Here is a 112,875-nt window from a genome sequence, read left to right on the forward strand (position 1 = left end):
GCCGAGAAGGGCAAGGCCTACTCGCAGGGTCTCGTCGAGAAGGGCGTCAAGCGCGGGAAGACCACGCAGGAGAAGGGCGACGCGCTGCTCGGCCGCATCCTGCCGACCGACGACTACGCCGACCTCGCCGGCTGCGACGTCGTCATCGAGGCCGTCTTCGAGTCCGTCGAGCTGAAGCAGGAGGTGTTCCGCGAGGCCGCGAAGTACATCAACTCCGACGCGCTGCTGTGCTCGAACACCTCGACGCTGCCCATCACCGAGCTGGCCAAGGGCGTCGACCGCCCGGACGACTTCATCGGTCTGCACTTCTTCTCGCCGGTCGACAAGATGCCGCTGGTCGAGATCATCAAGGGTGAGCGCACGAACGACGAGGCCCTGGCCAAGGCGTTCGACCTGACGCTGGGGATCAGGAAGACCCCGATCGTCGTCAACGACTCCCGCGGCTTCTTCACCAGCCGCGTGATCGGCACCTTCATCAACGAGGGCGTCGCGATGATCGCCGAGGGCATCGACCCGCAGACGATCGAGCAGGCGTCGTCGCAGGCCGGGTACCCGGCCCCGGTGCTGCAGCTGATGGACGAGCTGACCCTCACGCTGCCGCGCAAGATCCGCGAGGAGACGAAGAAGGGCGTCGAGGCCGCCGGCGGCACCTGGACCCCGCACCCGTCCGACCCGGTGATCGACCGGCTGGTCGACGAGTTCGACCGCAAGGGCAAGAGCACCGGCGCCGGGTTCTACGAGTACTCCGAGGGCAAGCGCACCGGCCTCTGGCCCGGTCTGCGCGAGCACTTCGGCGCGACGAACCACGACGTCGACCTGCACGAGCTGTCCGAGCGGATGCTCATCATCGAGTCGATCGAGACCGTGAAGTGCGTCGACGAGGGCGTGCTGACCACCGTCGCCGACGCCAACATCGGCTCGATCTTCGGCATCGGCTTCCCGGCCTGGACCGGCGGCGTGCTGCAGTACATCGAGGGCTACCCCGGCGGCCCGGCCGGCTTCGTGGCCCGCGCCGACGAGCTGAAGGCGAAGTACGGCGAGCGCTTCGAGGTCCCGCAGTCGCTGCGTGACCGCGCGGCGAAGGGGGAGTCGGCCACTGCGGCCGCCTGATCCCGCCCGACACCGACCCCCGCCGGCACCTCCGCCGGCGGGGGTCGGTGCGTTCCGGGCCCGCTCAGCGGGGCACGGTGGGCTGCAGCGTCGCCTCGACCAGTGCCTCGGTCCGGATGTGGGTCCCCTCCTGGTAGCCGGGGTCGCGGACCATCTCGGAGAAGGCCCGCCGGCTCGGATAGGACACCAGGAGCACCGCGTCCCACTCCTGGCCCGGCTCGGCGACGACCGGTGCCAGCCCGCGCCCGAAGTAGACGACCTCGGCGCCGAACCGGGCGGCGGTGGCCCGGAAGTGGGTGACGTAGTCGTCGTAGCGGGCCTCGCCGCCCTCGGCGAAGCGCAGCAGGTTCAGCATCACGACCGGCTGGTCGGGGTCCTCGGCGAGGAAGGCCTTCATGTCCGCGCCGGACGGGTTCACTGCCATCGGCCGAGTCTAGGGTCGATCTCCGGGGGCGGTACCCGACGACGACGGAAGGAGCCCGGTACATGATCCGCAACGTGGTGGTCGGCCGGCTGAAGGACGGCGTGGACCCGGCCGGGATCGAGAAGGGCCTCCAGGCGCTGCGCGACCTGCGCGTCGAGGGCCTCGACCTCGACCTGAAGGCCGGCCTGGACCTGGGGCTGCGCGAGGGCAACGCGCACTTCGTGCTCACCCTCGACCTGCCCGATGAGGAGTCCTACCGCGTCTACGACGCCGACGACGAGCACAACCGGATCCGTCGCGAGTTGTTCGCCCCGCTCTGCTCGTCGATCGAGCGGATCCAGTTCCGCCTGCCCTGACCGGTCGAACCGGACCAACCGGATGACCTGATCCTCGGGCACCATGGTGTGCGTGACGCAGTGGGTGTTCGACATCGTGGACCGGCTCGGCGCCGCCGGCATCGGGTTGCTGATCTTCCTGGAGAACGTGGTCCCGCCGATCCCGTCGGAGGTGATCCTCCCGCTGGGTGGCTTCCGCGCCTCGACCGGCGCGATGGACCCGGTCGCGGTCTGGGCGGCGGCCACGATGGGAGCCGTCGCCGGGGCGCTGGTCCTCTACGCGCTGGGCCACTGGCTCGGGTTCGAGCGGGTGCACCGGCTCTGCGGGCGTCGCTGGTTCGTCGTCTCCAGCCAGAAGGACCTGGAGAAGGGGCTCGCGCTGTTCGAGCGGTGGGGGAACTGGTTCGTCCTCGGGGGGCGCTGCATCCCGATCGTGCGCAGCCTGATCTCGATCCCGGCCGGGATCGCCCGGATGCCGCTGCTGCGGTTCACCGCGCTGTCCGCGCTCGGCAGCGGTGTCTGGAACGCGCTGTTCGTCTCCCTCGGATACGTGCTCGGCGAGCGCTGGGAGGTCATCGAGGTCTACGTGTCGCCGATCAGCAAGGTCGTCGCCGTGCTCGGCGCGGCGGCGATCGTGTGGCTGGTCGTGCGGAAACTCCGGCAGCGTCGCCACCGCGACGCCGGGGTGTCGACCGGGACCGGCTGAACGCGCCGAGCCGACGTCCGGCTGCGCCGGACGGGTGATCACGACAGCCCTGCGTACCGGTCCCGCCACGGGCCGTACCGCCGGGCCACCGCCGGGCCTCGGGCCCGCGCCGCTGTGCGAACCTGATCGTCACGCACGGGCGGCGACGAGCGGTGGAGGTGGTCGGGTGCGCCTGGTCGGGATCCACCACACCCACCCGTCGGGGGCGGTCGCCCTGCGCGGTGCCGACCTCGACGTCGACCCTGCCATGCCGACCGTCGTGCGGGGAGGCAACGGGGCGGGCAAGTCCACGCTGCTGCGGATCGCCGCCGGTGCACTCGCCCCGACCGCGGGCGAGGTCGAGGACGTCCCCGAGGTCGTCGGCTACCTGCCCGACCGGTTCCCGGCCGCCCGCAAGCTGACCCCGCGACGCTGGCTCGACCACATCGCCCGGGTGCGCGGCGTCGACGTCGACGACGCCGCCGACCGCGCCGAGGTGCTGCTGACCGAGCTCGGGTACGACGGCGACGACGACGAGCCGATGGCCGACCTGTCGACCGGCAACGCCCGCAAGGTCGGGCTGGTGCAGGCGCTGGCCTGCGAGCCCGGCGTGCTCGTGCTCGACGAACCCTGGAACGGTCTCGACGACGACGCCGCGGACGCCCTGACCCGGCTGCTCACCGCCCGCGCCGCCCCGACCCTGCTGACCGACCACACCGGTACCGCGGCCGGTCTGCCCGGCGCCCGCCTGCACCGGCTGCGCGAGGGCCGGATCGCGACCGCCTCCGACCCGGACTCCGTGCCGTTGCCGACCGCGCCGCCGCCCGGGGCGATGATGCGCCTGGACATGGCCTGTGCGGGAGACCCCCGCCCGCTGCTGGAACGGGTGCTGCCGCCCGCCCGCGTCGAGGGTGCGGCGCCGGGCCGGTTCACCGTGCGGGTCCCCGCCCCCGAGAGCGACGCCTGGTTGGCGGCCGCGCTCGCCGCGGGCTGCGCGGTCCGTTCGGTGCGGCCGGTCCGCCCGGGTCCTCCGGAGGGCGGCCGGTGAGGCGGCGGGTGCGCTCGGCGTTCGCCGTGGCGATGCTGTTGGGCGAGGACGTCGGCCGCACCGAACGCTTCGTCGCCCCGCTGGTGCTCTACGCCGGCGCCCTCGCCGTGCTGTTCGGCGGCGCGCCCGGCCCGTTGCCCGCGCCGTGGGCGGCCAGCGCGCTGCTGCTCTACCCGGTCGGGGCCTGGCTGGCGCACGCGCTGGCCGAGTCCGAGGACGACGACGCCCGCACCGTCACCCTGTCCGCCGCGGGCGGCCCCTGGCCGGTCGCGGCCGGCGTGCTGATCGCCGCCACGGCGGGCGTGGCGGTGCTCGGGCTGCTCGCCGTGGTGTGGGGCGTGGTCGCGGCCTGGGGCACGGCGACGACCGGGAGCCTGCTCGACGGGCTGCTCGCGCACCTGGCCTGCGGGATCACCGGCGCCGCGGTGGGGTCGGTGTTCTCCCGGCCGGTGGTCCGCAACGAGGGCGTCGCGCTGATCGGTGCGCTGGTCGTGCTCGTGGTGACCGGGACGCAGTCGTGGCTGCCGCCGGTCGGGACCGCGGCCGCGGCCCTGGGGAGCGGGCGGCTCGGGGTGGGCCCGTTCGGCGACCTGGTCGTCGCGCTGCTGGTGGCGGTGGCGGCGACGGCGCTGGTGGTCCGGGTCGAGCAGGGCGGCGGGCTGCGCGAGCTGGGCGCACGTCTCGGCCGGCGGGTCGGCCGTCTGCGCCGCTGACCTGCTGCTCCGCCCGGCACCGCCCCGGGTCCGTCCTCAGATCAGGCCCGCGACCCGGCCGAGGCGTTCGACGGTGCCCGCGAACAGGGCGTCGCGGGCGTCGACGGCGTTCTCGAACTGGCCGAACAGCTCGAAGGACAGGTGCCCGAACAGCCCGGTCCAGGCGGTGAGGGCGGCGAGCACGGCCCCGTCGGACAGGTCCGGCAGGTCCAGCGCGGCGCGGACGCGGTCGGCGTCGGCGGCGAGTGCGGGGTCCGGTTCGGGTGCCTCGGCGAGCGTGCCCGCGGCGTGCGCGGCGGCCAGGGCACGGGCCAGCGGCTCCAGGACCCGGGCCGCGACGGGGACGGTGTCGGTCGGCGCGCGGTAGCCGGGTACGGGGGAGCCGTAGATCAGTGCGTACTCGTGCGGATGGGCCAGCGCCCAGCCGCGCAGGGCCCGCGCGATGCCCCGCCAGTGCTCCGCCGGGCCGGTGCCGGGGTCGGCCGCGGCGAGGGCGTCGGCGAGCCCGTCGTAGCTCTGCACGATCAGGGCGGTGAGCAGGTCGTCGCGGGTGGGGAAGTAGCGGTGCAGCGCCGAGGACACCATCCCGATCTCGCGGGACACCGCGCGCATGGACAGCGCGGCCGCGCCGGTCTCGGCCAGCTGCCGCCGGGCCGCCGCGGTGATCTCGGCGACGAGCTCGGCGCGGGCCCGCTCGCGGGCGGTGCGGGAGGCGTTCACCCGGCCACGGTAGAGCATCGGTCTGTTCCCCGAGCGCTGTGCTGATCCAAGAGCGGTGATCTCGTTCGTGGCCCTCGCCCCGGGTGGGTCCCGGCGACCGTCAGTCCGGCAGCGCCACCCCGACCAGCGCCGGCAGCGCGGTCCGACCGGACGCCGTGAGGCGCACGGACCGCCGGTCCCGGCCGCGCTCGACCCAGCCGCGGTCGAACAGGGCCCGGCACAGCACCGCGCCCGCCGTGCCCGCGAGGTGGTGGCGGCGCTCGGTCCAGTCCAGGCACGCCCGCACCACCGGGCGGCCGCGGCGGGCGAGCGCGTCCGGCCCGGCGAGCCCGGCGAACCACAGCCGGCCGGCGGGGGTGAGGGCGAGGCCGTCCCCGGTCGCGAGCAGGTCGTCGGCGACGAGCCCGTCGAAGAGCGCGACACCCAGGGCGCCCGCGAGGTGGTCGTAGCAGGTCCGGGCGGAGGCGAGCCTGGCCGCGGCGCGCGAGGCACGCAGCGTCGGGGCCGGCGGGGCGGGCGCGGTGCCCGCGGCGAGCGTCTCGATCGTGCGTGCGACGTCCGGTCCGCCGAGCCGCAGGTAGCGGTGCCGGCCCTGCCGCTCGGCGACGAGCAGTCCCGCGTCGACCAGCCGGTCCAGGTGGGCCGACGCCGTCGACGGGGCGACGCCGGCGTGCCGGGCCAGCTCACCCGCGGTCCAGGCGCGACCGTCGATCAGCGCGAGGCAGAACGCGGCCCGGGTCCGGTCGGCGAGCAGTGCGGCCCGGGCGGCGAGGGCGGCCGGGTCGATCGGGCCCCCCGAGCCGCGGCCGCCGTCCGTGCCGGGACCGCCGGTCACCGCGGGCTCCGGTCCCGGCCGGACCCCGGCACCCCGCCCGCCGCGATCCGGCTCTCCCGCGCCGGCCGCCCCCGGTAGCGGGACAGCGCCACCCCCGTCAGTGCGAGCACCCCGCCGAGCAGCGCCAGCGGCGGCGGCAGCTCCCCGAGTACCGGCCACGCCATGAGCACCACCAGGGTCGGGACGAGGTAGGTGGTGACGCCGAGCTGCCCCGCGTCGATCCGCGACAGCGCGTACGCCCAGGTCCCGAACGCGAGCGCCGTCGGGACGAGCCCGAGGTAGACCATCCCGGCGATCTCCGGCCCGGACGCCGTGCCGAGAGCGTCGACCAGGTCGCCGGCCCACGGCAGCGTGGCGACCGCCCCGACCAGACAGGCGACCTGGGTGACCTGCACCGCGGGCAGGCGCCGGAGCACGGGTTTCTGGGCGAGCACCCCGATCGTCCAGGTCGCGGCGGCCAGCAGGCACAGCAGCGCGCCCACCGGGCCCCCGGCGCCGGCCGGGCCGTCGCCCGAGGTGGCGAACCCGATCAGCACGGCCCCCGCGAACCCGATCCCGGCGCCCGCCAGCAGCGGGCGCGGGAAGCCCTCCCGCAGCACGACGCCGGCGGAGAGCGCGATGAGGATCGGTCCGACGTTCACCAGCATCGCCGCGGTCCCGGCGTCGAGGCGTTCCTCGGCCGCGTTCAGCGCGACGTTGTACACCGCGAACCAGCTCACCCCGCACAGCGCCATCAGCAGCCACTCCCGCGCGGTCGGCCGCACCCAGGACCGCGATGCCAGCACCGCGAGTGTGAGCGCGGCCCCGCCGACCGCCAGTCGTCCGAGCGCGAGCGCACCGGCGCCGAACGCCGGCCCCACGGCCCGGATCGCCACGAACGCCGACGCCCACGCCAGCACGGTCACCCCGGCCGCCGCGGCGACCCGCACCCCTGTTCCCGTCACGGCGACGACGCTAGGCGCCCGACGTTTCGGCCCGCACCGAATTCAGCCCCGGTAGTACGGTGCCGTCGCCGCGAGGGTCGCCTCCCAGTCCGGCATCGGCGCCCCGGCCAGGACTGCGGCGAGCCGGTCGAGGTACCAGTGCCAGCCCGGGCCGGCGTCGGCCGGGGAGAACCCGTCGGGCAGCACCTGCTCGAACACGAGCACGGTGCCCCCGCCGTCCGGGGTGAGCGTCACCGACAGCTCCCACGGCTCGCCGCCCTCCCGGATGTCGACGACCAGCCGGTGCGGGGGCTCGCAGTCCCGGACGAGCACGGTGGACGGGGCGCCGCCGCCGTCCTCGTCGCTGGTCAGGACGAGCTCGACGGTGCCGCCGGGACGCCCGTCGCCGCTCCACCGCCCGAACCACCGCGCGCAGCGGTCCGGGTCGGTGACCGCCGACCAGACGTCGGCGACGGGTTCGTCGTGGACGCGGCGGAACCGCAGCACGGCACGCCCGTCGGCGCCGCGGACCACCTCCCCGGCACGGCTTCCGGTATCGGTCACGGGTTCCTCCTCGATCCACGGGCCAGTTCGGTGTCGAGCGCGTCGAGCCGCTGCACCCAGAAGCCGCGCAGCCCGGCCAGCCACTGCTCGGCCGCGGCAGGCCCGGACGGGTCGACCGCGTAGAGCCGCCGGGTCCCCTCCGCCCGGACGGTGGCGAACCCGTTGTCCCGCAACACGCGCAGGTGCCGGGAGACGGCCGGCTGCGATATCCCGAACTCGGCGCGGACGACCTCGGTCACCCGCCCTGCCGTCCGCTCGCCCCCGGCGAGGAGCTCGAGGATGCGCCGCCGGACGGGGTCGCCCAGCACGTCGAACGCTTCCACAACTCGGAGTTTATATAACCCGGACCGAAAATAGTAGTCCGCTGGACGGATCGGTTCCTCGCCGCTATGGTTCATTACATGACTAATGAACCACTGCACTACGGCACCGGGAGGTCGCCGTGATCGACGACGGACGCCCGCTGTTCGCGCAGATCGCGGAGGACATCGCGTCCGCGGTGGTGGACGGGACCTATCCGGAGGAGACCCAGGTGCCGTCCAGCAACGAGCTCGCCGCCTTCCACCGGATCAACCCGGCCACCGCGGCGAAGGGCCTCAACCAGCTGGTCACGCAGGGCGTGCTCTACAAGAGACGGGGGATCGGCATGTTCGTCGCCGAGGGGGCACGGTCCCGGCTGCTGGACAGCCGCCGCGAGGACTTCGCCCGGCAGTACATCGCTCCGCTGGTCACCGAGGCCCGCAAGCTCGGTATCGACCCCGAGCAGCTCAAGAAGATGATCGACGTCTGGGGGGACGACCGATGAGCACCGACGTGATCGCCATGCACGGCGTCACGAAGCGCTACGGCGACGTGACCGCGCTCGACGACGTGACGTTCGCGCTGGAGGAGAACCGCATCCACGGGCTGCTCGGCCGCAACGGCGCCGGCAAGACCACCGCGATGCAGATCCTCACCGCGCAGAACTTCACGACCTCCGGGCGCGCCGAGATCTTCGGCGAGCAGCCCTACGAGAACGCCCGGGTGCTCGCCCGCACCTGCTTCATCCGCGAGTCCCTGAAGTACCCGGACGAGTACCGGGTCCACCACGCGCTCCGGGCCGCCGCGAGCGTGTACCCGCAGTGGGACCAGGCCTTCGCCGACCGGCTCGTCGGGGAGTTCTCGCTGCCGGCGTCCCGGAGCTGCAAGAAGCTCTCCCGCGGTCAGCAGTCCGCGGTCGGGGTGGTCATCGGGCTGGCCTCGCGGGCCCCGCTGACCTTCTTCGACGAGCCCTACCTGGGCCTCGACGCCGTCGCCCGGCAGATGTTCTACGACCACCTGCTCGCCGACTTCGCCGAGCACCCGCGCACCGTCGTGCTCTCGACGCACCTGATCGACGAGGTCTCCGACCTGATCGAGCACGTCGTCCTGATCGACCGGGGCCGCGTGCTCATCGACGAGGAGGCCGAGGCGTTGCGCGGCCGGGCCGTCACCGTCTCCGGGCCCGCCGAGTCGGTCGAGCGGTTCGCCCGCGGCCACACGGAGCTGCACCGGGAGCGCCTCGGCGGCTTCCTGCGCGTCACCCTCGCCGGGGTCGCGCCGGCCCGCACCTCCGAGCCGCACCTGCAGTTCGAGCCGGTGTCGCTGCAGCAGCTCGTCGTCCGTACGACCCAGATGAACGCGGCGCCGGGCGCCGGCGTCGCCCAGGAGGTCCTGTCATGACCGCCGTCACCGCCGACCGCAGCCCGGTCGACGCCGCGCCCGCCCGGGTGCGCGCCGCGATCCGGATGGGCACGGTCAACTGGGGCCGCCGGTTCGGGATGGCCTGGCTGATCCTGGCCGTCGTCTTCGTGCTGCACCAGACCATCTGGTGGGTCGTGAGGAGCAACGGCGGAGATGTGGAGACCGGGTACACCGGCGCGCTGACGTCGTTCTTCTTCATCCTCGGCAGCACCTACCTCGCGCTGATGACCCAGGTGATGCCGTTCGCGCTGAGCCTGGGCATCACGCGACGGCACTTCTACCTCGGCACCGTCCTGCTGGTGGCCGCCGAGACCCTGGTCGGCGCGATCGGGCTCAGCGTGCTGCTGGCCGTCGAACGGGCCACCGACGGCTGGGGCCTGCGGGTCCAGTTCTTCGAGATGGGCTTCATGGGCCAGTCGAACCCGGCCACCCAGGTGCTCGCGTACTGGGTCCCGCTGCTGACGCTCTCGCTGGTGTTCGTGCTCCTCGGCGCGGTGTTCCGGCGTTGGGGGCAGCTCGGGATCTGGTGCGTGGTCCTGGTGCCCGTGGTGCTCGCCGCGGCCGGGGTGATGGTCCTGACCTGGCAGGACGCCTGGGGGGCGTTCGGCCGGTTCTTCGCCGAGACGCCGACGTCGGTGCTGCTCGCCGGCTACCCGCTGATCCTCGCCGCGGTCGCGGCGGGGGCCGGGTACCTGGTGCTGCGCCGCGCGACTCCCTGACGGAGGACCCGGCGGGGCCCGGCACCCTCGTGGGGGGTGGTGCCGGGCCCTCAGCCGTCCAGCACGAGATCGGCCCGTTCCGGTGCACCACCGGAGCGGGCCAGCTCCTGTTCGGCGCGCCGCCAGCCGTCGCGGTACGGGGCGTAGCCCGGCCAGTCCGCCCGCCCGTGCAGCCGCCGCTCCCGCTCGTCCGCCGACGCCTCCACCCAGATCGCCAGCGAGGTCACCGGCGCCAGCTCGGCCGCGCCGCTCCCGCACCCCTCCAGCACGACGACGGCCGCCGGCGCCAGCGTGCGTTCCGGTCCCGGCCGCTCGCGCACCCAGTCCCACGACGTCCAGCGCAGGGTCGTACCGGCCGCCAGCGGGTCACCGATCCCGCGCCGGGCCAGCGCCGGGACCCGGGGCAGTCCGTCCCAGCCGGGGCAGAGGTCCTCGATCTCGAGCAGCGGGGCCCCGAGCCGGTCGGCGAGCGCGCGGGCACGGGTGGACTTCCCGGCCCCGGAGAACCCGTCCACGGTGACCAGCCGGTTCCCGGCGGGCCCGGCGGGGGCGGCGTGCACGAGCCGGGCGACCGTGTCGGTCCAGTCCCGGTCCGCGACCGTCCTCACGGCCGGACGACCACCTTGACCTGCGACGCGTCGGGGGACAGGGCGTCGCCGACGTGGTCGAGGTCGACGTGCCCGGTCACCAGCCGGTCCAGGTCCACCGCGCCCGTCGCGGCCAGGCGCACCGCCGTCGGCCAGGTGTTGGCGTACCGGAAGGTGCCGGTCAGGGTGATCTCGCGCGACTGCAGCATCGACACCGGCAGCGTCATCTCGTCGGCACCCATCCCGACCAGCACCGCGGCGCCTCCCGGCCGGACCGCGGGCAGCCCGCCCAGCACCGCGGCCGGCACCCCGGAGCAGTCGACGAAGACGTCCACACCGGACACATCGGCGCCCGGCGCGACGACGTCGGTCGCGCCGAAGTCGCGGGCCAGCGCGGCGCGCGCCGGGTCCGGGTCGCTGACGACGACCTCGGCGGCGCCCTGCACCGCCGCCACCTGCGCGACGAGCAGCCCGATCGGCCCCGCCCCGGCGACGAGCACCCGCGACCCGACCCCGGTGCCCGCCCTGTGGTTCGCCCACAGCGCGACCGACAGCGGTTCGAGCAGCGCGGCGGCGTCGTCGGAGACGTGCTCGGGGACGGGGTGGGCGAAGTCGTCGGCGATCGTCACGTACTCGGCGAACGCGCCGTCGACCGGCGGGGTCGCGAAGAACACCATGTCCGGGCACAGGTTGTAGGCGCCGGTGTGGCAGTACCGGCAGCGACGGCAGGGCACGCCCGGCTCCAGCGAGACGCGCTCGCCGATCCGCCCCGCGTCGACGCCCTCCCCGACGCCGACGATCCGCCCGGACGGCTCGTGCCCGAGCACCATCGGCTCGCGCAGCACGAAGTCGCCGATCCGGCCGTGCCGGAAGTAGTGCACGTCGGAGCCGCAGGTGCCGACCGCCGCCACCCGCACCAGCACCTCCCGGGGGCCGGGTCGGGGGACCGGTCGCCGCTGCACCTCCAGCTCGCCGGCGGCACGCAGCACGCTGCACCGCATCGACTCCGGCACCTCGGCGATCGTCGTCACGGGCACGACGGTGGCACGCGCGGCCGGGCCGGGCAACGCGGTGCGCCGACCGCGCCGGACGTACCGGTGCGCGCACGGTCGATCATTCCGGCGGACGTCGTCCGCCCCCGGGAGGTCCGCCGGTGGTGTACTGCTCCGCGACGAGAGGGAGGACCGGCCGCCCCGCGGGCGGCCGGCGACGAGAAGGACGCCCATGGGCTCGGCCATCGAACGACCGGCGGTCACCGGCTTCCACCACGTGGCGGCGGCCGTGACCGACGTGGAGTCCAGTGCGCTCTGGTACCAGCGCGTCCTCGGGCTGCAACGGCTGCCGATGACCTTCCCGCACCACGACGCCGCCGACGGCTCGTCGGAGAAGGCGGCGCTGCTCCTCGACGTCGTGACCGGAGTGATGATCGAGCTGCACGCCCCGGCCGACGGCGACGGCGGCGGCCCCCGCGGCGCGCTCGACCACCTGGCGTTCGGCGTCGCCGACCGCGCGACCCTCGACGCCTGGGCCGCCTGGCTGGACAGCCTCACGGTGCCGCACGGCGGTGTCGTCGACCGGACCGACCCGACCGGCTACGCGACGCTGGAGTTCCGCGACCCGGACGGCATCGCGCTGGAGTTCATCCACTTCCCCGGCCGCGGTTAGGCGACCGGCGGGCCCGGTTCGACCGACGTCTCCGGTCAGTACACCTAGCGGGGGTCCACGCAGACCAGGCCCCACGGCCGGTCGTCGACCCGGGTCATCACCACGGTGGCGTGCCGCGACCCGCGGCCGCGCAGCTTCCGGGCGATCGCCTCGACGTCACCGGCCAGGCCGCGGCGCCGCACGTCGACCGCGCCGACGTCGAGCTCGCGCAGCAGCCGGGGCAGCCGCTTCTGGTCCCACGGACGGGAGTCGAGCACCCGCAGCGGCCGCGCGAACGGCGTGGCCGGGGGCTCGTCGTCGCCGGTGAGGAAGGCGATCCGCGGGTCGATCCGGGCGGTGCCGGTGGCCCGGGCCAGCGCGGAGACCAGCCCGGCCCGGGTGACGGCCGGGTTCGGGTCGAGCAGCCAGGCGCCCGGTTCGCCGACCGCGATCCCGGTGTCCCCGTCCGGCGGGTCCGGATCACCGTGCAGGTCGTGCACGCCGTCGTCGTCGACGACGGTGGCGCGCGTGCGGGCGCCGGCCAGCGCGGGGGACCAGGCGCAGGCCTCCTTCAGCTCGCGCCCGAGCGCGAGGAACTCGATCTCCCAGTCCGGCGGGACGGTGTCGTGGTCGATCCCCGGTGCCGCCTTGATCCCGACCGCGCCGGCCCGCCGCTCCAGCTCCAGACACCAGTCCAGCGGTGGCTCGGACTCGCCGGTCCGCATCCGGCCGCCGCCGGTGCGCCGGGCCGGGTCGACGAACACGCCGTCGGTCCCGGACAGGTCGGCGTCGCGCACGTCGCACCGCACCGTCCGGGCCGAGCCGCCGTGCACGGCCGCGTTGCGGTCGGCCATCCACAGGTGCACCGGATCCAGGTCGACGCCGGTGACGTCGTGGCCCGCCGCGACCAGCGAGACCAGGTCGCCCCCGATCCCGCAGCACAGGTCGACGACCGCGCGCCCGGCGAAGCGTGCGGCCCGGTGCCGCGCGATCACCTCCGACGACGCCTGCTCCAGCCCGTCGCGCGTGAACCACATCCGCGCGGCCCGCGCGAACTTGCGGGCGGCCCGGTCCCGCAGCCCGGCCTGGGCCATCGCGTCGGCGACCAGCCCGGCGTCGTGCTCACGGCGCAGCGCGGTCCCCAGCCGGAGCGCGGCGTCACCGTCCCGGTCGGCGACGGCGAGCCGGTCCAGCAGCGCCGTCCCCTCCGGCCCGGCGAGCCGCTCCAGCCGGGCGATCGGATCGTCGTCCACGACGACAGTGTCCACGGCGCCGTCCCCGGCACCGTCGTGTGCCCGCACCGGCGTCGGCCGCCGCGGACCGGCGGGCGTACGGTCGTCGGCCGGGACAGCGGAGCGGAGGGCCACGTGGTCGAGCACGACGGCCGCGACCCCGCCGTACCCGGCGCACCGGTGCCCGCGCCCCCCACGGTGCTGGGTGCGACGGCGCTGCCCCGCGAGATCGGCGTGCTGGTCGGGTCGGCGTTCGCGATCGCCATCGGGTTCGGGCTGGTCGCGCCGGTGCTGCCGGCGTTCGCGCGCTCGTTCGACGTCGGGGTGACCGCGGCCGCCGCCGTGATCAGCGTGTTCGCCTTCTCGCGGCTGGTGTTCGCCCCGCTCTCCGGCACGGTCGTCGGCCGGTTGGGGGAGCTGCGGGTGTTCGTGGCCGGGCTCGCCGTCGTCGCCGTGACGACGGCCGGTCTGGCCTTCGCGACGGCGTACTGGCAGCTGATCGCGCTGCGCCTGGTCGCGGGCGTCGGATCGACGATGTTCACGATCTCGGCGGTGTCGCTGCTCGTGCGGCTGTCCCCGCCGCACCTGCGGGGCCGCGCGACGAGCCTGTGGGCGACCGGGTTCCTGCTCGGCAACATCGCCGGGCCGCTGCTCGGCGGCACCCTCGCCGCGATCGACGTACGCGCCCCGTTCCTGATCTACGCGGCGCTGCTGGTGCTGGTGATCGTCGTGGGCGGGCCGCTGCTGCGCCGGCCGGAGGGCCCGGTCGACGAGGCGCCCCCGCCGCGCACCCGGTTCCGCGACGCCGTGCGCCACCGTGCCTACCGGGCGTCGCTGGTGGGGAACTTCGCGAACGGCTGGGCGGTGTTCGGCGTCCGCATCGCGCTGGTCCCGCTGGTGGTGGTCGAGGCGCTGGGGCGCGAGGACGCGTTCGGCGGCATCGCGTTGTCGGTGTTCGCGGCCGGGAACGCGGCGACCCTGCTGCTGGCCGGACGCCTCGCCGACCGCTCCGGTCGCAGGCCCCCGCTGATCGTCGGCCTCGCGGTGTCGGGCGCGTCGACGGCCGTCCTCGGCTGGGTGCTCGACCCCTGGGCGTTCCTGGTGCTCTCGCTCGTCGCGGGGCTCGGCAGCGGACTGGTGAACCCGCCGCTCAACGCGGCCGTCGCCGACGTCATCGGGGAGCGCGCCCGTGGCGGCTCGGTGCTGGCGGGCTTCCAGATGGCGGCCGATCTCGGTGCCATCGCCGGGCCGCTCGTGGCCGGTGCGCTCGCCGAGGTCTGGGGGTACGGGCCGGCGTTCGCCGTGACCGGGGTGCTGTCGCTGGTCGCGGCGCTCGTCTGGTGGCGGGCGCCGGAGACCCTCCCGTCCCGGTCCTGACCTGGGGCGTCGCCCGCCGGGGTGACACGAGGGCCGGTCGCTCCGTCCCGCTGGTCCCGATCGTCACCCGGATCCCACCCGTTATGGCGGGCCGCCGGTTCGGGTGACCTCCTCCGGGGTGACCTCACCCCACCGACGGGTGGCGGGTGTGGCTGGTGTGCACAGGGTGCTTCTAGCGTCGTGGATATCGGACAAGCCGGACACGGATGGGGACGGGAACGAAGCCATGAGGCGCGGACTGGCACGACGTACGGTGATGAGCGCGGCGGCGGTGGTGACGGTGAGTGCTGTCATGTTCACCGGAGGGGTCCTGGCTCTCGCCGACGGTGCGGCCGTGTCCGCGGCCGCGGCACCCACGGTGCCCGGCGCCGTCGCGCAGGCCGCGGCCCCGGAGGCACCGAGCGTGCTCGCCGGGCCGGCGACCACCCCGTCGGGCGCCGCGGCGTTCCCGACCGACTCCGCTCTGCGGTCGTCGTCGGAGGCCGCCGGGGGCTCCGGTGCCGCGACGGCTGCCCGATCCGCGGAGACGGGGACGGACGCCGTCCGCGGGGCCGAGGGCTCCGGTGACGCCGGACCGGCCCGCCCGGCCGCGACCGGGTCGTCCGGTTCCGCGGGCCCGGTCTCGCCGTCCGCGCCCGAGCCCGCCGACGCCGCGGAGCCTGCCGACGCGGCGAAGCCTGCCGACGTCGCGAAGCCTGCCGACGTCGCGAAGCCTGCCGACGTCGCGAAGCCTGCCGACGTCGCGAAGCCTGCCGACGTCGCGAAGCCCGCCGGCGCGGCGAAGCCCGCCGATGCCGCGAAGCCTGCGGACACCGCGAAGCCTGCCGACGCGCCCGCCGACGTGCCGTCCGGCCCCGCGGACGGACCCACGACACCGGTCGCCCCCGCCGAGAAGCCCGCCGGTCCCGCAGCCGACCCGGCGCCGCCCGTGGACGAGCCCGGCGGTCCCGCGGCCGGACCGGCCGCTCCCGCGGAGAAGCCCGCCGGTCCCGCAGGAGGCCCCGCCGCTCCCGCGGACGAGCCCGCTGCTCCCGCGGGGACACCGGGCGGGCCTGCCGAGAAGCCGGCGGATACTGGGGAGACCCCGGCCGACCCGGCGCCCGCACCCGCCGACGCCGGGACGGAGCCCGCCGGCACGGGGACGGACCCTGCCGCTCCCGAGAAGCCCACCGACCCGGAGGAGAAACCCGTCGACCCCGCGGACACCCCCGTCGAGACGCCGACCGACCCCGCGGCCGCGCCCGCCGCGCCCGCCGACCCCTCGGCCCGACCGGCCGACCAGAGCACGCCCCGCCCCGGCGCCACCAGCGCGGGCGAGCGCTACGGCTGGGGCGCGCCGCTGCCGGCGTCGGACGAGTTCGACTACACCGGACCGCCCGACCCGGCGAAGTGGAACCAGGCGGGCGAGTGCTGGCCCGGTCACGCGGGCAACGGCGGCCGCTGTGCCAGCCGGTCCACGGTGAAGGACGGCAAGCTGGTCCAGACCGGGCTGCGCAACGGCGACTCGGCGTGGATCTCGTCGAAGTTCAATCAGCAGTACGGCCGCTGGGAGGCCCGCGTCCGCTCCGAGGCCACCGGCCCGGACAACGGCAGGCAGTACCACCCGCTGCTGATCATCTGGCCGCAGTCGGACCGCTGGCCCCAGGACGGCGAGTACGACTTCCTCGAGAACGGCGCGCCCGGCGAGCAGTGCGCCGAGGCGTTCATCCACTACCCGCACGGCCGCGGCGCGGTCCAGCAGGAGTACGCCAAGGAGAAGAACTGCGGCGCACCGCTGAGCGAGTGGCACAACGTCGCCGTCGAGTGGACGCCCGACCACGTGAAGGGCTTCATCGACGGCAAGGAGTGGTTCTCCTTCTCCGGCGGTGCCCGGCCCGGCCGCAAGAACATCCAGGACATGCCCAGCGGGCACCTGACGATCCAGCTCGACAACTTCTTCGGCGGCAACATGCAGCCGGCGACGTACGAGGTGGACTGGGTCCGGATCTACTCCCTCGACGGGAAGTGACCGGCTAACGCCGGACCGTTGCGGGGCGATGAGTGGACGTGCCGCTTCTTACACGCAGGACCGCGGGGTGGCTGCTCGCGGGCGTCGTGGCCCTGGAGGTCGCGATCCCCGCGGTCGGCCTGGCCACCACCGAGCCGCCGCGTCGCTACTCCTGGAGCATGTTCGTCGCGTCGTCGACGGAGTACGCCTACACCGGACGGACCGCTGACGGCGCGTCCCGCGCCCTCGACACCGGGGCCCTGCCGTGGCCGCAGCGGACCGTCCACTACGGAGCCACGGTCCCGGGGCTGCTGTGCGCGGCGATCCCGGACCTCGTCTCGGTGTCACGGACCCGGGACGGCGCCCCGGAGTGGGAGCAGCCGTGCTGAGGCTCCCCGACACGCTCCCCGCCCGCCCGCTGGCCGGGTACCGGATCCTGGTCGGGCTCGTCGCCGGGCTGAAGGCCGTCGAGCTCGGCGCGAGCCCGCTGCTCGGGACCCGGGCCGGGCCGCTGTTCGGGGTCGGCCCGGTGCTGCCCGCCCCGGTCTGGCTCGCGCTCGGCGCGGTGATGGGCCTGGCGGCGCTGGCCGTCGTCGTGGGGTGGAACGCGCGGGCGGCGGCCCTGCTGGTCGGGCTGTGCACCGCCGGCTTCGTCTGGGGTGCGGGCTACTACTCCAACCACACCTACCTGCTGTTCACCGCGGCGGTGCTGCTGTCGTTCTCCGACTGCGACGCGGCCTGGTCGCTCCGGTCCCGGCGCGGACACGGCGCCGACCGGGTGTGGGCGGCGCCGGTGCTGGTGCTGCGGGCGCAGATCACGATCGTCTACTTCTACGCCGCGATCTCGAAGATCCGTCCGGACTTCCTGTCCGGCAACGGGCTGGCGTCCTGGACGTGGGACTCGGTGCTGGTCCCGGCGGGGATGCTGACGCCGGTGTTCCTGGTGCCGATGGCGTTCGGCGCGGTGCTCACCGAGCTGTTCGTCGCGTTCGGGCTGTGGTCCTCGCGGCTGCGGCCGGTCGCCGTCGTCGCCGGGACCGGGCTGCACCTCGGCATGATCGCGATGCTCTCCGACGGGCTGCACGCCGCGGTCGAGCTCGGGCTGTTCGCCACCCTCACCTGCGGTGGCTACCTGCTGTTCGCGGACCGTGTCCCGGTCCCCGGCGCGGTGGTGGTGCCCCGGCAGCGCCGGTCGGAACCGGCGCTGCCGAGCACAGTCACCCGGCGCTGACGCCCATCGCCTCGGCCAGCCGCAGGTGCGGCGCGGCCTCGTCGTGGCGCGAACGGCGCTGCAGGGTGCGCCCGAGGAGCAGGTGGGCGTACCCGTCGGCCGGCTCGCGGCGCACCAGCTCGCGGAGCTCGGTCTCGGCCCGGCCGAGCTGCGCGGAGTGGTAGTACGCGCGGGCCAGCAGCAGCCGGACCGCGGCGGCCTCGGGCTGCTCGGCGACGAGCTCGGCGAGCACCGTCGCGGCCCCCGCGGGGTCGCCGGAGTCGAACAGGAACCCGGCGTGCTCCCACCGGTCGGCAGGCCCTGCCTCCGTCCCGGTCATCCAGGACAGCGCGTCGATCCTCATCGGTGCGGCCTCCTTCCGGCCCGTTCGGTTGATACGTCAACCACAACCGCGGCGCCGGGTGTTCTGTTCCCGGCTCAGGCCAGGGCGGCGCGGACCAGTTCGGGCATCCCGGTCGCCGGGCGGCCGAGCAGCGTCGCGAGGTCCTCCGACGGCTCGGCGAACATCCCCGACGAGACGAACTCGCCGATGAAGGCCGGCGCCGGGCCCTGGTCGAGCGGTACCCGGCGGTGCGACACCGGCCGGCCGGACTCCGCGGCGATCGTCGCGGCCAGCTCGTCGTAGGTCCACAGCGGTCCGCGCAGCTCGTAGGCGCGCCCGGCGTGCTCCTGCGGCCCCCCGGCCACGACGACGGCGGCGGCCCGCGCGAGGTCCGCGATCGTGGCGGTGTTGAGCGCCCGGCCGCCGTCCGCGGCGACCGTCTCCCCGGCCTCCAGCGCGGTGGCGACCACGCCCGGGTTGACGAACATGTCCGAGTAGAAGGTGTTGCGCAGCGGCGTCGCCGGCAGTCCGGAGTCGCGCAGCAGTTCCTCGGTGAAGGTGTGGTCGGCGAGGAACGCGGGCGCGCCGGGCCGGTCCGCGCCGATGGCGCTGGTGTAGACGACGTGGCCGACGCCCGCGTCGGCGGCGGCGCGGACCACGTTGCCGTGCTGGCGCTCGCGCACCCCGGGGGTCACGTCGGAGCCGGACACGAACAGCAGCCCGTCGGCGCCGGTGAACGCCGCCTTCAGCGAGGCCGGGTCCTCGTAGTCGCCGACGTGCACCCGGACCCCGGCCGCGGCCAGGTCGGCCACCTTCTCCGCGGACCGGGCGAGGACGCCCACCTGCTCCGCCGGCACGGTCTCCAGCAGCGCCCGCACGGCCGCGCCGCCCAGCTTCCCGCTCGCCCCGGTCACGATGATCATCGCTGTCTCCCCATCTCGTCGTGGACGGTGCCGACACTGCCGGATAGACTTACGTTCGGTAAGTACGTACCTTCTGGTAAGTAGGTGGGTGGACGGTGAGCACGCAGGTGGAACGGCCCACGGGCCTGTTCTCGGGTGACGCGTTCGACAGCAGCTGCCCCTCGCGGTCGGTCCTCGACCACGTGACGTCGAAGTGGGCGGTCCTCGTGCTCGTCGTCCTGTCCCGCGAGGACCACCGCTTCTCCGTGCTGCGGCGCGCCGTCGGCGGGATCAGCGAGAAGATGCTGGCCCAGACCCTGCGCACCCTGGAGGGCGACGGCTTCGTGCACCGCGAGGTCGCCGCGACCACCCCGCCGCAGGTCAGCTACGGCCTGACCGAGCTCGGCCACGGCGTGACCGGCCACCTCGCCGGCCTCGTCGGCTGGATCGAGGACCGGATCCCCGAGGTGCTGGCGGCACGCGAGCGGGCCTAGGTCCCGGTGGTCAGTGCCCGCCGCCCAGGTGCCCGGCGAGCCGCTCGTGGCGGTCGCGGCTGTCGTCGTTCATCCCGGTGACGACGAGCGTGCGGCCGGACCGCGCGTAGCGGCGCCGCAGGTCGTCGAGGACGGCGACGGTCGAGGCGTCCCACACGTGCGCGCCGGACAGGTCGACGGTCACCTCGTCGGGGTCCCCGTCGGGGGCGAACGCCGTGCTCAGCTCGCTGCTGGAGGCGAAGAACAGCTGGCCGGTGACGCGGTAGACGACCGCCCCGCCGTCGTCGACGGTGCGGTCCACCCCGACCAGCCGTGACACCCGGTTCGCGAACAGCACCGAGGCGACGAGCACGCCGGCGCCCACGCCGAAGGCGAGGTTGCGGGTGCCGACGGTGACCACGACGGTCGTCAGCATCACCGCCGTCTCGCTGCGCGGCATCCGGCGCAGCGTCGCCGGACGGATGCTGTGCCAGTCGAACGTCCCGACCGACACCATGACCATCACCGCGACCAGGGCGGCCATCGGGATCAGCGCGACGACGTCGCCGAGTGCGACCACGAGGACCAGCAGGAACACCCCCGCCAGGAACGTGGACAGCCGCGTCCTGGCCCCGGACGCCTTCACGTTGATCATCGTCTGGCCGATCATCGCGCAGCCGCCCATGCCGCCGGTGAAACCGGTGACGATGTTCGCGACGCCCTGGCCCCACGACTCGCGGGTCTTGTCCGAGCCGGTCTGCGTGATGTCGTCGACCAGGCGCGCGGTCATCAGCGACTCGATCAGCCCGACCAGCGCGACGCCGAGCGCGTACGGCGCGACGATCCGCAGCGTCTCCCACGTCAGCGGCACCGCGGGAAGGTGCGGGAGCGGCACCGTGTCCGGCAGCGCGCCCTGGTCGCCGACGGTCGGCACGGCGACCGCGGCCGTCACCGTGACCACGGTCAGCCCGACGATGGCGACCAGCGGTGCCGGGACGACGCGGGTCAGCCGCGGCAGCCCGACGATGACCACCAGGCCGACGGCGACCAGCGGGTAGACCGCCCAGGGCACGCCGACCAGCTGGGGCACCTGCGAGGTGAAGATCAGGATCGCGAGTGCGTTGACGAAGCCGACCATCACGCTGCGTGGCAGGAAGCGCATCAGCCGCGCGACGCCCGCGGCGGCCAGCGCGATCTGCAGCACCCCGCCGAGCACGACCGCGGCGAACAGGTACTCGACGCCGTACTCCCGCGACAGCGGGGCCACGACCAGCGCGATCGCGCCGGTGGCGGCCGAGATCATCGCCGGTCGCCCGCCGCAGACCGCGATGACCACGGCCATGGTGAACGAGGCGTACAGGCCGACCCGGGGGTCCACCCCGGCGATGATCGAGAACGCGATGGCCTCGGGGATCAGGGCGAGCGCGACGACGAGTCCGGCGAGCACCTCGGTGCGCACCAGGCGGGGCGTCCAGCGCGCACGCAGCGTGGCGAGGTCGGGCAGGGCGGAGCGGGGCACGATACGACGGTCGCTTTCACGTCGGGGGAGGGGCGGGGCCGCGGGCCACGGCGGCGGGAGCGCGCGAACGGCCCGACCGTACTCTCACGCGGGGGGAGAGTCTGCGGTGCGGTGCCCGGATCCCGTCCGGGGTGGCGCGCCCCACACTCCGTTGTCCCACAGGCCGATCTCAGCGTCGTCACAGCGACGGTGAGCACGATGGGGTCCATGGCCATGACTCCCGACGTAACGACCTGGGTGGGTGAGCTCGACCGGCTCGCCCCGGCCCGCGACCTCGAGGTCGACCGGCGGTTCGCCGCCGCCCGGCTGCTGGTCACCGTCGGTGGCACCCCGCAGGGTCAGGTCACCGTGCCGCTGCGCGCCGGGCGCGCGACCGCCGCGGAGCTCTCGCTCGCCGTCGCCGCGCTGCCCGCGGCCGGCACCGTCGCCGTCGCGCCGTCCGCGGCCGACCCGGTCACCGTGGTCGTCGCGACCCGCAACCGGCCCGAGTCGCTGGCCCGCTGCCTGCGCGCGGTCCTCGCCTCCGACCACCCGGCGCTGTCGGTCGTCGTCGTGGACAACGACCCGGACGACGAGCGGACCGAGGTGGCCGTGCGGGCCGCGGGTTCCGACCGCGTCCGCTACGTCCGCGAGCCGCGGCGCGGTGCGTCCATCGGGCGCAACCGGGGCCTGGCCGAGGCCCGCACCGAGATCGTCGCCTTCACCGACGACGACACCGAGGTCGACCCCGCCTGGGCCTCGCGCATCGCCGGCGCCTTCGCCGCGGACCCCGAGCTCGCCTGCGTCTCCGGCCCGGTACTGGCCGCCCGCCTGGGCAGCCCCGAGGAGCGCGCCGCCGACGTCGCCCTGGCCTGGAACAAGGGCTTCACCCCGCGCCGGTTCACCCTCGCCGAGCCCCCCGCGGACTCCCCGATCTTCCCGTTCGCACCCGGCCTGTTCGGCATCGGCGCCAACCTCGCCGTGCGGGCTGGGGCCGCCCGCGCCGTCGGCGGCTTCGACGAGGCCATGGGCCCGGGCACCCCCACCCACGGCGGCGAGGACTGCGAGTTCCTGGTCCGCATGATCCTGGCCGGCAACGTCCTCGGCTACGCCCCGGGCGCCTACCTGTGGCACCACCACCGACCCGACCAGGCCGCGCTGAACACCCAGCTCGAGGGCTACGCGATCGGGTTGGGCAGCTTCCTGGCGAAGGTGGCACTGTCGCCGCAGGGCCGGTCGGTCGCGCTGCGCCGGCTCCCGGCGGCGGTCGCCCGGCTGCGCCACATCTCCGACCGCGAGGCAGGCGCCGGCGACGCGATGCCCGACAGCGGACTGCTGGAGCGCGGCGGCCGGATCGCCCGCGGCGGCTGGGCCTACCTGCAGCGGTCCCGCGAGGTGCGGCGCAACGGTGGCGCGGTCCCGCCGATGCTGCTGCCCGCGCGCTCGGCGCTCGTCCCGGCGCACATCCGCCGCGCCGCCGAGGCCGCGCGGGTCCGGGCCGGGGCCGGCGCCCACGTCGGCCCGGCGGCCGTCCCGGCTCCGCGTCCCGACCGGCAGGCCGAGGCCGAGGCCGGCGACGACCGCGGGGCCGCGGAGCTCGCCCGGAACTCCGCGGCCTGAGCCGCTACAGCCCGTAGGACTTCCCGATGATGTCGCGCTGGATCTCGCTGGTCCCGCCGTACACCGTCGAGACGACGCTCTGGCGGAGCAGCCGCTCCATGCCGTACTCGGTGGCGTAGCCGTAGCCGCCGAGCATCTGCATCCCCTCCAGGGACAGGTGCTTGGCGAGTTCGGTGGCCTTGAGCTTGGCCATCGACGCCTCGCGGGGGAACAGCGCACCCGCGGGGGCCTCGTCGATCACCCGTGCGGTGTCGTGCACCAGCAGTCGCGTGGCCGCCAGCTCGGTGGCGTTGTCGGCGATGCGGTGGCGCATCGCCTGGAAGCTCCCGACGGGGCGGCCGAACTGCTTGCGCTCCTTGACGTAGGCGACGGTGTCGTCGAAGGCGCGCCGCGCCAGTCCGAGCATGAGCCCGGCCAGGATCATCCGCTCCAGGTTCAGCCCGGCCATGAGCTGGCGCCAGCCCTGGCCCTCGACGCCGACGACGGCGTCGGCGGGCAGCTCGCACCCGTCGAAGTAGAGGTCGTTGACCTCCTTGCCGCCCATCGTCTCGATGCCGTGGATCGACAGGCCCGCCGCGTCGGCGGGCACGACGAACATGGTCAGGCCGTCGTGCTTGCCGCCCTCGGTGGAGGTGCGGGCGACCAGCAGGATGTGCGACGCGATGTGCGCGTTCGAGCACCAGGTCTTCTGGCCGTCGATCCGCCAGCCGGTCTCCGTCTTCGTGGCCTTGCACTTCAGTCCGCCGACGTCGGACCCGGCCTCCGGCTCGGACATCGAGATCGACAGCACGTCGCCGCGGCACATCCCGCCCAGCAGCTCCTGCTTCTGGGCCTCGGTGCCGAACTTCTCGATCGCCGCGGCGGTGATGGTGGTCGTGCCGAACCCGGCGATCGGGGCCTGGCCGTACGCGGACTCCTCCAGGAAGACCAGCAGGTCACGCATGCCCTGGCCGGCGCCGCCGTACTCCTCGGGGGTGGCGATGCCGAGCCAGCCGAGGTCGGCCATCTTGCGGTAGATCTCGTCGGAGTGGGCGTGCCGCCCGCCGCCGGTCAGCTCGTCGCGGCGCTCCTTGCTGCCGATCTCGCGACGGCAGAAGTCGCCGATCGCCTTCGCCAGGTCGGTCTGATCCTCGGTCAGGGTGACGGGCATCAGGGGTCTCCTCGGTCGTCGGACCACATTCCCGTGCGGTCCAGGTGGGTGAGCAGCAGGTCCCGGCCGTCGAGCACGTGACGGCGCATCGCCGCCCGCGCGGCGTCGGGGTCGGCGGCGCCGAGCGCGTCGAGCAGGACGACGTGGGCGTCGACCGCGCCGGCCCGCCACTCGGGCGAGCCGGTGTAGAAGTGCGCCGGCAGGTAGTGCGACGAGCGCCCCACCAGCCAGGCGAGCTTGCGCGAGCCGGCCAGCCGGTTGACCTCGGCGTGCAGCCGGTGCTCGGCGGACACGAGCGGGTCCAGCTCGGCCGGGTCGTGGGTCTCGGGGGTGCGCTCGCACAGCGCGGCGATCCGGTCGGCGAGCTCGCGCAGCGGTGCGAGGTCGGCGGGGGACAGCCGCTGCGCCGCGCGCGCGGCCAGCGTCCCGGTCAGGTCGGCCTGCACCTCGAACAGGTCCGCGACGTCGTCCCGGGTCAGCTCGGCGACGACGAACCCGCGCCGCGGCACCGCGTGGACCATGTCCTCGGCGCGCAGCGACTGCAGGGCCTCGCGGACCGGGGTGTGGCTGACGCCCAGGTCCGCGGCGATCCGGTCCATCCGCAGGAAGGTGCCCGGGCGCAGCTCACCGGAGAGGATGCGGTCCCGCAGGACGAGCGCGATGCGGTCGGGCAGCTGCGGGGCGCGGCCCGGGGCGAGCTCACGCACGAAGTCGGCCGTCGACACGGCAACTATCATATACGATTTCGCCGGACCTGCGTCGCCGACGACCGAGGGAGAAGAACGTGCCGGGTCAGAGCCCTGCCGAGGATTTCCGCCTGACCGACATCCTCGCCGATCCCGACCGCGCCGACCTCGTCGCGCTGTCGTCCGACGGCGCGACGACCACCTACGGCGAGCTCGAACAGCGCGCCGGGCGCACCGCGGCGGCCCTGCGCGACCTCGGCCTCGGGGCCGGGGACCGCGTCGTGTGGATCGGGAAGAACCGGCCGGAGTTCCTGGAGCTGCTCTTCGCCGCGCCACGGATCGGCGCGGTGTCGGTCCCGCTCAACACCCGGCTCACCGAGGCCGATCTGCTGGCGCTCGTCGCCGACGCCCGGGCCGGTCTCGTCGTGCTGGGGCCGGACTTCGCGGGGCTGCGCGATGCGCTCGAGGGGCGCCGGGTCGTCGTCGTGGGGGAGGACCACGCGGACTGGCGTGACGCGGCCGCCGACGTGCTGCCGCCGTCGTCGCCGGCCGGGTCCACCCCGGACGACACCGTGCTGCAGCTCTACACCTCCGGCACCACGGGGCTGCCCAAGGGCGTGCTGCTCGCGCACCGGCAGTTCTCGGCGCTGCTGCTCGCCGCCGGGCACTGGTCGATCGACCCCACCTCGACCGCGCTCGTCGCGATGCCGCTGTTCCACATCGGCGGCGTCGGCTACGCCCTGGTCTGCCTGGCCGCCGGGGCGCGGTGCGTGCTCGTCGCCGACATCGTCCCCGGGCCGCTGCTCGACACGATGTCCGACGAGCGCGTCACGAACGCCTTCCTCGTGCCGGCGGTGCTGCAGATGCTCTCCGCGGTGCCCGGTGCCGCCGACCGCGACTGGTCCGCGCTGCGGTCGATCGCCTACGGCGCCTCGCCGATCACCGTCGGCGCGCTGCGGGCGGTCGTCGACACCTTCCGGGCGCCGCTGTTCCAGGTCTACGGCGCGACCGAGACCACCGGTGCGATCACCCAGCTCGACCCGGCCGACCACGACCCGGACGGCCCCCGGGCGCACCTCATGCGCTCGGCCGGACGGGCGTACCCGTGGGTGCGGCTGACGATCGTGGACCCGGCGACCGGCCGGGAGCTGCCGTCCGGCGAGGTGGGGGAGGTCCGGATCCGGTCCGACCAGGTCACCGCCGGCTACTGGAACCGGCCCGAGGACACCGCGGCCGCGCTCGGCGACGACGCCACGCTGCGCACCGGCGACGGCGGCTACCTCGACGCCGAGGGCTACCTGTTCCTCACCGACCGGATCAAGGACATGATCGTGACCGGCGCGGAGAACGTGTATCCGATCGAGGTGGAGAGCGTGCTGTCCGAGCACCCGGACGTCGCCGACGTCGCGGTGATCGGGGTCCCCGACGAGCGCTGGGGCGAGGCGGTGAAGGCCGTCGTCGTGCCGCGGCCGGGGGCGACGATCGATCCGGACGCCCTCGTCGAGTGGGTCCGGCCGCGGATCGCGGGCTTCAAGCGGCCCCGCTCGGTCGACGTCGTGGAGGCGCTCCCGCGCAACCCGAGCGGCAAGATCCTCAAGCGCGAGCTGCGTGAGACCTACCGCAGGGCCTTCACCTGACCGCAATCGTCGGTTAGCCTCGCCTCAGTACCGGTGAGGGAGGGCTTCCATGTCTCTGCGTCTGCCGACCGGCAGCATCACGGTGCTGCTCGGGCCGTCGGTGCAGCGTCGCCGCATGATGAACCGGCTGGACGACGCGAGCGGCCGGTGTGCCGACGGGCACGACGCCGTGGTCCGCAGGCTGGGGGCCCGCGCGACCGAGTCGGCGGCGGACCGGCTGGCCACCGTCGACGCGGCCCGCCGGGGCCCCACCGCGATGGTCCTCGCCGACCGCCTGACCGACGGTCTCGACGCACACGACCGCAGCACGGTGCTGTCCGCGCTGCGGGCCGTTGCAGCGGACGGGGTCGCCGTCCTCGTCGACGACATCGACCCCGTCGCGGCCCTCGCCGTCGCCGACGGCGCGTTGCGCGTCGACGAGCGTGGCGAGGTCCGGGCGGAGGAGCTGGCCTACTTGGCCTCGTAGGTGAGGCAGTCGGCGGCGTCGGCGCCCGCGCCGATGTTCACCGACGACGCCGTGCACTCGAGCTTCTCGTTGAACCGGCAGTCCGAACGGTGGCAGGCACCGACGAGGCCGTTGCCGCTGCCGCCGCGGAACGAGATCTCGACGAAGGTGCCGCAGTGGGCGTGCTCACCGGAGATCGTGATCGCCCCCGCGCCGCAGCTGGAGTCGGAGTTGTAGGAGCAGCTGGTGGCGGAGCACTGCTGAACCTGGGGCATGTCCTGGGCCGTGGTCATGACGCTCAGGTTGTCGGGGTCGTGCGGTGCGCGCCAGGCAACAGAGGCTCGCCTGACCGGCGGTGCGGGGCGCCTCATTTGCGCCCTCCACCTGGGCGATCGGTGCGGCAAGCGCGGCACCTGTGTGGCGTGAATCACATTGCACGCCCGCCGGACGGGTGATCCGTTTCGGTCACGGAGGTGACCGGCCGGCGACGACACCCGACCGTGCGGTCGCCCGGTGGCGGCGGCCGTCCGTCGCACGGTCCCGCCCGGTGCGACGACGGTGCCGGAGCCGTGCGTGGCCGCCGACCCGCGGTGGGCGATGATCCCCCCGCCGGACCCGCTGGACCGGGCCGGAGAGGGGGGCGACGTGGACGAGGACCTGATGGGCCGGCTCATCCGGTTCGCCGACCTGACCGCCTGGCCGGCGTTCGCGGCGTTCGGGGTGCAGGAGGAGTCGATCGACCGGCTGCTCGCGACGACCGCGGGCCTGGACCCGTCGGCCGTCGCCGGGGTGCGGGCCGGGCTCGCCGGACGGGTCCGCGCCGCGGCGCGGGCGCTGCGGAACGAGCCGCCGGTCGCGGACGGCCTGCACCGGATGGCGCTGCGTCCGGGCGAGCGGATCGTGGTCGTCGGCGACTCCCTGTCCGCCGACCGGCTGAGCTGGGCGCGGCTGTTCGCCGAGCTGGTCCCGATGGTCGAACCGGAGGCCTCGGTCGAGGTGCTCGCGCTGTCCGGGCGGACCAGCTCCGAGGCACTCGCACTGGGCCCGGTCCTGGTCTCCCGGGTGCCGACCCGGGTGCTGGTCATGCTGGGCACCAACGACATCCGCCGGGAGGGCGCGACCACCGGGATCCGGATGGTGTCGATCAGCGAGACGGCCCGGAACCTGCGGGCGCTGCGCCTGCTGCTGGAGACCGAGAGCGGCGCCCGGGTGCGGTTCGTCGTCCCGCCGCCGGTCGACCCCGGACGGGTGGCCGCCACCCGCGAGCTCACCGGCGAGTGGTGGGACCCGGCCGACGTCCCCGGGCTCGTCGCGACGGTCCGGGAGGTCGACCCGGACGCGGTCGACCTGTCCCGGATGCCGATCCGGCCCGACTTCTGGGAGGACGACGGCCTGCACCCCAGCCCGATCGGGCAGGTCGCGATCCTGCGGGCGGTCCTGGCCCGGATCTGACCCGGCACGCTCAGCCGCGCAGCGCGGCGATCGCCGCCCGGGCCGCGGCGGCGACCGCGGCCTCCCCGCGCGCCGTGTCGGCCGGGTCGGCCGGGACGGTGAAAACCGTCAGGACCAGCGGTGCGCCGTCCGGCGGGTGGAGCACCCCGGAGTCGTTGCGCTCCCCGAGCGGCCCGGAGCCGGTCTTGTCGCCGACGGTCCAGCCGGCCGGGACCGCCGCGCGGATCTGCCGGTCGCCGGTGGTGCTCGCCCGCAGCCAGCCGGTCAGCCGGTCGCGCTGCGCGGACGGCAGGGCGTCGCCGAGGACCAGGGTGCGCAGCGTGGCGGCCAGTGCGGCCGGGGTCGAGGTGTCGCGCTCGCCGTCGCGGTCGTTCAGCGCGGTCTCGGACCGGTCGGCGCGGGTGACGCCGTCCCCGGTCGTGCGCAGCCACGCGGTCAGCTCGGCGGGGGATCCGACCTCGCGCAGCAGCAGGTTGTGCGCGGTGTTGTCCGAGACGGTGACGGCGGCCTCGCACAGCCGGCCCACCGTCATCCCCGTCGCCAGGTTCCGGGTGGTGACGGGCGCGTACTCCAGCAGGTCGGCGCGCCCGTAGCGGACCGGGCGGTCGAGCAGGCCGGGCTCGGACAGCGAGCGGTGCAGCACGAAACCGGCCATCAGCGCCTTGACCACCGAGCACATCAGGAAGCGGTCGCCGTCGCGGTGCCCGGCCGCCGCGCCGGTACCGGTGTCGAGCACGTGCACCCCGATCGTGCGGGCGTACTCGCGTTCGACGTCGGCCAGCGCGGGGATCGGCGCGCTCCCGGCGCCCGGGCCGGCCGGGGCGGGCGCCGCGGGTGCGGCCGGTGCCGCCGGCGCGCAGCCGGTCAGCGCGGCGCCGCCCAGTGCGGCACCGGCCAGGAGCAGGGAGCGGCGGGTGATCGTCATGGTCGCACCGTGTCGCATCCGCACCGATAGCGCGAATACAATCGTGCTTCGCGTGTGATAGCCGTTCGATATGGGGCGAGGCCGGTGGACCTGCTGCGGCACCTGACGTTCTTCGTCGCCGTCGCCGAGGAGCGGCACTTCGGGCGGGCCGCCGCCCGGCTCGGGATGACGCAGCCGCCGCTGTCCCAGGGCCTGCGACGGCTGGAAGCCCGGCTCGGCACCCCGCTGTTCGACCGCGGACCCGGCGGCGTCTCCCCGACGGCGGCCGGTCGCGACCTGCTGCCCCGCGCCCGTGCCCTGATCGAGGACGCCGCGGCGCTCGGCCGCGCCGCCGCCCGGCACGCGGAGGCGGCCCGGGTGCTGCGGCTCGGCGTCGTCGCCGACCTCGGCCCGGCCGCCACCGCCCGGCTGGCGGTCCGCGCCGCCGCCGCGACCGGCCTGCGGGTCGCGCCGACCGTGGCGACCACCGTCGCGCTGGTCGACGCGGTGTCGGACGGGACGGTGGACGTCGCCGTCGTCGCGCACCCGACGGTGCTGGAGTCGGCGCGGGCCGGGCCGGTCGTCGCGCTGCCGACCGAGGTCCTGCTGTCCGCAGGCCACCCCGCTGCGGCCGGGCCGGGGCCGGTGGTGCTGCGCACCCTGCGCGGGACGGCGCCGGCCACGGCGCCGCGGGCGCACGCCCCGGCCGCCCACGACCTGCTGCTCGACACCCTCGACGCCCGCGGGTGCCCGGCCGGCCCGGCCGACGCGGCGTCCCCGGCGGAGGCGCTGGCGCTGGTCGCGACCGGCGCCGCGTTCCTCCTCACCGCCGACCCCGGCCTCGCCGGCGACGGTGTGGTCCGCAGGCCGGTGGCGGGGGAACCGGTGCCCTACCGGGTCCGGGTGGTGCACCGCGACGGCGTCCCGGACGGCCTGGTCGGGGCGCTCGCCGACGCGCTGCGGGAGGGCGCGTGACCCCGGCCGCGGAGGTCCGCGCGGTGTTCCGCGACGCCGGGGTGCGCGGCTGGCTGCACGCCCGCCCGGTCACCGGCGACGGGACCCGCCCGACGGCGCGCGAGGTCGGCGTCGGCGCGCACGTGCCGGTCGTGATGGCCTCGGTCTACAAGGTGTTCGTGCTGGTCGCGTACTGCCGGGCGGTCGACGCCGGCACGATCGACCCGCGCGAGCCCGTCGTCGTCCCGGTGCGGCGCACACCCGGGATCACCGGGATCTCCGCGCTGGCCGACCCGGTGACGATGAGCTGGCGGGACCTGGTCACCTCGATGGTGACGGCCTCGGACAACGCCGCGGCCGACGTCGTCCACACCCGGGTGGGGCGCGATCGGGTGGCCGCGCTGCCCGCCGAGCTGGGCCTGGGCGGCACGCGGATCCGGGGCGGCACCGACGACGTGTTCGCCGACCTGCTCGCCGACACCGGCACCGACGACGTCGCCGCGGCCTTCGGGGTGCTCGCCGACAACGACGTCCCCGTCGAGACCCGCGCGCTCAGCCCGGTCTACGGCTCCTCCACCACGGCGGCGGACACCACCGCGCTGCTCGGGATGCTCTGGCGCGGCGAGCTCGCCTCGGACGGGTCCACCGCCTTCGCCCGCCGCGTGCTCGGCGCCCAGATCTGGCCGCACCGGCTGCGTGCCGGGTTCTCCGCGGCCGCGCGGGTGGCGGGCAAGACCGGCACCGTCGGCGCCGTGCGCAACGACGTCGGCGTGGTGACCTACCCCGGGGAGCACCCGGTCGCCGTCGCCGTCTACACCCACGCCGCGCGCAGCGATGCCGCCGTCCCGCGGGCTGACGCGGCGATCGGGGCCGCCGCGCGGGTCGCGGTGCACGCGCTGCGCGCCCCCGCCCTCTGACCCGGTCAGCCGACCGGCAGCCACTCCCGCGCCGCCGCGACCAGCGCCGCGACGCCGACCGACAGCGTCGGCTCGACCACCGGCGCGTAGCGGGGGGAGTGGTTCGACGGCAGCGACGCGGTCCGCTCCCGGATCTCCGCGACGGTGCCCGCGCCCTCGAACGCGGCCGGGTCGGCCCCGCCGAGCAGCCAGTACACGCACGGCACCCCGGCGGCGACGGCGAACCGGCCCACGTCCTCGCTGCCGGTGACCGGCCCCGGGTCGACGACCGGGAGCGGGGTGACCGCGGCCAGTGCGGCCCGGGTGCGCTCGGCGGCGTCGGCGTCGTTGACGACCGGCGGGAAGGACTCCAGCAGCCGGATCTCGGGGTCGCTCGGCGCCCCGGAGGCCGCGGCCTCGCCGCGCACGGTGCGCTCGATCCCGGCGAGCACCCGGTCCCGGACACCCGGGGTGTAGGACCGCACGGTCAGGCCCAGCTCGGCGGAGTCGGGGATGACGTTCTCCTTCGCGCCCGCCCGCAGCATGCCGACGCTGAGCACGGCGGTCTCGGTCGCGGCCACCTCCCGCGGCACGACGGTGTGCAGGCGCAGCACCGTCGCGGCGGCGAGCAGCACCGGGTCGACCGTCGTCTCCGGGCGCGAGCCGTGCCCGCCCGAGCCGTGCAGGGTCACCCGCACGGTGTCGCTGCCCGCGAACGCCGGGCCGGCGGCGAGGGCCAGCAGCCCCGCGGGCAGCGGCGCGACGTGCTGGCCCAGCACGACGTCGGGGGTGCCGAAGCGGGCGAACAGACCGTCGTCGAGCATCGCGTCGGCGCCGGCGCCGAACTCCTCGGCGGGCTGGAACACCACCAGCAGCGTGCCCCGCCAGCTGTCGCGGGCGGCGGCCAGCTCGGCGGCGGCGCCCACCAGACAGGTGACGTGCATGTCGTGCCCGCAGGCGTGGGCGACGGCGGTCTCCTCCCCGTCGCGGCCGACGGCGCGGGCGGTGCTGGCGTAGTCCAGGCCGGTGTCCTCGGCGACCGGCAGCGCGTCCATGTCGGCCCGCAGCAGCGCGGTCGGGCCGTCGCCGTTGTGGAGGACCCCGACGACACCGGTGCGTCCGACCCCCTCGGCGACGTCGTAGCCGGCGTCGCGCAACCGGGCCGCGGCGATGCCCGCGGTGCGGGTCTCGGCGAAGGACAGCTCCGGGTGACGGTGCAGGTCGCGGTACAGGTCGGCGAGTTCGGCGCTGCTCACCCGAGTGAACCTAGGCGGCAGGTGCCAGAAGTGGCTGGGCCGGACGAGGTCCCTCCGATGCCGTCACACGGACCGGTGAATCCGCCATCCCAGGGACAACCACGGGACCGGTCGAGTTAACCCCTTGTTCAAGGGGGCCCTATCATTCGCTCATGGCGCAACCTTTCGGGACGAGCCGGTGACCCTCGAGGAGACACGGCGCGGCGCACCTGCCGCGGCCGACCGCTGGCGCGGCCTGGCCGTGTTCGTCGTGCGATCGGCGGCCGCGCCCCTGCTCGACGAGGCCGTCGCCGGTGTCGCCCGCGGGCTGGAGATCCTCGACGTCGTCGTCCTGGACGACGCGCAGGTCGCCCGGGTCCGCGGCACACTGCCCGCGCCGGCGTCGCGCCCGGTCCCGTCCGGTGCGCCGTACGCCCTGATCGTGGCCTGCGACGTCGTCGCCCCGGTCGGGACGTCGGGCGTGCGGGCGGTCGCCGACCGGGTCGCCGCCGTCCTGGACTACACCGACAAGCGTGTCCTGCGCCGCGTCCCGCCGCGCGAGCACTACCTGCCGGTGCAGGCGTCGTCGTCGCCGGAGCACGCCCTCGCCCTGCTCGACGCGCTCGGCGACCCGGGGATCCTGCACCGCATCGCCGGACCGGTCGAGGACCTCGGCCGCCGGTGCGCGATGCCCTTCCCGGTCGTGCGGATGCTCGGCGGCACCTCGCCCGGGTTCCGTGCCCGCGTCGCGCTGGTCCACCACCCGGTGCACGGGCCGTCGGTGTGCAAGGTGTTCCGGCCCGGGGCGCACGAGGCCTACGACCGCGAGCTGCGGGCCCGCCTCGACCTCGGCGACCTTCCCGAGGTCCCGGAGCTGCTCGAGCACGGCCCGAACTGGCTGCTCACCCCGTTCTACGGCGACACCGGCCGGCACGTCGTGCGCCGGCTGCCCGGCGAGCTCGCCCAGCTGCGCCCTGAGGTCGTGCGGACGCTGCTGCGGTTCTGCCGCGACCTGCACGAGCGCGGCCGCTTCGTGCTCGACCTGTCCCCGCACAACCTCGTGTGGGACGAGCGGGCCGGGCTCAAGGTCCTCGACCTGGAGTTCGTCCTCGAGTACCCGGGCGAGCCGCCGGCGTGGTCGGACTGCTGGAGCCTGCGTGGCGTGCCGCCTGCCTACCGGGCGTCGGTGGAGGGGCTGCCCGACCTGGTCCTGACCCGTGGTGTCGGCAACTCGGTGTTCCACCCGGCGATCTCCGGGATGCGCCGCGCCCGGCTGCTCGCCGAGCCGCGCCGGGGCGAGGCCGCGCACAGCGGGGCCACCCAGCTCGCCTGGTTCAGCGCCCTCGGTACCGTCGGGCGGTTGCATCCCGCACTCCGCGGGAAGCGGCACTGACGGCGCGTCCCCCGACGCGCCGACCCGCCCCGACGACCGGAGGACCCGCGTGACCGGACCCGGTGGCGACCTGCCCGAGGACCCGACCCGGCCGCTGCGGCCCGTGCCCCCGGAGCCCGCACCGGCCCCCGGCCCGCCGGGTGCGGCGGGTCCGTCGGGGTCGTCCGGGTCGTCGCTGACCGCGCGGACCGCGCGCGGGTTCGCGTGGGCGTTCACCGGCACCGTCGGACAGGCGGTGCTGCAGATCGGCGCCACCGTCGCGCTGGCCCGGCTGCTCACCCCGGAGGAGTTCGGTGCGGCCGCGGCCGCGCTGCTGATCGTCGGGCTGACCCAGCTGGTCACCCAGCTCGGCGTCGCCGCCTCCCTGGTGCACCGCGAGGACCTCGACGACCGCGACGTGACGGCGGCGTTCTGGTTCTCGGTGCTGGTCGCGGCGGCGTTCGCCGCGGTGCTGGCCCTCGGCTCGCCGGTGATCAGCCCGCTCGTCGGGCTCCCGGCCGACTCCGCGCTGCTGCCGCTGCTGTCGATCGCGCTGCTGTTCGCGGGGGCCTCGGCGACCCCGCTCGGCCTGCTCCAGCGCGACCTGCGGTTCCGTTCGATGGCGACGGTCGACCTGCTCGCGGCGGGCCCCGCGCTGATCGGGGTCAGCGTCGTCCTGGCCGCGGCCGGGTTCGGCGCCTCCGCGCTCGCGTTCGGCGAGATCGCCGCCGCCGTCGCCAAGTGCGCGGGCTACCTCGCGCTGACCCGGCCGCGGTTCCGCCCCGAGGGGCCCACCGCGAGCTGGGGCCGGCTGCGGCCGCTGCTCGGCTACGGCGCCGGGTTCTCCATCGCCCAGCTCGGCAACTGGTTCGCGCTCAACGCCGACAAGCTCGTCGTCGCCAACGCCCTGGGCACCGGTCCGCTCGGTGTCTACGGCCGTGCCTACAACCTGCTCTCCGAACCCGCGAACATCATCGGTGGCGCCGCCGACAAGGCACTGTTCCCGGCGATGGCCCGGGTCCGCGACGACGGCCCCCGCCTGCGCGCCGCCTACGTGCGCAGCGCGAGCCTGGTCGCGCTGGTCACCGCGCCGGCCGCGGTGCTGCTCTGCGTGCTCGCCCCCGAGGTCGTCCGGGTGCTGCTCGGGGCGCAGTGGGACGCCGTCGTGCCGCTGGTGCAGCTGTTCGCGCTGGTCCTGCTGCCGCGCACCTCGTACAAGATCAGCACCTCGCTGACCCGGGCCACCGGCGCCGTCTACCGGGCGGCCTGGCGGCAGTGGCTCTACGCCGGCTACGTCGTCGTGCTCACCGTGACCGGCGGGCTGCTGTGGGGCCTGGTCGGCGTCGCGGCCGGGGCGTCGCTGGCGATCGTCGTCCACTTCCTGGTGATGCTGCAGTTCTCCGCACGCGTCTCGCCCGGCCTGATGGGGGCGGTGCTGCGGATGTACGTCAAGCACGTCCCGGCGCTGGTGCTGACCGTGGCCGCGACCTGGGGCGTGGCGGTGCTGGTCCGCCCGCTCGGGATCGACCTGGTGACCCTGGCCGCCGCGGCCCTGGCCGGCGGGGTCGCGTCGGTCGGCACGCTGGTCGTGCTGCGCGCCCGCTTCGCCGCCGAGCTGTCGGTGGTGCGGAGCCTGCGCGGGGGCGGCGCGCCGCGCGGGCCGAGGCCGGACCGCCCGGCCGACGCGGCCGCCCCGGCGGCGACCGGGGGCCGTCGTCGCCTCCCCGACGACGCCACCGTGCAGCTGCCCGTCGTCGGTCGCGGGGACGCGCCCCGCGCCGTGGGACACCCGGCCGACCGTCGCTGAGCCGACGGCCTGCCCCGGAGCGGGGCGGCGTCCGGGTCCGCCGCACGCGTGCGCGGCCGCCGCACCGGCCGCGCCGGCGGAGTGAGGCCGGGCACCCGTCGTCGCGCCGGGTTGTGCCCCGCCCCCCGCCGACGGAAGTCTCGACGGTTCGACCGCGTCCCGGAGATCCCGGGACGCGCAGAGGGAACTGAGGTGCTCATGGAGCGCGTAGGCGTCGTCGGCTGCGGTCAGATGGGATCCGGGATCGCGGAGGTCGCGGCACGGGCCGGGTACGGGGTGCGGGTCGTCGAGACCTCCGCCGCCGCGGTGGAGGCGGGCCGGGCCCGCCTGGAGTCGTCGCTGGCCCGGGCGGAGAAGCGCGGCCGGATCGACTCCGCCGAGGAGGTTCTGGCCCGCCTCGAGGTCGTCGAGGGGCTGGACGCGCTGGCAGACCGGGAGCTCGTCGTCGAGGCGATCGCCGAGGACGAGGCGCTCAAGACCGGCGTCTTCCGGGAGCTGGACCGGCTCGTCACCGACACCGGCGCGGTGCTGGCGTCGAACACGTCGTCCATCCCGATCATGAAGCTCGCGGTGGCGACGAAGCGTCCCGAGCAGGTCGTCGGCATCCACTTCTTCAACCCGGTGCCGGTGCTGTCGCTGGTCGAGCTCGTCCCGAGCCTGATGACCTCCGAGGACACCCTGGTCCGGGCGCGGAGCTTCGTCTCCGACGGTCTGGGCAAGAAGGCGATCGACTGCCAGGACCGCGCCGGCTTCGTCGTCAACGCGCTGCTGGTGCCGTTCCTGCTGTCGGCGATCCGGATGATGGAGTCCGGCTTCGCCACCGCCGAGGACATCGACGAGGGACTGGTCCGCGGCTGTGCGCACCCGCAGGGCCCGCTCGCGCTGTCCGACCTGATCGGCCTGGACACCGTGCAGGCCGTCGCGGAGTCGATGTACGCGGAGTTCAAGGAGCCGCTGTACGCGCCGCCGCCGCTGCTGGCCCGCATGGTCGACGCCGGCCTGCTCGGCAAGAAGACCGGGCGGGGCTTCCACACCTACGCCTGACCGGGCGTCCCGGGGGGCGCGATTGTGCTCCCCGGGACAACGTCAGTGCTCCCGGTGCCAAGACCGGCGCGCGGCGGGCGACCAGTCTCGTGGGTGACGCCATCCCACCACGAGGCGAGGAGCACCCATGACCGCGACGCACGAGGCCCCGGCCACGCCGCTGACCGAGAAGGTGGTCAAGGCCGCCTGTCCCCAGGACTGCCCGGACACCTGCGCGATGCTGGTGACGGTCGACGGCTCGGGGACGGCGACCTCGGTCGTCGGCGACCCGGACCACCCGTACACCAACGGCGGCCTCTGCGTGAAGGTCAACAACTACCTCGACCGCGTGTACGACCCGGGCCGTGTGCTGTTCCCGATGCGCCGGACCGGGCCCAAGGGCAGCGGCCGCTTCGAGCGGATCACCTGGGACGACGCCGTCACCGAGATCGCCACCCGCTTCACGGCCATCGCCGCCGAGCACGGTCCCGAGGCGATCATGCCGGTCAGCTACCTGGGCACCCAGGGCATCCTGAACGGCCTCAACGTCGGCGACCCCTTCTTCGCGAAGCTGGGCGCCACCGTCGCCGAGCGCACCTACTGCGACTCCGGCTCCTGCACCGCCTACGCCATGACCATCGGCGACACCGCCGGGGTGGACCCGGAGAGCCTCGTGCACTCCACGTTCATCCTGGTGTGGGCCTGCAACATCATGAGCACCAACCTGCACCTCTGGCCCTACATCGCGAAGGCGAAGAAGAACGGCGCGAAGGTCGTGGTCGTCGACCCGGTCCGCACCCGCACCGCGGCCGCGGCCGACCAGCACATCCCGATCCGCCCCGGTACCGACGGCGCACTCGCGCTGGCCATGGCACACGTGATCATCGTCGAGGGCCTCACCGACGACGACTACATCGCGAACCACACCGTCGGCTACGACGAGTTCGCCGAGCGCGTCTCCCGCTACACCCCCGAGTGGGCCGAGACCGAGACCGGCGTGCCCGCCGAGACCATCCGGGTGCTCGCCCGCGAGTACGCCGGTGCGCAGCCGTCGGTCATCCGGATCGGCGTCGCCGTCGAGCGGCACGCCGGCGGCGGCCAGACCGTGCGCGCCCTGTCCTGCCTGCCCGGCCTCGTCGGCGCCTGGCGCAGGCCCGGCGGCGGCATCCTGCAGCTGCCGCTGTGGGCGTTCCCCGTCAACTGGGGCGCCTTCATGCACCCGGAGATGCTCACCCCCGGCACCCGGGTCGTCAACCAGTACCGGCTCGGCGCCGCCCTGGCCGGTGACCTGCCGGCCGGCCCGCCGATCAAGGGCCTGATGGTCTACAACTCCAACCCGGTCGTCACCACGCCCGACCAGGACCGGCTGATCACGGGCCTGGAGCGCGAGGACCTGTTCACCGTCGTGTCGGAGCAGTTCATGACCGACACCGCGGAGTACGCCGACATCGTCCTGCCGGCCACGACGCAGCTCGAGCAGGACGACATCATGTTCTCCTGGGGCCACCTGTTCGTGACCTACAACCACCGGTCCATCGAGCCGCTGGGCGAGGCCGTCCCGAACACCGAGATGTTCCGCAGGCTCGCCGCCGCGATGGGCTTCGACGACCCGGTCTTCCGGCGCACCGACTCCGAGATGATCGCCGAGGCGTTCGACTGGTCCCACCCGCACATGGAGGGGATCACCGTCGAGTCGCTGAAGGAGAAGGGCTGGCAGCGGCTCAACGTGGCCCCGCCGGAGGCCTACGCCCCGCACGCCGAGGGGAACTTCCCGACGCCGTCGGGCAAGGCCGAGTTCGTCTCCGCCGCGGCGGCGGGCGGCAACTTCGTCGTCCCGCTGTTCCGGCAGGGTTCCAACGACCACCAGCCGGGCCAGCCGGTCGACCCGCTGCCGCACTACATCCCACCGCGCGAGTCCGCCGCGGCCGACCCGGAGCTCGCCGCCCGCTACCCGCTCAACCTGCTCACGCCCAAGTCGCACGCGTTCCTGAACTCGAGCTTCGGCAGCCACGAGTTCCACCGCCGCGTCGCGAACGAGCACACCCTGATCATCCACCCGGACGACGCCGCCGCCCGCGGCATCGCCGAGGGGGCGCCGGTGCGGGTGTTCAACGACCGGGGCGAGTTCACCGTCGTCGCGTCCCTGCAGGACACCGTGTCCCGCGGGGTCGTGGTGAGCCCGATGGGCGGCTGGCGCAAGAACTCCAAGGCCGGCACCACCCTGGCCGCGGTCAACCCGACCGTGTTCGGCGACCTGGGCAACGCGCCCACGTTCTCCGACACGCTCGTCGAGGTCGAGACCGCCTGAGCCGCACGGCCCGGCCGGATCGCCCTTCTCGGCCCGGCCGGGCCGTGCCCCACCCCGACCGTCCACATCGGAGGAAAGACTCGTGGCCTACGTCGTCACCGAGGCCTGCATCGACATCCAGGACCGCTCCTGCATGGAGGAGTGTCCGGTCGACTGCATCTACCCCGGCGAGCGGATGATGTACATCCACCCCGACGAGTGCGTCGACTGCGGCAAGTGCATGCCCGCGTGCCCCAGTGAGGCCATCCACTGGGAGCACAGGATGCCCCCGGAGCACCAGGACTTCGTCGAGGCCAACGCGCTGTTCGTGCGCGAGCAGGGCTTCTCCGGCGGCGGCGAGGACGCCGATCCCGCCGACGGCGACCACCCGATCGTCGCGCAGCGGAGGCCACGATGAGCGGCGAGCTCACCGCCGACCTGGTCGTCGTCGGCGCCGGGCCGACCGGGCTCTACGCCACGTACTACGCGGGCTTCCGCGGGCTGTCCGTGGTCGTCGTCGACGCGCTCGACCAGCTGGGCGGGCAGATGTCGGTGCTCTACCCGGAGAAGCCGGTGTTCGACGTCGCGGGCTTCCCCCGGGTCCGGGCGCAGGACCTGGTCGACTCCCTGGTCGAGCAGGCAGCCCTGGCCGAGCCGACCTACCTGCTCGGGCACGACGCCGTGGAGCTGGAGCAGTTCGACGACGGCGTCGCCGTCACCACCGACCGCGGCGTGCGGGTCCGGGCGGGTGCGCTGCTGGTCACCGGCGGCATGGGCCGGTTCACCCCGCGCCCGCTGCCCGCGGGCGGCGAGTTCGTCGGGCGCGGGCTGCGCTACGCGGTGCCGCGCCCGGCCGATCTGACGGGCACGGACGTGCTGATCGTCGGCGGCGGGGACTCCGCGGTGGACTGGGCGCTGTGCCTGGAGCCGCTGGCCGCCTCGGTGACCCTGGTGCACCGCCGGGACGCCTTCCGCGCGCACGAGCGCAGCGTGACCGAGCTGCGCGCCTCGTCGGTGCGGATCCTGACCCCCTACGAGGTGCACGACGTCCGCGGCGACGGCCGCGTCTCCGAGGTCGACGTGTCCGGCCCGGACGGCGTCGAGACCCTGCGGGTCGACGAGATCGTCGCCGCGCTGGGGTTCAAGGCCGACCTCGCGGCGCTGTCGAGCTGGGGGATCGGGATGAGCCGCCGGCACATCGCCGTCGACCGGTCGATGCGCACGACGCTGCCCCGGGTGTTCGCGGCCGGGGACATCACCGACTTCGAGGGCAAGGTCCGGCTGATCTCGGTCGGTTTCGGCGAGGCCGCGCTGGCGGTCAACAACCTCGTTCCGCTGGTGCGGCGCGACCTCCCGGTGGTGCCCGGACACTCGAGCGACGCGGCATGACCGGCGCGGCGCCCGATCGGTCCGGGGTGGGGCGGGCCCCCGGCAGCACCGGCGCGGCGATGATCGGACACCCCCGCACGTGCGGGCGCACCACCACGGTGCACCAGGCCCGGGAGGTGTTCCGCGACGACCACGTGCACGCGCTGCTCCTCGTCGACCGGGGTGTGCTGCTGGCTGTGGTGGAGCGCGGCGACCTCGCCGGCCGTCCCGCCGCGGCGCCGGTCCGCTGGCTCGGCACGCTGGCCGGGCGCACCGTCGCCCCCACCGCGCCGGCGACCGCGACGCGCGACCGGATGCGGGCCGAGGGGCGCAGGCGGCTCGCCGTCGTCGACGGGCACGGCCGGTTGCTCGGTCTGCTCTGCCTCAAGCGGTCCGGGGCCGGCTTCTGTACGGACGAGGGGGTGCGGGCCCGGGCGGCCGAGCGGGCCGCGCGACGATCTCCTCACATCGGAGCAACACGTCCGTGATGTCCACGTGCGATGCTCGGGTATGGCATTGGTCACGATCGACACCACCACCGTGGCCGAGACCGACCGGCTGGACTTCTGGCGCGCGACGGTGTGCGACCAGTTCGTCGCGCTGGACGTGACACCGTCCACCACCGGGTTGGTCTCCGGACGGGTCACCGCCTCGTCGGTGGCCGGCACGCATCTGCGGCGGATCTCCTCGGTTCCACACCGCTTCGACAGGACGGTAGGCCAGGTTCGCGCCGCAGACGAGGACTATCTGCAGATCGCGCTGGCCCGCCGTGGCCGCACACTCGTCGCACAGGACGGGCGGGAGGCGGTGATCGGCCCCGGCGAGTTCGTGATCTACGACAGCAGCAGGCCGTTCACCTTCGTCACCACCGACAGCTTCGAGTACCAGGTCTGCCTGCATCCCAAGAGCGCGCTGCCGCTGTCCCGGGCGGAGATGGCCGAGGCCACCGCGGTCGCCCTCGACGGCCGTCGCGGCGTCGGCGCGATGCTGCCGCCGCTGCTGTCCTCGCTGGACCGGGCGATCGGCGACGACGTCCCCGTGGCCGCGCAGGAGGCCGTCGCACGGACCATCGGGGACGTGTTCGTCGCGCTGGTCCGCAGCACCGTGCCCGCGTCCGCGCCGGAGAACCTGCACGTCGCGCGGGCCCGCGGGCACATCCGCGAGCACATCGCCGACCGTGACCTCGACCCCGCGGGTGTCGCCGCCGCCTGCGCGATCTCGGTGAGCTACCTGCACAAGCTGTTCGCCGAGGAGGGCACCACGGTGGCCGGGGCCATCCGCGAGGAACGCCTGCAGGGCGCGTGGACCGACCTGCGCCGGCCGGAGTCCGCCCACGTCGGGGTAGGCGCGATCGGCGCGCGATAGGGCATGCCGGACCCGGCGGCGTTCAGCCGGGCCTTCCGGAACCGGTTCGGGCGGTCCCCCAAGGCGCACCGCGAGTCCTGATGGCCGGCCGGGCGGGGAGGGTCCGCCCGGCCGCTCCGTTCAGATCCGCTGTTCGCCGAGGAACCCGGTGACCAGCTTCGTCAGGTCCTCGGGCCGCTCCAGGTGCATGCAGTGGCTGGACCCCGGCCCGGTGACCAGCTCGAACCGGGCGCCCGGGATGCGCTCGGCCACCGCGCGGGACTGCCAGTGCGGGGTCAGCAGGTCCTGCTCGCCGACCACGACCAGCGTCGGTGCCGTAATCGCGTCCAGCCGGTCGAGGGTGTCGTGCACGAGGTCGGCGTCCCACTGCTCGACGGTCACCTGCATCTGCGCCTCGTCCTGCGGGAACGCCGGCAGCAGCGCCTCCAGCAGGGCGCCCACGTTCGGGTCGTCGAGGGCCTGTGGGGAGAACGCGAGCCCCGACGCGGCCAGTGCGGACTCCATGTCACGGTGCACGTAGGGCAGGCGCAGCGCGGTGAGCACTGCGCGCTGGAAGCCGTCGGTGCGGCCCCAGGTGCCGTAGAGGACCTGCGAGGCGACCTGCTCGGGGCGGGCCAGCGCCATCTCCTGTGCGACGGCCGAGCCCAGCGACCAGCCGAGCAGGTGCGCGCGCGGGATCTCCAGGGCGTCGAGCAGCGCGGAGGTGTCGGCGGCCATCGAGCCGACCGTGATCGGCCCGGAGCCGCGGTCGCTGCCGCCCAGCCCCCGGTTGTCGACGGTGATGACCCGATGGGTCTGGGCCAGCCGGTGCGCGAGCTCGCCCCACAGCGGGATCGCGCCGGACGTACCCATGATCATGAGCAGGGGGTCGCCGTCGCCTGCGGTCTCGTAGTTCAGCTCGACGCCGGTGGACACGGGGATGCGGGGCACGGTGGTTCTCCTCGGGGTGTGCGGTCGGTCAGGGTCAGCGGTACTGCAGGCCGTCGTCGAGGTCGGCCTTCGGCAGCTCGACCCGGTCGACGTCGTGCTCGTGCATGTGGGTCCAGGGCTCGCGGTCGCCCTGCCCGAACATGCGGTGCTGGGAGCGTCCGATGTAGCCGGGGTTGAAGTTGTCCTCCGAGACCCACGGCAGCCGTGGCATGTCGGCGTCCTGGGCCCGCAGCGTGGGCACGACGACCCGGTCCCCCCGCTCGTCCATGCGCGCCAGGATGCGGCCGATCAGGTCGTTGACCAGGTCGATCCGCAGCGTCCAGCTGTGCCGGAAGTACCCGAAGGCGTAGGCCATGTTCGGGATGTCGCTGATCATCAGACCGCGCCAGGTGACGTGCCGGGTGAAGTCGACCGGCTCGCCGTCGACGGTGAAGGGGATGTCGCCGAACACCGCCAGGTCGAAGCCCGTCGCGGTGACGACGACGTCGGCCTCGATCACCTCGCCGGAGGAGACCTGCACGCCCTTCTCGGTGAACTCGGAGATGGTGTCGGTGACGACCGAGGCCTTCCCCTCGCGCATCGCGGCGAAGAAGTCGCCGTCGGGCACGAACGCGATGCGCTGCTGCCACGGCCGGTAGCGGGGGACGAAGTGCTTCTCGACGTCGGTGCCCTCGGGCAGCAGCGGCCGGATGGACTCGACCAGGAACTCGTGCAGCGCGTCCGGGTCGTCGCGGCCGGTGGTCGCCAGCCAGTCGAGCTGCTGGACGTAGGTGCGGCGCAGGATCTCGTGGGTCCACTCGCCGGGCAGGTCGAGCGGCTCCAGCATCGTCGCGAGCTCGTGCACGGTCGGCGCCGGGAACCAGTACGACGGCGAGCGCTGCAGCATCGTCACGTGCCCGGCGGTCGCGGCCGTCGCCGGGACGACCGTCGCCGCGGTCGCGCCGGATCCGATGACCAGCACCTTCTTCCCCGTGACGTCGAGGTCCGACGGCCAGGACTGCGGGTGCACGACCGTCCCGGCGAAGCGCTCGGTGCCCGGCCACTCCGGGGTGTAGGGCTCGTCGTGGTTGTAGTAGCCCTGGCACATCCACAGGAACGACGCGGTCATCCGCAGGGTCTCGCCGGTGTCGGTGCGCGTGACGTCCGCGGTCCAGAGGTTCTCCTCCGAGGACCAGCTCAGCGCGGTGACGCGGTGGTGGTAGCGGATGTGCCCGGCGAGGTCGTCCTCGTCGATGACCTCGCGGAGGTAGGACAGGATCTCCCCGCCCGCTGCGATCGACGGTCCCTTCCACGGCTTGTGCCGGTAGCCGTAGGTGAACAGGTCGCTGTCCGAGCGGGCACCCGGGAAGCGGTGCGTCCACCAGGTCCCACCGGGGGCGTCCTGGGCCTCCAGCAGCACGAAGCTCCGCTCCGGGAACTCCTCCCGCAGCCGGTGCGCGGCGCCGATGCCGGACACCCCGGCCCCGACGATCAGGACGTCGACGTGCTCGGTGGTCGTGGCGGCCATGTGTCCTCCGGGTGTGGGTGTGACGACGGTCTCCCGACGCTAGGACGATCGGTCGGTTCCTCGGGTGTCCGAACTTCGGACACCGGCGGGTGTTGACCGGTGACGCATCATGTGAGGACGAGCACAGAGAGGTGCGTCGATGGGGGATCTGCTCGCACGCCGCCGCGAGCTCGTGTCCGCGCGGGCCGAGCTGCTCGACCGGCCCGACGTCGCGTTGCCCGGCGTGCCCGGCCACGTCGTCGCGTCGTGGCGGCGCAGCATCGCGGGCGGGGTGGACCCGGCGATGATCGTGAACCGGTTCCACCCCGACCTCGACACCGGCTCCCGGCTGGTCCGCTGCGCGCGCCCGGTGATGGAGCAACTGGTCGAGCAGGTCGCCGGGATCGGGGTGTGCGTCGCGCTCACCGACCACCGGGCCCGGCTGCTGGTGCGGCTGGACACCGACGCGGTGATCGCCCGGTCCGCGGACGTCAACGCGTTCGCCGCCGGGTTCGGCTACGCCGAGGGCGCGGTGGGCACCAACGGGGTCGGGACCGTGCTGGAGTCCGGCCGGCCGGTGCACATCGTCGGCGCCGAGCACTTCGTCGAGCAGCTCCACGACTACGCCTGCGCCGGCGCCCCGGTGCGCGACCCGGCGACCGGGCGGATCGAGGCGGTACTCGACCTGTCCTGCCGCGCCGAGCACTCCTCGCCGCTGCTGCTGTCGCTGGTGCGCTCCGCGGCCGCGCGCATCTCCGACGCCCTGCTGCACGACCGCGACCCCGCCCAGCAGGCCCTGTTCGACGCCTACGCCCGCACCGAGTCCCGCACCCGGCGGGCGGTGCTCGCCGTCGGGCGCCGCACGGTGCTGGCGAACACCGCGATGCAGACCCTGCTCGACGCGGGCGACCACGCCGCGCTCACCGACCACGCCCGGTTCCTGCTGCTCCGCGGCCCCGGCGTCGACGACCGGGTGGACCTGCCGTCGGGGACGCGGGCGCGGCTGCGCGGCGCGGTCGTCCCGGTCGGCGGGTCGGTCGCCGGCCTGGTGGCGGTGGTGACGCTGCTGCGCGAGCCCGACGGCGGCGGCCCCGCCGGACCGGTCGCGGCGACCCCGCGGTCCGACGCCGGCGGGGTGAGCCCGGCCTGGCGGGCGGCGCGGGCCGCCGTCGCCCGGGCGCTGGGGGCGGGGGAACCGCTGCTGGTCACCGGCGAGCCCGGCTCCGGCCGGGCGCGGCTGGTCACGGACTCCTGGCCCGGCCCGGTCGTCGAGGTCGGCCCGGACGACGACGGCGCCGATCTCGAGGACCGCGTCCGGCGGGCCGGGCGGCGGGCGCTGGTGCTGCTGCGCGACCTCGACCGGCGCGACGCCGGGATGCCGCCCGCCGTCGCGCGCGGGGGTCTGCCGACGGCCGGCACCCGCGCGGACACCGCCGTCCCCGACCCCGTCCGCGACGCCGTGCTGGCCCGGTTCCGGGTGTCGGTGCCGGTCCCGCCGCTGCGCGGCCGCCCCGGCGACCTCCCCGGTCTGGTCGCCGCGCTGCTCGCCGAGCTCGCCCCCGGTCGCGACGTGCGGCTGTCCGCCGGGGCGCTGCGGACGGTGAGCAGGCATCCGTGGCCGGGGAACGTGACCGAGCTGCGCGACGCGCTGACCGCGGCCCTGGGCCGGCGGCCGGTGGGCGTGGTCGAGGCGACCGACCTGCCCGAGTCCTGCCAGAGCGCGCCGTCCGGGACGTTGCGGGCGGTGGACCGCGCCGAGCGGGACGCGATCGTCGCCGCGCTGCGCGACACCGACGGGAACCGGGCCGCCGCGGCCGCGGCGCTGGGGGTGGCCCGGTCGACGCTCTACCGGAAGATCGCGCAGTACCGGATCACGGACTGAGCGGGCCGCATCACCCCGTCAGGAACGCGGTCAGCTCCCGCGCCACCTCCTCGGGGCGCTCCTCGGGCAGGTAGTGGTCGGCGTCCAGGGCCGTCCCGTGCACGTCCGTGGCGTAGCCGGCCCACACCGCGGGGACGTCGTAGGACCGCCCGACGAAGGAGTGCGTGCCCCACAGCGCCAGCAGCGGCGCGGTCACCCGTCGGCCGGCGTCCACGCCGTCGTGGACGCGGTCGATCCCGGCCGCGGCGCGGTAGTCGGCGCACGACGCGGCGATCGCGGCCGGGTCGGCGAAGCAGCGGACGTACTCGGCGACGGCGCGGTCGTCGAACGGGGTGCCGCCGTGGTGGCGCGACCGCATCCGGGCGGTGATCCAGAACTCCGGGTCGCCCCCGATGAGCCGCTCCGGGATCCCGGCCGGGGCGGTGAGGAAGAACCAGTGCCAGTAGCCCAGCCCGAAGCCGGCGTCGGCGGTGTCGAACGCGTGCCGAGTCGGGACGATGTCGAGCACCGCCAGCGCCGACACCGCGTCCGGTGCGTCGAGGGCCAGCCGGTGCGCGACCCGGCCGCCGCGGTCGTGCCCGGCGACGGCGAACCGGTCGAACCCCAGCTCCCGCATGACGGCGAGCTGGTCGGCGGCCATGGCACGCTTGGCGTAGGCGGCGTCGTCCGGACCCGGGGGCGGCTTGGCGCTGTCGCCGTAGCCGCGCAGGTCGGTCGCGACGACGGTGAACCGGTCGGCGAGCAACGGCGCGACCCGGTGCCAGATCGCGTGGGTCTGCGGGTAGCCGTGCAGGAGCAGCAGCGGCGGCCCGGATCCGCCGGTCACGGTGTGCACCGCCGTCCCCGCCGCGTCGACCGTGCGGGCGGTGAACGGGGCGGGCAGCAGGGTCCGCGGGCTCATCGCGCCGGACCCCCGTGGGCTGGGGTAGGACGGGCGGCATGCCGCTGCCGAGCCCCGTGCCGACCGACCCCGTGCCGACCGACCCCGAGCCGACCGACCCCGTGCGACCCGGCGCCGCGCTGCCGGACACCGTCCTGCTCTGGGACGCCGACGAGGTCGCCGACCCGCCCCCGGAGCCCTGCTGCCTGGCGGGGACCGCGCCGGGCGACCGGGCCGCGGTCTACCGCACCGGGCCGGGCGGCGGCGTGACGGCGCTGTTCGCGTTCACCGGTCCCGCCGAGCCGCACCCCGGGGGACGGCACGCGGCGGGCGTCGTCGTGCCGGTCGGACGGCCGGTGCCGCGGGCCGAGCTGCTGGCCGACCCGGTGCTCGCGCCGGTGTTCCGGCACCTGCGCGGCCGTCGCAGGCTGCCGCCCGACGCGGCCCGTCGCCTGGTCGCGCTCCTCGCGGGCTGAGCCGCGACGCCCTGCCGCCGGGGCGCGCCGGCCGGGTCGGGACGGGCTCATCCCCGCACGACCTCGGCGATCGCCGCGCCCAGCTCGGCGGTCGTCGCGGTGCCGCCCAGGTCCGGGGTGACGGTCGCGCCGCCCCGCCCGACGACGTCCTCGACCGCGGCCAGCACGGCCGCCGCGGCCTCGTGCTCGCCGAGGTGCTCCAGCATCATCGACCCGCACCAGATCTGGCCGACCGGGTTCGCGACGCCCTTCCCGGCGATGTCCGGTGCGGACCCGTGCACCGGCTCGAACAGGCTCGGGAACTCCCGCTCCGGGTTGATGTTCGCGCTCGGCGCGATGCCGATCGTCCCGGTGCAGGCCGGCCCGAGGTCGGACAGGATGTCGCCGAACAGGTTGCTGGCGACCACGACGTCGAAGCGCTCCGGGCTCATCACGAACCGCGCCGCCAGGATGTCGATGTGGGAGGAGTCGACGTCGACGTCGGGGTACTGCGCCGCCATCGCCGCGACCCGCTCGTCCCAGTACGGCATGGTGATCGCGATGCCGTTGGACTTCGTCGCCGAGGTCAGGTGCCGGTTCGGGTGCCGCCGCGCGAGCTCGAAGGCGTAGCGCAGGATCCGGTCGACGCCGGTGCGCGTCATGACGGTCTCCTGGATCACGATCTCGCGGTCGGTGCCGGAGAACATCCGCCCGCCCACCGACGAGTACTCGCCCTCGGTGTTCTCCCGGACGATCAGCATGTCGATGTCGCCGGGAGAGCGGCCGGCGAGCGGGGCGGCGACGCCGGGCAGCAGCCGGGCCGGGCGCAGGTTGACGTACTGGTCGAAGCGGCGGCGGAACTGCAGCAGGCTGCCCCACAGCGACACGTGGTCGGGCAGCACCTCCGGCCACCCCACGGCGCCGAAGAACAACGCGTCGAAGCCGCGCAGCTGCTCGAACCAGTCCCCGGGCAGCATCGTGCCGTGCTCGAGCCAGTGGTCGGCGCTCGCGAAGCCGAACTCGGTGAACTCCAGCCCGATCCCGAACCGCTCCGCGGCCGCGGTCAGCACGCGGACGCCCTCCGGGACGACCTCCTTGCCGATCCCGTCGCCCGGGATGACGGCGATGCGGTGCGCGGTCATGTCGTGTCCTCCTCGACTCGGTTGCTTCTATCCTGATCGGCGAACCGGACGCGGTGAACCGTCGTCCGGACCGGACAGTCTTTCCGTAGGGGAAAGGAGTGGGGGTGGAGCTGCCCGAGTTCGACGACCTGCGCTTCTTCGCCGGGGTCGCCGCCGCGGGCACGCTGACCGAGGTGGCGCGCCAGTGGGGTGTGTCGGTGTCGGCGGTCAGCAAGCGCCTCGCCCGCCTGGAACGACGTCTGGGCGTCCGCCTGGTCAACCGGTCCACCCGACGTCTCACCCTGACCGACGAGGGCCGCCGCTACGCCGAGGGCGCCCGCGACGTGCTGGGCCGGATCGACGACCTGGAGGACGAGATCGGCCGGCGTCGCTCGGGGCTGCACGGGCGGATCGCGGTGCACTCGTCGATGGGGTTCGGCCGGGCGCACGTCGCGCCGCTGCTCGGCACGTTCGAGGCGGCCAACCCGGATCTGCGCATCGACCTGGAACTGTCACACCTGCCGGTCGCCGTCGGCGGGTCCGGCTACGACTTCGCGGTGCGTGTCGGACCGCTGCCCGACTCGCGGTTGCACGCCCGGGTTCTGCACCGCAACCGGCGCGTGGTGTGCGCGGCGCCGTCGTACGTGGGCCGCCGCGGCGCCCCGCGCACCCCCGCCGACCTGGCAGGACACGACTGCATCGTGATCCGGGAGAACGACACCGCCTACGCCCACTGGCGTTTCGGGACCGACGCCGACGCCGCCGGGGTCCGCGTGACGGGCGCGATGACCTGCAACGACGGCGAGGTCGCGACGGCGTGGTGCCGGGCCGGCCGCGGGCTGGTGATGCGCTCGCTGTGGCAGGTGGCGCCGCTGCTCGCGTCGGGGGAGCTGGTGCAGGTGCTGGCGGACATCCCGACGCCGTCGGCGGACCTGCTGGCGGTGCACGGTGCGGACCCGCCCCGGCGGGTCCGCGCGGTGCTCGACCACCTCGTCGACGGGCTGGCGGAGCGGCTGCCGGTCAGGCCGGCTCCCGTTCCCGCCGCCGCGTCCACGGCCACGTGATCACCGCCCACCCCACCGCGACCAGCACGAACTCGACGACCAGGTAGACCGGCCACGGACCCAGCAGGTCCAGCGCGGAGGCGTTGGTCGGCTTGTGGGCGAGGAAGCCGTAGTTGGTGCCCGCGGCCAGGTTGAACGGCAGCACCACCGCCGCCCAGGCGATCGTGGCCGCCAGCGTCACGGCCATCCCGCGCCAGGTCGGCCGCACCCCGGTGCCCCAGGTCAGGTACACCGCGGCCCACGTCACCAGCAGGTGCAGCGCCCAGAAGTGCAGGAACGCGACGTGCGGGAAGTCGGGGGAGTCGGTGGCCGGGGTGAGCAGCGCCTGCGGGGTCAGCGTGAGACCCCAGTAGTACAGCGGTGCGCACGCCCACCAGCGCCGTGTCCACAGGGCGACCGCGGCGGTCATCCACGACAGGTCCGACAGCTGCAGCGGCAGCGAGATGTGCACGTCGAAGGTCTGCGGGGTCAGCAGCCGCAGCTGCAGCGGCACCAGCAGCACGACGACCACGACGGCGAACGCCCGCGAGACGCCCGGCTCGGCGGGGGTGCCGCGCAGCCGTCGTCCCAGGGCCACCAGCGCGACGGCGCCGAGGACCCCGACGGTCAGCGCGGCCCAGTGGGTCGCGCCGTAGGGCACGAAGACGCCGGTGTCTCCCATCGCCCGATCATGACGGACCGGGCAGCGCCGCGAGCAACCGCCACAGCGGGCGCTGCACCGCGTCGGGGATCCCGGCGAGGGAGAAGTCCAGGTCGTGGGCGACGTTGAGTCGCGCGAGGCGGCGCAGCGGCGGCAGTCGCCCGGCCGTCGCCAGGATCCGGAACTGCTCCTCCAGGGGCCCGGCGGGGGTCTCGACGGTGCGCACGCGCACCGGGCCGTCGCCCCCGTTGCCGAACGAGTGCGTGACGCCTGGCGGCACCACGATCCCGTCGCCGGGGTGCAGCAGGCTCGTCCAGCCCCCGGCCCGTACCCGCAGGACGCCCTCGAGCACGGTGAACGACTCGGTGGCGCCCCGGTGCCGGTGCGGCGGGGGACCGGCCACCCCGGGCGGTACGACGGCCTCGAACTCGAAGGCCGGGGCGCCGCTGTGCAGCACGTCGATCGTCTCGCCGGACGGCATCTCGATGCGGCTCACGGCGGCCTCCCGGCTCAGGCGCCGGCGGTCCCGGCGGCCTCGGCGTCGTCGTCGGTGTCGTTCTTCTTCCGCTTCGGCACCAGGTGCGCCACGGCGACGATCACCGCGCCGACCACGACCCCGAGGATCGCCGAGCCGACGGTGTTGGTGAGCCAGCCCAGGAACCCGCCCAGCGCACCGGTCGCGTCGGCGACGGCCACCTCCAGATGGTGCACCAGGTCGTAGATCGGGGAGAAGCCCAGCTCATCCATCCCGACGAGCAGGATGTGCCCGCCGACCCACAGCATCGCCGCGACGCCGACGACCGACAGCGTCGTCAGCACGATCGGCATGGCCTTCACCAGCCCGCGCCCAAACGACGCGACGGGGCCGGAGCCGCGCTTCGCCAGGGCCAGGCCGGCGTCGTCCATCTTCACGATGAGCGCGACCGCGCCGTAGACGAGCGCGGTGATCGCGACGGCGACGACGGCCAGGATGATCGCCCGGGACACGATGCCCTCGGCCGCCACCTCGTTCAGCGCGATGACCATGATCTCGGCCGAGAGGATGAAGTCGGTGCGCACGGCGCCGGAGACGACGGTCCGCTCGTGTTCGGCCGGGTCGGTGGCGGCCTTCTCGTCGCGCTCCTCGGGATGCTCGGAGTGCCCGGAGAAGTACTCCCAGAGCTTCTCCGCGCCCTCGTAGGCCAGGTAGCAGCCGCCGACCATCAGGATCGGTGTCAGCAGCCACGGCGCGAACTGGGAGAGGATCAGCGCGACCGGCAGGATGAACACGATCTTGTTGATCAGCGAGCCCCTGGCGATCCGCCAGATGATCGACAGTTCGCGTTCGGGCTTGAGCCCCTGCACGTAGCGGGGGGTGACCGCGGCGTCGTCGACGACCACACCCGCGGCCTTGGCCCCCGCGCGCCCGGCCGCGCCGGCGACGTCGTCGAGGGAGGCCGTCGTCAGGCGCACCAGCGCCGCGACGTCGTCGAGCAGGGCGAACAGTCCGCTCACCGGGTCACCGTCCGTTGCATGGCCGAATCCGTGCGCACGCGCGGAGCCTACGGGGAGAGCGGGACGAACGGGACCGAACCCGCCCGATCGCGGGGCTTGACCATGCCGCGACGGCACGGTGTCGACTGGGCCCATGGCAGAGGACACGACCACCGCCGCGCCGACCGCGACGACCGCAGGCCCGGACACCGTGGACCCGTCGGACCCGGTCGCCGGCTTCTCCGCGCTGCGCGAGGTGGCCGCGGCCGTCGAGATCCCGCTGGAGGTGCCCGGGCGGCCGACCCAACAGGGGCTGATGGTGACCCGGCACGCCGAGGTCCGCGCGATGCTCACCGACGACCGCTTCCGGCACGACGCCGCCGCGGTGCCGGAGGCGGAGAACTTCCTGCGCAACGCCCAGACCGGCCTGATCGGGCTGCCCGAGGACCTCGACCTGCTCCGCCGTCCGATGCTGGGCCGCGACGGCGAGGACCACGCGCGGCTGCGCCGGCTGGTGTCGCGGGCGTTCACGGTGCGCCGGGTGAACGGGCTGCGCCCCCGCGTCGGGGCGATCGTCGACGGCCTGCTCGACGAGATCGCCGCGGCCGGTGCCGGCGGCACCCCGGTCGACCTGGTGGAGGCGCTGGCCTACCCGGTGCCGATCGCGGTCATCTGCGAGCTCGTCGGCGTGCCGGAGGGCGACCGGGACCGCTGGCGGGAGTTCGCCCGGCTGCTGATCCAGCCCGACCCGGCGCGGATGCCCGACGTCGCCCGGGGGATGGTCGCCCACGTCCGGGACCTGATCGAGGCCCGTCGCCGGGAGCCTGCCGGCGACCTGCTGTCCGGGCTGGTCGCGGCGCACGACGAGGACGGCGACCGGCTCTCGGAGCAGGAGCTCGTCGACATGACGGTGAACCTGACCGTCGCCGGGTTCGAGACGACCGCGCACGTGCTGGCCAAGGGCACCCTCGCACTGCTCAGCCGCCCGGGCGAGCTCGCCGCGCTGCGGGCGGACCCGCAGCTGTGGCCGACGGCGGTGCACGAGCTGGTCCGCACCTGCGGCCCGATCCCGGCCGGGGCCCCGCGCTACGCCGCCGAGGACACCGAGATCGCCGGGACACCGGTGCCCGCCGGGACCGCGGTGCTGCCCGGCCTGCTGCCGGCGAACTTCGACCCACGCGTCGTCGACCGGCCCGACGAGCTGGACGTGCGCCGCGACCCCGGACGCGGCGAGGGGCACCTCGGGTTCGGGCACGGCGCGCACTACTGCCTCGGCGCCGCGCTGGCCCGCCAGGAGGTCGAGGTCGTGCTGTCGGCGCTGGTCACACGCTTCCCGGGGCTCCGGCTCGCCGAACCGGCGGACGGCCCGTCGCGGCTGGGGTTCGAGCGGCTGCCCGCCCTGCCCGTCCACGTCGACCGCCCGCCGGAAGGCTGACGCTCAGCGCGCCGCGCGGGTCTCGTAGAGCCGGCGCGACCACAGCAGGCTCCCGACGGTGATCACCACGCACCAGCCGACGGCGAGCGCGGCGTCGGCGCCGAGCCCGGCCCCGCTGCGGGGCCCGGCACCGAGCAGCCCGCGCAGGGTGTCGATGACCGGCGTGAACGGCTGGTACTCCGCGAACCACCGCAGCCCGGCCGGCATGGACTCCACCGGCACGAACCCGCTGCCCAGGAACGGCAGCAGCATCAGGAACATCGGGGTGTTGCTGGCCGTCTCCACACTGGCGGCGGCGAGCCCGAGGGCCACGGTCAGCCAGGTCAGGGCGACCGTGAGCAGCACCAACATCCCGGCGACGCCCAGCCAGGCGAGCGGCCCGGCACTGCTGCGGAACCCGAGCGCCAGCGCCACCCCGAGCACGACGACCAGACCGACCGCGGTCTGCACGAACGCGCCGACGACGTGCCCGGTGAGGACGCTGGACCGGGCGATCGCCATCGTCCGGAAGCGGGCGACGACGCCCTCGGTCATGTCGGTGGCGACCCCGATGGCGGTGCCCATCGCGACGCTCGCGACGGTCAGCAGCAGCACCGCGGGGGTGACGAAGGCCAGGTAGTCGCTGCGGTCACCGCCCAGCCCGGCGCCCATCGTGCCGCCCAGGACGACCACGAACAGCAGCAGGAACACCAGCGGCTGGGCGATCAGCATGATCGTCAGCGACGGGTAGCGGCGCAGGTGCCGGATGCGGCGGCGCAGCATCGTCACCGAGTCGGTGAGCAGGCGGGGACGGTCGAGGTCGGTGGTGTCCATGACGGCGGCGCTCATGACGCGGCCACCTCCGGGGTGCTCGGGTGGTCGGTGAGGGCCAGGAAGACGTCGTCGAGGTCGGGCGTGTGGGTGGTCAGCTCCTCGGGTTCCACCCCGGTCACGGCGAGGCGGTCCAGCAGGTCCCGCAGGTCGCGGGCCCCGGCGGCGGGCAGCTGCAGCGTCACCGCGGCGGTGTCGGCGACGGCGGCGGGCAGCACGGTGCGGGCGGCGGCGAGGGCGTCGTCGTCGGCGAAGCGCAGGCGCACGTGCCCGCCGGGGACCCGGGCCTTGAGCTGCGCCGGGGTGCCGCGGGCGACGAGCCTGCCCCCGTCCAGGACGGCCACCTCGTCGGCGAGCTGGTCGGCCTCCTCCAGGTACTGAGCCTTTGCCAACCTGACGGACGGGCAGGTCAGAGCGTGTGCGGCGTGGCGTGACCTCGAAGGGGTGAAGCTCCTGGTAGACGAGCGGTTGCTGAGACCAATCCGTCCGACCAGGAGCTTCAAGGTGCTGTCCTACCCGTCCGGGATGACCGTGTCCACCCACACGCTGAAGATGGTCAGCACGCTGCTGCGTCGTCACCGCCGCGAACGCGCGACCCGCTGGCGCAGGCTCACCCCGGGCCGTCAAGCCCTGCTGGTCGTGGCGCACCTGCGCACCGGTGACACCTACGCCCAGCTGGCCTGCGGATTCAAGGTCGGGACCTCCACGGTGTACCGCTACCTGCGCGAGGCCATCGACCTGCTCGCTGCGATGGCCCCGACCCTGGAGCAAGCGATGCAGGTCGCGGCGCGCAAAGCGTTCGTGATCATCGACGGGACCCTGCTGCGCATCGACCGGGTCGGCATGGCGAGCGGCTATGACCGGGGGTTCTACTCGGGCAAGCACAAATGCCACGGGCTGAACGTGCAGGTCATCGCCGACCCGGTCGGCCGGTTGGTGTGGATCTCCCCGCCGCTGCCCGGGGCCCGTCACGACATGGGCGCAGCCCGCGAGCACGGCATCATCGACGCGCTCACCGAGTACGCGATCCCGGCCGCCGGCGACACCGCCTACCAGGGTGCCGGGCCTACGGTCGCGGTCCCGCAGCGCCGTCGGCGCCTCGACCCCGACACCGGTCGTTACCGACCCTTGTCGGTGAACCAGAAGGCGGTCAACGCCGCGCACGCCCGCCGTCGCGGGCCGGGCGAGCGGGTCAACGCCGAGCTGAAGACCTGGAAGGTCCTGCGCAAGATCCGCTCCAGCCCGAACCAGGCCGCAGCGCTCATCGCCGCAGTTCAGACCCTCATGATCGCCAACACTTGATCAGGTTGGCAAAGGCTCAATCTCGTCGAGCTGGGCCTGGGTGACGTCGCCGAGGCTGGTGCCCTTCGGGAAGTACTGCCGGAGCAGCCGGTTGGTGTTCTCGTTCGTGCCGCGCTGCCAGGGGCTGGCCGGGTCGGCGAAGTAGACCTCCAGCCCGGTCCGCTCAGTGACGATCTTGTGTCGGGCCAGTTCCATCCCGCGGTCCCAGGTCAGCGTGCGGCGCAGCTGCTCGGGCAGCCGGCACATCTGCTGCGACAGCGCCCAGGTGACGGTGTCCATGTCGCGTCCCTGCAGGGCGACGAGCACGGTGAACCGGGTGGTGCGCTCGACCACGGTGGCGATCTGGGTCGTGCCGCGCCCGAGCAGCAGGTCGCCCTCCCAGTGCCCGGGCACCGCCCGATCGGCGACCTCGGCGGGGCGCTCGCGGATCGAGACCGCGTCGGTGATCTGCGAGCGCCACTGCCCGGTGGTGGTGTTGTGCACGTTGCGCCGGATCGGCCGCCCCGACCGCAAGTGCTTCTGCAGGGTCTTGGCCAGTACGCCGCGGGTCTGCACGAACAGCGACTTGTAGATCGTCTCGTGCGACACCCGCATCCCTGAGCCCGGCTCGAAGTGCTTGGCCAGGTGCCCGGCGATCTGCTCGGGCGACCAGTCCTCGCCGAGTCTGTCAGCGACGAACCCGCGCAGCAGCGGACGCCGCGCGAGCAGGCACACCTTCGGGCGCCGTGCCCGGCGCCAGGCACGATCCTCGGCGTCGACCGCCCGGTACTTGCGCCGGCCCTTGTTGCGGGCGATCTCGCGGCTCACCGTCGAGGCGGGTCGGCCGATCTCGGCCGCGATCGCGCGCATCGACTTGTTCTGGCCCAGCCCGCGCGAGATCTCCTCGCGCTCGGCGGCAGTCAGCGTCCCCGGTCGGCGCCGGCGTGGCGGCGGAACATAGCCCCCGCTCGACTTGAGCACCGTGAACACTGAACCCGGGGGCCGCTCGATCGCCCGAGCGATGTCACTGATCGACTCCCCGCGCCCCCAACGGACCCACAGATCAGTGCGGTCCTCATCGGACATCCCCGGCCTGCCCAAGCGTGCCATCGCCCACCCCTATCATGATCAACTACCTGTGGGGTGTTGCGCTGACCGGTTGAGTCCAAGGAAGCAGCCTTGAGGATCTCGTTGGCCCGCTTGAGCTCCGCGACCTCCCGGCGCAGCCGCTTGACCTCCTCGGACTCCTCAGTGGTGGTGCCCGGCCGGACACCACCGTCGATCTCGGCTTGACGGACCCACTTGCGCACCGTCTCCCCGGTGCCGACCCCGAGCTTGGTGGCGACGGCGTTCATCGCCGCCCACGGCGAGTCGTAGTCCGACTCGACCTCGGCGACCATGCGCACCGCCCGCTCACGCAACTCCGGCGGATACGGCGGCTGGGAACGACGTGTCATGACTCCATCTCCTCAGAAGATCAAGTCTCCCGACACGCCGGGGCGGTTCACGACGAGTTCTATGCGTGGGGGTGGGCGTTGACCGAGCTGTTCGACCGCACCGACGAAGCGTTGCAGGTGCTGCAGCGCCAGGTCGAGCACTACGGCGACCACCGGCTTCTCGCCGACGACGAGGGCGCGGACCCCGCCACGCGGATCGCGGAGATCACGGCCCGACTCTCCGCGACCCGGGCCGCGCTGGCGCCGGCCCGGCAACGGGTACGCGAGTACCGCAGCGCGGCAGCGCACCTCTCGGTCGCGATCGACCCGGACCCCCAAGCCCAGCCGTGACGGTCGCGCCGCGCGGACAGCCCAGACGCTGCGTGCGTGAGCCGCGCCGTGGCTCAGGAGCCTGTCGGTATCACGCGCTGACCCCACGAGCCCTGACGGTGCACTCGTGGCGGACGTCGTCTTCGAGGGCGGCGGGCTGGACACCGCGTAACACCCCACCGGCGGCGAGATCTGGTGGAACCTCTACGAAGCCACCGGTGCATCGCAGCCACCGACTCTGACATGCCCGACTGGCAGCTCGTGCCGTCACCGAGGAGCCGCCCACCGCGGCCGCGTGGCCGCCATCGGGGGCGTCGGCCGGCGGCCGCGGTGACGCACCGGCCGGGGCATCTGAGGGGTCGGCCGGACAGGGCGCCCGGGCCGGCTGGCGCACCGCCGAAGGTGGCTCGCACCGCAACCCGGACGGTGCGCAGGGTAGCCGACTCATCGCGACACGCTTCACAGGTGGCGGGCGACCGTCGCGCAAGGCGGTCCTCATACCAGCTGAGCTGTCTGTCGAGTCGGCTCGGACCGATCGGCGGATGGCCGCCGATCTGGGTACGGTTGTGAGATCAACAGTCGGCTATCACGTCCGTAATCGAGGCGCCGTGGCCTGCCGCCGGGGTGGGCGGGAGTGAGCCCCTGCGGGGCTGAGGAGCAGGGAGCCCGCCAGATGGATCCGGTCGAGGGGGAGCAGTTGACCGCGGCGCTGGCCCGGGCCGCCCGGTCGGTTCTGCGTGGCCGGTTGCGCTCGCCTGAGGATGTCCTGGCCGAGGTGGTGGCGGCGGCGGCGCGGGCGGTTCCCGGTGCGGACGGGGCCGGGATCACCCAGGTCGGGCGGGACGGGCGGGTGTCGGCGCGGGTGCCCAGCTCGTCGTGGGTGGCCGAGCTCGACCGGCGTCAGGCCGATCTCGGCGAGGGCCCGTGTGTGCTGGCATCGCGGATCGCTCTGGGGGTCGACGAGATGTCGACGGTGGTGCAGGTCGCCGGGCACGATCAGGTGATCGAGGTCGCGGATATGGCGGTGACCGGGCGGATGCGGTGGCCGCGGTGGGCCGGCGAGGCCGTGGCGGCCGGGGTGGGCAGCCTGTTGTCGTTCGCGATGGCTCCGCCCGAGGAGCCCGGCTCGGCATTGAACTTCTACGCCCGTGAGACCGACGCGTTCACCGAGGTTAGTGTGCTGGCGGGAGAGGCGTTCGCCACGCAGACCGCGATCGCGCTGTTCGGCGCCCGGCGCGCGGCGCAGATGCACCGGGCGATGCAGAGCCGGGACGTGATCGACCGGGCCAAGGGCGTCCTGATCGAACGGTTCGATGTCGACGACGATCAGGCATTCGCGATCCTGGTCGAAGCCTCCCAGAACACCGACGCCAAGCTCGTCGACGTCGCCCGCGAGGTGAGCACCCAGGCCCAGCGACGCCACCACTGACGCCGCCACCACTGACGCCGCCGGCATCCCGGCGAGCGACACTCTCGGCGGCCCTCGCCGGTGCGAACCTGACGCGCCTCGAACTCGGTGCCCGACCGGTGGCGCGACAGCAGACAGCGGCCCCTTCACGGCACCCGGGACGAGCCGGGCGAGCAGTAGGGGGCTCGGTCAGACGGGGCTGAACAGGTCCGGCCCGATCAGGCCGCCGCCCGATCCTCCGTCACCGCCGCCGGGTCCAGAGGCCGGTCGCCGCCGCATAAGCATGGCTACCGCCAGCGCCAGGAGCCAGAGCACCTGCACGGCGGGACCGGCCAGGATGACCGGCAGACCGCGACCGACGACCGGGACGGACCGCCCGCCGATGACGGTCACAATGATCAGTCCGGAGTCGGTCTGAGCGCGGTCCAGGGGCACGTCGGGGCCGATCACGCTGCACCAGTATGGCGCAGACGACAGTGTCATGTGCGTCAGGCCGACGAATCGGGTACGTGGAATTATGCGGATGACGGGCGCCGGAGCCATCGATCGGCTCGTCGACCTAGTCGCACAGCCCGATCTGCAGCTCGTCGCGCTCACCACCGGGCTGGCCGCGCTCGCCGGGCCGCTGTCCGGGCAGGTGGTCTGGGTCATCGCTGTGCTGCTCGTGCTGGCCTCGGTGCTGCCCGGCCACAGCGCCGGGCCGGTCGACGGTCACGGCAGCTCCGGTGGCGGCGGCGCCGGCGACGGGGGCGGTGGTGGCGGCGGCGGGATACGGCCCTTCGGCCCACGTTCACCCTCGCCGACCGGGGCGCGCCGCCGTTGAGCGCGCCGTGCTCGGCTCGTCCGACCGCGTCGATCCGTTCCCGGGGGTAAACGCCGGGGCCGGGCCTGCGACCATGCGGCAGCCTGCGCCACCCGGCGAACGCTCCCAGCAGCGAGCATGAGTCCTCTCGTCCGCGGCAGGTCGCCGCTCACGCGGTTTCACCCGCTCCGCGGGCGGGGCTCGGTGTTGCGGGCGCCACGCCGGCGCGCTGTCTCGTGGATCGGGGGTTCGGGCGCGGCGCCGGAGCAATCGCCCTCGCTGCAGGCTGTGTACTTCGGCCCGATGGGGGTAGCTCTACCGGTCCGCGTCAGCGTGTCAGCTCCACGCGAGACCACGGAGATCAGGAGGTCGACAGACGCGGATCCGGTGCCGCCGCTTGACCCCTGTTGAGGCGGCGACACCACAGGTGACCGACCGGGAACGCGTCGCGCCCGCCATCGCGGCCCCGGTCGGTCACCCGGTATCGGCCTGCCTCGCGGAGTACGTGCTGCGCCAGGCGACGCGATCTGGCCGTGCTAGCCGTCGTCACCTCGCGCCCCGCGCGTTCCTCTATGAGCGGTCACGGTGCGCGAGCGCCGTGGCCGCGCCTGGTCTAGGCGGTATGAGCTTAAGACCCCCAGCGTGGGGCCTGTTACTACACGCGAAGGCGATCCGCTCGGTGGTCCCGGTGGCCCGGGGGTCGGTGCGGCGCTGGCGCGGGTCATGGAAGGTGCAGCGCAGAGCTGCTGTCGCATCGCGGTGGTGGGTGAAGGGCAGCCTGGAGCTGATCGTGGCCGGGGCGGTCGCCTCGATCCCGTTCCCGCCCGCCGACGCGTGAAGCACGGTCCTTCGGGTACGCAGCTGGTCATGGACCACGAGATTCGTGCCCTCGCACTAGTGTGCAGCCTCAAGCCCGGCCCGCAGGCCTCAAGCAGCGAGGTGATGGCCCGACAGGTGCTCGACGCCATGGCCGATCACGGTGTCGCCGGCGACACGCTGCGGGTCGCCGACTACGACGTGAAGCCCGGCACCGCGGCCGACATGGGCGAGGGTGACCAGTGGCCGCAGATCCGCAGCCGGATCTATGACGCGGACATCCTGGTGTTCGCGACCCCGACCTGGGTCGGGCACCCGTCGAGCGTGGCACAGCGGGTCCTGGAGCGGCTCGACGCGGAGCTGTCCGAAACCGACGACCAGGGGCGACCCGAACTGTTCGGCAAGGTCGCGGTCGTCGCTGTGGTCGGCAACGAGGACGGCGCACACAAGATCGTCGCCGACTCGTTCCAGGCACTCAACGACATGGGGTTCACCATCCCCGCAGGCGGAGCGACCTACTGGAACTCCGAAGCGATGAACCCGGTCGACTACAAGGATCTCGACCAGACCCCGGAACCGGTCGCGGCGACGACCGCGACGCTGGGCCGCAACGCCGCCCACCTGGCCCGGGTGCTCGGCGCCCAGCAGTACCCGGCCTCCTGAGACCGAGCCCCCTTCAGGGATGTCCAGTTTGCGCTGCGCGGTAGTTGCCGGGCCGGGGCGTCAGCGGCAGGGCACGACGATGCGCTACTACCGCGCGGTGAACAGCCTGCAGCACAGCGCCGTGCACGGCCTACCGGCGGGCCCGCCGCGACTGGATGGGCGCTGTGCAGTAGCGGCCAGTTGATCTGAGGGTCGGCCTGGCGGTCGGCGTGATGCACAGGGCCAGGGTCAGTGACGCTGGCCGTTCCCGTCTCAGAGCAGGTCTACCTCGAGCGACGGGTCGACGCGACGCAGTCGCTCTGGGTCCGTGGACAGCGCCGGCCATCCCCGCTCCCGGCACAAGGCGGCTACGGACGCTGCCAGCGGGTCGTACACCGAGGCTGCGGAGGTCTCGTCGAGCAGACGGGCTGCCTCGGCGGGGGAGTCGGTCAGGACGACATAGGGCGCGGCGAGCAGCAGGTCAACCTCGGCGACGAGGCCCGGCCGCAGACAGAGGGCCTCGTCACGAGCGAAACGCGGAACGACGAACGTGAGCCCCAGTTCCCAGGCCAGGGCGTACCAGGTAGCCATGCCCAGATGCCCGTTGGCGTAGGCGTCGAGCGCGCTCGCGTCGAGGACCTTCCCGCTCACAGTGTTCGCGGTAAGCGCAGGTTGAGTGCTCAGGACACGTCCGCCACGGGGTAATGCGCTCGGATGTGATCCTCGCCCGGCCACTCACGGCCGGCGGTGGCGTAGATGCGCCGGTAATGCTCCAAGGTCGGAGCGCCGAACCGGGTGGCGTGGTCGCGCACGACCTGGTCGTGGCGAGAGTCGCGCCGCTCAGGACGCAGCTCTCCCGGCCCGGCCGCGGCGATCGGAACGATGTCGGCGACGGCGTGGCCCTGACGGACGACGCGAACTCGTGAACCTTTCGACGCACGCTCGATCGCGGCCGCGACCCCATCCGGATCGTCGGGCGACACTTCGAACGCCTCGCTCACAGGAGACATCGTAGCGCTACCACCACAAGCTGAGGGCATCCTGCGCAGCCGCGGCACCGAGAAGGACACCTGCGCGGTCGTCCTGCAGGGCTGCAGCCCCTCGACCGTCGCACTCCGTGACGGCTATCTGATCGAGACGCGGCGGTACCACAACGGCTCGGCGTCTCGCGCCGCATCTGGGACTGTGGCGCTCGGGGATGCGCAGTGATGACACGTGAAGACGGGCTGGATGCCGGGTCGCGACCGCCCCACATCAGGCGGAAACCTGCTTCGCACTTACCGAACGAGTGGCGAGCCGCCGATGTGCGCGGACGCCGCGCATCTCGAGGCTTGTCACGCCGAATCGGCCAGGATGCGGCACAGCGCGATGAGCAGGTCGGTCTGGGTGACCATGCCGCGCAGGCGGTTCCGCTCGTCGACGATGACGACGGCGTGCGTGCGTCCGTCGGTCAGGATGCGGCTCAGCGCTGCGAGGGGCGTGTCCGCCGAGGCCGTCGACGGTAGTGAGGCCATCGAGCCGACGGTGCCCGCGGGGTGCGCGAGCTCGCGGAGCCCGAGAGTGCCGACGACGGCGCCGTCGTCGTCGAGCACCGGCACCGTCCGGACGTCGTGCTCGAGCAACAGGTCCCGCGCCGTCGTCGGATCGTCGCCCGACCGGACCGAGACGGTGTCGCGCGACATCACGTCCGCGGCGACGAGGTCGCCGTGCTGCCGGACGAGCGCCTGGGTCTCGACCTCGCGCAGCAGCAGACCGATGTCGTCGCGGTCGATGTCGAACGTCTCGCCGATCTCGGCCAGCGCCCGGTCCACGTCGTCGGCCCGGAAGCAGCTGCGGCGATCGGCCCGGTCGGACGGCGCCGTCCGGTGTGGGTAGGGGTGCCGCGACAGGCGGTGGAACAGCCACCCCATCGCGACCAGGACGACCGAGTTCACCCCGACCGGGAACAGGGCGAACAGCGGGCCCGCTCCGGTGATCACGCTGCCGCCGATGACGGCCGTCAGGGCTGCGGCCCCTCCGGGTGGGTGCAGGCAGCGCAACAGCGACATCGTCGCGATCGCCACGGCGACGGCCAGCCCCGCCTGGGCGAGGACGTCGGGTACGACCAGCCGCGCCCCGACCCCGATGAGTGTCGAGACGACGTTGCCCGCGATGACCGGCCAGGGCTGCGCGAGCGGGCTCGACGGCACCGCGAACACCAGGACCGCCGACGCCCCGACCGGTGCGACGATGAACGGCAACGCCGCGCCCGGCCCGACGACGAGCGCCCCGATGGCACCGGCGACCGAGATGGCCGCGAGCGCCCCGGCACAGGCGAACAGCCGGTCGGACAACCGGGCACCGGCGAGGATCGGGCGGAACTGCGGGAGTCGGCGCGAGAGAGCCGCCACGCGCGTCCTCCAGGAACTCTCGACCCGTCGATTCCGGCAGCTCGTGGCGCCGGTCGGGACGTTACGGGCAGATGTCGTTCCAAGTCATCCCGTACCTCGTCCAAGGGCTGGGCAGGAGTGGCCTCTCCAGGCAGGCAGGGCATGACCGTCTGACCAGGCAGGATCGTGAGCGGCGATGCAGGCTGACGATCTCCGACGGGAGTCGGCTCCACGTTGCCGCCTACCCGTCAGGCCGCGTTCCGATCGCCCAACCAGTGTCCACTCGAGCCGGCAGCTGAACGGTTCAGATGCGGGCGGTCATCATGCCGCCCACGACTGCTTCGCCAATGACCCGGCACCATTGAGCCTTTGCCAACCTGATGGACGAGCAGGTCAGCTGGCGTGCGGCGTGGCGTGACCTCGAAAGGGTGAAGCTCCTGGTAGACGGGCGATTGCCTAGATCAATCCGCCTGACCAGGAGCTTCAGAGTGTTGTCTTACCCGTCCGGGATGACCGTGTCCAGCCGCGCGCTCGGCCTGCTCGCCGACGCGCTGTGCGCGCACCGCAACCAGCGGGCTACACGCTGGCGCAAGCTCTCCGCCGGCCGCCAGGCCCTGCTGGTGGTGGCCTATCTGCGCAAGGGCGAGACCTATGCCGACCTGGCCTGCGGGTTCGAGATCGGCACGTCAACGGTCTACCGCTACGTGCGCGAAGCGCTCGCCCTGCTCGCGGCGATGGCCCCGACGCTGGAGCAGGCGATCGAGGTCGCCTCACGCAAGGCGTTCGTGATCGTCGACGGCAGCCTGCTGCGGATCGACCGGGTCGGCATGGCGTCCGGCCGAGACCGCCCCTACTACAGCGGCAAGCACAAGGCCCACGGGCTGAACGTGCAGGTCATCGCCGACCCGGTCGGCAGGCTGGTGTGGATCTCCCCGCCGCTGCCTGGCGCGCGGCACGACATGGGAGCCGCCCGCGACCACGGGATCATCGAGGCGCTGACCGCGCATGAGATCCCCGCGGTCGCCGACACCGCCTACCAAGGCGCCGGTCCGATGGTGGCCGTGCCGCAGCGGCGTCGGCGCATCGACCCGGACACCGGGCGCTACCGGCGCCTGTCGCGCAACCAGAGGGAGGTCAACGCCGCACACGCCCGCCGACGCGGGCCGGGTGAGCGGGTCAACGCCGAGCTGAAGAACTGGAAGGTTCTGCGCAAGATCAGATCCTGCCCGGCCCGGGCCGCCGAGCTCGTCGCCGCAGTTCAGACCCTCATGATCGCCAACGGATGATCAGGTTGGCAAAGGCTCACTGGGTGGTCAGCAGCACGGTCACGCCGCGGCCGACGAGGTCGCGCACGGCGTCCCACAGGCCGCGGCGGCTGCGCGGGTCCAGCCCGGTGGTCGGCTCGTCGAGGAACAGCACCTGCGGGTCGGAGACCAGCGTCATGGCCAGGTCCAGCCTCCGGCGCATCCCGCCGGAGTAGGTCCCGGCCCGGCGGTCCGCGGCGTCGGCGAGGTCGAACCGGTCGAGCAGCTCGCGTACCCGTTCCCGGCGCCGCCCGCGGGGCAGGTGGTGCAGGTCGGCCATGAGCCGCAGGTTCTCCGCCCCGGTCAGCAGGCCGTCGACGGCGGAGAACTGGCCGGTCACCCCGATCGCGGCGCGGACGCCGTCGGGGTCGGTCGCCGGGTCCCTCCCGGCGATGCGGATCCGGCCGGAGTCCGGCGCGAGCAGCGTCGACAGGATCCGGACCAGGGTGGTCTTGCCGGCGCCGTTCAGGCCGAGCAGGGCGAGCACGGTCCCGGCGGGGACGTCGAGGTCGATGCCGCGGAGCACGGCGTGGTCGCCGTAGGACTTGTGCAGGGCGGCGACGGCGACGGCGGGCGGGGGTGTGGGCACGGTGGTTCCTCTCGTGGTGGTGACGGTGGACGGCGGTGCTCAGGCGCGGCGGACGACGATGTCGCCCTCGCGGGACCGGGCGTGCACGGCGACGGTGTCGACGGCGTCGCCGTCCGGGGCCTCGCGCGGTTCGAGGTCGTTGCCGACCCGGCCGGTGGTGTCGAGGTCGAGCCAGGCGGCGCTGCCCTGCGCGACGCCGATCTCCAGCCGGCCGTGCGTGCTGGTCAGCGACACCTCGCCGCGGTGGACGCGGCCGAGCCGGACGTCGCCGTAGGCGGTGCGCACGCGGGCGCCCGCGCCGAGCTCGTCGACGTCGATGGGGCCGTGCGTGCCGGTCAGCTCGGCGTCGCCGGTCAGCTCGTCGGCGCGGATGCCGCCGTGCTTGCTGCTGAGCGTCGCGGTTCCGCCGACGCGGTGGATCTGCATGCCGCCGTGGTCGGAGCGGACCGTGGCGTCCCCGGTGACGGTTCCGCCGATCCGGACGTGACCGAAGCCGGTGCTCAGGTCGGCGGAGGCGGCGTCGTCGACGCGGACGTCGCCGAAACGGGTGCGGGCCTCGCAGGCCCCGAGCGGGCCCTCGACGACGATCCCGCCGTAGGTGGTGGCGGCGGTCAGCGCCGACCCGGCGGGCAGGGCGATCCCGACCTCGATCGAGCGGCCGGGGGTGCGCGGGGTGAGCTTCTGCAGCAGCCCGAGCTGCGGGCCGGTGACGCGCAGCTCCCGCCCGGTCAGCTCGACCCGGACCCGGTCGGCGTGGGCGCGGTCGGCGTCGGAGCTGCGGACCTCGACGACGGTGTCGGTGCGGTCCGACGCGGTCACCCGCAGCTCGCCGATGGCGAGGTCCACGATCGCGGTGACGGGCTCGGGGGTGTCATAGGTGGGCACGGGGCATCGCCTCCTCGGCGTCGCGGTGACGCCGTGAGTCAGGGGTGGGTGGCAGAGGTCGTGTGGCTCAGCCGAACCAGCCGACGCGGCCGCGGCGGGCGGCGTCGGGACGGTCGGGCGCGGTGGCGGGGCGGTCCAGCGCGGCCGCGGCCACACGGGTCAGCCAGGTGTTCACGCTGAGGCCGTCCCGCCCGGCGGCCTCCTCGATCCGGGTCTTGAGCGTCTCCGGCGGCCGGAAGTTGATCCGGGCGACCGGCCCGGACTCGCCGTCGGCGCCCGCCGGTGGCGATGGCGCCACGGGTGGCGCCTCCGTCGCCGGGGGTGCCGACGGCGGGGCCGACCCTGCGGTGACGACGAACTCGGGGTCGCTGCCGCGCAGCCGCACGTGCACCGACCCCGGTGCGAGCTCGAGGGTGATCTCGTCGGCCGCCGCGGCCAGCGCCTCGAGCAGGACCAGGCGGGTCGTCGACGTCAGGGGCGTGAGCAGCCGTTCCGCGGCCGCCCGCGTGTCCTCGCCCGCGGCCTCGCCCAGTGCGGCGAACTCGGTGCGCAGGCGGTCGACATATCCGTCCAACTCCATGGCGCAACGATGGCGCCATCGTCAAGGGAGTGGCGCCACGGAGGTCGGTCGGCGCCGCGGGCTTGACCCTGCCGCGACGGCACGGTGTCCGATGGACCGGACCTGCTGACGCCGTCGAGGGAGTACGTCGTGGACCGCACCACCTGCCCGGTCGCCGCCTTCGGGCGCCTGCGTGAACAGGGGCCCGTCGTGGCGATGCCGGAGTCGCCGATGGTCGCGGCGTCGCTCGTCACCCGGTACGACGACGTGCACGCCCTGCTCCTCGACCCGCGGTTCCGCAACGACCCCACCGGGGTGCCCGGCGCCGGGGACGTCATGGGCCCGCTCCTGACGGGGCTCGGGCTGCCGCCGGAGCTCGACCACCTCGGCCGGGGCCTGCTCGTCCGCGACGGCTCCGACCACGCCCGGCTGCGCCGGCTCGTCTCGCGGGCGTTCACCGTGCGCCGGGTCGCCGCGCTGCGCCCGCGCGTGGAGCAGCTCACCGCCGAGCTGCTCGACGACGTCGCGGCCGCCGGCGCCGACGGCAGCCCGGTCGACCTGCTGCCCACGGTGTTCCGCGCGCTGCCGATCGCGGTGATCTGCGAGCTCGTCGGCGTCCCGGTGGAGCAGCGCGGACTCTGGCGGGAGCTGGCCGCCCTGCTCGTCGCACCCGACCCGGAGCGGATGCCCGACGTGGCGCGCGCCGTCGTCGCACAGATCCACGAGCTCGTCGCGGCCCGGCGGGCCGACCCGCGCGACGACCTGGTCGACGTGCTCGTCGCGGTGCACGACGACGGCGACCGGCTCACCGCCGACGAGCTGGACGTCCTGCTGTTCGACCTGGTCGTCGCCGGGTTCGAGACGACCGCGCACGTGCTGTCCCGGTCGACGCTGGCCCTGCTGACCCGCCCCGACCAGCTCGCGACGCTGCGCGCCGAGCCGTGGCGGTGGCCCACCGCGGTGCACGAGATCGTGCGGACCTGCGGCGCGGTCCCGGTGAGCACGCCCCGGTACGCGAGCGCCGACGTCGTCGTCGGCGACACCCGGATCGCGGCGGGGGAGTCGGTGACGGCCGGGCTGGTCACCGCGAACTTCGACCCGCGCCGGCACGACCGGCCCGACGAGCTCGACGTGACCCGGGACCCGGGCCGCGGTGAGGGGCACCTCGGGTTCGGCCAGGGCGCCCACTACTGCCTGGGGGCCGCGCTGGCCCGTACCGAGCTCGAGATCGGGCTGCGAGCGCTGGTCACCCGGTTCCCCGCCCTCCGCCTCGCCGAACCCGCCGACGGCCCCGCCGACCTGGGGTTCGTGCGGACCGGCGCGGTGGAGGTGCGGGTGAACCCGGTCCCCACCCGTTCGGGTGGCGCGCATCCACCGCCGTCCTGAGACAGTGATGTGGGTCACCGGTCGCGCCGCGGCGGCCGGGTGTCGGACCGGAGCGGGGGCGGTCGGGGATGACGGCGACGTCGGCGGTGCGGGCGGTCCACGACGATCCGGCCCGGCCCGCGGGTTTCCGCGGCCCCGGCCATGTCCACAAGGTCATCGCCCGGCGGCGGCTGACCGACCTGCTCGACCGGGAGGGGCCGCGCCCGCTGACCGTCATCCACGCCCCGGCCGGGTACGGCAAGACCACCGTGGCCGTCCAGTGGCTCCAGATGCTCCACGCCCGCGGCGCCACCGTCGCCTGGATGGGTCTGCACCGCGACGACGACACACCGCACTGGTTCCTCTCGCACCTGCTGGGCACCGTCCGCGGGGTCCTGCCCGACCCCGCCTCGGTCGACGACCTGCTCGGGCTCATCGAGCAGAACGCCGAGGACACCCGCACGTACACGGTCTCGGCCCTGCTGGAGATCCTCGGCGCGCACCCCGGGCCCTTCGTCCTGGCTCTCGACGACTGGCACCTCGTCGAGAGCCCCGAGGTGCACCGCACGCTGATGCAGCTGCTCGACCTCGCCCCGCCGAACCTGGTCGTCGTGCTGACCAGCCGCCGTCGGCCACGGCTGCCGCTGAGCCGGTTGCGGGTCGGCGCCCGGCTCACCGAGATCGACGCCGACGCCCTGCGCTTCGACCTGGTCGAGACCCGGGAGTTCCTGGTCGAGCTGAACGGACTGTGCCTGGGTGGCGACGACGTCGCCCGGCTGTCGGAGGGGACCGACGGCTGGGTCGCGGCCCTGCAGCTGGCGTCGCTGTCGCTGCGCGACACCGACGACCCGGAGACGCTGATCCGCGGCTTCTCCGGCCGCCACCACTCGGTGGGGGAGTACCTCGCGGAGAACGTGCTCGACGCGCTGCCCGCCGACCTGCTCGACCTGCTGCTGGCGACCTCGGTGTGCGACCGGCTCTGCGGCGGCCTCGCCGGGGCGCTGGCAGGGCGGCCCGACGGCGGGGTGGCACTGGCCGAGCTGGAGTCGCGGGACCTGTTCCTGCGGGCGCTGGATCCCGAGCGGGAGTGGTTCCGCTACCACCACCTGTTCGCCGAGTACCTGCGCCGCAGGCTGGAGCGCGACCGCCCGGGCCGGGCCGCGGAGCTGCACCGGCGTGCCTCGGCCTGGTTCGCCGGGCACGACCTGGTCACCGAGGCCGTCGTCCACGCGCTCGCGGGCGGCGACGTCGCCGGGGCCACCGACCTCGTCGAACGGCACGCCATGCCGCTGGTCGAGCACAGCCGGATGGTGAGCCTGCTCGGGCTGGTCCGTCGGCTGCCGCCGACCGCCGCCGACGGGCGTCCGCGGCTGCTGATGGCCGTGGCCTGGGCGAACTGCCTGCTGCAACGCAGCGACGCCGCGCAGGCCACGCTCGACGTCCTGCGCGCGGCGCTGCCGGCCGACGACGCCCACGACGAGTTGCACAGCGAGGCCGACGTCGTACAGGCGTGCATCGACGTCTACGCCGACCGCACCGACCGCGCCGAGCTGCTGGTCCGGCGCAGCCTGGACCGGTCACTCGTGTACCGGCCGTGGGTGGTCGCGGTCGCGGCGAACATCCAGTCCTTCTGCGACCTGCACGCGGGACGTTTCGAGCGCGCCCGGGAGCGTCAGCGGTGGGCACGCCGCGTCCACGACCGCGCCGGCGGACCGTTCGCCGGGGTCTACGGCCGCTGTTTCGCCGGGATCGCCGCGCTGTCGACCCTCGACGTCGACGGGGCCGAACGGCAGCTGCGCGACGCGGTGGCGCTGGCCCGGGAGATGGCCGGGCGGCGCTCGCACGCCGCACAGCTCGCCGGGGCGCTGCTGGGGGAGCTGTGCCACCTGCGGGGCGAGCGCGAGGAGGCAGAGCGGCTGCTGACCGAGAGCGCGGAGCTGGGCGCGGAGAGCGGCGTCGTCGACTTCATGGTCGCCAGCTACGCGCTGCTGGCCCGGATCCGGGCCGCAACCGGCGCCGGGGACGAGTCGGCCGAGCTGCTCGCCGAGGGGGCCCGGGTCGCGGACCGGCTCGGGCTGCCCCGGCTGCGGGCCGCCGTCGGCGCGGAGCGGATCGACCAGTTGATCGTCCGCGGCCGCATCCGGCAGGCCCGCCGGGCCGCGCAGGAGCTGCCGACCGGCGCCGACCTCGACGGCGGGATCGCCGTCCGGGTGGACTCCGTCCGCGTCGCCGCGCTGGCCGCGGTGCTCGCGGCCGAGGGCGAGACCGACCGCGCGATCGCGCTGTTGGAGGAGCTCGCCGCCGAGGCCCGCCGCCGGGGCCGGGTGCGGGAGGAGACCGAGCTGACCGTACGCCTGGCCGGGGTGCTGGAGAGCGCGTCACGGCGGCTCGCGGCCGAGCGGATCCTGGCCCCGGCGCTGGAACGGGCGGTGACCGCCGGCGCCCCCCAGCTGGTCCTCGACGGTGGGCGCGAGGTCCGTGCGGTCGTCGCCCGGCTGCGGGCACGCGTGGCGACCGACGGTGCGGGCGATCCGGCGCCGGATCGGCTGGCGTCGCTGCTCGACGGCGGGGCCGCCGCGGCCGGATCGGCCGAGGAGGCCGGGCTGACCGCGCGGGAGCGGGAGATCCTCGTGATGCTCGACCTCGGCCGGGACAACCGCGGTATCGCCGACGGGCTCGGCGTCACCGTCAACACCGTGAAGTGGTACCTGAAGCACATCTACGGCGCGCTCGGCGTGCGCAACCGCACCGAGGCCGTGTCGGTGGCCCGCCGCCGCGGCCTGCTCGGCTGACCGCGGCGGCGGGCCGGTGCGTCACCGGAGCGAGGCGTAGACCGCCTGCTCGAACTCGCCGTAGAGCGCGAACGCCCCGGGCGACACGAACGGCAGCGAGTTCGTGTAGATCGACGCGCAGACGCCGGCGGTGCGGTCGACCCAGAAGTGGGTGTTGAACAGGCCCGCCCACGCGCCGGAGCCTGCCCGGCGACCACCCGGGACGTCGGCGGTGTTGAGCAGCAGGCCGTGTCCCCACTTCCAGCCGGGCCCGGCGTCGAACGGGAAGGTGATCGCCGGGTCGGCCGACGGGATCGCGGGCGGGAAGTCCAGCTCGCCGATCTGGTTGCTGAACGCCTCGTCGACGGACGCCGCCGACAGGATCCGCTCGCCGTCGAGCTCGCCGCCGCGCAGCAGCGCCCGCTGGAAGCGGACGTAGTCGCGCGGGGTCGAGTACAGGCCGTGCCCGCCCGCCCACCACTCCGGCTCCTGCGGCAGCAGCTCACCTGCCGAGACCCACCCGCCGTCCTCGCCCGGGACGTGCACGGTCACCGCGTTCGCGGTGCGCGCCCCGTCGAGCAGGAACATCGTGTCGTCCATGCCCAGCGGGCCGGTGATGCGGTCCTTGACCACGACGTCGAGGCCGGCCCCGGCGACGGTCTCGACGACCTTGCCGAGCCAGTCGGTGTTGATGCCGTAGGTGAACCGTTCGCCCGGATCGTGCAGCATCGGCGCGCGGAACGCACCGAGACCGCCCAGCACGTTCGGCGTCCCGGTGACCTGCTCGTAGCGGGCGAGGTCGGCGTCGAAGAACCAGTAGCCCAGGCCGGTGGTGTGGGTGATCAGGTGCCGGACGGTCGCCGGGGTCCGGGGCGCCCGCAGCCGCGGGGTGTCGCCGTCGAAGCCGTCGAGGACCTGGACCTCAGCGAACTCCGGCCGGTACTCGGTGACCGGGGCGTCGAGGTCGAGTGTCCCGGCGTCGCGCAGCTGCAGCGCCGCGGTCGTCGCGACCATCTTGGTCATCGACATGATCCGGAACTGGGTGCCGGCACCGACGTCGCCGCCGGTCCCACCGACGGTCGCGGGGCCCGCGCCGCCCTCGTAGAGCACGCCGTCGCGGTCGGCGACGATCGCCGCGACGTGCGGCACCGCCCCGCCGTCGACGCCGTTGCGCAGCACCGCGTCGACGGCGGCGCGGTCGACGGAGCCGTGGATGGCTGTTCCCATGGCGCGTTCCTCTCAGGTCCGGGTGAAGGCGGGGTAGCCGTGTGCGGCCTCGTCGGCGCACTTCTGCCGGTAGGTGCCCACCCCACCGATGTAGGACAGGACGCGCCGCGGTTTGCCCGGCACGTTCGAGCCCAGGTACCAGGAGGTCGTGTTCGCCACGAGCGTCGCGCCCGCGGTCTCCTCGTGGTGGGCGACCCAGGCGTCCTCACCCTCTGCGGTCGGCTCGATCACCGACTTCCCCTCGGCGCGCAGCGCCGCGATCGCCTCGGTGATCCACTCGGTCTGCTGCTGCAGGCAGGTGGTCATGTTGCACAGCGCCGCCGACGGTGCCAGCGGGGTCGCGGTCGTGAGCAGGTTCGGGTAGCCGTGCTTGGCCAGGCCCATGGTGGTGCGGATGTCGCGGCCCCACTCCTCGGCCAGCGAGCGTCCGTCGCGGCCGCGGATGTCGATGCGGGTCAGCGCGCCGGTCCCGGCGTCGAACCCGGTGGCCAGGATCAGCACGTCCAACTCGTGCACGGTCCCATCGGCCAGCTCGACGCCCTCGGGCCGGATCCGCGCGACGGCGTTCGTGCGGCAGTTGACCAGGTCGACGTTGTCCCGGTGGTAGACCTCGAAGTACCCGTTCTCCAGCGGGACGCGGTGGGTGCCGAAGCCGTAGTCGGTCGGCACGAGCGTCTCGACCAGGTGCGGGTCGTGGCGCAGCCGCGCGCGCATCTTCTCGCGCACGAACTCCGAGATCTCGTCGCTGACCTCCTGGTCGAAGAACATCTCCCCGAAGCTCGCCAGCCACAGCTTGAGCGAGCCGTCGGCGTAGATCTCCTCGAGGATCGCGCGACGCTGCTCGGGGGTCTTGTCGGCCCACACGTGCTCGAAGTCGTACTCGAACCCGGTGAAGGTGTGCGGGATCGTCTCGCGCAGCTCGTCGAACCGGGCGTGGTAGCGCTCCTTGTCCTCGGTGGAGTAGCTCGGGTTCTTCATGGGCAGTGCGTACTGCGGGCCGCGGGCGAACACCGTGAGGTGCCCGACCTCGGGGGCGATCGTCTGGATGATCTGGATACCGGTCGCACCGACACCGATCACGCCGACCCGCTTCCCGGCGAGGTCGAGCCCCTCGGCGGGATAGGACGAGCTGTAGGCCAGCTGCCCGGCGAAGTCCTGCGCGCCCTCGATGTTGTGCAGCGGAGCCGACAGCATCCCGGCGCAGGAGACGAAGAACTGGCAGTCGACGACGTCGCCGCGGTCGGTGCGGACCAGCCACCGGTCGCGGTCCTCGTCGAAGTGCGCGGCGGTGACACGGGTGTCGAAGCGGATGTCGCGGCGCAGGTCGAGCCGGTCGGCGACGTAGTGCAGCCAGCTCTCGATCTCGGGCTGGCCGGGGAACTTCTGGCTCCAGGACCAGTCCTTGTACAGCTTCTCGTCGAACAGGTACTGGTAGATGTAGCCCTCGGAGTCGAAGCGGGCGCCCGGGTAACGGTTCCACCACCAGGTCCCGCCGACGTCGCCGGCGGCGTCGAACGCCTGCACGGTCAGTCCCTGCTCGCGGAGCTGGTGCAGCTGGTAGAGCCCGGCGACGCCGGCGCCGAGCACGACGGCGTCGACGGTCCGGGTGGGAGTGGTCGGGTCGTTCATCGGAGACCCTCCTGCTGGTCGGTCCGGGGGGTCACGGGAACGTGATGAGCGGCTTGACGATGCGGTCCGACTTGTCCTGCATCATCGTGAAGGCCTTCTCGATGTCGTCGAAGCCGAAGCGGTGGGTGGTCATCGGGGTCGGATCGACCCGGCCGGAGAGCAGTAGCTGGAACAGCCGCGCCATCCGGGTGTTGCCGCCCGGGCAGAGTCCGATGGATGGACTTGTCGGCCATACCGAGTCCGAACGCGTCGAGCGGCAGCTTCAGCGGTTCGGGGTTCTCGTCGTGGTAGCCGATGTTGGAGACGCGCCAGCCCGCCTTGGTGACGCGTACGCACGCCTCGAAGGTCTGCGGGAAGCCGAACGCCTCGATCGCGGCGTCGACGCCCTCGCCGCCGGTCAGGTCCATGATCTGGTCGACCGGGTCGCCCGCGGTGAAGTCGACGACGTCGTCTGCGCCGAACCGGCGGGCCAGCTCCTGGCGTACGGGTCGGGCCTCGACGGCGATCACCCGGCCTGCGCCGATCGTCGCGCAGAGCCCGACCGGGCCCTGTGAGAACACCGCCACGGTCTCGCCGAGCCCGATCCGGGCGTGCTCGGCACCCAGGAAACCGGTGGAGAGCATGTCGCAGCAGTAGGCGGCCTTCTCGTCGGACAGCTCGTCCGGGATCGGCGCGAGGTCGCCCTGCGCCGCGGGCACGACGAAGTACTCGGCCATGTTGCCGTCCATCTGCGCGGTGTAGCGGTAGCCGCCGAGCGGCCCGCCGCACTGGCTGGTGAAGCCGCTCTGGCAGTAGTGGCAGCGGAAACAGGGGGTCACCGCGTTCACCGCGACGCGCTGGCCCTCGGTGAAGCCCTCGACGGCCGAGCCGAGCGCGTGGACCACGCCGACGGCCTCGTGCCCGAGGGTCACCCCGGCGGCGACGGGCAGGGCGCCCTTCACGGTGTGGACGTCGGAGGTGCAGATCAGGGCGGCCGTCGTGCGGACGATCGCCTCCTCCGGGCCGGGTTCGGGGACGGGCTTCTGTGTGACCGCGGTCTTCCCGACCTCCGGCATCACGAACGCGTTCATCATCTCGGGCATGGCTGCTCAGCTCCGTCGACGAGCGGGTGGGTCACGCCCGACCGTCGCAGCGGTCCGGGACGAACGACCCCCTCTTCCGGGTGGCCGGAATCCCACCGCGCCGGGTGGTGGTCGTTGCACGACGACGACCACCCTGCCGGATCGGGCGGTGTCGGCCAGGATGTCCGATGTGCCCCGTGATCACCTCGTATCCCGTGTCCGCCGCGCCGGGACGGCGGTGGCGGCCGTCGTCCTGATGGGCGCGGCGGGGTGTGGTGCCGCGTCGCCCACGGCACCGGCCCCTGCACCGCCCGCGCCGGTCCCGGCACGGACCGACGGTCTGCGGATCACCACCGTCGCGGCCGGGTTCTCCCACGTCTGGAGCGTCGGCGTGCTGCCCGACGGGCGCGCGCTGGTCACCGAGCGGGACGGGCGCCTGTCGCTGCTCGCCTCGCTCGACCCGGGCACCGCGGTCACCCCGGTCGCCGCCGACCTGGGCGACGTGTTCGCCCGCGGCGAGGGCGGGCTGATGGGCCTGGCCGTGCACGCCGACTTCGCGACGTCGAACCGGTTCACCACCTGCCAGACCCACGCCGAGAACGGGAGCCCGGTCGACGTCCGGCTGGTCACGTGGACGCTGTCCGCGGACGGGGCCACCGCGACCCGGGTCGCGGACCCGCTGGTCGGCGGACTGCCGATCGCCTCCGGCGGACGGCACTCGGGCTGCCGGGTCGCCGTCGACGACACCGGGGCGCTCGTCGTCGGGACCGGCGACGCGGCCATGCCCGCCACCCCGCAGGACCTCACCTCGCTCGGCGGTAAGACGCTGCGGGTCGACCCGGCCACCGGCGGGCCCGCGGCCGGCAATCCCTTCGCCGATGCCGCCGACCCGGCCCAGCGGCTCGTGTACACCTCCGGGCACCGCAACGTGCAGGGCGTCGCGGTCGAGCCGGGCACCGGGCGGGTCTTCACCGCCGAGCACGGCCCCACCCGCGACGACGAGGTGAACCTGCTGCGCCCGGGCGGCAACTACGGCTGGGACCCCTCGCAGGGCGGCACGGTGACCACCTACGACGAGTCGGTCCCGATGACCGACCGGGACCGCTTCCCCGACGCCGTCCCCGCCGTGTGGGCCTCCGGCAGCCCGCCCGAGGCGCTGGCCGGCGCCGCGTTCCTCGACGGCGCCGCGTGGGGGCAGCGGAACGGGATGCTCGCCGTCGCCGCGCTGCGCGGGCAGAAGCTGCTGCTGATGCGGGTCGGCCCGGAGGGCACCGACGGCGCGGTCTCCGACGTCGAGATCCCGGCGGCGCTCGACGGGAACTCCGGCCGGCTGCGCGGGGTGTACGCCGTGCCCGGCGGTCCGCTGCTGGTCACGACCTCGAACGGCGACGACGACCGGATCCTGCGGATCGACCCGAGCTGACCCCGCGGTCGTCGTCCTCGACCACCAGGACGCGCACCAGCCCAGGACGGTCCGACAAGACGCACAGAATGGGCGCCCGGGGGTCTGAACCGCCCGGAGCCGGGTAGATGGCGCGGATGGTCGTGCCCGAGGAACCCGTGACGGTGTCGCTCCCGGCCGGGGCGGCGCTGTCCGGGCTGTCCGCCTACGACGTCTGGGTCCGCTACGCGGGTCTCGGCGGCACCGGCAGCGAGCACGACGTCGCCGACATGCTGACCGACCCGGCCGCGGGTGCCCGGGCCGACCGGGTCCTGCTCGCCCGGGTGCTCGACGCACACCTGGTCGTGCTGGGCTGCCGCCGCCGGGTGCGCCCGGACGCCGGCGACGACCCGGCCCCGCCCGCCGTGTCCTGACCCGGCGGGCTCAGCCGCGCACCGACCGGGCGAAGCCGACGACGTCGCGCACGGCGTGCGCGTAGACGTCGGGCATCGCGTCGCGGAACAGGATCATCCCGACGTGGCAGAGCCCCGGGTACACGAGCCCGACCGACGGCACCCCCGCCGCGAGCAGCCGACGGTGGTGGGCCAGCCCCTCGTCGCGCAGCGGGTCCAGCTCCGCGCACGCGATCACGTGCGGCGGGAGCCCCCGCAGGTCCTCGGGACCTGCGACCGCGGCCCAGCAGGTCGGGTCGTCGGCGTGCACGGAGCCGGGGTCGTAGACCTCGGCGAGCAGTGGGAACAGCTCCCGGTTGAGCCAGTAGCGGTCGTTCTCCCACAGCGACGCCAGGTCCGCGGGCGGCCGGTCCCAGGACCCCAGCACGTAGGGGCACTGGGCGTAGACCCCGGCGATCCGCCCGGACCAGCCGTCGCGACCGGCCCGGATCGCCAGCCCGAGCGCGAGGTTCGCCCCGCCGGAGTCCCCGGTGACGACGACGTGCGTTCCGCCCAGCTCGGCGAGGTGTTCGTGCACCCAGTGCAGGCCGGTGACGCAGTCGTCCAGGCCCCCCGGGAACGGGTGCGGCCCCAGCCGCCCACCGCCGTTGCGGTACTCGACCCCCACGACGACGGCGCCCTCGGCGGCCAGCTCGTCGCGCCAGCGCACGTAGAGCGGCCCCGCGGCGGCCAGCATGACCATCCCACCGCCGTGCACCTGGTAGACGACCGGCAGCGGCCCGTCCACGCCGGTCGGTCGGTGGACGTGCAGGGTGATCTCGTGCCCGTCGGCGGCGGGCACGGTCCGTGTCGTGCGGTCGATGCCGGACATCGGGGCCCAGCCCGCGGCCAGCGCCGCGAAGAGCCCCTCGAAGCCCTCCTCGACGGCGTCGACGAAGCCGAGCAGCGCCGGGCGGCCCGCGGTGCGGTCCAGCCGGGCGTCGTCGGCGTGCGCGGTCAGGCCGAAGCCCTCCAGCACCGCGACCATCCGCGGGTCGGCCCGCGGGTCGTCGCCGATCGTCGTCGCCGGGTCGCCGAGCCTGCCGGGTGCGCGGGTGGGTACGGAGGCGTCGGTGCTCATGCGGGCTCCTCGGGCAGCGGGTGGGCGCCCGATCGTGTCCCGCGTCACACCCGTCCGTCAACGGCGTCGTCGCGCCGCGCCGGGGTGGCCGGTTCGAGCAGGTGGACCTCCCGCTCGAGCTCGCCCATCCGGTCCCGCTTCACCGGCGGCGGCTCGGGCACCGGGCCGCCCTCGCGGATGACGCGCACGGTGTCGGCGAGCCGGTCCACCCGGCGCAGGATGCCGTTGCGGTGCAGGAACCAGGCCAGGAACCGGGTCAGCACGGCGACCGCGAGCGCGATGCCGACCGAGAGGTAGTCGCGGAGACGGATCTGGTTGATCTCGTCGATACGGTCGTCGAGCAGCTCCCGCTCACCGGTCCGCATCTGGTCGACGCGGCTGCGGATGCCGTCCATGAGGTTCTTGCCGTAGGCGAGGTCCTGCCGGATCTCGCCGTCGGTGTCCCCGCCCGCGGCGACGACGTCGCGCTGCCGGGCCAGGTCGGAGATCTGTTTCGACGTCAGGTCCCGCAGCTCGGCGATCCGGGCCAGCTTGTCCGTGCGCGGCTTCTCCCCGGGCTCCGCCGCGGCCAGCGTCGCCAGCCGTCCCAACACCGCCGGGAGCTCCGCCGACGCGTCGGTGAACGGCTCCAGGTACTCGGTGCGCCCGGTGAGCTGGTAGCCGCGCACCCCGGTCTCGGCGTCGACCATGAGCGTGGTGAGCTCGCCGAGCGAGCCGGTCATCTCGAACTTGCGCTGGATGTCGGTCTCGATGTCGACACGCTGCAGGTTCCCGGTCAGGGCCAGCCCGGCCGAGATCAGCACCGCGACGAGCGGCAGCCCGATCGTGATGCGCCCCTGCACGCGCATGGGGAGGTCGTTCCAGTACCGCAGGCGGGTCGCGCCGGAGCGCTCAGGGTGTCGCGAAGGCTCCTGGCCACGGCGGGAGTCTACGGACGGGCCCGAGGTGGGGCCTGTCCGAGCGACCGGGTGGACCGGCCCGGCCGCGGCAGTGGGGCCGCTCAGCCCGGACGCCCCACGAACGCCGTCGCGACCAGGGCGACGGCCCGGTCGTTGTCGCGGGTGAGCCGGAGCAGCGCCTCCCGCGCCCCGGGCCCCGGCTGCTCGACCAGCGCCTGGGCCAGCCGGATCCGCGCGGCCGGATCAGCGCCGTCGAGCGCACCGCCGAGCGCGTCGAGTACCCGCTCCGAGGTGGCGGGGTCGTCCTCGGACAGCGCCGCCAGCACCTCCGCGGCGGCGACGTCGTCCACCCCCGCGACGACCAGCGCCACCAGGGCGGGCACGGTCGCGGTCACCCCGCGCCCGCCCGCGGCCAGCACGGCGCGCCGGTGCACCTCCGGGTCCGGGTCGTCGACGGCGTCGACGAGTGCCGCGGTCGCCTCCGGTGCCGTGCCGGTCTCGGCGAGCGCGTCCACCGCGCGCCGCCGGACCGCGACGTCGGCGGACCGCAGGCCGGCGGCGAGCGCCGCCGCCGCGGTGCCGTCCGGGTCGCCGGAACGGGCCAGCGCCCACCGCAGTGCACCCGCGACGTGCGGGTCGGGCTCGGCCAGCGCGGTCCGGGCCAGCAACTCCGGGGGCAGCGAGGCGTCGGCCGTCGCGGCCAGCGCCGCCTGCTGACGGTGCCCGGCCGCGGGGGAGGCCAGCGCCCGCAGCAGCCCGATGACGTCGAGCACATCGTCCCAGCTCCCCGGCTCCGCGGCGTCGACGGTGCGCAGCCGCGCGAGCAGCTCCCGGTCGCGCGTCAACCGGTCCTCGGTCGCCCGGACCAGGTCCGCGACCAGCTCCGACGGCGTGAACGCCGGGTCCGCCAGCGCCCGCCCCACCTGGGCCAGCGACAGCCCGAGCGTCCGCAGGCCCTCCACATGAAGGAGCCTGCGGACGTCGGCGGGGGAGTACTCGCGGTAGCCGCCCACGGTGCGCCCGGTCGGCCGGACCAGCCCGACGGCGTCGTAGTGGCGCAGCATCCGGGCGCTGAGCCCGCTGCGCCGCGCCACCTCCCCGATCAGCACCCGGCCATCGTCCCGCGGCCGGGGCCCAGCGCCACCACCCGCTGGGCCTCCGCGACGGCGGCGTCGAACCCGGTGTCCGGGTCCGCGCGCAGCGCGACGGTGGCACGCGCGTGCGCGGCGACCGCCGGGTCGGTGTCCTCCGAGGCCCGCGCGAGCGCCGCGCCGGCTGTGTTGCCGAGGTCGACCAGGGCCCGGCTCAGGCTGAGTCGGACGTCGCGGTCGCCGCGGCCGAGCTGCCCGGCCAGCTCCCCGGCCAGCGCGGCACGCTCCCCGGTGGGGGCGAGCACGACTGCGGTGCGCCAGGCCGTGCGGGCCACGTCGTCCTCGGGGTCGCGGAGCAGGTCGCGGGTGAGCCACGGCCACGTCGACGGGGCGGCGATCTTCGACAGCGTGTGCAGCGCCTGTGCCCGCGCCCGGGGCCGGGGCGAGCCGAGCTCGACGCGCAGGCGGGGCAGCACGTCGGCGGCCGGGAGCCGGGTCAGCGCCCAGGACAGCATGTCGCGGACGAAGGCGTCCGGCTCGGCCGCGCACCGCTCGACCAGGACCCCGGCGAGTGCGGGGTCGGGGGCCGACCCGGCGGCGAGCGCCGCCCGCAGCCGGGTCGAGGCGTCGTCGGCGGCCATGGCCGACCGGAGGTCCTGCGGTGTGGTCATGGCTCCATCCCAGACCTTGTCACGGTGTGAGGGTCAAGCCCGGCGTGCAGGTTCAGGCCTGCTGCTCCAGCCACGGCCGCAGGTACTCACGCTCGTAGGGGACCTCCGGCGGGATCAGCGCGACGAGGCGTCGTACGCGCTCGGCGGCGTCGCGTGTCAGTCGGGCATCGTCGTCGCGGGTCAGGGGCTGATCCGGGCCGAACCGGCGGGCCGCCTCCACGATCTGGCCGACCGCGGCGTGCAGGTCGTCGAGGTCACCGACGACGACGGCAGGGTCCAGGCCGGCCTCGCGCATCCGGTCGGCGGGGCGGCGCAGCTGTTCCTCCAGCCAGCCCCAGGGGTCCTCGGTGAGGGCCTCGGAGAACACCCGGTCGCTGGGCTCGACGCCGTCGAACGACGGGTGGACGTGCGCGGCCGCCCACTCGCCCGGCCTGTCCATGCGGTCGAACAGGTCCGCCCGCCAGAACGGCCGGTCCACGACGAGCCGCTGCCCCGCGGACTCGCTGCCCCGGTGCGGCTGCGGGTCGAGCAGCAGCAGTTCCACCCGGGCGCCGCGCTCCATGGTGGCGTCGGCACCGATCTCGAACCAGCGCCGGACCTGCACGGCGAGACGGGTGAAGGAGAAGGTGATCAGCACGGTCGTACTCCCGTTCGGGCGAGCTGGTCGGCGAGGTCGGTCAGGTCCGCGGCGTGCAGGTCGAACCGGTCGTGTGTGCCCGGCGGGTCGCCGCCGGGCCGGTCGACCCAGGCGGTGCGCATCCCGGCCGCCGCCGCACCCCGAAGGTCCCACGCGTGGGCCGCGACCATCAGGAGCCGATCGGGCGGGACCGCCGCGGCCTCGACCGCGAGCCGGTAGACCTCCGGGGCGGGCTTGTATGACGCGGCGTCCTCCGCCGACAGTGCGAGGTGCCAGCGCAGCCCTGCCCTGGCGGCCAGCCGCAGCAGGGTGGAACGGCTCGCGTTCGACAGCCCGACCACCGGGAGGCGGCCGGCGAGGTGGCCGATCCCGTCGGCCGAGTCCGGCCACGCCGGATGCCGTGCACCGGCGCCGGCCAGCGTCGCGACGACCTGCGGGTCGCCGACACCCGCCCGCCGCGCGACGGCCGCCGCGGCCTCGGCGTCCAGCACGTGGCCGGGCACGAAGGCCCGCCCGCCCGCGACGATGCGCTCCTGCTCGCCCGCGACGTGCGCCTGCCACAGCCCGGCCAGGTCCGCGGCGGTGTCGCGGTCGGTGCCGGGCACGGCCGCGGCGACCGCGTCGCGCAGGCTGGACGGCTCGTCGACCAGTAGGCCCAGCACGTCGAACACGACGACGTCGATCGTCATCAGCGGCTCCCCGGGATCGTCCGGCGACGGCGTCACCGGTTCGACTGGTGACGCAGTTTGCGGGACCGATGCGTCACCGGTCAAGATGGTGACGTGGGTTTCGCGTTCGTGAGTGGCAGTGCCGCGCTCGACCTGGTCGGCACCGTCACCTGGCGGCGCGCCGACCCGACCGAGCTGCTCACCGGGCCCGCCGACCTCGCCCGCTGGCTCGACGCCTGCGCCGACCTCCCGGACGGCGTGACCGTGACCCCGGAGATCCTCGGGCGCGCGCGGGACCTGCGGGAGGCGGTCCACCGGCTCGCGACCGACCGGCTGGCCGGGCGGGCGTTCGACCCCGCCGCGCTGGCCGTCGTCAACGGCACGGCCCGCGGCCCCGGCCTGACCGTGCAGCTCGATGACCACGGCACACGCCGCACCGGCGACGCCGACGCCGTCCTCGCGGAGCTGGCGCGCGACGCCGTCGCCGTCCTCGCCGACCGGGACACCCCGCTCAAGGAGTGCGGCCGGCCCGCCTGTACCAGGCTCTACCTCGACCGTTCCCGCGGCGCGCGGCGCACCTGGTGCGGCATGGACGAGTGCGGGAATCGGGTGAAGGCGGCCGCCTACCGCGCTCGGAAGAAGAGGATCACCGGCTCCTGACGGCCCCTGCACGGGGCCCCGACGCGGGCGGGGCCCCGGTGAATCGGCGTCAGCCCGGGGTGATGACCACCTTGAGCGCCTGGTTCGCCGCGGCGTTCTTGAACACGTCGTACGCCTCGTCCATCTGGTCGAAGGTGAACGAGTGGGTGCCCATCTTCTCCGCCGGGATCCGTCCGCCCGCGACCATCTTGAGCAGCGTCGGGATGGACACGGTGTCGACCAGGCCCATCGTCAGCGTGACGTTGGAGATCCACATGTCCTGCATGGGCAGCTCCACCGGGGTGCCGTGGACGCCCACGTTGGCGATCGTGCCGCCCGGGCGCACCAGCGACGCCGCCGTCAGCAGCGTCTCCGGGTAGCCGACGGCCTCGATCGCGACGTCCACGCCGAGCCCGTCGGTCAGCGCGGTCACGTCGGCGACGGTGCCCGGCCCGACCTCGACGCTGTCGGTCGCGCCGAACTCGACGGCCTTCTCCAGCCGGAACTTGTTGGAGTCGATCGCGATGACCTTCGACGCGCCCCACAGGCCGGTCGTGAGGATCGCCGAGAGGCCGACCGCACCCGCGCCGACGACCGCGACGGTGTCGCCCGGCCGTACGTTGCCGGCGAGCACACCGACCTCGTAGCCGGTCGGCAGCGAGTCGGCGAGGAAGATCGCCTGCTCGTCGCTGACCGACTCCGGCACGGCGTAGAGCGAGGTGTCGGCGTAGGGGACCCGGACGTACTCGGCCTGGGTGCCGTCGATGAGGTGGCCGAAGATCCAGCCGATCCCGCCGACGGTCTGGCAGTGCGACGGCATGCCGCGCTGGCAGTAGTCGCAGCGGCCGCACTTGGTGATCGCGGGGACGAGGACGCGGTCGCCGACGGCGAACCCGGACACGGCGTCGCCGACGGCGGTGATCGTGCCGACGGCCTCGTGGCCGAGGATGCGGCCGTCGGTGACGGCCGGGACGTCGCCCTGCAGGATGTGCAGGTCGGTGCCGCAGATCGTGGTGGTGTCGACCTTGACGATCACGTCGGTGGGGTCCTGGATCGTCGGGTCCGGGACCTCCTCCCAGGCCTTGGCGTCCGGTCCGTGGTAGACGAGTGCCTTCATCTGCTTACTCCGTTGGTCGCAGGGGCTGCCGAGAGCGTCGGCGGGCCCGACGCTAATGCGGGAGTGCGCATGTGACTGTCCCGTTCTGGGACGACTCCGCGGGCGGCACGACCCCCGGCGACGGCGGTGTGTCCCGGTCCCGGGACACCTCAGCCGATGTAGCTGATCCCGAACGCGTCGATCTTGCGGTAGAGCGAGGACCGGGCGATCCCCAGCAGCTCGGCGGCCTGGTAGCGGTTTCCGCGCGCCTCGTAGAGGGCCTGGATGATCACGTCGCACTGCGCCGCCTCGAGCATCGACATCCGCGGTGCGCCGCCGGTGAAGCACGACGACGGCAGGTCCGGTGCCTGCACCACGCCGACCGGCTTGCGGGCGATGACGTAGCGCAGCACGTCCTCCAGCTCGCGCAGGTTCCCCGGCCAGGCGTAGCCCTCCAGGACCCGCACCACCTGCATGCTGAGGCTCAGCGACCGGCCGCCGGACAGCGAGTGCAGCACCGACCGCGCGAGCTGGCCGAGCTCGTCGGCCCGGTACCGGAGCGCGGGCACCCGGACCGTGTCGTGGAAGTGGCGCAGCAGCAGCCCGTAGGGCCGGGTGGCGTCGACCGAGGGCGTGTCGATGCAGCCGACGACGGTCGGTGCGGCGGGTGTGGCCACGAGCACCCGCAGCGACTCGTCGAGGCGCCGCGCGGCGACCGACCCGAGCATCGCGAGCCGGCGCAGGACGAGCAGCCGCGGCCGGTCCCCGTCGGTGCCGCGGACCGTCGGCAGGAGGGGGCCACCGGACTCCGCGATCCGCGCGCAGTCGAGCACCTGCACCGTCCCGGACGGGTGGCTGCGGCGGAACTGCTCGACGGCCAGGGTCTGCTTCCCGACACCCGGCTCGCCGACGAGGAGCAGGTGCCTGGTCCGTGCGGCGACCGCGGCCGCGACGTCGCGGCGGGCGCGCAGGTAGGGGCTGAGCAGCTCGCGGTTCGCGCGGCGCCGCACCTCGGCGGCGGCGCCGTCGGCGTGGGCGTCCCGGAAGTCGGCCGCGAAGTCCCGGCGGGCGGTCGGCGCGACGTGCGACCCCTGGCGGCGCATCGCGTCCGTCGCCAGGGCCCCGGCCGGTACGGGAACGCTGCGCCGCCCGGAGCTGACATGGCCCACGACGGCACGGCCGTCGCGGACGACGGAGGTGACGACGTCGTCGCGGCGGCCCGACGGGAGGTCGGCCGTGGACCCGGCGGGCGGCGGCTCGGCGAGGGCGGCGTCGGCGAGCGCCCGGTCGAGCAGGTGGTCGCGGTCCTCGCGGGGCAGGGCCCGGAACCCGGGGCTGCACAGGGTCGCCCGGCCGTCGGTCGCGAGGACCCACTCGGCCCCGGAGCGTGCGCAGACGTCGTCGAAGCGGGCGTGCAGCATCCGCCCGGCCCGGTGCCCGCGGTCCCGGACACACTCGCCGACCTGGCGGGCCAGCTCCGCGGCGACGGCCGCACGCAGCGCCGACGTACCGCCCGGCGTCGACAGATGCGTCACGACCACCACCGTCTGCGGGGCCGCGTCGGTGTCGGACGGCACCGGTGCGGCGGCCTCGGCCAGGTGGGCGAGGTCGGGGTGGAGGTGCTCGGGACCGTCCACCCGGGCGGCGCGGCCGGTGGCCCGCACGAGCGCGGACGCCGTCGTCGCCACGTCCTGCTCGGCGATCCGGAAGCCCGGTGCGACCAGGACGGCGTCGAGCAGCGCGGCGAGGTCGGGGCAGGCGTCGCGGCGGACGCGGACCACACCGTCGCCGTCGACGAGCAGCACCGAGCAGTCCAGGTCGTCGGCGCCGACGAGGAAGCGGTCGAACACCTCGTCCGCCTCGGCGGCGGCGGCGGCGCCGGGTTCGTGCCCGACGTAGGTCGCGGACCGGGCGAGGTCGACGCCCAGGTCGACCGACCGCTGCCAGGACTCCGCGACGACCGGGCGGACGTGGGCGCCGACGTCACCGACGTGCCGGGCGTGCCGCACCCGCCGGGCGGCGGCCTCGACCCCGGCGCCGGTATCCACAGCCGTAGCGTAGCCAGCCGGCGCCCCGGTCCACGAGGATCGCCGGCAGCCGGCGTCTGCCGGCCACGCTCACCGATCCGGAGCCGGGCAACCTCTCGGGGCAGTGTGGCTAGGCAGGGAAGTCCGCGCTGCGCGAGAGGTCCTCGTTCGCCCGGATGCCGGCCAGGCTCTTCTCCAGAGCATCGACCACCGCGTCGTATCCGCTGTTGCCCAGGACCAGCCGGCGGGGCGGCGGATCCTGGGACATCGCCGTGATCACCGCACGGGCACCGCGGTGCGGGTCGCCGGGCTGCACGCCGTCCATCCCGACGAAGACGGCCCGGACCTGCTCCAGCATCTCGTGGTACACCGGGATCGCCTCCTCGACGGTGTCGTCGGCGAATCCGGCGTAGGCGTTGGTGCGGAACGCTCCCGGTTCGACGGTCAGCACGGAGATGCCCTGTGCGGCGACCTCGTCGTGCAGCGCATCGGTGACGGCTTCGACGGCGAACTTGGTCGCGCTGTAGTAGCCGAATCCGGGCGCCGCGATGAGCCCGGCCACCGAGGACACGTTGACGATCCACCCGTCGCCGCGGGCGCGCATCCCCGGCAGCACTGCGCGGGTCACGGAGAGCACGGCGAAGAAGTTCAGCTCGAACATCGACCGCATCGCGGACTCGTCCATCGCCTCGATGGATCCGTACCAGCCTCGGCCGGCATTGTTGACCAGCACGTCGATACCGCCGAAGTGCTCCTCGGCTGCTCGTACCGCGCGCTGCACCTGTGTCGCGTCGGTCAGTTCCAGCGGCACGACGAGAACGCGGTCACCGAACCGGTCAGCCCACGTCGCCAACTCCTGTGGGCGGCGGGAGGTCACCACCACGCGGTCGCCGGTGTCGAGCGCCGCCTCGGCGAAGGCCGTCCCGAAGTAGCCGGGTGTTCCACCGGTGATGAACCATCGCCGCGTCACGGCTCGATCACCAGCCGACGGATCACTGCCCCATCGAGGGTGAAACGGTAGTTCAGGTCGACGACCCCGCCCGGGAAGTCGCCCTCCAGATGCTGCCCGACGTCGACGCCTCCGGTGGTCGTGGACGCACCGGCGAACTCGGCGGTGTAGGTGTACTCGGTGACCGCGGTCGCCAGCCAGGCCCTGATCTCGTCGGTGCCCGCGTGGTCGCGGCTGTCATCGGTCACCACGGCATCGGAGGCGAAGGTGGCGAGCGCCCGATCGAACTCCTGGGAGTCGAGTGCGGTCATGAACGTCTTCACGGATTCCGGGAGTGCTTCCCATTCTGCTGTGGACATGGCCCCACGATGGAGCTTCCCGTGAGGGGAAGGTCAACCCGTGGTCGCGGGCATCCCGCGACGTTGACCTTGCCCCTGGGGGAGGCTTCAGGATTGCCTCGTCCGGCAGCCGACGCGACGTGGAGGAGGACGCCATGGGGGCCCAGGTCTCGATCGGTGACTTCGCGCTGATGACCGGTCTGAGCCGTAAGGCACTACGCCACTATCACGACATCGGCATTCTCGAACCGGCCCATATCGACCCCGGCACCGGCTACCGTTTCTACGACACCGGCCAGGTCGACCATGCGCACATCATCCGCCGGTTCCGCTCCCTGGGCATGTCCATCCCCGACATCAAGGCGCTCCTGAGCACCGACGACGCCGGGGCCCGCACCGCGATCATCACCTCCCATCTCGAGCAGATGGAGGCTGCGCTCGCACAGACCCGTGACACCGTGGGGGCGTTGCGTGAACTGCTCGCCCCGGCGAGCCCGCCCGCCGACGTCACGGTGCGCCACGAGCCGGCGCTCGCCGTGTGGTCCGTCAGCGCGACCATCGACGTCTCCGAGATCGACGACTGGTTCGCAGCGGCACTGCGGACACTCCACCGGGCTGTCGCCACGGCCGCAGGCGCGCCCGCCGCGGTGGTACCGGGCGGCCTCTACGAGAGAGCGCTGTTCCTCGAACAGCAGGGTCGCGCAACCCTGTTCGTCCCCGCACCACCATCGGTCGATCCGCCGGCGGATGTCCGGGCCGAGGTTCTCCCCAGGACCGAGTTCGCGGTGCTCACCCATCCGGGCGGCCACGATGGCATCGACCGTGGCTACGCGGCCCTGGGGATCTATGTCAACGAGCATCTGATCAGCAGCCAGGGGCCCATCCGCGAACACTACTTCGGGGGTACCCCCACGGATCCGGCCCGGTTCACCGCGACGGAGATCTGTTGGCCGATCTTCAACACCACCGGATCATCGGAATGAGCTTCTTCGCACGGTAGATCGCCTCGGTCCCGAGGCGCCCGCTGCCGCGCGGCGGGGCGTGGCGACCAGCTCCGGCCCGTCGGCGGCGGGTCAGGAGCGCCGCGCCAGAACGTCGGACCAGTGCCGCTGCGCGACCCGGGGGTGCGAGCGCAGCCAGCCGGTCAGCGCGTTCTCCCCGTAGCGCGCGTCGAGCGGGTTGTCGGCGTCCTCGCTGATCCCGCGAGCGTCCGCGGCCAGCTCGGCCGGCAGGTCGAGCGGCGCGACGACGGCGTCCAGGCGCGGAGCGAGGAAGAACGGCACCGAGATCCGGTCGACCCCGGGCGGTGGCGACACCACCCGGTGCCGCGTCGCGGTGAGGTAGCCGCGGGTGGCGATCTCCAGCATCTCGCCGATGTTCACCACGAACGAGCCCGGCACCGGGAGGGCGTCGATCCAGCCGCCGTCGGGACCCTCGACCTGCAGACCGCCGACCTCGTCCTGCTGCAGCAGCGCGAGGTAGCCGTAGTCCTTGTGGGCGCCGACGCCCTGGTCGGAGTCCGGGTCCGGCCGCCCGGGATAGCGCACGATCTTGAGGTGCAGCGAGGACTCCTCGTCGAACCAGCCGTCGAAGTAGCCCTCCTGCCGGCCGAGCGCGGCGGCGAGCGCACGCAGTACCTCGCGGGAGACCCGCAGCGCCTCGGCCTGCCAGCGCAGGACGACCTCGCGCAGCTCGGGCAGGGCGGCCGGCCACTGGTTCGGCCCGATCAGCCGCAGCCAGTCCGGCTCCCCGGGACCGGGCTCGACGGCGGTGCGCTCGGGCCCGATGTCGATCTGCTCACGCCAGTCGGCGGTACCGCCGGTGTGCTCGGTCCCGGCCCTGGTATAGCCGCGGAACTGGGGGGAGTGGACGTTCTCGATCGCGAGACGGTCCTTCAGGGGCAGCGCGAAGAAGCGGCGGGCGAGCGCGTCCATACCGGTCAGGACGTCGTCGGGGACGCCGTGACCGGTGACGTAGAAGAACCCGACCTCGCGCGCGGCGCGACGCAGTTCCGCGAGGAAGGCCGCCCGCTCCTCCGGATCGGCGCGGAAGCGGGACAGGTCGAGGACCGGGAGCCGGTCGGTGGCAGGGGGCGGCATGGTGCCTCCGACGGGGTGGCGGGCGGCACCTCGGACGTGGTGCGCCGGGCGTACCAGACAACCCGGCCGTCGGAGGGGACGTCAAGGCGCCGTCCGCGGACCGACCGTCGTGATCAGCCGCGGCTGCTGCCGACGAGATGGGCGAACACCACGGTGTTGTCCCGATAACTCCGAGCGCTCGAGTCGAAGGATCCGCCACAGGTGATCAGGCGCAGTTCCGCGCGGTCGACGTCGCCGTAGACGGATTCGGTCGGAAACGCATTCTTGGGAAAGGAGCGGACCTCGTCGACGCGGAACGTCGCGGCGATCCCGTCGGCCCGTGTCACGGTGATGTCCTCGCCCGGACGCATCCGGCCGAGGTCGTAGAACACCGACGGTCCCTCGGCGGCCGAGTCGACGTGGCCGAGGATGACCGACGGGCCGCGGAAGCCCGGTGCCGACGACCCGCGGTACCAGGACGCCCGGTCGTAGCCGGGGCCCGGGGCCGGGACCTCGAGGGTGCCGTCCGGAGCGAGACCGGACTGGTCGACGACCGACTCGACCCCGATCGACGGGATCGAGATCGACCGGGGCGGGGAGGGCGGGAGCACCTCGCCCACCGGCCGGGCCCCCGCGGGCGCGGTGCCCACCACGGCCGGTCCCACCGGGCCGGCGGCCGCGGCCACCGGCTCCGGAGGACCGCCCGCGGTCAGCGCCGACACCAGAACGACCACACCCGCGACGGCCAGCAGCAGCGCGCCCAGCGGAGCGAGCAGCCGCCGGACGCGGGACGGGGGTGGTGCGGTCATCGGGTGCTCCGGTCCTGGTACCGATCGGGGAACCGGTCGTGGTGGTCCACCTCGACCGGAGCCGGGTGTGCCGCCCGCCTGTGCGGACGGCACACCCGGAGTGGATCAGTGCCCCCGAACGCCGCGACGGCGGACGACGAGCACCAGCGCGGAGCCGGCGAGCAACGCGACACCGGTCACGACCAGGGCTGTGTCGGTGCCGGAGGTGCTGCCACCACCGGTCTCGACGCCACCCTGCGGCATCGGCATGGTCCCGCTCGTCGTGTTGACGACGATCGTCGCGATGCCGATGGTGGTGCCGCCCTTGAGGGCGTCGGTCTTGAAGGCGCCGTTCAGGGCCTCGGCGGCCCCGGCGTTCAGGGTGACGGTCGTGCCGGTCAGCGTCGCGGTGCCCGCCGACTGGTCGATCGTGATGGGCTTCAGGGTCGAGCCGTTGAGATCGAACAGGGTGGTCGACTCGGCGACGGTCTGGCCGCCGGCGCGGACCCGGCCGGTCAGCACGGCGGGGTCGCCCGGGTCGATCACGAAGTTGTCGAGCGTGACCTCGGTGTCACCCTTGGTGAGGGTGAGCCCGCTACCCATGTGCTCGATCCTGCCCTGCACGTAGGGCAGGACCTCGTCCGGCTTGTAGACGGTCACGTTGCCACCGGTGATCGGGAACGACGCGGAGCCGTCCGTGATCGAGGCGGACCCGAACGGGCCGGGGGTGACGTCGAGCGAGGTCAGCGCGTCGGTGAAGCCCTTGTCCAGCGCGACCGAGGTGCTCTTGCCGGTCAGGTTGGAGATCATCGCGACCGGGGGAGGGGTCTCCTGCGCGGAGGCGACCCCGGCGCCCAGCGCGGTCGTCGCGGCGGCGACCAGGCCGATCGTGGCCAGACCGATCACACGTCGAACTGAATTCGCCATGGTGGTTCTCCTCGGATCACACCGACCGACGGGCGATTCCCGGCGACCTCTGCTCCTGTATTCGACGGCCGGAGCGCGGGGGTTCGGAGAAATGCGGGAAAGAATGTCCCGGAGCCCGGATATCACTGCCGGTGACGTGTTCCGGACCCCGGGCAGCGGAGCGTGTGCGGCGGAGCTCAGCCCCCGGGGCGGCCGAGCTCCTGGTGTCGGATGCGGGCCTTCATCTCGGCGACGCCGTCGGCGAACCGCCTCGCGTAGACCTCCTCGACGGCGGCCGCGCCGGCCGCGGTGACGCTCCCGTCGGCGTCGATGAGGCCGAGGGCGAGCAGGTGCCGGGCCACCGCCGGGCGCAGCAGGTCGACGTCCACCTCGCGCGCGTCGAGCAGTTCCAGGGCCCGTGACTCGTCGCGGGTCAGGAGCATCCGCCTCACCTCCACCCCTGGGTTCGTGCGCGGGGCGCGAGGGGTTCACCCCGGCCCGGCGACGGACCCGGCGGGCCCCGGCGACGGCGGTCCCCCCGGGGGACCGGTGGCGGCATGCTGCCGGGATCCGGTCACGGGCGGCCCCGGCCGTGTGCCGCGGTCAGATCAGGCCCGCCGCGCGGGCCGCGATGACCGCCCGCGCCCGGTTCTGGGTGTCGAGCTTGCGCATCGCGCTGTGCAGGTAGGCCTTGACCGTCCCCACCGTGATCCCGAGCTGCGCGGCGATCTCGGCGTTGGTCGCGCCCACCGCGACGTGCTGCAGCGCCTCGATCTCCCGTGGGGAGAGTGCGGGTGTCTCCCCGACCGTCCGGCCCGCGGTCGGACGCACCCCGGCGAGGCCGGTGTGGATCCGGCGCAGCCTCTCGCGCAGCTCCGGGTCACCGGTGCTCTCGATCAGCGCAGCGAGCTCCAGCAGTGCGTCGGTCCGGCTCCCGGCGTCCGCGGCGGCCGGGTACGCAACGGCCGGGGGAGCGTGCTGGTCGAGCAGGGTCGTGGCGTCCCGGGCGATGGTGGCGGCCACGATGCCGGCGTTGCGGACCGCGACGTCGCCGATCGGCCGGTGCTCGCGCATCGCCCCGTACATCACCCCGCGGACCGAGCCGCGGACGACGATCGGGTACGCTAGGATCGACGCGAGCCGCTCGTGCTCGACGACGACGTGGTCGTAGTCGTGGGTGATCCCGGGGGTCGAGGCGTAGTCGCTCACCCGGCACGGGATCCGGCGGGCCATCGCGGCACCGCCGAGTCCGCGTCCGGTCAGGACGCTGAGCAGTCGCAGTGAGTCGCCGAAGGTGCCGATCAGCTGGTTGATCGAGAGCTGCTGTTCGTCGCCCACCGTCCGGGTGGTCCCGCCGAAGACGACGGGCAGGCCGGTCGTCGCGCTGAGTTCGTGCAGACGCCGGGGCATGACCCGGTCCAGGGCCCGCGCGACTGCGTCGTCGTCCTGCACGAGTGCTCCTCCCCGTCCTGGCGGCGTCGTCGCCGGCTCCGGACCACCTCGTCACGTGCAACGAGTCATGCCCGGCGGGGTTGTTGTGCCAGACACGCCCCGGCGCGTCAATCGGCCCGGTCGGTTCCAGCCTGTCACCTGCCCGGGTACCGGAGCAGGTCAGCCGTGCCTGTCGCACCGGCGACCTCACGGCGGCAGGCACGTCGACCGGGCCGCGGGACCCGCTCCGTGGATCCGAACACTGACTTCGGTTGGTAGCGGGCGGTGGACAGCTGCGGCGAGTCTCGGTGCTCCCACCAGGCCGCGCTCGACGAGGAGCCACGCATGACCACCACCCCCGCACCGGTCCCCCTGAGAAGGGTGGCCGCGGCCAGCTGCGCGGGCACCACCATCGAGTTCTACGACTTCTTCATCTACGGGACGGCCGCGGCGCTGGTGTTCCCGAAGGTCTTCTTCCCGGCCCTGGGCTCCACCGCGGGCACCGTCGCCTCCTTCGCGACGTTCGCCGTGGCGTTCTTCGCCCGCCCGGTCGGCGCGATCGTGTTCGGCCACTACGGCGACCGGATCGGCCGGAAGAAGACCCTGATCTCGACGCTGCTGCTCATGGGCATCGCGACCGTCCTGATCGGACTGCTCCCGGGCGCGGAGACGATCGGCGTCGCGGCCCCGCTGATCCTGGTCTTCCTGCGGTTCTGCCAGGGCTTCGCCGTCGGCGGCGAGTGGGCGGGTGCGACCCTGCTGACCGCGGAGTACGCGCCGAAGGAGAAGCGCGGCCTGTACGGCGTGTTCCCCCAGCTCGGCCCGGCCATCGCGTTCGCGCTGTCCTCGGGCACCTTCCTGGTCACCGGGCTGGTCATGGGTGACACCGACGACGCGTTCCTGACCTACGGCTGGCGGATCCCGTTCCTGCTGTCGATCCTGCTCGTCGGCGTCGGGCTGTGGGTGCGGCTCTCCATCGAGGAGACCCCCGCGTTCGCCGAGGCCCGGCGGCGCGCGGCCGCGGAGGCGACCGCGCTCGACCGCTCGAAGCGGCTGCCGTTCCTGGAGGCCGTCCGGGCGCAACCGCGTGAGGTCCTGCTGTCGGCCGGTGCGCTGTCGATGCTGTTCGCGTTCTTCTACATGGGCACGGCCTACCTGACCGCCTACGGCACGAACCCGCAGGGTGCGGCTCTGGACCGCCCGGTGGTGCTGGGCATCGGCATCGCCGCGGCCGTCGTGTTCGGGCTCGCGACCGTGGCCGCCGGGATGCTGTCGGACCGGTTCGGGCGTCGCGCGGTCATCCGGACGTCCTGCGTCGCCGGGATCGTCTGGGCGCTGGCGCTGTTCCCGCTGCTCGACACCGGCAGTGCCACCGCGTTCGCGGTCGGCCTCTGCGGGACCTTGGTGATCTTCGCGGTCGCCTACGGTCCGGCGGGCTCCTTCCTGCCCGAGCTGTTCTCGGCCCGGCACCGCTACACCGGCGCCGGGCTCGGCTACAACCTCGCCGGCGTCCTCGGCGGGGCGATCCCGCCGCTGGTCGCGCCCGGTCTGGCCGCGGCGTACGGCTCGATCGCGATCGGCGTGATGCTCTCGCTGATCGGCGTGATCTCCCTGGTCTGCGTGTCACTGCTGCACGAGACCCGCAACGTCGCGCTCGAGCACGAGCGCCCCGCGACCGCCCCGACGACGGTCTGACCCGCACCACCGACCCGGAGGTCGTCCGCCCCATGGCCAACCACGACATCTACCGCGACGCCCGTGACCGGCTCGTCGCGCTGCACGGCGAGCACGAGAAGGCCGTCGCCGACTTCACCTGGCCGCAGTTCGACGGCGCGTTCCAGTGGGCGCACGACTGGTTCGACGTGATCGCCGACGGCGAGTCGCGGACCGCGCTGCGGATCGTCGAGGAGGACGGTGCCGAGGGTGCCTGGACCTTCGACGAGCTGCGCCGCCGCTCCAACCGGGTGGCCCGCTGGCTCGCCTCGCACGGCGTCGGCCGCGGGGACAGCGTGCTGGTCATGCTCGGCAACCGCGTCGAGCTGTGGGAGTCGATGCTGGCGGTGATGAAGCTCGGCGCGGTGATCATGCCGACGACCACCGCGCTCGGCGCCGTCGACCTGCCGGGCCGGCTGGAGCGCGGCCGCGCACGGTTCGTGATCGCCGACGTGTCGTGCACGGGCAAGTTCGACGGCCTGCTGGACGGGCTCACCGCGGTCTCGGTCGGCGGGTCCGCCGAGGGCTGGCTGGACCTCGCCGACTCCCACGACGTCGACGACGCGCCCGTCGAGCACCCGGGCACCACCGCCGACGACCGGCTGCTGCTGTACTTCACCTCCGGCACCACCAGCCGGCCGAAGCTGGTCGAGCACACCCAGGCGTCGTACCCGGTCGGGCACCTGTCCACCATGTACTGGCTGGGCATCACCCCGGGCGACGTGCACCTCAACATCAGCTCGCCGGGCTGGGCCAAGCACGCGTGGAGCTGCTTCTTCGCGCCGTGGATCGCCGGGGCGACGATCTTCCTCTACAACTACACCCGCTTCGACGCGGCGTCGCTGCTCGGCCAGATCCGGGACAAGGGCGTCACCACGTTCTGCGCTCCGCCGACGGTCTGGCGGATGCTGATCAAGGCCGACCTGTCCGGCGGACCCGGCTCGCTGCGCGAGGTCATCGCGGCGGGCGAGCCGCTCAACCCGGAGATCATCGAGCAGGTCCGGGCGCAGTGGGGCCTGACCCTGCGCGACGGGTTCGGCCAGACCGAGACGACGGCGTCGGTGGGCAACACGCCCGGCTCCGTCGTGAAGCCCGGGTCGATGGGGCGTCCGCTGCCCGGTGTCCCGGTGGTACTGGTCGACGAGCTCACCGGCGAGGTCTCGGGGACCGAGGGCGAGATCTGCATCGACCTGTCCCGGCGGCCCACCAGCCTGATGGTCGGGTACCTGGACATGCCGGAGAAGACCGCCGACGCCATGGCGGGCGGCTTCTACCACACCGGTGACACCGCGACCCGCGACTCCGACGGCTACCTGTTCTACGTCGGCCGCACCGACGACGTGTTCAAGGCCAGCGACTACAAGATCTCGCCGTTCGAGCTGGAGAGCGTGCTCGTCGAGCACCCGGCGGTGCTGGAGGCGGCCGTGGTGCCCCAGCCCGACCCGGTCCGGCTCGCCGTGCCGAAGGCCTACGTCGCGCTCGCCCCCGGCCACGAGCCGACCCGGGAGACCGCGGCCGCGATCTTCGCCCACGCCCGGGACCACCTGGCGCCCTACCTCCGGGTGCGGCGGATCGAGTTCTCCGAGCTGCCGAAGACGATCTCGGGCAAGATCCGGCGGGTGGAGCTGCGGGCCCGCGAGCGCGACGAGGCCGGGGCGGCCGCGGGCGGGGAGTGGCGCTACGAGGACTTCCCGGAGCTGAAGGGCTGACCGCCCTCCCCGGGAACGCTCCGGGGCGGTGTCCGCCGAGCCGCCTCGGACCGGACGGTCGGCCCGTCACCGGCACGACGCCGTGATGGGCCGGCCGTTCGCGTCTCCGGCCCGCCGGGCTCAGGGCCGTCCGGTGCGCAGGCCCTCGACCAGCAGTGCGACCAGCCGGCGTCCGCGGGCGAGGTCGGCGTCCGACGCCGCCCGGCACAGCTGCGGCACGGCGAACAGCAGGTCCTCGGCGGAGACGGCGTCGCGCCGGATCGCGCCGTCGCCGACCGCCGCGTCGAGCAGCGCGGCCAGTGCGGGGCCCAGGCGCTGCGTGAAGTGGCCGGGCAGCCCGTCGAAGGCGGGGTTGCCGGAGTGCAGCGCCGAGGCGAGGCCCCGCTTCGTCGCGAGCAGGTCGATGAACCGGTCGAGCCAGTGCGTCAGCGCCGCGACCGGTGGGTGCTCGGAGGCCAGCTGTGGGCCGGCGTCGGCGAGGGCGTCGATGCCGGTCTCGACCACGGCCTTCACCAGGTCCGCCCGCTGCGGGAAGTGCCGGTAGAGGGTGCCGACGCCGACGCCCGCCAGGTCGGTGATCTCCTTCGCGGGGGCGTCCACCCCCGAGGTGTCGAAGACCCGCCGTGCGGCGTCGAGCAACGCGTCGACGTTGCGCTGCGCGTCCGAGCGCGGACGTCTGGCCCCGGTCCTCCCACTCATCCCGTCACTCTGCCACGCGCTCCTTGTGGACCGGAATGGCCTTCCGTATCGTTGATCCGGAAAGCCATTCCGTTTAGTTCCACCGCACACCCGGAGACCCGCCATGCAGTGAGCCTTTGCCAACCTGATCAAGTGTTGGCGATCATGAGGGTCTGAACTGCGGCGATGAGCGCTGCGGCCTGGTTCGGGCTGGAGCGGATCTTGCGCAGGACCTTCCAGGTCTTCAGCTCGGCGTTGACCCGCTCGCCCGGCCCGCGACGGCGGGCGTGCGCGGCGTTGACCGCCTTCTGGTTCACCGACAAGGGTCGGTAACGACCGGTGTCGGGGTCGAGGCGCCGACGGCGCTGCGGGACCGCGACCGTAGGCCCGGCACCCTGGTAGGCGGTGTCGCCGGCGGCCGGGATCGCGTACTCGGTGAGCGCGTCGATGATGCCGTGCTCGCGGGCTGCGCCCATGTCGTGACGGGCCCCGGGCAGCGGCGGGGAGATCCACACCAACCGGCCGACCGGGTCGGCGATGACCTGCACGTTCAGCCCGTGGCATTTGTGCTTGCCCGAGTAGAACCCCCGGTCATAGCCGCTCGCCATGCCGACCCGGTCGATGCGCAGCAGGGTCCCGTCGATGATCACGAACGCTTTGCGCGCCGCGACCTGCATCGCTTGCTCCAGGGTCGGGGCCATCGCAGCGAGCAGGTCGATGGCCTCGCGCAGGTAGCGGTACACCGTGGAGGTCCCGACCTTGAATCCGCAGGCCAGCTGGGCGTAGGTGTCACCGGTGCGCAGGTGCGCCACGACCAGCAGGGCTTGACGGCCCGGGGTGAGCCTGCGCCAGCGGGTCGCGCGTTCGCGGCGGTGACGACGCAGCAGCGTGCTGACCATCTTCAGCGTGTGGGTGGACACGGTCATCCCGGACGGGTAGGACAGCACCTTGAAGCTCCTGGTCGGACGGATTGGTCTCAGCAACCGCTCGTCTACCAGGAGCTTCACCCCTTCGAGGTCACGCCACGCCGCACACGCTCTGACCTGCCCGTCCGTCAGGTTGGCAAAGGCTCAGTACCGCCCGCTCGGCCGGACCGGGATCATGGTCAGCCCCGTCGCGCTCGGCGCGATGATGTTCGCGACGTCGTTCGGCAACCCCGACCCCGCCGACTCCGCGCGGATCATCCACCGGGCGCTCGACGCCGGGATCAACCTCGTCGACACCGCCGACGCCTACGGCGACTCGGAGGAGGTGGTCGGCCGTGCGCTGAAGGGCCGCCGCGACGACGTGGTGCTCGCGACCAAGTTCGGCCGCGCCGTCGACGACGACCCGGCGCACCGCGGGGCGTCGCGCCGCTGGATCGTCACCGCCGTCGAGAACTCCCTGCGCCGGTTGGGGGTCGACCACATCGACCTCTACCAGCTCCACCGCCCGGATCCCGACACCGACATCGAGGAGACCCTCTCCGCGCTGACCGACCTGGTCCGCAGCGGGAAGGTGCGGGCGGTCGGGACGTCGCAGGCTCCCGCCTCGGGCATCGTCGAGGCCCAGTGGGTCGCCGAGCGGCGCGGGCTGGTCCGGTTCCGCACCGAGCAGTGCGCCTACTCGATCCTGAACCGTGGTGCCGAACGCGAGGTGCTGCCGGCCGCGCAGCGCTTCGGCATGGGCACGCTGATCTGGGGGCCGCTCGGCCAGGGGGTGCTCACCGGCCGCGTCCGCCGGGGCGGGGCGAACGACCTGCGCCGGGTGGGGCTCCTGCAGCACCTGTCCGACGAGCGACGCATCGAGGTCGTGGAGCAGCTCGTCCCGCTCGCCGAGGAGGCGGGCCTGCCGCTCACTCACCTGGCCGTGGCGTTCGTCGTCGCCCATCCGGGGGTGACCAGCGCGCTGCTCGGGCCGCGCACCATGGCCCAGCTCGACGATCTGCTCGCGGGGGTGGACGTCGCGCTGGGCGACGACCTGCTCGACCGCATCGACGGGATCGTGCCGCCGGGGGTCGACGTCAGCGCACTGGACCAGGAGTTCCGGCCGCCGGCGCTGCTGGACCCGCAGCTGCGGCGTCGACCGGTGGCGGGGCGGTCCGCGGCCTGACCCGGGCGGCCGGCCCGTCGTGGCTGACCGGCGGCGAGTACGGGCGGAGGGAGTGGTGGGGATCGCGCTCCGCATGGTGATGATCGGTGTCGTCCGTGGTTCCGTTCCTGCGTGGACGATCGGCCCGCGCGGGAGTCGCGACGGAACGGCGCCGCCTGAACCGGGACGGTGCCGTCGAGCTCCGGGTTCCGGTCGGAGGATCGTCGTTGTGCCTCTGACCTACGTGCCCCCGGCAGGATTCGAACCTGCGGCACACGCTTTAGGAGCGTTTACCTATCCGTGGACTGGGTCATCTACCAGCGCGTTTGTCCCCAACCCAGGAACAGCGAGAGCCTCGGTAGCTCCCCAACATCAGCGTTTCGCTCCCATGGTGGCTCCCAGGGAAGCGGCGCGCTCGACGTTCAGCGAGGCGGAGTCTCGCGGTCGGTAGCACGTCGAGCCACCGCCAGGCGGCAGCCGTAGCCTGTGGCGTGATGAGCACGCAGGGCGAGACCTTCGGCCGCGCCTCCGCCACCCGGATCATGCGCGAGGCGTGCGAGAGAGTCGGTCTGTCGCCCGACGGCGCGGAGCTGATCCGGCTAGGCGAGAACGCGATCTTTAGGGTTGGAAACCCGCCGGTGATCGTCCGCATCGCCCGCGGACCGGCGTTCCGAGACTCCGCGGCCAAGGAGGTCGCGGTCTCGCGCTGGCTGAAGGACGAGGGCCTCCGTGCTGCACAGCTGTGGCCGGGCCAGGGCGAGCAACCGCTGGACGTTGACGGCCATCCCGTGACCTTCTGGGAGTACCTCGACGGCCGCCGCGGAAGCCCGGAGGACATCGTCTCGCTCGCGGGCATCCTCCGAGACCTGCACAGCAAGCCGATCCCGTTCTCGTTCGAGCTCCCCAAGGAGGACATCCTTAGCCGCGTCCTGCCGAGGATCGAGAGCGCGCCGATCCCGGACGAGGATCGACAGTTCCTCACAGGCCTGGCCGAGGAGCTCCGCGACGCAGTAGGTGGCCTGAGCTTTCCCCTCAAGCCAACGATCATCCACGGAGACGCCCACGTCCAGAACCTGATGGTCGTCGGCGAGCAGCCGATTCTGATTGACTTCGAGCGCGTGGCCGTCGGTCAGCCCGAGTGGGATCTAGCCATGACGGCGACCGAGTATGCGACCGCTGGATGGTGGACCTCAAAGCAATACGATGCATTCGCGGCCCGCTACGGCTTTGACGTCATGATGTGGGCGGGCTTCGACGTCCTGCGCCGAGTTCATGAGATCAAGATGACCACATGGGTGATGCAAAACAGAGCGGAGTCGATAGACGCAGCTACTGAATTCCATACGCGTATGGCGACGCTACGGGGTGGCCAAAGGCTCTCGAATTGGCGTGCCTTCTAGGCGGTTGGCGATAGCAGCCACGCTTCGTCCGCGATTGAATGTTACTAGTCGTCCATCCTCGCTACCGCCCGTATTGCTGCAGCATATGGCTCATCTTGGCGTTGCGTCGCCACATCAAGTTCAGTGTACGGTCTTATCGCCGGATGGTCAGGGTCTCGACTCAACATCCACGCGACCCAGGCGTCGTGAACATCTTCGCACGAGACTGATTCGCCCTTCGATCGCAGCAAGACGGCATAGATTCTGAACAGGTCCTCCGAGTCGTCGGGCGGACTAGCTGTCGGGCCAATTCTATTGCGAATCTGCAGCGCCAAGGTCGTCAAGTAGTCACTCACCTAGTCATCCTTACAATGAAGAGCACTAAGTAGATAATCGAGAATATCCACGGGACAAATCGCTCGACGGCTCCGAGTTCTGCGTATCGAGGCCGAAATCTTGAGATCTTGTCCTTCTTTAGCTCAGTCCACTCATCCGCGAATATCGCACGAGGTAGATCTTTCTCGAGCGAGGTAATGACGCTGAACTTGGCGTTGTTTAGGTCGCGATAACTCCGCAGCTGGAGCCACCACGACGCTGAAAGCGCGATGCCAGCGACTGAAACAGCTAGACTGGCCCACCAGGGTCTGTCAAACAGGGCAGGGGTTGCGAGTCCGAGAACTGCGACAAATGCAGTCTGAACTGTGAGAAAGAAGGAGTTCGCGGTCGCACGCCTTGCAGACACGCGATCCGCCATCTCGACAGCGAGCTTGTACAACTCGAGCTGATGCGCATTGCTCCAAATCTCACTCAACCGAAGACCTCGCGTTCAACATGCACTTAACTCCCTCTACCGTCGTCGCGCCCAGACCGGCCCGCGCCAAGTCGAGGTCCTGATGTGCCGGTGAGCTTAGGATACTGCCTGGCTACAGGGAATCAGTCAATCCGACTAACTCGCATGTAACACCGCGACGCTCTAACGCGACCTGAGTCCGAGACGACGACTAGAGAGGCGCGCATCGGTGCCTCATTCCACCACGTACCTTCCTTCTTCCTCGATGTACCAGATTATAGCGAGCACGTGCGGAGCGGACTTCAGTGAAGAGTAACTCCTGGGCTACTGTAAATGCCCAATATTGGGCGTCCGTCGCAACTCGATACAATCGGCTGTACGATTCTCGCTGGAGCGAGCTTGAGAACAGGGAGGTCGAAGCGACACTCAGAGGTGAGGTCGAGCTCTTGTCCCAGCCGGTGCATCTCCTAGACATCGGCTGCGGAACTGGGCTGGCTTTCGAACTTCTGTCTGGGCAGATTAGGCAGTACATCGGCGTCGACATCTCATTGCCAACGCTGTTGGAGGCTGCATCCGGGGTAGGCGAAGCTGGGGAGCCGCTATTCTTGTGTTGCGACATCGGCAGCCCTTTGCCTTTCGTGGACTCCTCTTTTCAAATGGTAACCGCAACGTTTACATCATTTTCATATGTAGAGGATTGGCGAAGCCTCTTGAGGGAATGTAGACGGGTACTGCAACCTGGTGGCCGAGTCTACTTATCGACGATAGGTAGGGAATCGGCTAGGCGACGGCTACGGGGGCTTCGGGGGGAGCAGGAGAAATATCGAACGAGAGGCCTAGAGCGGGAAGGCACGCATGCACTCGCGAGTACTATATCGGTATCGGACATGCGTCTTGAGCTCACAAATGTCGGATTTAGGAGTATCACGCATAGGCCAATCAGTGCTTTAGGAGGAGTCGCGGAATTGCCGGCACTGTGGCGGCTAGATCGGCTCCTATGTCGAATGATGCCGAGTCTCGGTCATCTATCTGACTGGACTGCAACGGTCGAGGAGTAGGTAAGTGCCCACTGGCCAGTCCCCCCTGCTGTTCATCAGTTACACGCAGGCCGATGAGATTTGGGCGCTGCGGATTGCCACCGAGGCCAGAGGCATTGGATTCAGAGTGGAGGTTCAGGCTTCGACCTTCAGGCCTGGCGACAATTTTGCGCTAAAGATACATCGGGCGGTTGAAAACGCGCTGTTCATTGTGATTGTTCTGAGTGTTGAGTATCTGAGTTCCCGTTTCGGAGCCGCGGAGTGGCTGGCCGGTTGGGCGTCGGATCCCCTAGGGGAATCACGCCGTATTGTCCCGTTTCGGATCGATCAGGTAGAACCCTCAGGGCTGCTGGCCCCTATAGCATATCTGGACTTGGCCGGTCGCTCGGAGGACGCCGCACGCAGCCTAATTCACGATGAATTACGGAGGATGTTCGACTCCGACTCCTCTATCGAATTCAGGCCTAGCAGTGCTACATCGGCGTCTAGGAGTACTAGACGCAGTCTGCGAGGGCCCTCCGCACATCGGAACCAATACTTTGTCGGCCGAGTCGCGGAACTCGATTGGCTGCGTACGCAGGTCAGCACCCCAGGCAATGGAGGAGATCGGTCTGTAAAAGCTATTACAGGGTTGGGTGGGGTCGGAAAGACTCAACTAGCTCTAGAAGCCTACTTTGAAGCACAGAAGGTTCTTCCTGTCACTTGGTGGGTGTCAGCGGAGTCGAGGGCCACCGCTGACCTCGGACTCGCTTCACTATGCGAGGAGCTAATGCGGCGCGGATATCTGGATGACGCATCCCCGCCGTCAGCTGAGAAGTGCTTGTCTTGGCTTCAAGACAACGACGACTGGTGGATCGTTTATGACAACTGCGACTCACCTGCGGAGGTCCAAGACGTGATCCCTGTGTCGGGAGGAGGCACCGTAGTGCTGACCTCACGATATCCTGATTGGGGCCACATTGCAGATCAGCTGACTCTCAAGCCACTGTCAGTACAGGAGGGGACCGAGTTGGTCCTAGGGGGTTGTCCCCTAGTCGAGCCTGAACTCGCTCAAGCACTCACCGTCGAGCTTGGGGGGCTCCCGCTTGCGTTGACTCAGGCCACGGCATACTTGCGACGGACAGGCGCCGTCCTAGCATTGCCAGATTATCTGGCTGCACTACAGCAGGATGCAACCCGTGTTATGGCGCAGCAGCACCCGCCAGGTTACGACAAGACTCTCGCAACGGTTTGGGGGATATCAATGAGCGAGTTTGGTCCCAGCGCCGGTTTGCTATACAGACTTCTCCCGTTCTTCGCGGCCGAGACTCTGCCTGTTCGCACGCTATTCGCAGATTCAGGAGTAGGTGGGTCCCTAAGAGATCCGCTTGAGTTGGCAGAAGCTGTCGGCGAACTGCGAGATCTGTCGCTGATTTCAATCGAGAGCGGTGCCGCGATAAGTGTGCATAGGCTCGTGCAATCAGACATCTATTCGCGGTTGACGCAGGAGGAGAAGCGAGACGGTGCCTCTACAGCGCTAAGACTTCTTTTTGAGACCACACCCGTCGATGAGATGGACGGAGATAGCTGGCCTCTATCAGAGCAACTTGTCCCGCATGTCTTGAAGTCAGTGCAGTATGCGGGAGCTCTAGACGTAGACATGGAGGTCGCGGCTGACCTTATGGCCCGTGTGAGTGGCTACATCTCCGCACGCTTCGACGCAAACAGTGCTGCATCTCATGCGAAGATGGCGGTCGGACTTGCGGATCGCGTCCGCGAGGAGAACGCGGCCGTATGGAAGCGTTGCGTCGGGATATACGCCTCAATTCTCGCAAATATTGGCCAGCTCAGCGAGGCGCGAGAATTGCTTGAGAATGCTCTACCTGAAGAGCATGGAGGCGGGCTTGAGGATCTGCCTGTGCTTCGGACACTCGGATGGGTGTTGGTGGACTGCGGCGACGCCCAGCGAGGCGCCGCGACAATGAGCCGTGCCGTACGCATTGTGGAGGAGTCGGAAGTTTCGACGCCCGATCTCGTAGAGCGGCTATATGATACGTATGGCTGGGTGCTCGCAGAGGCCGGGAGATTGGAGGCTGCGCGAGACGCGATCCTTACGGCGGCGCAGACATCGCGCATGTACTTCGGGGAGATGAGCTCTCGCCTCGCGCAGAATCTCGACACGTTGGCGCGAATCCTGCTCGAGCTTGGACAGTTGCAGGAGGCTGCGCTAAACGCTGATGAGGCATTAGCCATTGCCTTCCATGCCTATGACGACAGTCACCCAAGGGTCGCCGAGATGATTTGGACAAAGGCCAAGATTCTGTCCGCTCAAAGTGACTATGGAGCGGCAGTGCCGTTGCTTGAGCGTACGATCGCGATGACGCGACATCGTATGGCGCGACGACCCGAGCTTATCGACTATCTTGTGACGTATGGGAGAGCCCTCCAAATGGACGGGCAGTTGCGAGCCGCGCTCGAAGCTGCCCGTGAGGCAGTCCAGATTGCCGAGGCTACGTATGTTGTGGGTCACGCCCGGAGGGTTGCCGCCGAAGAGTTGCTGGCCGCGATAGACAATGACCAAGCACGCGAGGACGGAGCCCGCAACGATGTTTGATTCTTCTGTTTCACGTTCCACGGAGCCGGGCGGTGATGTTGAACGTCGCTGTTTGGCGCATTTAGCGAAATGCGGTATTCCGTATGAACTGCTTCAGCATGAGCCGGTCTTGGACTATGCGACTGCTGAGGTTATCCGAACTCGGTTTGCTCTTCGTGGGGTGGAGTCGAAGAGTGTCTTTCTTGAGGGGCACTCGGGTAGGTTTTACATGTACGTCACGCTCGAAGGCCATAGAGTCGACCAGAAGTGGCTCAAGGCTCATTTCGGTGATCGTGTGAAGGTGGCGACGCCAACGTCTCTGGAGGATCGAACTGGCTGTGTGCCTGGCTGCGCCTGCCCACTAGGTTTGCCGGAGGATATTCAGACGGTCGTTGATCCGGTTGCTTTTTCTGCGTCAGCGGTCATCTTCTCTCCTGGAAGTCCTACGCGGACGATTGAGTTGTCCCAGGCTCATTGGAGAGCTGCGATTCTGGCCGTGACTCCTAGTCCCGCCGTCGTGAGCCCGACCACGTAGTCGAATGGGCTCCTCTTGGGAGCCTGCTTGTGTGGTGGGCAAGCCTCACAGGTGGTGGCTAGCTTGTCGAGCTGAAGGCTGAACCGTCGTCGGGTCGCCAGCCTGGAGGAAGCAGTTGGGCGAGCGCCAGATGCCAGCGGCGGTGCTGGCTGAAGTCCGATATGCGTGCTCCGCAGAGGTCGCAGTCGAGGCCGTCCCTTTGGACGGTGAGGCGTGGATTCGTGGCGATTAGGGCATAGGCAGTCTCGGCGTTCATCGATTCTTGATTCGCTCCAGTGTCTTGCCGCGTTACGGCGGCTAGATGCCGATCGATTCGGACCCGGCTGAGGTCACAATCCTTGTTGTGGTTTGGCTTTGACGAAGATGCGAGTCGCTTAGCCCGTGAAGTACGGCATCTTAAGTGCTTCTTGGGCGTGAGCTGCAAAGTCGGCTAGTCGAGTATTCGTTATGAGGGCTGAATTAGCAGTGCTGAGGAAGTCTCTCATGTATCGTTGGAATCGGGAAGACTGAATATGGCGGGCGCTGGTGAGCGCGGTAGTTGCAATGAGCCTTTGCCAACCTGATGGACGAGCAGGTCAGCTGGCGTGCGGCGTGGCGTGACCTCGAAAGGGTGAAGCTCCTGGTAGACGGGCGATTGCCTAGATCAATCCGCCTGACCAGGAGCTTCAGAGTGTTGTCTTACCCGTCCGGGATGACCGTGTCCAGCCGCGCGCTCGGCCTGCTCGCCGACGCGCTGCGCGCGCACCGCAACCAGCGGGCTACACGCTGGCGCAAGCTCTCCGCCGGCCGCCAGGCCCTGCTGGTGGTGGCCTATCTGCGCAAGGGCGAGACCTATGCCGACCTGGCCTGCGGGTTCGAGATCGGCACGTCAACGGTCTACCGCTACGTGCGCGAAGCGCTCGCCCTGCTCGCGGCGATGGCCCCGACGCTGGAGCAGGCGATCGAGGTCGCCTCACGCAAGGCGTTCGTGATCGTCGACGGCAGCCTGCTGCGGATCGACCGGGTCGGCATGGCGTCCGGCCGAGACCGCCCCTACTACAGCGGCAAGCACAAGGCCCACGGGCTGAACGTGCAGGTCATCGCCGACCCGGTCGGCAGGCTGGTGTGGATCTCCCCGCCGCTGCCTGGCGCGCGGCACGACATGGGAGCCGCCCGCGACCACGGGATCATCGAGGCGCTGACCGCGCATGAGATCCCCGCGGTCGCCGACACCGCCTACCAAGGCGCCGGTCCGATGGTGGCCGTGCCGCAGCGGCGTCGGCGCATCGACCCGGACACCGGGCGCTACCGGCGCCTGTCGCGCAACCAGAGGGAGGTCAACGCCGCACACGCCCGCCGACGCGGGCCGGGTGAGCGGGTCAACGCCGAGCTGAAGAACTGGAAGGTTCTGCGCAAGATCAGATCCTGCCCGACCCGGGCCGCCGAGCTCGTCGCCGCAGTTCAGACCCTCATGATCGCCAACGGATGATCAGGTTGGCAAAGGCTCAATGTCAATGGCATGGTCGAGATGTCCTGCGTGGAGCGCCCCTGTTGCAGCCACCATCGCAATGAAAGCCTGAGTTCGAATGGGCGTGACCCCGGGCACGATGGCAAGTGATGTGAACCGCTCTGTCTCGTTGGGACGTCGTAGGGTCCCGAAGCAGTGGGCTGCTTCCCCAGCGAGTTCGGTCTCGTCGTAGTAGCCGATCCATGCTGGGTCGTTCCCAGCGTCCCGTGCGTGGAAGGCTCTTTCGGCTCGGGCGATCGCGGCTGCGGCGCCGGGGCCGTCGCCGAGGGAGGCGAGGGCTCGGGCCTCCATGGCGAAGAGCAGCGATGCCACAGCGCCGGAGCGCTTGTGGCCCGGGATCGACTGGCCGGCACGGGCGAGCTGCAGGGCTTGCTCGAAGCGGCCGATGTAGTTTGCCTGGTGGCTCAGGTTCGAGAGGAGTCGCGCGCCCATTAAGGGGTCCTGCGCCTCCTTGGCCAGCCGGAGGGCGTACACGAAGTAGCGCTGGGCGGCGCCGTGGCGGCCGGAGTCATACGCGCTCCAACCCAGCATCTGGGCGAGCTCGGCGGTCGCGGAGAACAGGTCGCGGCCGGCCGGACCGGTCGCTGCGGCGGTTCTCAGGATTGGCATGACCTGGTTCCGGAAGAAGAACAGCAGGAGCTCGCGTGTGTGTCCGCCGCCGAGCTGGAAGTCCAGGATGACCCGCGGCCGCGAGGCCAACACCGCCCACGTCACCACGCACACCGGACCCGACGACCCCGCCCAGGGCGACCCCGAGCGCCACACCCTCCACCGCGACCCCGTCGCGACCCTCGCCGGGATCCTCGACGCCAGCGACACCGCCGCCCCCCGCTCCGCGGTCGCGATCGCCACCGAGTCCGCCGACGAGGCCACCAGCACCCGCACCGCCGCCGAGCTGCTCGCCGACGCCGCCCAGCTCGCCGCCACCGAACGCACCGCCGAGTCCCTCGACCGGCTCGTCGCCAATGGAACGCTCGGCGAGGACCAGCGGGCGCGGATCGCCGCCGAGGACGGCGTCGCCGGACTCACCCGCGTCCTGCGCCGCGCCGAGCTGGCCGGCCACGACCCCCACCGCGTCCTCACCGACGCCGTCGAGCACGGCAGCCTTGTCGGATCGAGGAACCTGACAAACGTCCTCTACTCCCGCATCCGCGACCGCTATCGATTCGACCCCCGCGGCGACACCTGGGCCGACTGGACACCCCACACCGACAACCCGGAATGGCGCGACTACCTCACCGAGCTCGCCCGGGCCGCCGACGACCGCGCCGCCCAGCTGGGAGCCGAGGCGGCCGAGGAGCCGGCGCAGTGGGCGACAGCGGCGTTCGGCCCGGTCCCGGACGACCTCGTCGACCGCGCCGCCTGGGAAGGCGCAGTCGGCCGCATCGCCGCCTACCGCGAGGCCCGCGGCCACGACGACCCCGACGAGGCCCTGGGCCCCGCGCCCAAGCCCGGTCAGGTCGAGCAGTTCGCCGCCTACCGGGCCGCGTGGCGGGCCCTCGGCCGTCCGGAGATCGACCGCGAGCACCTGGAGCTGTCCAACGGCCAGCTCCGGATGCGCGTGCGCGCCTATGAGCGCGAGCTCGCCGCCGCACCCCGCTACGTCTCCAACGAGCTTGCCGGAACCCGCGAAGCCGCGGCCAACTACCGCCAGAACGCCGCCCTGACCCGCGCCGAGGCCGAGACGGCGCCGGACGACAACCGTCGGCAGCAGCTCGCCGCGGAGGCCGATCAGACCGCCAGGCTCGCCGAGCTACTGGACGGGCAGGCTCAGCAGCTCCAGCAGGTCGACGGCGCCCGCGCGGCCTGGCTTGCCCACACCGCTCAGACTCGCGTCCAGGCCGAGCTGTCCAAGGCCGAGCTCTCCGCCCGCGACGCCGACGACGACCCGGCCGACCGGGTCACCGCGGCGGAGTGGAAGGCGGCGCACGATGCCGCCCAGACCGAAGACGAACGCCACCGCGAGGTCACCGAGGACGACCTCGACCGCATGGCCGAGCACGACGAGCTCGACGAGTCGCGGACGTTCCTGGCGGAGACCGAACGGCGCGACGTCCGGGAGCTGGCCGCTGAGGCGTCGGCACGGGCCAGCGAGGACGTCGTGCGGGTTCCCGATGCTGCGGAGACCGCGGACAGCCTCGACTGGGCCGGACAGATCCTCGCGGAGATCCGTTATCGAGAGGCCGCGGACGTAGCCGAGGAGGCCGACCATCGCGCCGCGCAGCTCAACCAGTGGCACGTCGACGACATCGCGGCCGAGGCCGACACTGCTCGTCAGCACGAGGGCGCCGCGGATGGTGACGAGTGATCAGCGCCCGTTGCAGCCGCGGGTGGCAACCGTGTCGCTGAACGGCGGCGGGCCCTCGGCCCGCCAAGCCCAGCGCAGCGTGGCCACGATTCCCTCACACCAGCCAGGCCGCTGTTGAGCGAGCTTTGGCCGGCGCTGTGCGAGGAGCTCTGCCTCGACGAGCTCGGCCTCGATCGTCTCTGCATACGCCCGCAGCTCGCGATCTGTCGCAGGGGATCGGGCGGGATGCGCCCGACCCCAGCTCGGTGTGACTGTCGCATCGGCCAGCCAGCGGCAAGTGACGACGACTGCGGCGGCAAACCAGTCGCTGTCCGGACTCGTGGCGTCGGTTCGTCGGTCGGCCTCTGCCCAGAGGGCAGCGAACTGCGCGGGCGAAACTCGCAGATCCTGGGTGGGGACGCGTCCCATGTGCTCAACCACAGACACGACCAGAGGGTCGCACGCAGCACTGACAATCGCGGGTCGTTCTCCTCGTCATGAGTGTGGTCGTAGCTCGTCGCAGGTCAAGGTCGTTCGTCCTCACTGCGTTCCGGGCGCTCCACCTTGCCCGGCTCCTCGTCTACGACCGGGCGGCCTCGTGCGGAGAAAGGGCGACACTGGAGCACAGGGGTTGGGCCGAGGGCAAGGACTGCCCTAGCTCAAGCGTCGACACATGTCCGCGTTCATGCCCGCGGACCGCAACCTCGACGAGGGCACCCGAATCTCCTCACCCCGCGGAAAGCCCCATGGAGCGCGTGGGCATCGCACCTCGAACCGCTCGCCTATACATCGGCATCGTCCTCGTCATCGACGTCTTCAACTTGAACCACCGCGTCGCCAGCGGAATCCGACCACGTCAAGCCGAGCCAATCTTTCAATCGGGCGTACGCAAGCCTCAGCAGCGTATCTGCACGACTGGCCATAAATGCCGGATCCCAGTCAGAATCCCGCTGCCCGAGCGACCGGAGATGGGGGAGATAATGGGAGAGCTGAGCAAGCTGCTCGGTAGTCTGAGCAAATGTCAGACCCGAATCAACGAGAATTCTCCGCGACTCATCTGCAGAAGGTGCACCCAGCGCAGCGTATAGCACCTTCTTCTCGTCCCAAGGGCGGGAGCTCAGCGAGCTATTCGCATCTCCCGGCGCCAATACTAGATTGCCAATACGATGGACAACTTCCTTATCGGAATAGAACCCTCCGTCCCAGCCGCTAGTAGCCAGCTTCGGGGCGATATGCTCAATCGTGAAGTGACCCTCGTCTGACCATCCGTCAGCAGTGAAGCACGGGGCGACGCCAGTCTTCCCCGGGACGATAAGCCCAGCATTTGCGCTGTCCTCGACAGTGTCGTGGTACGCCGCTAGCAATAGGAATCGAGTTAGGGGTCGACTGATTGTGTACAGCGGTAGCGTCGAAGCCGCCGCAAGGAACGACCCCAAGTTCTGGATTCCGCCGTGTTCCGGATCAGACAGGCGCGCTGCTAGCTCCGCCTTCAGCGCAGTTACATCGACTACCGGATCCGACTTGTCGGAGTCCTTACCGGATCGCTTGCGAGCTAGCGGGCCCATTCCGGTCAAGGAGTCTCCGGCCAGTACCGCACGATACTGGCTGTCGATGTTTCCGGTCCCTCTCCGGGTGGCCCGCCAAAGTACTGTGAACGCTGTAACAGCCTTGACTGCTGCCTCGAAATCCAAGACACGTTGCTCGCGCGCATTCGTATCCGTCTCGCCAACTGCGGCGGAATAGAAACGCAGCATTGGCGCAATCGCAATTGAATGATTGAGATCCTTCAAGAAGGACAAACACAACTTCACGCTGTCCGTCATCGCAGTCGTTGGCAAACCGGGAAGCTGACGCGGTGAGCCGGTGGGAGGCTCCCAGGTGCTTCCGACGAAAGTCGCCGTATCGCGCATATGGCAGAGGTACGCCGCCCTCTCATCTTCGGAATTCTCGTACTGATCGAAAGTGTCTTTCATATAGACACGTTGATCTGGGAGTCGCTTAGACAACTTCTTGCCGGTCTCAGCCAAAGCGAACGAGATAAGGAGCTCACGAGTTGCGTTCTGCAGCTTATCGCCAACATCGTAGCGATTCAAGTAGGTCTGAACTGAAGTCATATATGTATGAGCCGGCGAGTTCCGGTACTCGGTAATCTTCTCCGCCATGACTACGCGTGGGAGGAACGTCTCAAACGCAGTGAGTGGCTCTCCCGTCGTATTCAGCGACTCGAAGATGGTAAAGGCGTAGTCTTCATCCTTTCCCTGCACGACAGTTAGTGCAATCCGGTTCAAAGCGTACGCTGCGAACATCACCAGCCGCATAAGCTCGGCTTCAGGCTCGTTGTCTAGGGCAGAAAGTAGCGCGCAAAGGTTAGAGTCTAATTCATGGTTAAAAAGCGCTCTCTGGAACTCGATATTTGTCGCAAGGATGCCAAGGGTGGGAAGGTCCTCAAGTTCCTCAACCGGCTTTCGCTGAGCCAACTTTGTAAGTGATAGACGGACCTCAGTGAATCGCTTCACGAGATCAGTCTCTCCCTCGCCAACACCTTCTCGCGGCTTTGGCCTGAAGTCCGTCGGCTTGCTAGACGGATCGGCTTCAGCCTCGGCGAGGCTGGCGTACCTATACTGAAGGTTTCCAATCGGCGACTCGTACAGCTTGTCCTTCTCAGACCTCGACCACTGATCAACGAACGAGCGAATCAGTCTTGGGTAGATCGGCGCATCGCCGTAATTCTTTCGTTCGTAGAACGCGGTTCCGAGTGTCTGAAGGATACTTACTGACTCGCTGTAGAGCGCAATCTGGGCGACGTTCGAAGGGTCAGGTCCCTTCCCCTTGAAGACTTTCCAAGACCTCTGCCGAATTAGATTATGTAACTGAATAAGAACTAGCAGTAAGCTTGACAGTCGCTGCTGTCCATCGATCACCGTCAAGACTTTTGATGGAACCTCCGGTTTGACGATCGGAAGGACGGTGGCGTGATTAACGTCATGAATAGTGATGACGGTTCCGAGGAACGTGAAGCTGTCAGGCGATTCGCCGAGGTTCTTGAGGCCGTGTAGCGTATCGTCAAGGAGCTTCTCGACCTTGTCCTTCCCCCAACCGTATGGCCGCTGGTAGGGCGGAAGGTACAAGCCAAGTCCATTGTCAGAAAGTAGCTCACGAAGGCTCTTGCTTTGAGCTTCGAAGATTTCTCTAGCCTGGGTAGGCATCAAACATCCTTCGTGTCGACTGACTGGCAAGGGTCGTGCGCTCCATGCAGCCTAGAGGGAGCCCGTCATGCTGGCAGCGTCGCCATCGGTCATCGGGGGGCGCTCGTCGTTGAACGCACCTACCGTTCCTCCGATGGATATCCCCCACCCTGGCCCTCGCAGCCTGAGAGGTGGGAGCCGGACGCGCGGCTCCGCCAGCGCGCCTGGCTCTGTGCAGGCAACTGGTCAGGTTTGCTGGGTGGATAGCGGTAACCGTGTGACGATCACGGTATGTCTGACGGTTCCGGGAGGAGCAGGGCGCGGAGGCGGCGATCAGGGATTGCCAAGGGCCTAGTATCCCGCGATGTTGAACGTGCGGTTGCAGAGTGGCGAACGATCGGAAGATCAGCGTTCCAGTCGGCTTACGGGGGAGCATCGGCGCAGAAATATGTGCTCGTAGATGAGGCTGATGAAATAGACGCTTTGGTGCTCCTCAGAGGAGCGAGGAAACTTGCGGGACTTGAGGTCTCCGACTCCTATCGGGCTGATCGTGAGAGCGTGGCCGAACCGCTCCGTCGCCTTGGCTTCTTCGTCGAAAATCTGGAGTCCACGACCGAGAGCCCGATCATCCCTGAGATCGAGAATGTTCGAAGGTGGGTTGAGAGACTCGACGGGTCGACAGATAGGGAGGGGGTGCAGACAGTGCGCCGAGAGCAACGAGTGCTGCGTGCAGCGCTTGGCATTGGCACCGGCAACAACGAATCACTGTGCGAGTGCGGAATCTGCGGGCGAAATCTTCCGGAGAATCTTCTAGTGGCTGCGCATATTAAGCCGCGCCGATTCTGTGCCCGTGAGGAGCGGCTTGACGTCCCTAGTATCGTACTGCCAGCGTGTCTCCTCGGATGTGATTCTCTATTCGAGAACGGGTATATCGGCGTCGGGCATGATGGATTGATCCTCATGTCTCGCCCGACAGGCAGCGACCTGCCAGCACTTCATGGCCATCTAGCCCCGGCGTGGAGTCTTGAGCGTGAAAAGTACTTCTATTGGCATAGAAAGAACCAATTTATGGGCCGGGCCTGATGGCCTTTCCTTGGTAACGAAGCGCGCATTCTGTTCCGGAGTCGCGACTCGTTCGATCGCTAGATGTGGCAAACCATGCAAGCATCATCGCCGCCATCCTCGGCGAGCACATCGTCTAGAACATCTACGAGCGGCAGATTGGTGCGTCTGTTCGAAGCTCGCTCCATCGCGATGGCGTGCTTTTGCTTGATCTCGTCGGCGCGTGCGTGGAGCTCGCGCAGGGTCTCACCGCCAGACCACGTGTACTGGCGACCTTGCATGGCGTTGGCCTCGTAGCCACGCTTCTCTTCGTAAGCAATTGCCTCGTCGAAAAGATCGGGGTGACGTTCGCTAAGCCCGATCCACTCTGCTTTCCGCTGAAAGAAACAAAAAGAGCAGCCGCTTCTAGTTCGCCATTCATAGTACTCGGGGAGACCGACGCCGGCGTCGTCAAGAATCTTGAATACCTGATCTTTTACGATGCCGTCTTCCTTGAAGGGGAACACTGGCTTGATTGTCGGCTTCGTGGAGATGTACCCGCTACGGTTCTCGTCAGCGCGAATGCCGATATAGGTGTACGTCTGTGCATCACCTAGCCATGCTTCGAGTGGCTTGATCTTCAGGACCTTAGTGCACCAGCGCATTTGTGGGCTAGGCAATGCGCCGCCGAATACCTGAAGCCAGTGATCGAAGCCTCGCTCAGCGTTCAGTCGGACGATCTTCTTACCGAGTGCGGCCTCCAGATTAGCGAGATACTCGTACGTTTCGGGCAGCTCGGCGCCGGTGTCGGTGAAGAAGTACTCCAGGTTCGGCACCCGATCCTTCAGATAGATTGCCAGCGCCGCACTGTCCTTCCCGCCCGAAATCCCCAGCACGTGCCGCGCACCTTCGTGCGCCAATGCCTCGTCGACTGTCGCACTGGTTCTGTTCAGCGAGTTACTTGCCACCGCTGATCATTCCCTTCTTGGCTTCGTTTGCCGGGACCGCAATCTGGGTGTCCTGCCGGGTGGGTGCGCGAAGAACCTCTTCAAGGAGCATCGCCATGAGCGCGTCGCGGCTCTGAGGGCCGCCTACCACTTTCTCCGCGTCTTGGAGAGTCTTGTAAACGAGGTCGCGCAAGCGCTCGGTGGAACTGTCATGGTAGTACAGGACACGGATCGCTTCCTCACCTTCCGGTGTCGTGTATGTGATCCGTCTGGCAGTGAAGCCAGCCTCGAACGTCCGAGTTCGTAGATCTGCGTGAAGCGCTTCGACACGCTGGAAGGCGGCGGCTGTCTCTGCCAGTACTCGCTGAAAATCTAGGCGATCATCGTCGAG

At 72.3% G+C, this 112,875-nt stretch carries 113 protein-coding genes and 3 pseudogenes (2 of these 116 cut by a window edge); 54 read left to right on the forward strand and 62 right to left on the reverse strand.

Annotation, left to right across the window (positions count from 1 at the left end; all coding sequences use genetic code 11):
* Positions 1–1,110: the 3' portion of a 3-hydroxyacyl-CoA dehydrogenase NAD-binding domain-containing protein gene (locus ZF1_RS03125; protein ID WP_405419705.1), read on the forward strand. It extends 1,068 nt beyond the left edge of the window; 1,110 of the gene's 2,178 nt are visible here — the last part of the coding sequence; its start codon lies off the left edge, out of view; its stop codon occupies positions 1,108–1,110.
* A gap of 64 nt (positions 1,111–1,174) precedes the next feature.
* Here the strand turns inward: ZF1_RS03125 and ZF1_RS03130 are convergent, their stop codons facing one another.
* Positions 1,175–1,534, reverse strand: coding sequence for a DUF1330 domain-containing protein (locus ZF1_RS03130; protein WP_208824631.1), 360 nt, complete (start codon positions 1,532–1,534; stop codon positions 1,175–1,177).
* A 62-nt stretch (positions 1,535–1,596) separates the two neighbouring features.
* Between ZF1_RS03130 and ZF1_RS03135 the strand changes: the two genes are divergently transcribed.
* From ZF1_RS03135 to ZF1_RS03150, 4 genes are all read left to right on the forward strand, one after another.
* A complete protein-coding gene (locus ZF1_RS03135; RefSeq protein ID WP_251787235.1) occupies positions 1,597–1,890 on the forward strand; it encodes a Dabb family protein in 294 nt (97 codons plus the stop codon).
* Positions 1,891–1,942: 52 nt separating this feature from the next.
* Positions 1,943–2,575 (forward strand): DedA family protein, encoded by a 633-nt coding sequence (locus ZF1_RS03140; RefSeq protein ID WP_346102827.1) that lies wholly within the window; start codon positions 1,943–1,945, stop codon positions 2,573–2,575.
* A 166-nt stretch (positions 2,576–2,741) separates the two neighbouring features.
* Positions 2,742–3,602 carry an ATP-binding cassette domain-containing protein gene (locus ZF1_RS03145; protein WP_405419700.1) on the forward strand — a complete coding sequence of 287 codons (861 nt, stop codon included), beginning with the start codon at positions 2,742–2,744 and terminating at the stop codon, positions 3,600–3,602.
* Positions 3,599–4,315 carry a hypothetical protein gene (locus tag ZF1_RS03150; RefSeq protein ID WP_251787236.1) on the forward strand — a complete coding sequence of 239 codons (717 nt, stop codon included), beginning with the start codon at positions 3,599–3,601 and terminating at the stop codon, positions 4,313–4,315. The genes ZF1_RS03145 and ZF1_RS03150 overlap by 4 nt, the downstream gene beginning before the upstream one ends.
* Positions 4,316–4,351: 36 nt before the next feature.
* On the opposite strand, the gene ZF1_RS03155 is transcribed toward ZF1_RS03150, so the two are convergent.
* The 5 genes from ZF1_RS03155 to ZF1_RS03175 all read right to left on the reverse strand — a co-directional run bounded on the left by ZF1_RS03155 (position 4,352) and on the right by ZF1_RS03175 (position 7,680).
* Positions 4,352–5,035 carry a TetR/AcrR family transcriptional regulator gene (locus tag ZF1_RS03155; RefSeq protein WP_405419698.1) on the reverse strand — a complete coding sequence of 228 codons (684 nt, stop codon included), beginning with the start codon at positions 5,033–5,035 and terminating at the stop codon, positions 4,352–4,354.
* Positions 5,036–5,135: 100 nt separating this feature from the next.
* Positions 5,136–5,822, reverse strand: coding sequence for an ArsR/SmtB family transcription factor (locus tag ZF1_RS03160; RefSeq protein WP_208824655.1), 687 nt, complete (start codon positions 5,820–5,822; stop codon positions 5,136–5,138).
* Positions 5,823–5,866: 44 nt separating this feature from the next.
* The gene (locus ZF1_RS03165; protein ID WP_405419693.1) at positions 5,867–6,814 is read right to left on the reverse strand and encodes a DMT family transporter; all 948 of its coding nucleotides are present in this window, start codon (positions 6,812–6,814) and stop codon (positions 5,867–5,869) included.
* Between the two features lie 42 nt (positions 6,815–6,856).
* Positions 6,857–7,357 carry an SRPBCC family protein gene (locus ZF1_RS03170; RefSeq protein ID WP_405419690.1) on the reverse strand — a complete coding sequence of 167 codons (501 nt, stop codon included), beginning with the start codon at positions 7,355–7,357 and terminating at the stop codon, positions 6,857–6,859.
* A complete protein-coding gene (locus ZF1_RS03175) occupies positions 7,354–7,680 on the reverse strand; it encodes an ArsR/SmtB family transcription factor (protein ID WP_405419688.1) in 327 nt (108 codons plus the stop codon). Before ZF1_RS03175 ends, ZF1_RS03170 begins: the two co-directional genes overlap by 4 nt.
* 122 nt (positions 7,681–7,802) lie before the next feature.
* Here ZF1_RS03175 and ZF1_RS03180 point away from each other — a divergent pair, with 122 nt between their 5' ends.
* Genes ZF1_RS03180 through ZF1_RS03190 form a run of 3 tightly spaced genes read left to right on the forward strand, consistent with a single transcriptional unit; the run spans position 7,803 to position 9,798 of the window.
* On the forward strand, positions 7,803–8,162 hold the full coding sequence (locus ZF1_RS03180; protein ID WP_208822236.1) for a GntR family transcriptional regulator: 360 nt from the start codon (positions 7,803–7,805) through the stop codon (positions 8,160–8,162).
* Entirely contained in the window at positions 8,159–9,058 is a 900-nt protein-coding gene (locus ZF1_RS03185; RefSeq protein WP_405419686.1) for an ABC transporter ATP-binding protein, read from the forward strand. Before ZF1_RS03180 ends, ZF1_RS03185 begins: the two co-directional genes overlap by 4 nt.
* A complete protein-coding gene (locus ZF1_RS03190; RefSeq protein ID WP_405419683.1) occupies positions 9,055–9,798 on the forward strand; it encodes a hypothetical protein in 744 nt (247 codons plus the stop codon). The genes ZF1_RS03185 and ZF1_RS03190 overlap by 4 nt, the downstream gene beginning before the upstream one ends.
* Before the next feature lie 50 nt (positions 9,799–9,848).
* Here the strand turns inward: ZF1_RS03190 and ZF1_RS03195 are convergent, their stop codons facing one another.
* The gene (locus ZF1_RS03195) at positions 9,849–10,406 is read right to left on the reverse strand and encodes a nucleoside/nucleotide kinase family protein (RefSeq protein ID WP_251787243.1); all 558 of its coding nucleotides are present in this window, start codon (positions 10,404–10,406) and stop codon (positions 9,849–9,851) included.
* A complete protein-coding gene (locus tag ZF1_RS03200) occupies positions 10,403–11,416 on the reverse strand; it encodes an NAD(P)-dependent alcohol dehydrogenase (protein WP_482636411.1) in 1,014 nt (337 codons plus the stop codon). The genes ZF1_RS03195 and ZF1_RS03200 overlap by 4 nt, the downstream gene beginning before the upstream one ends.
* Before the next feature lie 193 nt (positions 11,417–11,609).
* Between ZF1_RS03200 and ZF1_RS03205 the strand changes: the two genes are divergently transcribed.
* The gene (locus ZF1_RS03205) at positions 11,610–12,050 is read left to right on the forward strand and encodes a VOC family protein (protein WP_073577832.1); all 441 of its coding nucleotides are present in this window, start codon (positions 11,610–11,612) and stop codon (positions 12,048–12,050) included.
* A 44-nt stretch (positions 12,051–12,094) separates the two neighbouring features.
* Here the strand turns inward: ZF1_RS03205 and ZF1_RS03210 are convergent, their stop codons facing one another.
* Positions 12,095–13,282 carry a class I SAM-dependent methyltransferase gene (locus tag ZF1_RS03210; protein WP_405419678.1) on the reverse strand — a complete coding sequence of 396 codons (1,188 nt, stop codon included), beginning with the start codon at positions 13,280–13,282 and terminating at the stop codon, positions 12,095–12,097.
* Positions 13,283–13,396: 114 nt separating this feature from the next.
* On the opposite strand from ZF1_RS03210, the gene ZF1_RS03215 reads away from it, so the two are divergent.
* The 4 genes from ZF1_RS03215 to ZF1_RS03230 all read left to right on the forward strand — a co-directional run bounded on the left by ZF1_RS03215 (position 13,397) and on the right by ZF1_RS03230 (position 17,856).
* The gene (locus tag ZF1_RS03215) at positions 13,397–14,638 is read left to right on the forward strand and encodes an MFS transporter (protein ID WP_405419676.1); all 1,242 of its coding nucleotides are present in this window, start codon (positions 13,397–13,399) and stop codon (positions 14,636–14,638) included.
* A 292-nt stretch (positions 14,639–14,930) separates the two neighbouring features.
* The gene (locus ZF1_RS03220; protein ID WP_482636412.1) at positions 14,931–16,646 is read left to right on the forward strand and encodes a glycoside hydrolase family 16 protein; all 1,716 of its coding nucleotides are present in this window, start codon (positions 14,931–14,933) and stop codon (positions 16,644–16,646) included.
* Between the two features lie 38 nt (positions 16,647–16,684).
* Positions 16,685–17,014: a hypothetical protein gene (locus tag ZF1_RS03225; RefSeq protein ID WP_405419671.1), complete on the forward strand. Its 330-nt coding sequence runs from the start codon at positions 16,685–16,687 to the stop codon at positions 17,012–17,014.
* Complete coding sequence (locus ZF1_RS03230; RefSeq protein WP_405419668.1) at positions 17,008–17,856, forward strand: HTTM domain-containing protein; 849 nt, start codon at positions 17,008–17,010, stop codon at positions 17,854–17,856. The genes ZF1_RS03225 and ZF1_RS03230 overlap by 7 nt, the downstream gene beginning before the upstream one ends.
* Here the strand turns inward: ZF1_RS03230 and ZF1_RS03235 are convergent.
* Together ZF1_RS03235 and ZF1_RS03240 are read right to left on the reverse strand one after the other, a co-directional pair.
* The gene (locus ZF1_RS03235; RefSeq protein ID WP_476653758.1) at positions 17,843–18,199 is read right to left on the reverse strand and encodes a tetratricopeptide repeat protein; all 357 of its coding nucleotides are present in this window, start codon (positions 18,197–18,199) and stop codon (positions 17,843–17,845) included. The genes ZF1_RS03230 and ZF1_RS03235 overlap by 14 nt on opposite strands.
* Positions 18,200–18,273: 74 nt before the next feature.
* Positions 18,274–19,101, reverse strand: coding sequence for an NmrA family NAD(P)-binding protein (locus tag ZF1_RS03240; RefSeq protein WP_346102855.1), 828 nt, complete (start codon positions 19,099–19,101; stop codon positions 18,274–18,276).
* 95 nt (positions 19,102–19,196) lie between these two features.
* Between ZF1_RS03240 and ZF1_RS03245 the strand changes: the two genes are divergently transcribed.
* Positions 19,197–19,574: a winged helix-turn-helix transcriptional regulator gene (locus ZF1_RS03245; RefSeq protein ID WP_482636413.1), complete on the forward strand. Its 378-nt coding sequence runs from the start codon at positions 19,197–19,199 to the stop codon at positions 19,572–19,574.
* Positions 19,575–19,584: 10 nt separating this feature from the next.
* Here ZF1_RS03245 and ZF1_RS03250 read toward each other — a convergent pair whose 3' ends face one another.
* Positions 19,585–21,072 carry a SulP family inorganic anion transporter gene (locus tag ZF1_RS03250; protein WP_482636414.1) on the reverse strand — a complete coding sequence of 496 codons (1,488 nt, stop codon included), beginning with the start codon at positions 21,070–21,072 and terminating at the stop codon, positions 19,585–19,587.
* A 207-nt stretch (positions 21,073–21,279) separates the two neighbouring features.
* Here ZF1_RS03250 and ZF1_RS03255 point away from each other — a divergent pair, with 207 nt between their 5' ends.
* Positions 21,280–22,671 (forward strand): glycosyltransferase family 2 protein, encoded by a 1,392-nt coding sequence (locus tag ZF1_RS03255; protein WP_405419662.1) that lies wholly within the window; start codon positions 21,280–21,282, stop codon positions 22,669–22,671.
* A gap of 4 nt (positions 22,672–22,675) precedes the next feature.
* Here the strand turns inward: ZF1_RS03255 and ZF1_RS03260 are convergent, their stop codons facing one another.
* Together ZF1_RS03260 and ZF1_RS03265 are read right to left on the reverse strand one after the other, a co-directional pair.
* Positions 22,676–23,821 carry an acyl-CoA dehydrogenase family protein gene (locus ZF1_RS03260; RefSeq protein WP_224403642.1) on the reverse strand — a complete coding sequence of 382 codons (1,146 nt, stop codon included), beginning with the start codon at positions 23,819–23,821 and terminating at the stop codon, positions 22,676–22,678.
* Entirely contained in the window at positions 23,821–24,546 is a 726-nt protein-coding gene (locus ZF1_RS03265; protein ID WP_251786942.1) for a GntR family transcriptional regulator, read from the reverse strand. The genes ZF1_RS03260 and ZF1_RS03265 overlap by 1 nt, the downstream gene beginning before the upstream one ends.
* 59 nt (positions 24,547–24,605) lie before the next feature.
* Here ZF1_RS03265 and ZF1_RS03270 point away from each other — a divergent pair, with 59 nt between their 5' ends.
* Positions 24,606–26,144 carry a long-chain-fatty-acid--CoA ligase gene (locus tag ZF1_RS03270; RefSeq protein WP_482636415.1) on the forward strand — a complete coding sequence of 513 codons (1,539 nt, stop codon included), beginning with the start codon at positions 24,606–24,608 and terminating at the stop codon, positions 26,142–26,144.
* A 49-nt stretch (positions 26,145–26,193) separates the two neighbouring features.
* Positions 26,194–26,610 carry a hypothetical protein gene (locus ZF1_RS03275; protein WP_346109212.1) on the forward strand — a complete coding sequence of 139 codons (417 nt, stop codon included), beginning with the start codon at positions 26,194–26,196 and terminating at the stop codon, positions 26,608–26,610.
* Here ZF1_RS03275 and ZF1_RS03280 read toward each other — a convergent pair.
* A complete protein-coding gene (locus ZF1_RS03280; RefSeq protein WP_062399966.1) occupies positions 26,595–26,882 on the reverse strand; it encodes a DUF1540 domain-containing protein in 288 nt (95 codons plus the stop codon). The genes ZF1_RS03275 and ZF1_RS03280 overlap by 16 nt on opposite strands.
* Before the next feature lie 220 nt (positions 26,883–27,102).
* Between ZF1_RS03280 and ZF1_RS03285 the strand changes: the two genes are divergently transcribed.
* The gene (locus ZF1_RS03285; RefSeq protein ID WP_346864657.1) at positions 27,103–28,041 is read left to right on the forward strand and encodes an SGNH/GDSL hydrolase family protein; all 939 of its coding nucleotides are present in this window, start codon (positions 27,103–27,105) and stop codon (positions 28,039–28,041) included.
* A gap of 10 nt (positions 28,042–28,051) precedes the next feature.
* Here the strand turns inward: ZF1_RS03285 and bla are convergent, their stop codons facing one another.
* Positions 28,052–28,966, reverse strand: a complete 915-nt coding sequence (bla, locus tag ZF1_RS03290; protein WP_482636416.1) for a class A beta-lactamase — start codon at positions 28,964–28,966, stop codon at positions 28,052–28,054.
* An 84-nt stretch (positions 28,967–29,050) separates the two neighbouring features.
* Between bla and ZF1_RS03295 the strand changes: the two genes are divergently transcribed.
* On the forward strand, positions 29,051–29,920 hold the full coding sequence (locus ZF1_RS03295; protein ID WP_062399970.1) for a LysR family transcriptional regulator: 870 nt from the start codon (positions 29,051–29,053) through the stop codon (positions 29,918–29,920).
* Complete coding sequence (locus ZF1_RS03300) at positions 29,917–30,816, forward strand: serine hydrolase (RefSeq protein WP_482636417.1); 900 nt, start codon at positions 29,917–29,919, stop codon at positions 30,814–30,816. Before ZF1_RS03295 ends, ZF1_RS03300 begins: the two co-directional genes overlap by 4 nt.
* A gap of 5 nt (positions 30,817–30,821) precedes the next feature.
* Here ZF1_RS03300 and ZF1_RS03305 read toward each other — a convergent pair whose 3' ends face one another.
* Positions 30,822–32,051 (reverse strand): amidohydrolase, encoded by a 1,230-nt coding sequence (locus ZF1_RS03305; RefSeq protein ID WP_482636418.1) that lies wholly within the window; start codon positions 32,049–32,051, stop codon positions 30,822–30,824.
* A 178-nt stretch (positions 32,052–32,229) separates the two neighbouring features.
* On the opposite strand from ZF1_RS03305, the gene ZF1_RS03310 reads away from it, so the two are divergent.
* The 8 genes from ZF1_RS03310 to ZF1_RS03345 all read left to right on the forward strand — a co-directional run bounded on the left by ZF1_RS03310 (position 32,230) and on the right by ZF1_RS03345 (position 41,252).
* Positions 32,230–33,423, forward strand: coding sequence for a hypothetical protein (locus tag ZF1_RS03310; RefSeq protein WP_405419640.1), 1,194 nt, complete (start codon positions 32,230–32,232; stop codon positions 33,421–33,423).
* Positions 33,424–33,472: 49 nt separating this feature from the next.
* The gene (locus ZF1_RS03315; protein WP_482636419.1) at positions 33,473–35,209 is read left to right on the forward strand and encodes a lipopolysaccharide biosynthesis protein; all 1,737 of its coding nucleotides are present in this window, start codon (positions 33,473–33,475) and stop codon (positions 35,207–35,209) included.
* A 198-nt stretch (positions 35,210–35,407) separates the two neighbouring features.
* Positions 35,408–36,253, forward strand: a complete 846-nt coding sequence (locus tag ZF1_RS03320; RefSeq protein WP_476653775.1) for a 3-hydroxybutyryl-CoA dehydrogenase — start codon at positions 35,408–35,410, stop codon at positions 36,251–36,253.
* A gap of 127 nt (positions 36,254–36,380) precedes the next feature.
* Complete coding sequence (locus tag ZF1_RS03325) at positions 36,381–38,540, forward strand: molybdopterin-containing oxidoreductase family protein (RefSeq protein WP_482636420.1); 2,160 nt, start codon at positions 36,381–36,383, stop codon at positions 38,538–38,540.
* 82 nt (positions 38,541–38,622) lie between these two features.
* On the forward strand, positions 38,623–38,937 hold the full coding sequence (fdxA, locus tag ZF1_RS03330) for a ferredoxin (protein ID WP_405419633.1): 315 nt from the start codon (positions 38,623–38,625) through the stop codon (positions 38,935–38,937).
* Entirely contained in the window at positions 38,934–39,908 is a 975-nt protein-coding gene (locus ZF1_RS03335; RefSeq protein WP_482636421.1) for an NAD(P)/FAD-dependent oxidoreductase, read from the forward strand. Before fdxA ends, ZF1_RS03335 begins: the two co-directional genes overlap by 4 nt.
* The gene (locus ZF1_RS03340) at positions 39,905–40,375 is read left to right on the forward strand and encodes a CBS domain-containing protein (protein WP_482636422.1); all 471 of its coding nucleotides are present in this window, start codon (positions 39,905–39,907) and stop codon (positions 40,373–40,375) included. The genes ZF1_RS03335 and ZF1_RS03340 overlap by 4 nt, the downstream gene beginning before the upstream one ends.
* 22 nt (positions 40,376–40,397) lie before the next feature.
* Entirely contained in the window at positions 40,398–41,252 is an 855-nt protein-coding gene (locus ZF1_RS03345; RefSeq protein ID WP_482636423.1) for an AraC-like ligand-binding domain-containing protein, read from the forward strand.
* Positions 41,253–41,372: 120 nt separating this feature from the next.
* Here the strand turns inward: ZF1_RS03345 and ZF1_RS03350 are convergent, their stop codons facing one another.
* Both ZF1_RS03350 and ZF1_RS03355 read right to left on the reverse strand, forming a co-directional pair.
* Entirely contained in the window at positions 41,373–42,182 is an 810-nt protein-coding gene (locus tag ZF1_RS03350) for an alpha/beta fold hydrolase (RefSeq protein WP_073577504.1), read from the reverse strand.
* A 34-nt stretch (positions 42,183–42,216) separates the two neighbouring features.
* On the reverse strand, positions 42,217–43,689 hold the full coding sequence (locus ZF1_RS03355) for a flavin-containing monooxygenase (RefSeq protein ID WP_482636424.1): 1,473 nt from the start codon (positions 43,687–43,689) through the stop codon (positions 42,217–42,219).
* Positions 43,690–43,828: 139 nt separating this feature from the next.
* Between ZF1_RS03355 and ZF1_RS03360 the strand changes: the two genes are divergently transcribed.
* The gene (locus ZF1_RS03360) at positions 43,829–45,550 is read left to right on the forward strand and encodes a sigma-54-dependent Fis family transcriptional regulator (protein WP_482636425.1); all 1,722 of its coding nucleotides are present in this window, start codon (positions 43,829–43,831) and stop codon (positions 45,548–45,550) included.
* Positions 45,551–45,560: 10 nt separating this feature from the next.
* On the opposite strand, the gene ZF1_RS03365 is transcribed toward ZF1_RS03360, so the two are convergent.
* Positions 45,561–46,451: an alpha/beta fold hydrolase gene (locus ZF1_RS03365; RefSeq protein ID WP_405419613.1), complete on the reverse strand. Its 891-nt coding sequence runs from the start codon at positions 46,449–46,451 to the stop codon at positions 45,561–45,563.
* Positions 46,452–46,489: 38 nt separating this feature from the next.
* Here ZF1_RS03365 and ZF1_RS03370 point away from each other — a divergent pair, with 38 nt between their 5' ends.
* Positions 46,490–46,906, forward strand: a complete 417-nt coding sequence (locus ZF1_RS03370; RefSeq protein WP_476653781.1) for a hypothetical protein — start codon at positions 46,490–46,492, stop codon at positions 46,904–46,906.
* Between the two features lie 47 nt (positions 46,907–46,953).
* Here the strand turns inward: ZF1_RS03370 and ZF1_RS03375 are convergent, their stop codons facing one another.
* A complete protein-coding gene (locus ZF1_RS03375; protein ID WP_405419610.1) occupies positions 46,954–48,027 on the reverse strand; it encodes a tartrate dehydrogenase in 1,074 nt (357 codons plus the stop codon).
* 104 nt (positions 48,028–48,131) lie between these two features.
* Between ZF1_RS03375 and ZF1_RS03380 the strand changes: the two genes are divergently transcribed.
* The gene (locus ZF1_RS03380) at positions 48,132–49,070 is read left to right on the forward strand and encodes a LysR family transcriptional regulator (protein WP_208822190.1); all 939 of its coding nucleotides are present in this window, start codon (positions 48,132–48,134) and stop codon (positions 49,068–49,070) included.
* Here ZF1_RS03380 and ZF1_RS03385 read toward each other — a convergent pair.
* The 3 genes from ZF1_RS03385 to ZF1_RS03395 are packed head-to-tail and all read right to left on the reverse strand — an operon-like array spanning position 49,027 to position 51,204.
* Complete coding sequence (locus tag ZF1_RS03385; protein ID WP_482636426.1) at positions 49,027–49,731, reverse strand: YwaF family protein; 705 nt, start codon at positions 49,729–49,731, stop codon at positions 49,027–49,029. The genes ZF1_RS03380 and ZF1_RS03385 overlap by 44 nt on opposite strands.
* A gap of 7 nt (positions 49,732–49,738) precedes the next feature.
* Positions 49,739–50,206 carry a cupin domain-containing protein gene (locus tag ZF1_RS03390; protein ID WP_405419603.1) on the reverse strand — a complete coding sequence of 156 codons (468 nt, stop codon included), beginning with the start codon at positions 50,204–50,206 and terminating at the stop codon, positions 49,739–49,741.
* 14 nt (positions 50,207–50,220) lie between these two features.
* Positions 50,221–51,204: a DUF808 domain-containing protein gene (locus ZF1_RS03395; RefSeq protein WP_482636427.1), complete on the reverse strand. Its 984-nt coding sequence runs from the start codon at positions 51,202–51,204 to the stop codon at positions 50,221–50,223.
* Between the two features lie 133 nt (positions 51,205–51,337).
* Here ZF1_RS03395 and ZF1_RS03400 point away from each other — a divergent pair, with 133 nt between their 5' ends.
* Positions 51,338–52,618, forward strand: coding sequence for a cytochrome P450 family protein (locus ZF1_RS03400; protein WP_482636428.1), 1,281 nt, complete (start codon positions 51,338–51,340; stop codon positions 52,616–52,618).
* Between the two features lie 3 nt (positions 52,619–52,621).
* Here the strand turns inward: ZF1_RS03400 and ZF1_RS03405 are convergent, their stop codons facing one another.
* Entirely contained in the window at positions 52,622–53,446 is an 825-nt protein-coding gene (locus ZF1_RS03405; RefSeq protein WP_482636429.1) for an ABC transporter permease, read from the reverse strand.
* Positions 53,443–53,820, reverse strand: coding sequence for an ATP-binding protein DrrA1-3 family domain-containing protein (locus ZF1_RS03410; RefSeq protein WP_482636430.1), 378 nt, complete (start codon positions 53,818–53,820; stop codon positions 53,443–53,445). The genes ZF1_RS03405 and ZF1_RS03410 overlap by 4 nt, the downstream gene beginning before the upstream one ends.
* 112 nt (positions 53,821–53,932) lie before the next feature.
* On the opposite strand from ZF1_RS03410, the gene ZF1_RS03415 reads away from it, so the two are divergent.
* Positions 53,933–54,730: a transposase family protein gene (locus ZF1_RS03415; RefSeq protein ID WP_161152599.1), complete on the forward strand. Its 798-nt coding sequence runs from the start codon at positions 53,933–53,935 to the stop codon at positions 54,728–54,730.
* Between the two features lie 18 nt (positions 54,731–54,748).
* Here the strand turns inward: ZF1_RS03415 and ZF1_RS03420 are convergent.
* Positions 54,749–55,819 (reverse strand): annotated as a pseudogene (locus ZF1_RS03420) (IS30 family transposase); the annotation flags it as partial.
* Between the two features lie 41 nt (positions 55,820–55,860).
* Positions 55,861–56,166: pseudogene (locus ZF1_RS03425) on the reverse strand (transposase); the annotation flags it as partial.
* Between the two features lie 78 nt (positions 56,167–56,244).
* Between ZF1_RS03425 and ZF1_RS03430 the strand changes: the two are divergent.
* Positions 56,245–56,496, forward strand: a complete 252-nt coding sequence (locus tag ZF1_RS03430) for a hypothetical protein (protein ID WP_345645658.1) — start codon at positions 56,245–56,247, stop codon at positions 56,494–56,496.
* A gap of 652 nt (positions 56,497–57,148) precedes the next feature.
* The gene (locus tag ZF1_RS03435) at positions 57,149–57,904 is read left to right on the forward strand and encodes an ANTAR domain-containing protein (RefSeq protein ID WP_482636431.1); all 756 of its coding nucleotides are present in this window, start codon (positions 57,149–57,151) and stop codon (positions 57,902–57,904) included.
* A gap of 168 nt (positions 57,905–58,072) precedes the next feature.
* On the opposite strand, the gene ZF1_RS03440 is transcribed toward ZF1_RS03435, so the two are convergent.
* Complete coding sequence (locus ZF1_RS03440; RefSeq protein WP_345645664.1) at positions 58,073–58,333, reverse strand: hypothetical protein; 261 nt, start codon at positions 58,331–58,333, stop codon at positions 58,073–58,075.
* Positions 58,334–58,406: 73 nt separating this feature from the next.
* Here ZF1_RS03440 and ZF1_RS03445 point away from each other — a divergent pair, with 73 nt between their 5' ends.
* The 3 genes from ZF1_RS03445 to ZF1_RS03455 all read left to right on the forward strand — a co-directional run bounded on the left by ZF1_RS03445 (position 58,407) and on the right by ZF1_RS03455 (position 60,164).
* Complete coding sequence (locus ZF1_RS03445; protein WP_345645667.1) at positions 58,407–58,706, forward strand: hypothetical protein; 300 nt, start codon at positions 58,407–58,409, stop codon at positions 58,704–58,706.
* 667 nt (positions 58,707–59,373) lie between these two features.
* Entirely contained in the window at positions 59,374–59,523 is a 150-nt protein-coding gene (locus ZF1_RS03450) for a hypothetical protein (protein WP_482636432.1), read from the forward strand.
* Between the two features lie 29 nt (positions 59,524–59,552).
* A complete protein-coding gene (locus tag ZF1_RS03455) occupies positions 59,553–60,164 on the forward strand; it encodes a flavodoxin family protein (protein WP_345645670.1) in 612 nt (203 codons plus the stop codon).
* Positions 60,165–60,416: 252 nt separating this feature from the next.
* On the opposite strand, the gene ZF1_RS03460 is transcribed toward ZF1_RS03455, so the two are convergent.
* From ZF1_RS03460 to ZF1_RS03470, 3 genes are all read right to left on the reverse strand, one after another.
* The gene (locus ZF1_RS03460) at positions 60,417–60,794 is read right to left on the reverse strand and encodes a hypothetical protein (protein ID WP_161152561.1); all 378 of its coding nucleotides are present in this window, start codon (positions 60,792–60,794) and stop codon (positions 60,417–60,419) included.
* Between the two features lie 29 nt (positions 60,795–60,823).
* Positions 60,824–61,144 carry a hypothetical protein gene (locus ZF1_RS03465; protein ID WP_161152560.1) on the reverse strand — a complete coding sequence of 107 codons (321 nt, stop codon included), beginning with the start codon at positions 61,142–61,144 and terminating at the stop codon, positions 60,824–60,826.
* A gap of 333 nt (positions 61,145–61,477) precedes the next feature.
* Positions 61,478–62,533 (reverse strand): HPP family protein, encoded by a 1,056-nt coding sequence (locus ZF1_RS03470; protein ID WP_337826584.1) that lies wholly within the window; start codon positions 62,531–62,533, stop codon positions 61,478–61,480.
* Between the two features lie 467 nt (positions 62,534–63,000).
* Between ZF1_RS03470 and ZF1_RS03475 the strand changes: the two genes are divergently transcribed.
* Positions 63,001–63,798: a transposase family protein gene (locus ZF1_RS03475; RefSeq protein ID WP_482636433.1), complete on the forward strand. Its 798-nt coding sequence runs from the start codon at positions 63,001–63,003 to the stop codon at positions 63,796–63,798.
* A gap of 19 nt (positions 63,799–63,817) precedes the next feature.
* Here ZF1_RS03475 and ZF1_RS03480 read toward each other — a convergent pair.
* The 3 genes and pseudogenes from ZF1_RS03480 to ZF1_RS03490 all read right to left on the reverse strand — a co-directional run.
* Positions 63,818–64,405 (reverse strand): annotated as a pseudogene (locus ZF1_RS03480) (ABC transporter ATP-binding protein); the annotation flags it as partial.
* Positions 64,406–64,444: 39 nt separating this feature from the next.
* Positions 64,445–65,290 (reverse strand): DUF4097 family beta strand repeat-containing protein, encoded by an 846-nt coding sequence (locus ZF1_RS03485; RefSeq protein WP_482636434.1) that lies wholly within the window; start codon positions 65,288–65,290, stop codon positions 64,445–64,447.
* A gap of 67 nt (positions 65,291–65,357) precedes the next feature.
* The gene (locus ZF1_RS03490) at positions 65,358–65,870 is read right to left on the reverse strand and encodes a hypothetical protein (RefSeq protein ID WP_405419587.1); all 513 of its coding nucleotides are present in this window, start codon (positions 65,868–65,870) and stop codon (positions 65,358–65,360) included.
* 129 nt (positions 65,871–65,999) lie between these two features.
* On the opposite strand from ZF1_RS03490, the gene ZF1_RS03495 reads away from it, so the two are divergent.
* Together ZF1_RS03495 and ZF1_RS03500 are read left to right on the forward strand one after the other, a co-directional pair.
* On the forward strand, positions 66,000–67,235 hold the full coding sequence (locus ZF1_RS03495) for a cytochrome P450 family protein (RefSeq protein WP_482636435.1): 1,236 nt from the start codon (positions 66,000–66,002) through the stop codon (positions 67,233–67,235).
* 68 nt (positions 67,236–67,303) lie between these two features.
* Complete coding sequence (locus ZF1_RS03500) at positions 67,304–70,006, forward strand: winged helix-turn-helix domain-containing protein (RefSeq protein ID WP_482636436.1); 2,703 nt, start codon at positions 67,304–67,306, stop codon at positions 70,004–70,006.
* A gap of 21 nt (positions 70,007–70,027) precedes the next feature.
* Here ZF1_RS03500 and ZF1_RS03505 read toward each other — a convergent pair whose 3' ends face one another.
* Genes ZF1_RS03505 through ZF1_RS03515 form a run of 3 tightly spaced genes read right to left on the reverse strand, consistent with a single transcriptional unit; the run spans position 70,028 to position 73,923 of the window.
* Positions 70,028–71,212, reverse strand: coding sequence for a serine hydrolase domain-containing protein (locus ZF1_RS03505; protein WP_346101811.1), 1,185 nt, complete (start codon positions 71,210–71,212; stop codon positions 70,028–70,030).
* A 12-nt stretch (positions 71,213–71,224) separates the two neighbouring features.
* Positions 71,225–72,841, reverse strand: coding sequence for a flavin-containing monooxygenase (locus ZF1_RS03510; protein ID WP_482636437.1), 1,617 nt, complete (start codon positions 72,839–72,841; stop codon positions 71,225–71,227).
* Positions 72,838–73,923, reverse strand: coding sequence for an alcohol dehydrogenase catalytic domain-containing protein (locus tag ZF1_RS03515; RefSeq protein ID WP_482636438.1), 1,086 nt, complete (start codon positions 73,921–73,923; stop codon positions 72,838–72,840). The genes ZF1_RS03510 and ZF1_RS03515 overlap by 4 nt, the downstream gene beginning before the upstream one ends.
* Positions 73,924–74,083: 160 nt before the next feature.
* Here ZF1_RS03515 and ZF1_RS03520 point away from each other — a divergent pair, with 160 nt between their 5' ends.
* Both ZF1_RS03520 and ZF1_RS03525 read left to right on the forward strand, forming a co-directional pair.
* Complete coding sequence (locus ZF1_RS03520) at positions 74,084–75,325, forward strand: PQQ-dependent sugar dehydrogenase (RefSeq protein ID WP_405419574.1); 1,242 nt, start codon at positions 74,084–74,086, stop codon at positions 75,323–75,325.
* A gap of 122 nt (positions 75,326–75,447) precedes the next feature.
* Positions 75,448–75,717 (forward strand): hypothetical protein, encoded by a 270-nt coding sequence (locus ZF1_RS03525; protein ID WP_308817968.1) that lies wholly within the window; start codon positions 75,448–75,450, stop codon positions 75,715–75,717.
* A gap of 10 nt (positions 75,718–75,727) precedes the next feature.
* Here the strand turns inward: ZF1_RS03525 and ZF1_RS03530 are convergent, their stop codons facing one another.
* The 6 genes from ZF1_RS03530 to ZF1_RS03555 all read right to left on the reverse strand — a co-directional run bounded on the left by ZF1_RS03530 (position 75,728) and on the right by ZF1_RS03555 (position 80,803).
* Complete coding sequence (locus ZF1_RS03530) at positions 75,728–76,816, reverse strand: alpha/beta hydrolase fold domain-containing protein (RefSeq protein ID WP_482636439.1); 1,089 nt, start codon at positions 76,814–76,816, stop codon at positions 75,728–75,730.
* Positions 76,817–76,860: 44 nt separating this feature from the next.
* Complete coding sequence (locus tag ZF1_RS03535) at positions 76,861–77,664, reverse strand: CHASE3 domain-containing protein (RefSeq protein ID WP_482636440.1); 804 nt, start codon at positions 77,662–77,664, stop codon at positions 76,861–76,863.
* Between the two features lie 152 nt (positions 77,665–77,816).
* The gene (locus ZF1_RS03540; RefSeq protein ID WP_482636441.1) at positions 77,817–78,824 is read right to left on the reverse strand and encodes a MerR family transcriptional regulator; all 1,008 of its coding nucleotides are present in this window, start codon (positions 78,822–78,824) and stop codon (positions 77,817–77,819) included.
* A complete protein-coding gene (locus ZF1_RS03545; RefSeq protein ID WP_482636442.1) occupies positions 78,818–79,477 on the reverse strand; it encodes a HEAT repeat domain-containing protein in 660 nt (219 codons plus the stop codon). The genes ZF1_RS03540 and ZF1_RS03545 overlap by 7 nt, the downstream gene beginning before the upstream one ends.
* Positions 79,478–79,529: 52 nt before the next feature.
* On the reverse strand, positions 79,530–80,114 hold the full coding sequence (locus ZF1_RS03550; protein WP_482636443.1) for a hypothetical protein: 585 nt from the start codon (positions 80,112–80,114) through the stop codon (positions 79,530–79,532).
* Positions 80,108–80,803: a haloacid dehalogenase type II gene (locus tag ZF1_RS03555; RefSeq protein ID WP_482636444.1), complete on the reverse strand. Its 696-nt coding sequence runs from the start codon at positions 80,801–80,803 to the stop codon at positions 80,108–80,110. Before ZF1_RS03555 ends, ZF1_RS03550 begins: the two co-directional genes overlap by 7 nt.
* Before the next feature lie 93 nt (positions 80,804–80,896).
* Between ZF1_RS03555 and ZF1_RS03560 the strand changes: the two genes are divergently transcribed.
* Complete coding sequence (locus ZF1_RS03560) at positions 80,897–81,442, forward strand: CGNR zinc finger domain-containing protein (protein WP_482636445.1); 546 nt, start codon at positions 80,897–80,899, stop codon at positions 81,440–81,442.
* A gap of 49 nt (positions 81,443–81,491) precedes the next feature.
* Here ZF1_RS03560 and ZF1_RS03565 read toward each other — a convergent pair whose 3' ends face one another.
* From ZF1_RS03565 to ZF1_RS03580, 4 genes are all read right to left on the reverse strand, one after another.
* Positions 81,492–82,538 (reverse strand): alcohol dehydrogenase catalytic domain-containing protein, encoded by a 1,047-nt coding sequence (locus tag ZF1_RS03565; RefSeq protein WP_308817973.1) that lies wholly within the window; start codon positions 82,536–82,538, stop codon positions 81,492–81,494.
* Between the two features lie 149 nt (positions 82,539–82,687).
* The gene (locus ZF1_RS03570; protein ID WP_482636446.1) at positions 82,688–84,565 is read right to left on the reverse strand and encodes a helix-turn-helix domain-containing protein; all 1,878 of its coding nucleotides are present in this window, start codon (positions 84,563–84,565) and stop codon (positions 82,688–82,690) included.
* A gap of 109 nt (positions 84,566–84,674) precedes the next feature.
* Positions 84,675–85,514, reverse strand: a complete 840-nt coding sequence (locus tag ZF1_RS03575) for an SDR family NAD(P)-dependent oxidoreductase (RefSeq protein ID WP_482636447.1) — start codon at positions 85,512–85,514, stop codon at positions 84,675–84,677.
* Positions 85,511–85,804, reverse strand: coding sequence for a nuclear transport factor 2 family protein (locus ZF1_RS03580; protein WP_482636448.1), 294 nt, complete (start codon positions 85,802–85,804; stop codon positions 85,511–85,513). The genes ZF1_RS03575 and ZF1_RS03580 overlap by 4 nt, the downstream gene beginning before the upstream one ends.
* Positions 85,805–85,971: 167 nt before the next feature.
* On the opposite strand from ZF1_RS03580, the gene ZF1_RS03585 reads away from it, so the two are divergent.
* Positions 85,972–86,814, forward strand: coding sequence for a MerR family transcriptional regulator (locus ZF1_RS03585; RefSeq protein WP_482636449.1), 843 nt, complete (start codon positions 85,972–85,974; stop codon positions 86,812–86,814).
* A 90-nt stretch (positions 86,815–86,904) separates the two neighbouring features.
* Here ZF1_RS03585 and ZF1_RS03590 read toward each other — a convergent pair whose 3' ends face one another.
* The 5 genes from ZF1_RS03590 to ZF1_RS03610 all read right to left on the reverse strand — a co-directional run bounded on the left by ZF1_RS03590 (position 86,905) and on the right by ZF1_RS03610 (position 91,055).
* Positions 86,905–87,930, reverse strand: coding sequence for an isopenicillin N synthase family dioxygenase (locus tag ZF1_RS03590; RefSeq protein ID WP_482636450.1), 1,026 nt, complete (start codon positions 87,928–87,930; stop codon positions 86,905–86,907).
* Between the two features lie 113 nt (positions 87,931–88,043).
* Entirely contained in the window at positions 88,044–88,718 is a 675-nt protein-coding gene (locus tag ZF1_RS03595) for a class F sortase (RefSeq protein ID WP_357545837.1), read from the reverse strand.
* Positions 88,719–88,823: 105 nt separating this feature from the next.
* On the reverse strand, positions 88,824–89,603 hold the full coding sequence (locus tag ZF1_RS03600) for a hypothetical protein (protein ID WP_482636451.1): 780 nt from the start codon (positions 89,601–89,603) through the stop codon (positions 88,824–88,826).
* 197 nt (positions 89,604–89,800) lie between these two features.
* On the reverse strand, positions 89,801–90,046 hold the full coding sequence (locus ZF1_RS03605) for a hypothetical protein (protein WP_482636452.1): 246 nt from the start codon (positions 90,044–90,046) through the stop codon (positions 89,801–89,803).
* 160 nt (positions 90,047–90,206) lie between these two features.
* The gene (locus ZF1_RS03610) at positions 90,207–91,055 is read right to left on the reverse strand and encodes a helix-turn-helix transcriptional regulator (protein WP_208826505.1); all 849 of its coding nucleotides are present in this window, start codon (positions 91,053–91,055) and stop codon (positions 90,207–90,209) included.
* A 324-nt stretch (positions 91,056–91,379) separates the two neighbouring features.
* Between ZF1_RS03610 and ZF1_RS03615 the strand changes: the two genes are divergently transcribed.
* The gene (locus ZF1_RS03615; RefSeq protein ID WP_482636453.1) at positions 91,380–92,729 is read left to right on the forward strand and encodes an MFS transporter; all 1,350 of its coding nucleotides are present in this window, start codon (positions 91,380–91,382) and stop codon (positions 92,727–92,729) included.
* Between the two features lie 32 nt (positions 92,730–92,761).
* Positions 92,762–94,456 (forward strand): AMP-binding protein, encoded by a 1,695-nt coding sequence (locus ZF1_RS03620; RefSeq protein WP_482636454.1) that lies wholly within the window; start codon positions 92,762–92,764, stop codon positions 94,454–94,456.
* A gap of 120 nt (positions 94,457–94,576) precedes the next feature.
* On the opposite strand, the gene ZF1_RS03625 is transcribed toward ZF1_RS03620, so the two are convergent.
* Both ZF1_RS03625 and ZF1_RS03630 read right to left on the reverse strand, forming a co-directional pair.
* Positions 94,577–95,155: a TetR/AcrR family transcriptional regulator gene (locus ZF1_RS03625; protein ID WP_346101766.1), complete on the reverse strand. Its 579-nt coding sequence runs from the start codon at positions 95,153–95,155 to the stop codon at positions 94,577–94,579.
* Between the two features lie 128 nt (positions 95,156–95,283).
* The gene (locus ZF1_RS03630; RefSeq protein WP_161152599.1) at positions 95,284–96,081 is read right to left on the reverse strand and encodes a transposase family protein; all 798 of its coding nucleotides are present in this window, start codon (positions 96,079–96,081) and stop codon (positions 95,284–95,286) included.
* 154 nt (positions 96,082–96,235) lie between these two features.
* Here ZF1_RS03630 and ZF1_RS03635 point away from each other — a divergent pair, with 154 nt between their 5' ends.
* Both ZF1_RS03635 and ZF1_RS03640 read left to right on the forward strand, forming a co-directional pair.
* The gene (locus ZF1_RS03635) at positions 96,236–97,225 is read left to right on the forward strand and encodes an aldo/keto reductase (RefSeq protein WP_482638667.1); all 990 of its coding nucleotides are present in this window, start codon (positions 96,236–96,238) and stop codon (positions 97,223–97,225) included.
* 473 nt (positions 97,226–97,698) lie between these two features.
* Positions 97,699–98,604: a phosphotransferase enzyme family protein gene (locus ZF1_RS03640; RefSeq protein WP_482636455.1), complete on the forward strand. Its 906-nt coding sequence runs from the start codon at positions 97,699–97,701 to the stop codon at positions 98,602–98,604.
* A gap of 44 nt (positions 98,605–98,648) precedes the next feature.
* On the opposite strand, the gene ZF1_RS03645 is transcribed toward ZF1_RS03640, so the two are convergent.
* Both ZF1_RS03645 and ZF1_RS03650 read right to left on the reverse strand, forming a co-directional pair.
* Positions 98,649–98,939 (reverse strand): DUF7701 domain-containing protein, encoded by a 291-nt coding sequence (locus ZF1_RS03645; RefSeq protein WP_482636456.1) that lies wholly within the window; start codon positions 98,937–98,939, stop codon positions 98,649–98,651.
* Entirely contained in the window at positions 98,936–99,394 is a 459-nt protein-coding gene (locus ZF1_RS03650) for a RipA family octameric membrane protein (RefSeq protein ID WP_482636457.1), read from the reverse strand. The genes ZF1_RS03645 and ZF1_RS03650 overlap by 4 nt, the downstream gene beginning before the upstream one ends.
* Before the next feature lie 437 nt (positions 99,395–99,831).
* Here ZF1_RS03650 and ZF1_RS03655 point away from each other — a divergent pair, with 437 nt between their 5' ends.
* From ZF1_RS03655 to ZF1_RS03670, 4 genes are all read left to right on the forward strand, one after another.
* Positions 99,832–100,431: a class I SAM-dependent methyltransferase gene (locus ZF1_RS03655; protein ID WP_482638668.1), complete on the forward strand. Its 600-nt coding sequence runs from the start codon at positions 99,832–99,834 to the stop codon at positions 100,429–100,431.
* A 4-nt stretch (positions 100,432–100,435) separates the two neighbouring features.
* Complete coding sequence (locus ZF1_RS03660) at positions 100,436–103,003, forward strand: tetratricopeptide repeat protein (protein ID WP_482636458.1); 2,568 nt, start codon at positions 100,436–100,438, stop codon at positions 103,001–103,003.
* Complete coding sequence (locus ZF1_RS03665; RefSeq protein ID WP_482638669.1) at positions 102,996–103,517, forward strand: YbaK/EbsC family protein; 522 nt, start codon at positions 102,996–102,998, stop codon at positions 103,515–103,517. The genes ZF1_RS03660 and ZF1_RS03665 overlap by 8 nt, the downstream gene beginning before the upstream one ends.
* Before the next feature lie 670 nt (positions 103,518–104,187).
* On the forward strand, positions 104,188–104,985 hold the full coding sequence (locus ZF1_RS03670; RefSeq protein WP_476654817.1) for a transposase family protein: 798 nt from the start codon (positions 104,188–104,190) through the stop codon (positions 104,983–104,985).
* On the opposite strand, the gene ZF1_RS03675 is transcribed toward ZF1_RS03670, so the two are convergent.
* From ZF1_RS03675 to ZF1_RS03685, 3 genes are all read right to left on the reverse strand, one after another.
* On the reverse strand, positions 104,986–106,107 hold the full coding sequence (locus ZF1_RS03675) for an NsdA family TPR-like regulatory protein (protein ID WP_482638670.1): 1,122 nt from the start codon (positions 106,105–106,107) through the stop codon (positions 104,986–104,988). It abuts the gene before it with no gap.
* Positions 106,108–107,332: 1,225 nt separating this feature from the next.
* The gene (locus ZF1_RS03680) at positions 107,333–107,758 is read right to left on the reverse strand and encodes a hypothetical protein (RefSeq protein ID WP_482636459.1); all 426 of its coding nucleotides are present in this window, start codon (positions 107,756–107,758) and stop codon (positions 107,333–107,335) included.
* A 335-nt stretch (positions 107,759–108,093) separates the two neighbouring features.
* Entirely contained in the window at positions 108,094–110,517 is a 2,424-nt protein-coding gene (locus tag ZF1_RS03685) for a DUF262 domain-containing protein (protein WP_482636460.1), read from the reverse strand.
* Positions 110,518–110,787: 270 nt separating this feature from the next.
* On the opposite strand from ZF1_RS03685, the gene ZF1_RS03690 reads away from it, so the two are divergent.
* Positions 110,788–111,579, forward strand: coding sequence for a ScoMcrA-related endonuclease (locus tag ZF1_RS03690; RefSeq protein ID WP_482636461.1), 792 nt, complete (start codon positions 110,788–110,790; stop codon positions 111,577–111,579).
* A gap of 59 nt (positions 111,580–111,638) precedes the next feature.
* Here the strand turns inward: ZF1_RS03690 and ZF1_RS03695 are convergent, their stop codons facing one another.
* A complete protein-coding gene (locus tag ZF1_RS03695) occupies positions 111,639–112,505 on the reverse strand; it encodes a phosphoadenosine phosphosulfate reductase family protein (RefSeq protein WP_482636462.1) in 867 nt (288 codons plus the stop codon).
* Positions 112,495–112,875 carry the final stretch of a hypothetical protein gene (locus ZF1_RS03700; protein WP_482636463.1) on the reverse strand. It continues 3,009 nt past the right edge of the window, so 381 of the gene's 3,390 nt are visible here — the last part of the coding sequence; its start codon lies off the right edge, out of view — the gene reads right to left on this strand; it ends in the stop codon at positions 112,495–112,497. Before ZF1_RS03700 ends, ZF1_RS03695 begins: the two co-directional genes overlap by 11 nt.

It is taken from the genome of Pseudonocardia sp. ZF1 (assembly GCF_056835605.1).

Bases quoted from the DNA above. Each gene is read 5' to 3' on its own strand.
- bla (WP_482636416.1), bottom strand. From the start codon at position 28,966: ATGACGATCACCCGCCGCTCCCTGCTCCTGGCCGGTGCCGCACTGGGC.
- ZF1_RS03325 (WP_482636420.1), top strand. From the start codon at position 36,381: ATGACCGCGACGCACGAGGCCCCGGCCACGCCGCTGACCGAGAAGGTG.
- ZF1_RS03690 (WP_482636461.1), top strand. From the start codon at position 110,788: ATGTCTGACGGTTCCGGGAGGAGCAGGGCGCGGAGGCGGCGATCAGGG.
- ZF1_RS03365 (WP_405419613.1), bottom strand. From the start codon at position 46,451: ATGAGCCCGCGGACCCTGCTGCCCGCCCCGTTCACCGCCCGCACGGTC.
- ZF1_RS03435 (WP_482636431.1), top strand. From the start codon at position 57,149: ATGGATCCGGTCGAGGGGGAGCAGTTGACCGCGGCGCTGGCCCGGGCC.
- ZF1_RS03405 (WP_482636429.1), bottom strand. From the start codon at position 53,446: ATGAGCGCCGCCGTCATGGACACCACCGACCTCGACCGTCCCCGCCTG.
- ZF1_RS03190 (WP_405419683.1), top strand. From the start codon at position 9,055: ATGACCGCCGTCACCGCCGACCGCAGCCCGGTCGACGCCGCGCCCGCC.
- ZF1_RS03490 (WP_405419587.1), bottom strand. From the start codon at position 65,870: ATGGAGTTGGACGGATATGTCGACCGCCTGCGCACCGAGTTCGCCGCA.
- ZF1_RS03340 (WP_482636422.1), top strand. From the start codon at position 39,905: ATGACCGGCGCGGCGCCCGATCGGTCCGGGGTGGGGCGGGCCCCCGGC.
- ZF1_RS03505 (WP_346101811.1), bottom strand. From the start codon at position 71,212: ATGGGAACAGCCATCCACGGCTCCGTCGACCGCGCCGCCGTCGACGCG.
- ZF1_RS03205 (WP_073577832.1), top strand. From the start codon at position 11,610: ATGGGCTCGGCCATCGAACGACCGGCGGTCACCGGCTTCCACCACGTG.
- ZF1_RS03400 (WP_482636428.1), top strand. From the start codon at position 51,338: ATGGCAGAGGACACGACCACCGCCGCGCCGACCGCGACGACCGCAGGC.
- ZF1_RS03605 (WP_482636452.1), bottom strand. From the start codon at position 90,046: ATGCTCCTGACCCGCGACGAGTCACGGGCCCTGGAACTGCTCGACGCG.
- ZF1_RS03455 (WP_345645670.1), top strand. From the start codon at position 59,553: ATGGACCACGAGATTCGTGCCCTCGCACTAGTGTGCAGCCTCAAGCCC.
- ZF1_RS03320 (WP_476653775.1), top strand. From the start codon at position 35,408: ATGGAGCGCGTAGGCGTCGTCGGCTGCGGTCAGATGGGATCCGGGATC.
- ZF1_RS03345 (WP_482636423.1), top strand. From the start codon at position 40,398: ATGGCATTGGTCACGATCGACACCACCACCGTGGCCGAGACCGACCGG.
- ZF1_RS03535 (WP_482636440.1), bottom strand. From the start codon at position 77,664: ATGCGCGTGCAGGGGCGCATCACGATCGGGCTGCCGCTCGTCGCGGTG.
- ZF1_RS03625 (WP_346101766.1), bottom strand. From the start codon at position 95,155: ATGAGTGGGAGGACCGGGGCCAGACGTCCGCGCTCGGACGCGCAGCGC.
- ZF1_RS03685 (WP_482636460.1), bottom strand. From the start codon at position 110,517: ATGCCTACCCAGGCTAGAGAAATCTTCGAAGCTCAAAGCAAGAGCCTT.
- ZF1_RS03370 (WP_476653781.1), top strand. From the start codon at position 46,490: ATGCCGCTGCCGAGCCCCGTGCCGACCGACCCCGTGCCGACCGACCCC.
- ZF1_RS03255 (WP_405419662.1), top strand. From the start codon at position 21,280: ATGGCCATGACTCCCGACGTAACGACCTGGGTGGGTGAGCTCGACCGG.
- ZF1_RS03360 (WP_482636425.1), top strand. From the start codon at position 43,829: ATGGGGGATCTGCTCGCACGCCGCCGCGAGCTCGTGTCCGCGCGGGCC.
- ZF1_RS03520 (WP_405419574.1), top strand. From the start codon at position 74,084: ATGTCCGATGTGCCCCGTGATCACCTCGTATCCCGTGTCCGCCGCGCC.
- ZF1_RS03555 (WP_482636444.1), bottom strand. From the start codon at position 80,803: ATGACGATCGACGTCGTCGTGTTCGACGTGCTGGGCCTACTGGTCGAC.
- ZF1_RS03640 (WP_482636455.1), top strand. From the start codon at position 97,699: ATGAGCACGCAGGGCGAGACCTTCGGCCGCGCCTCCGCCACCCGGATC.
- ZF1_RS03135 (WP_251787235.1), top strand. From the start codon at position 1,597: ATGATCCGCAACGTGGTGGTCGGCCGGCTGAAGGACGGCGTGGACCCG.
- ZF1_RS03565 (WP_308817973.1), bottom strand. From the start codon at position 82,538: ATGAAGGCACTCGTCTACCACGGACCGGACGCCAAGGCCTGGGAGGAG.
- ZF1_RS03500 (WP_482636436.1), top strand. From the start codon at position 67,304: ATGACGGCGACGTCGGCGGTGCGGGCGGTCCACGACGATCCGGCCCGG.
- ZF1_RS03375 (WP_405419610.1), bottom strand. From the start codon at position 48,027: ATGACCGCGCACCGCATCGCCGTCATCCCGGGCGACGGGATCGGCAAG.
- ZF1_RS03615 (WP_482636453.1), top strand. From the start codon at position 91,380: ATGACCACCACCCCCGCACCGGTCCCCCTGAGAAGGGTGGCCGCGGCC.
- ZF1_RS03510 (WP_482636437.1), bottom strand. From the start codon at position 72,841: ATGAACGACCCGACCACTCCCACCCGGACCGTCGACGCCGTCGTGCTC.
- ZF1_RS03275 (WP_346109212.1), top strand. From the start codon at position 26,194: ATGTCTCTGCGTCTGCCGACCGGCAGCATCACGGTGCTGCTCGGGCCG.
- ZF1_RS03620 (WP_482636454.1), top strand. From the start codon at position 92,762: ATGGCCAACCACGACATCTACCGCGACGCCCGTGACCGGCTCGTCGCG.
- ZF1_RS03235 (WP_476653758.1), bottom strand. From the start codon at position 18,199: ATGAGGATCGACGCGCTGTCCTGGATGACCGGGACGGAGGCAGGGCCT.
- ZF1_RS03260 (WP_224403642.1), bottom strand. From the start codon at position 23,821: ATGCCCGTCACCCTGACCGAGGATCAGACCGACCTGGCGAAGGCGATC.
- ZF1_RS03545 (WP_482636442.1), bottom strand. From the start codon at position 79,477: ATGACCACACCGCAGGACCTCCGGTCGGCCATGGCCGCCGACGACGCC.
- ZF1_RS03595 (WP_357545837.1), bottom strand. From the start codon at position 88,718: ATGACCGCACCACCCCCGTCCCGCGTCCGGCGGCTGCTCGCTCCGCTG.
- ZF1_RS03240 (WP_346102855.1), bottom strand. From the start codon at position 19,101: ATGATCATCGTGACCGGGGCGAGCGGGAAGCTGGGCGGCGCGGCCGTG.
- ZF1_RS03130 (WP_208824631.1), bottom strand. From the start codon at position 1,534: ATGGCAGTGAACCCGTCCGGCGCGGACATGAAGGCCTTCCTCGCCGAG.
- ZF1_RS03385 (WP_482636426.1), bottom strand. From the start codon at position 49,731: ATGGGAGACACCGGCGTCTTCGTGCCCTACGGCGCGACCCACTGGGCC.
- ZF1_RS03530 (WP_482636439.1), bottom strand. From the start codon at position 76,816: ATGAGCACCGACGCCTCCGTACCCACCCGCGCACCCGGCAGGCTCGGC.
- ZF1_RS03355 (WP_482636424.1), bottom strand. From the start codon at position 43,689: ATGGCCGCCACGACCACCGAGCACGTCGACGTCCTGATCGTCGGGGCC.
- ZF1_RS03220 (WP_482636412.1), top strand. From the start codon at position 14,931: ATGTTCACCGGAGGGGTCCTGGCTCTCGCCGACGGTGCGGCCGTGTCC.
- ZF1_RS03580 (WP_482636448.1), bottom strand. From the start codon at position 85,804: ATGACCGCACTCGACTCCCAGGAGTTCGATCGGGCGCTCGCCACCTTC.
- ZF1_RS03665 (WP_482638669.1), top strand. From the start codon at position 102,996: ATGTTTGATTCTTCTGTTTCACGTTCCACGGAGCCGGGCGGTGATGTT.
- ZF1_RS03335 (WP_482636421.1), top strand. From the start codon at position 38,934: ATGAGCGGCGAGCTCACCGCCGACCTGGTCGTCGTCGGCGCCGGGCCG.
- ZF1_RS03445 (WP_345645667.1), top strand. From the start codon at position 58,407: ATGACGGGCGCCGGAGCCATCGATCGGCTCGTCGACCTAGTCGCACAG.
- ZF1_RS03185 (WP_405419686.1), top strand. From the start codon at position 8,159: ATGAGCACCGACGTGATCGCCATGCACGGCGTCACGAAGCGCTACGGC.
- ZF1_RS03635 (WP_482638667.1), top strand. From the start codon at position 96,236: ATGGTCAGCCCCGTCGCGCTCGGCGCGATGATGTTCGCGACGTCGTTC.
- ZF1_RS03590 (WP_482636450.1), bottom strand. From the start codon at position 87,930: ATGCCGCCCCCTGCCACCGACCGGCTCCCGGTCCTCGACCTGTCCCGC.
- ZF1_RS03515 (WP_482636438.1), bottom strand. From the start codon at position 73,923: ATGCCCGAGATGATGAACGCGTTCGTGATGCCGGAGGTCGGGAAGACC.
- ZF1_RS03280 (WP_062399966.1), bottom strand. From the start codon at position 26,882: ATGACCACGGCCCAGGACATGCCCCAGGTTCAGCAGTGCTCCGCCACC.